Origin of the sequence: Klebsiella sp. 141162, from assembly GCF_050600755.1 — a bacterium.
Classification (GTDB): Bacteria; Pseudomonadota; Gammaproteobacteria; order Enterobacterales; family Enterobacteriaceae; genus Klebsiella; species Klebsiella aerogenes.
The window spans coordinates 1-113,483 of the sequence record NZ_JAQIRI010000012.1 but is presented as its reverse complement, the minus strand read 5'-3'; the positions used below and the strand labels follow the sequence as shown (position 1 = coordinate 113,483).

The following is a 113,483-nucleotide window of genomic DNA, read 5'->3' as shown; positions in this document are numbered from 1 at the left end:
CGGTTGGCGCGAAGGTGGCGATTATCGGCTGCGGCGGCATCGGCTTCGATACCGCGATGTATTTAAGCCAGTCGGGCGCGGCCACCAGCCAGGATATCGGCGAGTTCTGCCGTGAATGGGGTATCGATACCAGCCTGCAATCGGCGGGAGGGCTGAGTCCTGAAGGCCCGCAGTTGAGTAAAAGCCCGCGACAGATTGTGATGCTGCAGCGCAAAGCCAGCAAACCGGGCGAAGGGCTCGGCAAAACCACCGGTTGGATCCACCGCGCGACGCTGCTGGCGCGCGGCGTGAAAATGATCCCGGCGGTCAGCTATGAAAAGATCGATGATGAAGGATTACACGTCACTATCGGCGGCGAGCGCCAGCTGTTGGCGGTCGATCAGGTAGTTATCTGCGCCGGTCAGGAACCGCGCCGCGAGCTGGCGGAACCGCTGCGCGCGGCGGGGAAAACGGTGCATCTCATCGGCGGTTGCGACGTAGCGGCGGAGCTGGATGCGCGCCGGGCGATTGCCCAGGGCACAAAACTGGCGCTGGCGATTTAGCCGTGTCCCGGGGGCGGCGCGATGCGCCTTCCCCGGGCTACCACGATAATCCCGAAAGGTAGCCCGGCTAAGGCGAAAGCCGCAAGCCGGGGGAAGCAGCGACAACAATCAGCGCTGCTTACGCACCTTCGTTGCTTTCAAAATGACAAACTTATTGTTCGTCGCAATCGTCGTGCAATTACCAAAAGCGCGCTTCAGTTTACGGAAATAATCGAGGTGGCGGTTGCCGACGACATACAGCTCGCCGCCGTATTTCAGGCTGCGGCGGGCATCGTTAAACATCTGCCAGGCGATATGGTCGGTAATGGCATGCTGCTGATGGAACGGCGGATTACACAGAATCGCCGTAAAGCGGTCGGGCTCTATGCCGGAAAGCGAATTGTTGACCATGAATTCACAGCGTTCGATATCGTCCGGCAGGTTGCGCTCGACGTTCAAACGGCTGGAAGCCACCGCCATGTGCGACTCATCGGTGAACATCACGCTGGCGTTTGGGTTTTGCGCCAGCGCCTGCAGGCCAATCACCCCATTGCCGCAGCCAAGATCGGCGATCTCGCCTTCTAAATCAGACGGTAAATGCTGCAGGAAGAAACGTGCGCCGATATCCAGTCCGCTGCGGGCAAAAACGTTGGCGTGGTTATGGATGGTCCACGGCGTGCCGTCCAGCTTCCAGCTGTAGGTTTGCGGCGCATCGGCAAGCTTAGGGGCGGTGAAAACGCAGTGGATCAGACGCGCTTTTTTCCACGCCAGCGAGGTGGTGGTGGTACCGAGGATTTTTTCAAACAGCGCCAGCGTCGAGTTGTGTACGTCACGGGCTTTCGCCGCGGCGATAATGCGAGTTTCCGGCGTCACCACTTCGCGCAGCGCGCGCAGCTGCTGTTCCAGCAGCGCCAGCTGTTTTGGCACCTTAATCAGCACCAGCGCCGGCGAGGCCGGCAGCGGGCTCAGGCTATCCTGAAAGCGCACGCTCTCTTCATCGATACCGTTCATCCGCAGGTTGTGGCGGGTCGCCAGCTCGGAAATAAAGGAGTCGTTGATGCTGACCGGGTTGCGCTCCGCCAGCGCGCAGGAGAGCGCGCCGAAGCCGTCGTTGAAGATGAGCGTCAGGCCGTCGACGTCATTCACCTGTTGCAGCAGATATTCATCCGCCGCTTCCCATGCCTGAAGCGCTTCTTCTTCAGCGTTAGGTGGGAACCGCTCTAATGTGAATAACTCACCGTTTAACTCTACCTGGCTCATCGCCCCTCCGAAATGCTAAAATTCGCGCGTGTTATCGCTCAATTCTCCGGAGAAGTAAACTTTTTTCACCATGAACACGCTACCTTACCTTCAGGGCTACCCCGAATCGCTGCTGTCGCAGGTGACGACCTTAATCGAGCAAGGTCGCCTCGGCGAGGTGCTACAAAAGCGCTATCCGCAGGGGCATGATGTCAACAGCGATAAGGCGTTATATCAATACACCCAGGATCTGAAGGCCCGCTATCTGCGCGGGGCGGCGCCGATCAATAAGGTGATGTACGACAGTAAAATCCACGTTCTGAAGAACGCGCTTGGCCTGCATACCGCCATTTCCCGCGTTCAGGGCGGCAAACTGAAAGCTAAAGCGGAAATTCGCGTAGCGACGGTGTTTCGCGACGCGCCGGAAGCGTTTCTGCGGATGATCGTAGTTCATGAACTGGCGCATTTAAAAGAGAAGGATCACAACAAAGCCTTCTATCAGCTGTGCTGTCATATGGAGCCGCAGTATCACCAGCTAGAGTTTGATACCCGCCTGTGGCTGACGCACCTTTCGTTAAACCGTTCTGCGTGATAGCGCACTCGTTTTGTCATCATGGCGTGCTAGAGTGACGAAAGGTCCCCTTTAACGGAGTTCGTCAACGTTTATGATACGTTTCGCAGTTGTTGGCACAAACTGGATTACTAAGCAGTTTGTCGATGCCGCCCATGAAACCGGTAAATTTAAACTCACCGCGATTTATTCCCGCAGCCTTGAACAGGCGCAAGCTTTCGCTAATGACTACCCGGTCGAGCATCTGTTTACTTCGCTCGATGAACTGGCGCAGAGCCCTGACGTTGACGCGGTCTATATTGCCAGTCCGAACTCGCTGCACTTCCCGCAAACCCGTCTGTTCCTGAGCCATAAAAAACACGTGATTTGCGAAAAGCCGCTGGCATCGAACCTGCAGGAAGTCGAAGCGGCGATTGCCGTGGCTAAAGAAAACAACGTGGTGCTGTTTGAAGCCTTCAAAACCGCCAGCCTGCCAAACTTCCTGCTGCTGCGCGAAGCGCTCGATAAAGTGGGCAAACTGCGCAAAGCCTTCATCAACTACTGTCAGTACTCATCGCGCTACCAGCGCTATCTCGACGGCGAAAACCCGAATACTTTCAACCCGGCCTTTTCCAATGGCTCGATTATGGATATCGGTTTTTACTGCCTCGCCTCGGCGGTCGCGCTGTGGGGCGAACCGCAAGCGGTCCATGCCAGCGCCAGCCTGCTGGCGAGCGGCGTTGATGGCCAGGGCACGGTGGTGCTGAGCTACGGCGATTTCGATGTCACCCTGCACCACTCGAAGGTCAGCGACTCCACTATCCCCAGCGAAATCCAGGGCGAAGAAGGCGCGCTGGTGATTGAGAAAATCTCCGAATGCCAGAAGGTAGCCTTTATTCCACGCGGCGGCAAAGCGCAGGATCTCACCCAGCCTCAGCACATCAATACTATGCTGTATGAAGCGGAAGCGTTCGCGCGGCTGGTGGAAACCAACGACGTCGCTCATCCAGGGCTTGAAGTCAGCCGCATTACGGCAAAACTGCTTAGCGAAATCCGTCGCCAAACCGGCGTGATCTTCCCGGCGGATACTCAGCCTGTGGCGTAAAGGAGTGTAAATGGGCCCTCGACCTCCATTGACGCCCTTTATAACTTGTAATACTTTGTTACGTGCAAAGGGGAGTAACTTCCTGGCCGGTCGATCGTCATTACGATGCGTGCAAAACCGCATCCGGTCGCCGGGCAACAAGATCAAGGATCCATGTCCGCTCTTGTTGTAAGTGAGACCTTGCCGGAAGGCGAGGTCTATGCATAAAAGCGCAGCGGCTGCCGTCTTCCGACGACAGCCGTTTTGTTTTTATGTAAGGAATAACGCAATGAATAGTGTCGGCACGCCGTTATTATGGGGCGGATTCGCTGTAGTCGTGGTCATCATGCTGGCGATCGATTTACTGCTTCAGGGAAGGCGCGGTGCGCATACCATGACCATGAAGCAGGCCGCCGGTTGGTCCATTCTGTGGGTCACCCTCTCCCTGCTGTTTAACGCCGCTTTCTGGTGGTATTTGGTGCAAACGCAGGGCCGCGCCGTCGCCGATCCGCAGGCTTTAGCCTTCCTCACCGGTTATCTGATCGAAAAATCACTGGCGGTCGATAACGTCTTCGTCTGGTTAATGCTCTTTAGCTACTTTGCCGTGCCGCCTGCGCTACAGCGCCGGGTACTGGTGTATGGCGTCCTCGGCGCGATTGTCCTGCGTACCATTATGATCTTCACCGGCAGCTGGCTGATTTCGCAGTTCGAATGGCTACTGTACGTGTTCGGCGCCTTCCTGCTGTTTACCGGGGTGAAAATGGCGCTGGCGAAAGAAGATGATTCCGGGATCGGCGATAAGCCGCTGGTGCGTTGGATCCGCAGCCATCTGCGCATGACGGATAAAATCGAGAGCGAGCGCTTCTTCACCCGTAAAAATGGCGTGCTGTTCGCCACGCCGCTGCTGCTGGTGCTGATCCTGGTTGAGCTGAGCGACGTGATTTTCGCCGTTGATAGCATCCCGGCGATTTTCGCGGTGACCACCGACCCGTTCATCGTGCTGACCTCTAACCTGTTTGCGATTCTCGGCCTGCGTGCGATGTACTTCCTGCTGGCAGGCGTGGCGGAACGCTTCTCGATGCTGAAATATGGTCTGTCGGTGATCCTGGTGTTTATCGGTATCAAGATGCTGATCGTCGATTTCTACCACATTCCGATCGCCGTTTCCCTCGGCGTGGTGGGCGGTATTCTGGCGGCGACGCTGCTGATTAACGCCTGGGTGAACAGACAGAACGATAAGAAGAAACAGCTGCAATAAACCCCCTCCCCCCGGCCAGATATCGCGTATCTGGCCGGAATACGCCGCACGGCTTTAGGTTTCCCGCGCATAATCTCTATGCATGTCACAAAAACGTTAATATATAGTTAAAAAACAAGATCGGCGTGCAAGAAACAGTAGAATACGCTTCCTCCCTCGCGTTCTTTCCGTATACTCGACCATGCAAACATTCATTTACATCCGGACATAAACGTAACAAATAATACGTCGCCGGGATGGACTGCTACATCACTGGAAGGAATGATTTATGACAACACAAACCCGCCCGTCGGGGCTGCTGCAGCGCCTGGCGCAGGGCAGTCTGGTGAAACAAATCCTGTTGGGACTGGTACTTGGCGTGGTACTGGCGCTGGTCTCAAAACCGGCGGCCATCGCCGTGGGATTGCTGGGAACGCTGTTCGTCGGCGCGCTGAAAGCCGTTGCGCCGGTGCTGGTATTAATGCTGGTGATGGCGTCGATCGCGAACCATCAGCACGGACAAAAAACCAGTATCCGCCCGATTCTGTTTCTTTATCTGCTGGGCACCTTCAGCGCGGCGCTCACCGCGGTGCTGTTTAGTTTTGTTTTCCCTTCTACGCTGCATCTGACCAGCGCGGCGGACAGCATCACCCCGCCGTCGGGGATTGTAGAGGTGCTGCGCGGACTGCTGATGAGCATGGTGGCGAACCCTATCGACGCGCTGCTGAACGCCAACTATATCGGGATTCTGGTGTGGGCGGTGGGGCTGGGCTTCGCGCTGCGCCACGGTAACGACAGCACCAAAAACCTGATTAACGACGTCTCGCACGCGGTGACCTTTATCGTCAAGCTGGTGATCCGCTTTGCGCCGCTGGGTATTTTTGGCCTGGTCTCCTCGACGCTGGCGACGACCGGTTTCGATACCCTGTGGGGCTACGCCCAGCTGCTGCTGGTGCTGGTCGGCTGCATGCTGCTGGTGGCGCTGGTGATTAACCCGCTGCTGGTATTCTGGAAAATCCGCCGTAACCCGTATCCGCTGGTGCTGACCTGCCTGCGTGAAAGCGGCGTCTACGCCTTCTTTACCCGCAGCTCCGCCGCCAACATTCCGGTGAATATGGCGCTGTGCGAGAAGCTGAATCTGGATCGCGATACCTACTCGGTATCTATCCCGCTGGGGGCGACCATCAATATGGCGGGCGCGGCGATTACTATCACCGTGCTGACGCTGGCGGCGGTGCATACGTTGAATATTCCGGTGGACCTGCCGACAGCGCTGCTGCTGAGCGTTGTGGCTTCACTGTGCGCCTGCGGCGCTTCCGGAGTGGCAGGTGGTTCGCTGCTGCTGATCCCGCTGGCCTGTAATATGTTCGGTATTCCGAACGATGTCGCCATGCAGGTTGTCGCCGTCGGCTTTATTATCGGCGTGCTGCAGGATTCCTGCGAAACGGCGCTCAACTCGTCAACCGATGCGCTGTTCACCGCCGCGGCCTGTATGGCTGAAGACGAACAGCTGGCGAAGAACGCCCTGCGTAGTTAAAGCATTGCCTGATGGCGCTACGCTTATCAGGCCTACGGAACTATTCAGTTGGTAGCCCCGGTAAGCGTAAGCGCGACCGGGGAGAGTTCAGTGACGGCGCCGTTATTTTGTCGGATGGCGCTACGCTTATCCGACCTACGGACCTATTCAGTTGGTAGCCCCGGTAAGCGTAAGCGCAACCGGGGAGAGTTCAATGGCCGCGCCGTTATTTTGTCGGATGGCGCTACGCTTATCCGACCTACGGTCCGGTATTCGTTGGTAGCCCCGGTAAGCGTAAGCGCAACCGGGGAGCGTTCAATAGCGGCGCCGTTATTTTGTCGGATGACGCTACGCTTATCCGACCTACGGTCCGGTATTCAGTTGGTAGCCCCGGTAAGCGTAAGCGCAACCGGGGAGCGTTCAATGGCGGCGCCGTTATTTTGTCGGATGGCGCTACGCTTATCCGACCTACGGTCCGGGATTCAGTTGGTAGCCCCGGTAAGCGTAAGCGCGACCGGGGAGCGTTCAATGACGGCGTCGTTATTTTGTCGGATGGCGCTACGCTTATCCGACCTACGGTCCGGGATTCAGTTGGTAGCCCCGGTCAGCGTAAGCGCGACCGGGGAGCGTTCAATGGCCGCGCCGTTATTTTGTCGGATGACGATGCGCTTATCCGACCTTTCAAACACAGCGGTAGCCACTGTCGTTACAGCGTGACGCCGCTTTTAAAGATTGCCAGTTCGCGGAAATCATTGCGTTCGTTGCAGGTCTGCTTGCCGTTGGCGATATCGACGATCAGATCGACAAACTCCTCCAGCACCTGCGGCATCGCTTTCCCGTGAATCAACTGCCCGGCATCGAAATCAATCCAGTGCTTTTTCTTCGCCGCCAGCTCGCTGTTGGTAGCGATTTTTACCGTCGGTACGAAACCGCCATAAGGGGTGCCGCGACCGGTACTGAACAGCACCATATGGCAGCCGGCGCCCGCCAGCGCGCTGGTCGCCACCGCATCGTTACCCGGCGCGCTCAACAGATTCAACCCGTGGACTTTCAACCGTTCACCGTAGCGCAGAACGTCCACCACCTGGCTGGAACCCGCTTTCTGCGTGCAGCCAAGCGACTTATCTTCCAGCGTCGTGATACCGCCCGCTTTGTTACCCGGCGACGGGTTCTCGTAGATAGGCTGGTCGTGGGCGATAAAATACTGTTTAAAATCATTGACCATAGTGACCAGTTTGCCGAAGGTCTCTTCGTCGCGGCAGTGGCTCATCAGCAGCTGCTCGGCGCCGAACATTTCCGGCACTTCGGTCAACACCGTGGTGCCGCCGTTCGCAATCAGGTAGTCAGAAAAACGCCCCAGCATTGGGTTAGCGGTAATGCCGGACAGGCCGTCCGAGCCGCCGCACTCAAGGCCAAACTTCAGTTCGCTCAGTTTACCCGCTTCGCGTTTATCATGGCGCATCACTTCATAGAGCTGGTGAAGATGATCAATTCCTGCTTCCACTTCATCTTCCTGATGCTGGCAAACCATGAAGTGCACGCGTTCCGGGTCAAAATCCCCCAGCGTTTCACGGAAGGCATCCACCTGGTTGTTCTCGCAGCCGAGGCCAATCACCAGCACCGCCCCGGCATTCGGGTGACGGACCATGTTTTGCAGCATGGTACGGGTGTTGATGTGGTCATCTCCCAACTGCGAGCAGCCGTAGGTGTGGCTGAAAAGGAAGACACCGTCGGTGCCCTCCGCGTCGTTGGTCTCTTTCAGGAAACGGTTCTGGATCTGCCGGGCGATACCGTTAACGCAGCCCACGGTCGGCAGGATCCATAACTCGTTACGCACGCCGACTTCACCACTGGCGCGACGATAAATCTCAACGTCGCGATCCGCAGGCTGCGCCGGTTGTTCAACCAGGTCAGGTTGATAGCGATACGCGTCGAGATCGCTCAGATTGGTACGCGTATTATGCGCATGAACATGCTCGCCCGGCGCGATATCCGCCAGCGCATGACCAATCGGCAACCCGTACTTAATGACGTTTTCACCTTTCGCAATGGCCCGCAGCGCGAACTTATGACCGCGGACAACATCCTGGCTGAGGGTGACGGTATCGTTATCAATCGTCACCACGCTGCCTGACGCCATATCCGCCAGCGCCACCGCGACGTTATCCTGCGAATGGATTTTAATGTATTGCATATCAACCGACCTCAGGCCTTAGTTCAATTCAATGGCGAAGTAATCACGCGCATTGTTAAAGCAGATGTTTTTCACCATCTCGCCCAGCAGAGCGATATCCGCAGGCGCTTCGCCAGCAGCCACCCAGCGGCCGATCATCTGGCAGAGAATGCGGCGGAAGTACTCGTGGCGAGTGTAGGAGAGGAAGCTGCGGCTGTCGGTCAGCATGCCGACAAAGCGGCTCAGCAGGCCAAGCTGCGCCAGCTGGGTCATCTGACGTTCCATGCCGTCTTTCTGATCGTTGAACCACCAACCGGAACCGAACTGCATCTTGCCCGGCATGCCTTCGCCCTGGAAGTTACCGATCATGGTGCCCAGCACTTCGTTATCGCGTGGGTTCAGGCAGTACAGAATGGTTTTCGGCAGCAGGTTTTCTTCGTTCTGTTTGCTCAGCAGCTTTGACAGTTCTTCGGCCATCGGACGGTCGTTGATGGAATCGAACCCCACATCCGGCCCTAACAGTTTGAACTGACGCAGGTTGTTATTACGCAGCGCGCCGATGTGGTACTGCTGTACCCAGCCGCGGCGCGCGTATTCCGCGCCGAGGAATACCAGCACCGCCGTTTTGAACTGCGCGACTTCATGCTCGCTGAGCGTTTCGCCCGCCAGACGGCGCGCGAGAATGCTATCCAGTTCGTTATCGCTAGCTTCAGCGAACAGCACCACGTCCAGCGCGTGGTCGGAAACTTTACAGCCGTGAGCGGCAAAGTGATCCAGACGCTTAGTCAGCGCGCTTTGCAGGTCGGCGAAGCGGCGAATCTCGGTATCGGAGACTTCGCCAAGCTTGTTCATATAATCGTTAAAAGTGGCCTGCTCGATGTTGAACGCTTTATCCGGACGCCAGCTCGGCAACACTTTGATATCAAAGGTACTGTCTTTGGCGACCGCCGCATGATGCTCCAGTGAATCTATCGGATCGTCGGTCGTCCCCACCATCTTCACATTCATCTGCTTCATAATTCCACGGGCTGAGAAGGATTCCTGAGCCAGCAACTCATTACACTGGTCCCAGATTTCATCCGCCGTGGCTGGCGACAACAACTTACCTGTAATACCAAAAGGACGGCGCAGCTCTAAATGCGTCCAGTGATATAGCGGGTTACCGATGGTATGAGGTACGGTCGCCGCCCAGGCGTCAAATTTCTCGCGATCGGAAGCATCGCCTGTACACAAGCGCTCCGCCACGCCGTTGGTGCGCATCGCGCGCCATTTGTAATGGTCGCCTTTCAGCCAGATGTCATACAGATTTTTAAAACGGTAATTTTCGGCAACCTGCTGCGGCGGAAGGTGGCAGTGGTAGTCGAAAATCGGCTGATCTTTGGCGTAATCGTGGTACAGACGGCGGGCAAACTCGGTATCAAGCAGAAAATCTTCGGTCATAAACGGTGTCATTGTCGTGTCCTCTTCGCCCCATCAAGGAGCCCATCAGATGATTGACTCTAATGCTGACAAAGTTATCACACCAATTTCTACAGGCCGAAGTATTTTTCGTGAGTTAGATCAATAAACGTCGACAAAAAAAGCACCACCAAAGGAGTAAACATCGCTGCAAGCCGCGCCAGCCCTGGCTTTAATTGACGCGATTAATGTCCCTACAAACTTTCCCACTTTTGTGACAGTACTCAACTTTTAAAGTTGTATGACAAGTTATCTTTCTGCCGTCGCAACATATAAACCGACGGAATGCATTACCGATGTGAATGACATCGGATTAAACGGTAGGGATGCCGGTTTCACTTTAACCACTGATGGCAAGGTTCAGTTCACGTCCTGAACCCTCCGTTTCCCCATCCTCCTCCCCAGGCGGGATGAAAGATGGCCGCAGACGCTGCGGAGAGACAACAACGATGAGGTTTTACATGCGTAAAATTAAAGGGTTACGTTGGTATATGATCGCACTGGTGACGCTGGGCACCGTGCTGGGTTACCTGACTCGTAACACCGTAGCGGCGGCTGCGCCGACGCTGATGGAAGAGTTGCACATTTCAACCCAACAATATTCTTATATCATCGCCGCCTACTCCGCTGCATATACCGTTATGCAGCCGGTTGCCGGCTATGTGCTTGATGTGCTCGGCACCAAAATTGGCTACGCCTTCTTTGCTATCGCCTGGGCGGTATTCTGCGGTTCAACGGCGCTGGCAGGTAGCTGGGGCGGCCTGGCGCTGGCCCGCGGCGCGGTCGGCGCAGCGGAAGCGGCGATGATCCCTGCCGGTCTGAAAGCCAGCTCCGAATGGTTCCCGGCGAAAGAGCGTTCCATCGCCGTCGGCTACTTTAACGTCGGCTCTTCTATCGGCGCGATGATTGCTCCGCCGCTGGTGGTATGGGCGATTGTCATGCATAGCTGGCAGATGGCATTTATTATTTCCGGGGTTCTGAGCTTCGCCTGGGCGATGGCCTGGCTGATTTTCTACAAACACCCGCGCGATCAGAAAAAACTCACCGATGAAGAACGTGACTACATCATCGGCGGCCAGGAATCTCAGCATCAAACCAATAACGCGAAAAAAATGTCGCCGTGGCAGATCCTGCGTAACCGCCAGTTCTGGGGTATTGCGCTGCCGCGCTTCCTCGCAGAACCGGCCTGGGGTACCTTCAACGCCTGGATCCCGCTGTTCATGTTTAAAGTTTACGGCTTTAACCTGAAAGAGATCGCTATGTTCGCCTGGATGCCGATGCTGTTCGCCGACCTCGGCTGCATCGTCGGCGGCTACCTGCCGCCGCTGTTCCAGCGCTGGTTTGGCGTGAATCTTATCGTCTCACGTAAAATGGTCGTGACGATGGGCGCCCTGCTGATGATTGGTCCTGGCATGATTGGCCTGTTCACCAGCCCGTATGTGGCGATTGCGCTGCTGTGCGTCGGCGGTTTTGCTCACCAGGCCTTGTCCGGCGCGCTGATCACTCTCTCTTCCGACGTCTTTGGTCGTAACGAAGTGGCCACCGCCAACGGCCTGACCGGGATGGCGGCGTGGCTGGCCAGCACCATGTTCGCGCTGGTCGTCGGCGCGCTGGCGGATACCATCGGCTTCAGCCCGCTGTTCGCGGTGCTGGCGGTCTTCGACTTACTCGGCGCGCTGGTTATCTGGACGGTACTGAAAAACAAATCGGCCGACGATGACTCGACGCCGCTCAATACCACGAAACCGGTGACGCAAAGCTAGACTGCCAGATGATTTTGCACCGACTAAGCCGCCTTTTTGAGGCGGCTTTTTTTATGCCTTCCAGTGGTGGAAAGCGCGTAAAAGTGGTATAACAAATCGAATATTGTCGCCATCTTCCGGGAGCGAATATGGAAATCAGTGAACCGCGCCGTCTCTATCAGCAGCTTGCCGCTGAGCTAAAGACGCGTATCGAACAAGGCGTCTACCTTGTAGGGGATAAGCTGCCCGCAGAGCGCTTTATCGCCGATGAAAAAAGCGTCAGCCGCACCGTGGTTCGCGAAGCCATCATCATGCTGGAAGTCGAAGGCTATGTTGAAGTCCGCAAAGGCTCTGGCATCCACGTTATTTCCAACCACCCGAAATACCAACAGGTGGTGGATGAATCGCTGGAGTTCGCCAACTATGGTCCGTTTGAATTACTCCAGGCACGTCAGTTAATTGAGAGCAATATCGCTGAATTCGCCGCGACTCAGGTGACCAAACAGGACATCATGAAGCTAATGGAAATTCAGGAGAAAGCCCGCAACGAGAAGTGCTTCCGCGATTCCGAATGGGACCTGCAGTTCCATGTCCAGGTCGCGCTGGCCACCCAGAACACGGCGCTTGCCGCCATCGTAGAGAAGATGTGGACCCAGCGTGTACATAACCCGTACTGGAAAAAACTACACGATCATATCGACCTGCGCACCGTCGACAACTGGTGCGACGATCATGACCAAATCCTCAAAGCGCTCATTCGTAAAGACCCTCACGCGGCGAAGCTGGCAATGTGGCAGCATCTGGAAAATACCAAGCTGATGCTGTTTAACGAAACCAGCGATGACTTTGAATTCAATGCCGATCGCTATCTGTTTGCCGAAAATCCGGTGGTTCATCTCGATACCGCGGCGAACGGGGCAAAATAACGTATTATCCCTTTCACGGGCAGAACCTCTTTTTCTGCCCGCAAACCCGACAGGGTAAGCAAAGCATATATAGTGTCAGCCTGTGTAAATCCTCTCGCTACTCATCCCCGCAACCCGCAAAATCAATCAGCAACAAACTGCAATTTCTATGACGTGAAGTCAGCTAGTTTGTTACAATTAGATGCATTTTACCGTTCTGCAGGTAAGTGTTTACTTACTGTTTAATCAAGGATTCGATCAGAACGTATTAACAGCGGCCATACTCTCAAAATAATTTAGTCGCTATACCCGATGGCTAATGAATACACCGCGTTCAGACGTACCGTTAACCGATGTACCAGGAATCGTGAATGGAACTACTAACCCAATTACTGAATGCCTTATGGGCCCAGGATTACGAAACCCTCGCTAATCCCTCCATGATTGGCATGCTCTATTTTGTCTTATTTATGATTTTGTTCCTTGAGAACGGTTTACTGCCGGCGGCGTTTTTACCAGGCGACAGCCTGCTGGTGCTGGTCGGCGTTTTGATCGCCAAAGGGGCGATGGGCTTCCCGGAAACCTTACTGCTGCTGACGGCGGCGGCGAGCCTTGGTTGCTGGGTAAGCTATATCCAGGGCCGATGGCTGGGCAATACGCGGATCGTGCAAAACTGGCTCTCGCATTTACCCTCGCATTATCACCAGCGAGCCCATCACCTGTTCCACAAGCATGGGTTGTCAGCGCTGCTGATTGGCCGCTTTATCGCCTTCGTACGTACGCTGCTGCCAACAATTGCCGGTATCTCAGGTCTGAATAACGCGCGTTTCCAGTTCTTTAACTGGATGAGCGGCCTGCTGTGGGTGCTGATTCTTACCTCTCTCGGCTATCTGCTGGGTAAAACACCGGTGTTCCTGAAGTATGAAGATCAGCTGATGTCATGTCTGATGCTGCTACCGGTTGCGCTGCTGGTCTTTGGTCTGATCGGCTCCCTGGTTGTACTGTGGAAGAAAAAACACAGTAGTCGGAGCTAAGCATGGTCATCAAACGTCCTTCCTGGCGCCAGATGCGGTGGATGCTGGGCGGCTCACTGCTGCTCTGCGCCGTCGTCTGGCTGTGGCTGACCGTCAGTCAGCATGAATCCACTCTGGCCATCCGTCCCGTCAGCCAGGGCGTCGCCATGCCGGACGGTTTTTCCGTCTGGCATCATCTTGACGCCAACGGCATCCGTTTTAAGAGCATCACGCCGCAAAAAGACGGCCTGCTGATCAAATTCGACTCCAACGCTCAGGGCGCCGCGGCAAAAGAAGTATTGGGCCGAGCTCTGCCTCACGGTTATATTATTGCTCTGGTGGATGAAGAAAATTCGGCCACCGCCTGGTTATCCCGCCTGCGCGATGCTCCGCGCCGTTTTGGATAACGCGTCAAAAATTCCGAATCTTTTCGCACGGTTTGGTGAAGTCCCGCTTTCGTGTCTATTATTAAAACTGCGGGAACCGCCTGGCTCGTATTGTTGACTGGATTGGGTGTATCGCCGATATACCCTCACACAATGGAAGGTAGAATCCATGAATTACCGCATCGCACTATTACTGGCTCTGACCTCACTTAGCGCCAGCGCCTTCGCAGCCTCTCCTTGTCAGGAAAAAGAACAAAGTATCCAACGGGAGATCAGCTATGCCGAAAAACACCATAATCAGCATCGCATTGACGGCCTGAACAAAGCGCTGCAGGAAGTTCGCGCTAACTGCAGCGACAGCAAGGTCAGGGCTGAACATCAGCAGAAAATCGCCAAACAGAAGGCCGAAGTTGCCGAACGTCAGCGCGATCTGAGCGAGGCGAAGCAGAAAGGCGATGCGGACAAAATTAGCAAACGGGAACGTAAACTGGATGAAGCGCAGCAGGAACTGAAAGCGCTTGAGTCACGCGATTATTAATTGGTAAACGCTACAGGAGAACAAGATGGCTAAAGATAACGTTGCAGAAGATCTACGCGCTGAGCTGAAAAATCTGGCTGACACGCTGGAAGAAGTTCTGAACTCCTCCACCGACAAATCGAAAGAAGAGCTCGGCAAACTGCGTAGCAAAGCGGAAAGCGTACTGAAAGACAGCCGTGTGCGTCTCAGCGACACCAGCGATGCCATCGTCAAGCAGACGCGTGAAACCGCCGCTCGCGCCGATGAGTACGTCCGCGAAAATCCATGGACCGGAGTGGGCATTGGCGCAGCCGTCGGGCTGGTTGTCGGCGTACTGCTGTCGCGCCGTTAATTATGGCAAACTCTCAACACACGCAGGGCCCGGGACAGAGCGTATTCGGCATCGGCCAGCGGATTATCACGCTGCTGGTCGAAATGGTGGAAACGCGCTTGCGCCTGGTCGTCGTAGAGCTGGAAGAGGAGAAAGCGAACCTCTTCCAGCTGTTGCTGATGCTCGGGCTAACGCTGTTATTCGCCGCTTTTGGGCTGATGAGCCTGCTGGTGCTGATCATCTGGGCCGTCGATCCACAGTACCGCCTGCATGTGATGATTGCGACCACCAGCGTCCTGCTGCTCGCCTCGCTGATAGGGGGAATCTGGACCCTCAGGAAAGCTCGCCGTTCAACGTTTTTACGCCATACCCGCGACGAGCTGGCGAACGATCGCGCGCTGCTTGAGGACGATCGTCGATGAGCGGCCAACAGGAACGCGACCAGCGAAAAGCGCTGCTGCTGCGCCAAATCCAGCAACAGCGGCTGGATTTGGCCGCCAGCCATCGTCACTGGCTGGAAGCCACCTCGCCTATCGATCGCGGCTGGCAAACGCTGAAACACCTGCGTTCATGGGCGATGGTCGGCAGCGGGGTAATGGCTATCTGGTCAGTACGCCATCCGCGCTTTTTAATCCGCTGGGGCAAACGCGGCCTCGGCATCTGGAGCACCTGGCGGATGGTCAAAGGGATTCTGCGTCAGTCCGCATCGCGTTAATTGCTCGCTCAGTGCGCCAGCGCGCTGAGCTCTTGTTCGCTTAAACCGGTGGTTTTACTGACCAGCGCGCTATCAACGCCGTTACGAAGCATCGCAAGAGCTATTTTACGCGTCGCCTGACGTTCGCCTTCTTCTCTACCTTCTTCACGCCCCTGTTTTCTTCCCTTTGTGCGCCCACGCTCTTCAAACCATTCTGCTAATGTCATCAGTTGCTCCTTATGTTCAGGCATTCCCTGCGCCAGTTGACGAAAAAATCTGCCAGGGCTGGTCAAATGGCCGGAACGGGCAATGTAGTTCATCAACACGTTAAATTGATGCTCGGTGGTATAACCCGGCAGCAGCAAGGCTACAAGTTGATCTACCAGGTCATTCAGATCGCGCTGGCGAATATTTTTCTGCAGGAACTCCAAAATTGCTATACGCCGATGCTGTTGGATTTCATCGTCCGTGAAGGATGTCACATCGATCAACGGAAAATTATCCCCATATATCTCCCGTGCTAACGCGGGTTGCGCAAAACTATCCAGCCAGCACATCGAAAAGGGATAAGGTGTAATCCGCCCATGATAAAACAACATCGGAATAACCAATGGCAGATGTTCATTACCGGCATCCAGATGACGAGACATTATGGCAAATGCATAGCGCATTAGTCTAAAGGTCATATGTTTGTCTGGCGTGCTTTGGTGTTCAATCAGCGCGTACACATATCCGCTTCCGCTTTGCGTTTTAATTGACCACAACACATCCGAGTACAACGCACGCAAATCGTCCTCAATAAAGCTGCCGGACTCTAACTGCAGGGTACTGAGATCGCATTGCATACGTAACGATTCCGGTAGATGGATCTGGAGAAAATCTCGCGCCGTTTCCGGATGAGTGAGAAATGTTTTAAACAACGCATCGTGAGGCGTAGAGCTGAATTGTTTCATGACATCCTGTCTATGCAAAAATAAGTTGGCGACAGATATCCTCTTTTATCCCCGCCACCACAACCGATAGCCACGCACGCTGCGAGGCGCCTCGGAAAATATTTTCGCCGATCGCACCAATTGCTCAGAAAGTTTGAAAAAGAACTACAGTTTTCCTTGCTAACAATCCCCTCTCAAGCTCGCTAATATCCTCTCCATCGACAGCAAGCCCGCGTAACCACGCAGGATTGCACTAAAAAACGAAATCGCCGCCCTTTGGGTTTTCTGGAGTAAGAAATGAAAAAATTAGAAGATGTTGGTGTTCTGGTAGCGCGTATTCTGATGCCGATTCTGTTCATTACCGCTGGTTGGGGAAAAATCACCGGGTATGCAGGTACGCAGCAGTATATGGAAGCGATGGGTGTTCCGGGAGCGCTGCTGCCGCTGACTATTCTGCTTGAGTTTGGCGGCGGTCTGGCGATTCTGTTCGGTTTCCTGACTCGCACTACCGCGCTGTTCACCGCAGGCTTCACCCTGCTGACCGCGTTCCTGTTCCACAGCAACTTTGCTGAAGGCGTGAACTCGCTGATGTTCATGAAAAACCTGACCATCGCTGGTGGTTATCTGCTGCTGGCCGTGACGGGTCCGGGCGCATTCAGCATCGACCGCGTGCTGAATAAAAAGTGGTAAGCGCACTATACTAAGTAAAAATCTAAAAAAGCGAGGGGCTATCTCCTCGCTTTTGCTATCTGAAGGAGGAAGTAATGGGACAATTAGTCGACGGCGTCTGGCAAGATACCTGGTATGACACCAAATCCACCGGAGGACGGTTCAAGCGTTCCGTTTCAGCCTTCCGCAACTGGCTCACCGCCGATGGCGCGCCGGGTCCCGCGGGCGAAGGCGGCTTCGCCGCAGAGAAAGACCGCTATCACCTGTACGTTTCACTGGCCTGCCCGTGGGCGCATCGCACCCTGATTTTGCGCAAGCTGAAAGGATTAGAGCCCTTTATATCCGTCTCGGTTGTTCATCCGCTGATGCTGGAAAACGGCTGGACCTTCGCCGCCGATTTCCCGGATGCTACCGGCGACCAGCTCTATCATCATCAGTTCCTCTATCAACTTTATCTGCAGGCCGATCCGCATTACACCGGCCGGGTGACCGTTCCGGTGCTGTGGGATAAAAAACAACAGACCATCGTCAGCAATGAGTCGGCTGAAATTATCCGCATGTTCAATACCGCGTTTGATGGCCTGGGCGCGCGCGCAGGCGACTATTATCCGCCGGCGTTGCGGGACAAAATCGACGATCTGAATAGCTGGATCTACGACAACGTTAACAACGGGGTGTATAAAGCCGGTTTCGCCACCAGCCAGCAGGCCTATGATGAAGCCGTCGACGCGCTGTTTACCTCGCTCGAACGCCTTGAGCAGATCCTCGGTCAGCACCGCTATCTGACCGGAAACCAGTTAACGGAAGCGGATATCCGCCTGTGGACAACGCTGGTTCGTTTTGACCCGGTGTATGTCACCCACTTTAAATGCGATAAGCGCCGCATCAGCGACTATCTCAACCTGTACGGTTTCCTGCGCGATATCTACCAGATGCCGGGGATTGCGGAAACGGTGAATTTCCCGCATATCCGCAATCACTATTATCGCAGCCACAAAACCATCAACCCGACGGGGATCATCTCCGTTGGTCCGCAGCAGGATCTCAACGAGCCGCACGGGCGGGATCGCTTTTCCCGCTGATCGATAAGGCGCCTACGGGCGCCTTTTATTCAGATTACGGATATTTACCAGTTTGATATTCATACCTATGATTATTTTGATCGCTTTGAAAGCAAGTGATTAATGATTAACTAAGGCGTGAGAAAATGGACTGGTATCTAAAAGTATTACGAAACTATATTGGCTTTGGCGGTCGCGCCCGGCGCAAAGAGTACTGGATGTTTATTCTGGTCAACATCATTCTCACCGCAGTGCTCAGCATCATCGATAAGATGCTCGGCTGGCAACGTGCAGGGGGTGAAGGCATCCTGACGACCATTTACGGCGTGCTGGTTTTTTTACCCTGGTGGGCGGTGCAGTTTCGTCGCCTGCATGACACCGATCGCTCGGCGTGGTGGCTACTGCTGCTGCTGATCCCGGTCATCGGCTGGCTGGTGATTTTGATTTTCAATTGCCAGAACGGCACGCCCGGCAATAATCGCTTTGGGCCAAATCCAAAACCCTACTCCTACTGATTTACGCGCTCCTCGGGCCGAGGAGCGCATATTCCCGTTATCTGCCGGCAAACAGTTTCGGGATCTCCCGAAGACACCAGGATTTGGCTTCGCCCATGCTGTCGCGGCGCCAGGCCATAATAATATCAATTTCGTTGGTGTATTCAGGACTCACAACCCGCAGGCGCCCTTCAGCAATATCTTTCTCAACCAACGGATACGGCATGGTCGCCACGCCAAGTCCCGCCAGCAGCGCCTGGCGTTTATCTTCAATAGTGCTGACGGTTAGGCGCGGCTGCTTATCCAGCAGTTGCACCGTCAGTACCGGACGCTCTCGCGCGGTATCCGCCACCGCGACGCCGCGATATTTCACTCGAGTCACCTCGGAAAGCGGTTCTGGCTCCTGATGAATCGGGTGATCCGGCGCGGCGACGTAAACGCTTAACACCGAATAGAGCTTACGCGAGTTAATTTCTGACGATGAACGAAAATGCATATCCGGCGCGACGACAATATCAGCACGCCCCTGCTCCAGCCTTTCCCAGGCGCCGGCCAGCACTTCGGTAATAATCGACAGCTGGGTATTAGATTTGGTCGCCAGCTTCTCAATCAGCGGAAACAGATCGGTGGTCGGAACCAAGGCTTCGGTAACAATGGTCAGGTGAGTTTCCCAGCCGCGCGACAGCGCTTCGGCGTCGGTGGTCAGCTTGTCCGCCGCTTCCAGCAGCACGCGCCCGCGTTCCAGCAGCATGCGGCCAACGTTCGTAAATTTTGTGCGATGGCCGGAACGGTCAAACAGCACCACATCCAGTTCTTCTTCCAGTTTTTGCATGGTGTAGCTTAGGGCCGAAGGCACGCGACCCAGCTCGTCAGCCGCAGCGGCAAAGCTCCCGCGTCGGTCTATCGCATCCATTACGCGTAACGCTTCCAGCGTTAATGCTCTCTCTTTCGCCATTTCGCTCTCATTCAGGAATTTTGAACATACCGGGCAGAATATCTGGCTAACAATACAGCGTCCATACCTTTACCATTGATTTAGTGTAAAGAGAGGTCAAGAAAATGATTACAACCCGAACAGCCAAACAATGCGGTCAAGCAGACTTCGGCTGGCTGCAGGCCCGCTACACCTTTTCCTTTGGCCACTACTTCGACCCTAAATTGCTGGGTTACGCCTCGCTGCGCGTACTCAATCAAGAAGTGCTGGCGCCAGGCGCGTCATTTCAGCCACGTACCTACCCAAAGGTCGATATCCTGAATCTGATTCTGGAAGGTGAAGCGGAATACCGCGATAGCGACGGCAACCACGTACAGGCAAAGGCTGGCGAAGCTCTGCTGCTCTCCACTCAACCGGGGGTCAGCTACAGCGAGCATAATCTCAGTAAAGAGCAGTCATTGACGCGCATGCAGCTGTGGCTGGATGCCTGCCCTGAGCGCGAAAACCCGCTGGTACAGAAAATGACGGTTGGCGATTCGCCGATTCAGCTATTAGCCTCTCCGGACGGCAGCGGCGACAGCTTACAGCTGCGCCAGCAGGTGTGGATCCATCATCTGCAGCTGGCAAAGGGCGAAGAGATCAACGTTCAACTGCACGGCCCGCGCGCCTATCTGCAGTCGATTCACGGTACGGTACATGCCGTGGCAAAAAAGGAAGAGAAACAGGCATTAACCTGCGGCGATGGCGCTTTTATTCGTGACGAAGCTAACATTACCCTCGTCGCCGATACGCCGCTGCGCGCTTTGCTGATAGATTTACCGGTGTAACAAGGAAGCCGGGAGTTTGTGAGTGAGCAAGAAGAAGAGCAAAAAAGCGAAACCGTTAGACCTGCCAGTTACTCCGGAAGCCATGAGCCCAATCGGCTTTGGCTATGAAGAGATGCTGAGTGAACTGGAAGCCATCGTGGAAGATGCGCAAACGCGGTTGCAGGACGAAGATAACGCCGCCTGAAGAAATCGGCCCCATAACGGGGCCGACTTTATTACTCGCTCAGCGCCTGAGAGAGATCTTTTTTCACCTGAGTACGCTGTTCCGGCGTCAGTACCTGATTAACACCGAAATAGTACTTCACACGATAATAGCGCACCTGCTGCTCAACCTTGCTGAAAGCCGCAAGCTGATCTTTCACCGCTTTTTCATTCCATTTCCCGGAATCGATCACGTCAAATAACACGCCATCTTTAATATCTTTCTGCGAAACCTGTTGGACGTTCTTTTCCATTTCCTGATGCAGGCTCTTAATTTTAGCGACCTGATCCTGGCTCAATTTTAAATGCTGAACGATAGGATCCTGAGCCGGCGCCGGCGCGGCGGCAACCTCAGCGGCCTGTGCCGCCATGGAGAATCCTGCAGCTGCAGCCGTCATTAATACCATCCGAGAAAGTTTGTTCATTTTGTTATCCTGAATAAGTACGTAGTGATAAGACGCCCTATTATTCCCTGAACAATAATGACGATGTGTAAAAAAGCATGTTCACCAGTGTAAATATCCAGGTAATATATTCACCAAACCAATCGCATAAAACATAAAATTCATTATATCTATTAAATTCGCACTAAATCCGGTGATGTTAAATTAATATCCATGCGCGGCGCGGCCAGCATAATGTTATTTTCATCGAGCGCATTTTTGATATTTTCCAGAAAATCAAAATAGGTATCCCAATACTCCGCATTTTTCACCCATACGCGAATGGTAAAATTAAGCGAGCCGGGAGCCAACTCGATCAGGCGAACCGTGGTACCGCGAGAGTGATCGATGCGCTTTTCATCATCGATGAGCGTCTGGATCACCTGTTTAACGTGCGATATCTGGCTATGACATGCTACCCCAAGCGTGAGATCGATGCGGCGATAGGGATGGCGGGAATAGTTAACGATGCTATCGGCTATAATTTTACCGTTCGGGATAATGACTTCTTTATTATCTACAGTCAGCAACGTCGTAGAAAAAACATGTACCGATTGTACCAGCCCGGCTACCGCCCCCACCTGCACAAAGTTACCCGCGCGGAAGGGACGTAACGTCACCAGCAATACGCCTGCGGCAAAATTTGACAGCGAGCCCTGCAGCGCCAGGCCAATGGCCAGACCTGCCGCGCCAAGGACGGCGATAATGGATGAGGTTTCAATCCCTACCCGGCCTAACGCGGCGATAATCGCAAAAGCCATGGTGATATAGCGCACCAACGCGGCGAAGAAGTGGACGATTGTCGCATCTACGTTGCGTCGCAGCAGAATTTTCTCGAGAGTTTTGCCGAGTAGTTTCGAAATCAGCTTACCAACAAACAAAATGATCAGCGCTGCCGCGATATTCCACGCAAACTGCATAATTGTATCGCCATGGCCGACAAGCCAGGCGAGCGCCGCTTTAATTTGGGGGAATAAAACTACATTTTTCACGACAACCGCTCCTGTCAGGATAACACGTAAAACCTGCTATCCATTAAGCTGAATGAAGACCGCTGCAAATGAGGGATTGAGATTAATGGATAGAAGATACAATTTCGAAGCGTGACAGTATCAATGCGCGCGGCCTGCAATGCAGCCAGAAAGCTGTTTAAAAATGGATATCCGGCAATACAGGTTTGTAATGGGCTGAAATCAAAAAAACGAAATGGGATTGAGTTCCAGATAGTAAAAACCCCGCCGAAGCGGGGTTTTTACGTAAAGAGGTGAAACTGACCGATAAGCCGGGTTCTGTCGTGGACAGTCATTCATCTAGGCCAGCAATCGCTCACTGGCTCAAGCAGCCTACCCGGGTTCAGTACGGGCCGTACCTTATGAACCCCTATTTGGCCTTGCTCCGGGTGGAGTTTACCGTGCCGCGGACTGTTACCAGCCGCGCGGTGCGCTCTTACCGCACCCTTTCACCCTTACCTGATCCCGCTTGCGCGGGCCATCGGCGGTTTGCTCTCTGTTGCACTGGTCGTGGGCTGTGACACCCCCCAGGCGTTACCTGGCACCTTGCCCTATGGAGCCCGGACTTTCCTCCCCTCCGCCCGTCTCCCCCTTAGAGGACGACGACGAAGCGGCGACTGTCTGGTCAGCTTCGGCGCGAAGTATAGAGGGTTCGCGCGCCTTTGTCACCCCGCACAGCGCATTCCGCTCGCAAGCGTCGCGGCAATCATGGCTTTCACCCTCCCCTCGCCGGCAGAAAGGCTTTGTTTATCAGAGCCAGGGACGAAAAAATGTTCATGGTGATGTAGCCTGACGGCGCTGCGAAAAGTAAACATAACAGGGCGCAGGCACACGCCCATCTTGTTAGCGAGTCACTTCCACTTTCGCCAGTTTTTCGTAGTAACACGCCAGAGCGCTATGGTCCGCGGTACCCAGACCATCCGCGCGCAGCGCCTGCATCATCTCCATTACCGCCGCCGTCAGCGGTAGCTGGGCGCCGACGCCGTGAGATGTATCCAGCGCATTGGTCAGATCTTTGATATGCAGATCGATGCGGAAACCCGGCTTGAAGTTGCGATCCATAACCATCGGCGCTTTAGCATCAAGCACGGTGCTGCCCGCCAGGCCGCCGCGAATCGCCTGATACACCAGGTCCGGGTTAACGCCGGCTTTGGTGGCCAGAGTTAACGCTTCCGACATGGCCGCGATGTTCAGCGCCACAATCACCTGGTTGGCCAATTTGGTGACGTTACCTGCGCCAATATCGCCGGTATGAACCACGGATCCCGCCATCGCTTTCATCAGGTCGTAGTATTTATCGAAAATCGCCTTGTCACCGCCAACCATCACCGACAGGGTACCATCGATCGCTTTAGGTTCGCCGCCGCTTACCGGCGCATCCAGCATATCGATGCCTTTGGCCTTCAACGCTTCGCTAATTTCACGGCTCGCCAGCGGCGCGATAGAGCTCATATCGATTACCACGGTGCCCGGTTTCGCACCTTCGATAATGCCGTTTTCCCCCAACGCAACGTCTTTCACGTGCGGAGAGTTTGGCAGCATGGTGATAATTACATCGCACTGCTCAGCAATGGATTTCGCTGTGCTCGCGGTTTCTGCGCCCGCGGCAATCACATCAGCAATGGCTTCAGGGTTACGGTCGGATACCACCAGCGAATAACCCGCCTTCAGCAAATTTTTGCTCATCGGCTTGCCCATGATGCCAAGACCAATAAAACCCACTTTGATAGTCATAATCTTCTCTCTTAATCCTGGTGATTATTATTTAAAAGAATCAGCAAGTTTCTGGGTTGCTGAACGGAAGACGCCTAAATCGCTACCGACGGCGACGAAGGTCGCGCCCCACTCCAGATAGCGACGCGCATCGGCTTCTACCGGTGCAAGAATGCCGCTCGGCTTACCTTGTTTCCTGGCGCTGGAGAAAATATGCTGGATAGCACGCTGAACCTCAGGATGGGCGGCATTGCCCAGATGGCCCAACGCCGCGGCAAGATCGCTCGGACCGACGAACAGGCCATCAACGCCATCGGTCGCAGCGATCGCGTCGACGTTGTCCACTCCGGTTTGACTCTCAATCTGCACCAGAATGGCGATGTTGTTATTAGACTGAGTGAAGTAGTCCGCTACGGTGCCGAACATATTGCCGCGATGAGAAACGGAGACCCCGCGGATCCCTTGCGGCGGATAGCGGGTTGATGCCACCGCCTGAGTCGCCTGTTCAGCGGTTTCGACAAACGGCACCAGGAAGTTGTAGAAACCGATGTCCAGCATACGCTTGATGATAATCGGTTCGTTGGTCGGCACGCGCACGACCGGCGCGCTGTGGCTGCCCTTCAGCGCCATTAATTGCGGGATAAGCGTGGTCACATCATTGGGCGCATGCTCCGCGTCGAGCACCAGCCAATCGAAACCAGCCAGCCCTAATACCTCGGTGCTAATCGGATTCGCCAGGGCGCACCAGCAGCCGATTTGTACCTGGTGGGCCGCCAACGCGGTTTTGAATTTGTTCGGGAAAATTGCGTTATCCATGATTTTTACCTTGGGTTAATCGTTGCTTACTGCTGTCATTCAATCCGTTTAATATCGTCAATCACAAATATAAACAGCAGAATTAAAAAGCGAACCGCTACCTATTTTCTCTTATCCAGGATCATTTAGATATTTTTCTGACACCGAATGTCCTTTATTATTTTTTAAGCGAGCTATTTATTCGCATATCGAACACCGCAAAACATGGCTCAGTATAATCATCCCACCGTTGCCAGACACTATGCACAATCACAATATAAACGCCTCAATAATCATTTTCGTTATGCAAATGCCAGAGAACGTGGGCGCTAATCCACACTTCTCAGGATTACCCATCTATGTGCAACGGTCGTCGAGGCAAGGAGTGACGTAGATCACAACCTAACGCTATAACTCCTGACATTCTTTATTTCATCATTTTGTTAAGCAGTAATTTAATTAACGAATTATTTTATTATTAGCACCGGTTTGGAGATCACTGGACAATGGCTGACATTGAAATTCGACAACAGTCACCGACGGCTTTTTATATAAAAGTACACCCTACAGATAATGTGGCGATTATTGTTAACGATCGCGGTTTAACCGCCGGAACGCGTTTTCCGGATGGCCTGACCCTCGTTGAACATATCCCGCAAGGCCATAAAGTCGCCCTTGTCGATATCCCTGCCCATGGTGAAATCATCCGCTACGGCGAAGTGATTGGCTTCGCCGTTCGCGATATACCAAAGGGAAGCTGGATTGATGAGTCGCTGGTCGAACTGCCAACCGCGCCGCCTCTCAATACCTTACCGCTGGCGACTAAAGTCCCCACGCCGCTGCCGCCGCTGGAAGGATACACCTTTGAAGGCTATCGCAATGCCGATGGCAGCGTGGGCACCAAAAATTTGCTGGGGATCAGCACCAGCGTGCACTGCGTCGCCGGCGTGGTGGATTATGTGGTCAAGATCATTGAACGCGACCTGCTGCCAAAATATCCCAACGTCGACGGCGTAGTGGGATTAAACCACCTCTACGGCTGCGGCGTGGCGATTAACGCCCCGGCGGCCATCGTGCCGATTCGCACCATCCACAATATCGCGCTGAACCCTAACTTTGGCGGCGAGGTAATGGTGATTGGCCTTGGCTGTGAAAAGCTGCAGCCGGAACGTCTGCTGCAGGGAACCGAAGACGTGCAGCCGATCGCCGTCGATAGCGCAAGCGTGGTGCGTTTGCAGGATGAACAGCATGTCGGTTTTAAATCGATGGTCGATGATATCCTGCAGGTTGCCGAGCGCCACCTGGCCAAACTCAATGCTCGTCAGCGTGAGACCTGCCCGGCTTCGGAATTAGTGGTGGGTATGCAGTGCGGCGGCAGTGACGCCTTCTCCGGCGTGACCGCCAACCCGGCGGTGGGTTATGCGTCCGACCTGCTGGTGCGCTGCGGCGCGACGGTGATGTTCTCGGAAGTCACCGAAGTGCGTGATGCTATCCATCTGTTAACCCCGCGCGCTATCAACGAAGAAGTTGGCAAACGACTGCTGGAAGAGATGGCCTGGTACGATAACTATCTGGAGTTGGGAAAAACCGACCGCAGCGCCAATCCGTCGCCGGGTAATAAGAAAGGCGGTCTGGCGAACGTGGTGGAAAAAGCGCTGGGTTCGATTGCCAAATCTGGCAAAAGCGCCATCGTCGAAGTCCTTTCTCCGGGTCAGCGCCCGACGAAACGCGGGCTTATCTATGCCGCGACGCCGGCCAGCGATTTTGTCTGCGGCACTCAACAGGTGGCTTCCGGCATTACCGTTCAGGTGTTCACCACCGGGCGCGGCACCCCTTACGGCCTGATGGCGGTGCCGGTGATTAAAATGGCGACCCGTACCGAGCTTGCCAACCGCTGGTACGACTTAATGGATATCAATGCCGGTACCATCGCGACCGGCGAAGAGACAATTGAGGAAGTCGGGCAGAAGCTGTTTGAGTTCATTCTTGACGTCGCCAGCGGGCGTAAGAAAACCTTCTCCGATCAATGGGGTCTGCATAACCAGCTGGCGGTATTTAACCCGGCGCCGGTGACGTGATCCCGAACAGAGCGCGTATCACCAGCCGGGTTATACAGAATATCCCGGCTGGGAAGAGAGTTATGATTTGACCAGGATAACTTCAATCCCACCCTTACGTAGCCCCTCGAGACTCTCTTGCGGGATCGCATCATCGACAATAATGGTATCAATACGCTGCGTATCGATAATCTTATGCAAACTGGAGCGATTGAATTTACTGGAATCTGTCACAACGATAATGCGCTCTGCGACCTCGCACATTTTACGGTTCAGGCGGGCTTCGTCCTCATTATGGGTGCTGATCCCGCGCTCCAGATCCATCGCATCCACCCCCAGAAAAAGCATATCAAAGTGGTAATTCTGCAGGGATTGCTCAGCCTGATCGCCATAAAAAGACTGCGACTGACGGCGTAGATGCCCTCCCGTCATCAGTAACTCCACCCCTTCTGCTTCTAACAACGCGTTGGCGACATTTATTCCATTGGTCATCGCGATGACATCCTGATGTTGTCTTAGCTGACGAGCGATTTCACAGGTAGTCGTGCCCGAGTCGAGAATAATACGGTGCCCCGGTTTTATCATTTCAACGGCGGCGCTGGCGATTTGGCGTTTGATGGCTGTATTCAGCGCGCTTTTGTCTTCCACTGACGGTTCGATGCCAGGTGTATGGCTATCGCAAATCAGCGCACCGCCATAAGCTCGCACCGCAATACCCTGCTTTTCCAGAAATGCCAGATCGTTGCGTATTGTGACCGTCGATACACCATACGCCTCCGCCAGGTCATTAACCTGAACGCTTCCCTGCTGTCGCAACCGCTGGATGATCTGCTCACGCCTTTCACTTGTCCCGGAAATGCGCTTTTCGGCAGATGACTCGCTGCTGTTCATAACTATATCCTTGGTTGAATCTTTCGTTTCATTTCGTTTTGACTATTAACGCCTTTCTTTTAGCAGAATGCAAGCGCTATCGGGTCAGGAAACAGAGGTTCTCACCGCGCTGAAAGCTTTCATTATGTTTCTTTTGTGAAACAGATCGGAAAACTATTATCTTTCGTTTTATTTTTAAAGCACGCTGAAGCACTATAAAGCGAAACAAAACGAAAGATTAAAATCGTCAACATCTGACCCGGAGAGGAAAGTGAAACATCTTACACAATTGGTGGTGCGACACAAACAGGGTGAGGCTAACGGGATCTACGCGGTGTGCTCCGCGCATCCGCTGGTGCTGCAATCCGCCATTCGGTTTGCTCAGGCAAACCACACGCCGCTGCTCGTTGAAGCGACTTCCAATCAGGTTGATCAGTTTGGCGGTTATACCGGTATGACCCCCGCCGATTTCTGCGGCTTTATCTATCATCTTGCCGATTCACTGGGTTTCCCCCGCGACGATCTCATCCTCGGCGGCGATCACCTGGGGCCAAACCGCTGGCAACATCTACCGGCAGCACAAGCCATGGCCCATGCCGACGACCTGATCAAAAGCTATGTCACCGCCGGATTTAAAAAAATCCACCTCGATTGCAGCATGTCCTGTAAAGACGATCCTATTCCCTTAACCGATGACATCGTTGCTGAACGCGCCGCAAGGTTGGCGAAAATAGCGGAAGAAAGCTGCATTGCCCGGGGAGGCGACTCCGATCTTGTCTACGTGATAGGCACTGAGGTTCCGGTTCCGGGCGGCGCGCATGAAACGTTAAACACATTGCAGGTCACGACCCCCAATGCCGCACGAGCGACTCTCGACGCACACAAAAGAGCCTTTGCCAGACAAGGGCTTGAAGATCTCTGGCCGCGAATTATTGCACTCGTAGTACAGCCTGGCGTTGAATTTGATCACACACAAGTTATTGATTATAAATCAAAAAACTCAAAACCTCTTAGCGCAATGGTAGAGGATTACGCCACGCTGCTCTTCGAGGCGCATTCCACGGATTATCAGACGCCGCATGCGCTACGCCAACTGGTGGTCGATCATTTTGCGATTTTGAAAGTCGGCCCGGCGTTGACTTTCGCGTTACGTGAAGCGCTGTTCGCTTTAGCAGCGATTGAAGAAGAAATCGTGCCGGCAAAAGCCTGTTCAGGGCTACGCCAGGTACTGGAAAACGTCATGCTCGATCGCCCGGAATACTGGCAAAGCCACTACCACGGCGATGGCCACGCGCAGCGGTTAGCACGCGGCTACAGCTATTCCGATCGCGTTCGCTACTACTGGCCGGACAGCCAGATAGACACCGCTTTAGCGCATCTGGTGCGCAATCTGGCCGATGAGGCCATTCCGCTTCCGCTCATTAGCCAGTATCTGCCTTTACAGTATGTAAAAGTTCGCGAGGGGGCGCTCAGCGCTACGCCGCATGAACTCATCATTAGCCACGTCCAGGACATATTGCAGCAATACCATGACGCCTGTCAGGGCATGACATCTCATAACGGATAACAACGAAGAGGAAACGGCGATGCCAAATATTGTTTTAAGTCGTATTGATGAACGCTTAATCCACGGCCAGGTTGGCGTGCAGTGGGTCGGGTTTGCAGGCGCGAATCTGGTTCTGGTTGCCAATGACGAGGTAGCTGAAGACCCTGTGCAACAGAATTTAATGGAAATGGTATTGGCAGAGGGAATTGCCGTGCGCTTCTGGTCGCTGCAGAAAGTCATCGACAACATTCATCGCGCCGCCGATCGGCAAAAAATATTGCTGGTATGTAAATCGCCCGCCGATTTTCTGACGCTGGTTTCCGGCGGGGTGCCGGTATCGCGCATCAACGTCGGCAATATGCACTACGCCGACGGGAAACGACAAATTGCCAAAACCGTCTCTGTCGACGGCAATGATATTGCTGCCTTTAACGGTCTGAAATCCGCCGGCGTTGAGTGCTTCATTCAAGGAGTTCCGACAGAACCGGCAATGGATCTTTATAAACTGCTCTAAGGGGCTCGCCATGGAAATTTCGCTTTTTCAAGCCATTGCATTGGGTATCCTTGCCTTTATCGCCGGCCTGGATATGTTCAACGGATTAACCCATATGCATCGTCCGGTGGTGCTTGGCCCTCTGGTGGGTCTGATCCTCGGCGATCTTCATACCGGTATATTAACCGGCGGCACGCTGGAGCTGGTGTGGATGGGGCTGGCGCCGCTGGCCGGCGCGCAACCTCCAAACGTGATTATTGGGACCATCGTCGGTACCACCTTTGCCATTACCACCGGCGTTAAACCCGATGTCGCCGTCGGCGTTGCGGTTCCCTTCGCCGTCGCGGTTCAGATGGGGATAACATTCCTTTTCTCGGTAATGTCCGGTGTTATGTCGCGCTGCGATCGCATGGCGGCAAATGCCGATACCCGCGGCATTGAGCGCGTGAATTACCTGGCGTTGCTGGCGTTAGGCGCTTTTTATTTTCTCTGTGCCTTTCTGCCCATCTACTTTGGCGCAGAGCACGCCAAAACCGCGATCGATGTACTCCCTGAGCGCTTGATCGATGGTTTGGGCGTCGCGGGCGGCATCATGCCAGCAATCGGTTTTGCCGTACTGCTCAAAATCATGATGAAAAATGTCTACATCCCCTATTTCATCATCGGGTTCGTTGCTGCGGCCTGGCTCAAGCTCCCCGTGCTAGCCATTGCCGCCGCCGCGCTGGCTATGGCGCTTATCGACCTGCTACGTAAATCTCCCGAACCGACTCAATCTGCGGCGCCTAAAGAGGAATTCGAAGATGGCATCTAATCAACATACGCTGCCCAATGTGGCAGAAAGTGAAACAACGTTACTCACAGGCGTCAACGAAAACGTTTATGAAGATCAAAGCATTGGGGCCGACCTGACGCGAAAAGACATTAACCGGGTGGCCTGGCGCTCGATGCTTTTACAGGCATCATTTAACTATGAACGTATGCAAGCTTCCGGCTGGTTATATGGACTGCTGCCGGCATTGAAGAAAATCCACACCAATCCGCGCGATCTGGCGCGGGCGATGAAAGGACATATGGGGTTTTTTAACACTCATCCTTTCCTCGTGACCTTTGTCATCGGCATCATCCTGGCGATGGAGCGCTCGAAGCAGGATGTTAACAGCATCCAGAACACCAAAATCGCCGTTGGCGCGCCGCTCGGCGGTATCGGCGATGCCATGTTCTGGCTAACGTTACTGCCGATTTGCGGCGGCATTGGCGCCAGCCTGGCGCTTCAGGGTTCGATTCTCGGGGCCGTCGTTTTTATCGTCCTGTTTAATGTGGTCCATCTCGGCCTGCGTTTCGGCCTGGCGCATTACGCTTACCGGATGGGGGTTGCGGCGATCCCGCTCATCAAAGCCAATACCAAAAAAGTCGGTCATGCCGCCTCCATCGTCGGGATGACGGTGATTGGCGCGCTGGTAGCGACCTATGTTCGTCTAAGCACCACGCTTGAAATCACTGCCGGCGACGCCGTGGTTAAACTGCAAACCGATGTCATCGATAAGCTGATGCCCGCCTTTTTACCGCTGGTTTATACCCTGGCGATGTACTGGCTGGTACGCCGCGGCTGGAGCCCTCTCCGTCTTATCGGCATCACGGTCGCGCTGGGTATCGTAGGTAAATTCTGTCACTTCCTGTAACGCTAAGAGGTTTTCGATGTTAGGAATCATTTTGACCGGGCATGGCGGGTTTGCCAGCGGCATGGAAAAGGCAATGAAACAGATTCTGGGCGAACAGTCGCAATTCATTGCGATAGATTTCCCTGAATCATCCACCACCGCCCTGCTAACCGCACAGCTGGAACAGGCGGTCAATGAACTGGACGGCGAAGAAGACATTGTTTTTCTGACTGACTTACTCGGCGGCACGCCGTTTCGCATCGCCTCCACGCTGGCGATGCAAAAACGCGGCCGGGAAGTGATTACCGGCACTAACCTGCAGCTATTGTTGGAGATGGTGCTGGAACGCGAAGGATTAACCAGCGAAGCCTTTCGTCTTCAGGCGCTGGAATGCGGTCACCGCGGGTTAACGTGTCTGGTCGACGAACTGGGACGCTGTCGGGAAGATCATGCTGTTGAGGAAGGCATATGAGCCGCATACTGCGCGCCAGGCGCTTACTCACAGAGCAAGGATGGCTTGATGACCATCAGCTACGGATTGAAAATGACGTTATCGTGGCGCTGGAGCCGATTCCCGCGGGTGTCCTCACTCGCGATGCCGAGCTGCTGTGTCCTGCTTATATCGATATTCATGTCCACGGCGGCGCAGGCGTAGATGTCATGGATGACGCGCCGGATACGTTAGATCTGCTGGCGAAACACAAAGCGCGTGAGGGGGTCGCCAGCTGGTTGCCGACCACCGTCACCGCGCCGTTAGCGGCAATCCATGCGGCGCTGGAACGTATTGCGCGGCGCGTTCACGCAGGCGGTCCAGGGGCGCAAATTCTTGGCAGCTATCTTGAAGGCCCTTACTTTACGCCGCCGCACAAAGGCGCCCATCCGGAACAGTGGTTCAGGGAACTGAATCTTGCCGAATTCGATCGGTTGATTGCGGTTTCTCGCGAGACGCTACGCGTCGTCGCCCTTGCCCCGGAAAAAGAGGGGGCGCTACAGGCAATCCGTCATCTTAAACGGCAAGGCGTGCGGGTCATGTTGGGCCATAGCGCGGCAACCTGGCAACAAACCTGTGCCGCCTTTGATGCCGGCGCGGATGGCCTGGTACATTGCTACAACGGTATGAGTGGATTGCATCATCGCGAACCAGGAATGGTCGGCGCAGGATTAACCGATAACCGCGCCTGGCTTGAACTCATTGCCGACGGCCATCATGTACATCCCGCGGCAATGCAGCTATGTTGCCGTTGCGCCGGAGATCGCATCATACTGATAACCGACGCGATGCAGGCGGCGGGTATGCCTGACGGCAATTACACCCTATGTGGCGAAACAGTAGAAATGCGTGATGGTATCGTCCGTACGCTAAATGGAAGTCTGGCGGGAAGTACCCTTTCACTCGATTCCGCCGTGCGTGCCGTCAGTTCATTACCCGGTATGACGGCTGAACAGGCTATTCATATGGCTTCTCTTCACCCGGCGCGGCTATTAGGGCTGGATCGACAATTAGGATCGTTACAACCGGGAAAAATGGCCGACATCATTGCAGTAGATAACGAACTGCGACTGGAAAATATCTGGATCCGCGGTGAAACGTTTTCGCTTTAAGCCCACTTCTCTCCTCAGGTCTGCAGCCTGCCTGCAGACCTTTCTTTTCCTTTCTTTTTGGATTCGCAATCGGTTCAAATAAAAACCATATTATTTCAATTTGTTATGTAAAAAATAATCCCAGAGCGCGGCTATTTTCGTTTTATTGTCAATCATATTATTGAGCTTTCGATTTCTTTCATGTAAATTTTAATACATTAAAAGCAAGTCAAAGTGAAACGAAACGAAAGAACTGCATTAGCCCACACCGAAAGCGGAAATCATCACCATAAGGATTGCGTTATGTCAGAAAGATATACCCCCGCGCCATCAACCACTGGTACCTGGACCGAAGAAGAGATCCGCCAGCAACCAGGCAGTTGGATACAATCTTTAAAGAATATCGATCGTTTGCGATCGGAGATTGATGGTTTTCTCACGCCGTTGCTACGAAAAAACGATCTCCGTATCGTCCTGACCGGCGCCGGCACTTCTGCATTTATCGGCGAGATAATCGCGCCCTGGCTGTCCCGCCATAGTGGTAAAAACTTTAGCGCCGTTCCAACCACCGACCTTGTAACCAACCCGATGGATTATCTGGATCCCGCACATCCACTACTGCTGGTTTCGTTTGCCCGTTCAGGCAATAGCCCGGAGAGCGTGGCCGCAGTGGAACTAGCGAACCAGTTTGTTACAGAGTGTTATCACCTACCCATTACCTGCAACGAAGCAGGCAGCCTGTATCAAACCGCGCTGGATAGCGACAATGCTCTGCCGCTGTTGATGCCGCCAGAAACCCACGATCGCGGCTTTGCGATGACCAGTAGTATTACCACGATGATGGCCAGTTGCCTTGCAGTGTTCGCCCCCAACCTCATTAATAGCCAGACATTCAGCGATGTCGCTGACTGCTGCCAGACGATTCTTAACTCGTTGAGCGATATTAACGCTGGGGTTTTCGGCAACGGAGCGTGGAAACGGATCGTTTACCTCGGTAGCGGCGGGTTGCAGGGCGCCGCGCGCGAATCCGCCCTGAAAGTGCTTGAGCTCACGGCAGGTAAGCTGGCCGCGTTTTATGACTCGCCTACCGGCTTCCGTCACGGGCCTAAGTCACTGGTGAATAACGAAACGCTGGTGGTGATGTTTGTCTCCAACCATCACTATACCCGCCAGTACGATCTGGATCTTCTCGCTGAGTTGCGTCGCGATCGCCAGGCTATGCGGATAGTAGCCATCGCCGCAGGTTCCGATCCTGTTATTGAAGCAGGCCCGCATATCATTCTCCCGCCATCACGACACTTCAACGATGTCGAACTGGCATTCAGCTTCCTGATGTACGCCCAGATTTTCGCGCTTAACCAATCCCTCGCCGTGGGCAACACCCCGGATACGCCTTCCGCCAGCGGTACCGTAAACCGCGTCGTACAAGGTGTCGTTATTCATCCCTGGCAGGCTTAAAAGGAGCGCGCCATGAGCATTATTTCCACCAAATATCTTCTGCAGGATGCCCAGAGTAAAGGTTATGCGGTTCCTGCATTTAACATTCATAACGCCGAGACGATCCAAGCGATCCTGGAAGCATGCAGTGAAATGCGATCGCCGGTGATCCTTGCCGGCACGCCGGGAACCTTTAAGCATATCGCGCTGGAGGAAATTTACGCGCTCTGCCATGCCTACTCCGCCACCTACGCGATGCCAATTGCGCTACATCTCGACCATCATGAGTCGCTGGCGGATATTCGTCGTAAGGTCAATGCCGGGGTCCGCAGCGCAATGATTGATGGCAGCCATTTTCCGTTTGATGAGAATGTGAAGCTGGTGAAATCGGTCGTCGATTTTTGCCACGCGCTGGATTGTAGCGTCGAGGCGGAATTGGGACGGCTTGGCGGAATGGAGGACGATCTTAACGTTGACGCGGAAAGCGCCTTTCTCACCGACCCGCAAGAGGCTAAACGCTTTGTCGAATTGACCGGTATCGACAGTCTCGCCGTGGCGATCGGTACCGCTCATGGGCTATATCAAAAAACGCCTAAGATTGATTTCCAACGGCTGGCGGAAATCAGGGAAGTGGTCGATATCCCTCTGGTGCTGCATGGCGCAAGCGATGTACCGGATGACTACGTCCGTCGTGCTATCACGTTGGGAATTTGCAAGGTCAATGTCGCCACAGAACTCAAAATCGCCTTCGCCGCCGCGGTGAAAAAATGGTTTGCTGACAATCCGCAAGGTAACGACCCACGTTATTACATGCGTGTCGGCATGGATGCGATGAAAGAAGTTGTAAAAAGTAAAATTAGCGTGTGCGGTTCCGCTAACCGACTATTACAGGCCGCAGAAGCTTGAACACCATACAATGACAAAACGTTAGCCCGAGACGGCTAACGTTATTAACCTCTGATATAACGACAGCAAGGATCTTTCTAATGAAAAAAGTGCTCACTGTTTCGTTACTGGCCCTACTGGTTTCGCAAAGCGCGGCGGCCGCTGAATACACATTAAATAACGCATCGATGGCGCTTTCATTTAACGATGCGAACTCAGCAACGATGGTAAAAGATGAAAAATCGGCCCATCAACTTTCACCGCAAGAACTGTTTTTTCTCACGCTACCAGATGAAACCATCATCCACACCGCTGATTTTAAAGTAAAGAATGTCGAGAAAAATAGCGACTCTATTATTATCGATTATACCCGCCCCGATTTTAACGTCACGGTAAAGATGAACCTGATAAAGGGAAACTACGCGAGTATTGATTACACCATCGCGGCGGTAGGTCAATCGCGAGACGTGGCAAAAATAACTTTTTTCCCGACTAAAAAACAATCGCAAGCACCGTATGTCGATGGCGCAATCAATAGTTCACCGATTGTGGCTGATACCTTTTTTATATTGCCCGATAAACCTATCGTAAATACCTGGGCATATGAGGCGACCACGAATCTGAATGTAGAATTAAAAACAGCCATCGACCCCGCCGCACCACTCAGCTATACGACCTACTTCGGCACTTTTCCGGAAACCAATCAACTTCGTCGCAGCGTGAATATCTTTATTGATGCCGTGCGTCCACGCCCCTATAAACCCTATCTACACTATAACAGCTGGATGGATATTGGTTTCTTTACCACCTATAGCGAACAGGATGTGCTAAGCCGGATGGATGAATGGAATAAAGAGTTTATTTCCGGTCGCGGCGTCACATTAGATGCCTTTCTTCTGGATGACGGTTGGGACGATCGTACCGGCAGATGGCTCTTTGGCCCCGCCTTCAGCCAGGGATTCAGCAAAGTACGAGAAAAAGCGGCCAGCATGCATAGTTCTGTAGGGCTGTGGCTTTCCCCTTGGGGAGGTTATAACAAGCCCAGAGATATTCGCGTCTCCCACGCCAAAGAGTATGGCTTTGAAACGGTCGATGGCAAATTCGCGCTATCCGGACCGCACTATTTCAACAACTTCAATCAACAAATTATTAAGCTGATTAAAGACGAGCATATTACCTCTTTTAAGCTTGATGGTATGGGCAACGCAAATTCGCATATTGCGGGTAGTCAGTTTGCTTCCGATTTTGATGCATCTATCGCTTTATTGCATAACATGCGCAGCGCCAATCCTAATCAATTTATTAATTTAACCACCGGGACCAACGCCAGTCCTTCCTGGCTCTTTTATGCTGACGCTATCTGGCGCCAGGGAGACGATATCAATCTTTATGGCCCTGGAACGCCAGTACAGCAATGGATGACCTATCGGGATGCCGAGACTTATCGCTCAATTGTGCGTAAAGGACCGCTCTTCCCGCTTAACTCACTGATGTATCATGGTATTGTCAGTGCTGAAAATGCCTATTACGGGCTGGAAAAACCGCAAACCGATGGCGATTTCGCCGATCAGGTCTGGAGCTATTTCGCGACGGGTACGCAATTACAGGAGCTATACATCACACCATCGATGCTTAACAAAGCGAAGTGGGATACCCTGGCGCAGGCGGCAAAATGGTCGAGGGCAAATGCGGATGTGCTGGTGGATACCCATTGGGTCGGCGGCGATCCTACCGCGCTGGAAGTTTACGGCTGGGCTTCATGGAAGAAAGATAAGGCGATATTAGGCCTACGTAACCCATCAGATAAACCGCAACAGTATTTCCTGGATCTCGCAAAAGCGTTCGAGATACCGCAGGGAGAGACATCGCGGTTTACGTTAAAAAGCGTTTACGGTAGTAACACGACCTTCCCAGCTGATTACCAGCAAGCGGTTATTGTTACGCTACAACCCTTACAAACGCTGGTTTTCGAAGCGACGCCGGTAAAATAGTCAGCCGCGCCCGGTTAACCCCGGGCGCAGTGGTTATCCCTGCTGCTCCAGCGCGTATTTATACAGCGCGTTCTTCTTCACGCCGTGGATTTCCGCGGCCAGCGCGGCGGCTTTCTTCAACGGCAGTTCCGCCTGTAGCAGCGCCAGAGTCCGCAGCGCGGCTGCCGGCAGCGCCTCTTCCTGGGCCTTAAAACCTTCGACGATCAGCACCATCTCGCCTTTGCGGCGATTTTCGTCTTCCTTCACCCACGCCACCAGCTCGCCAATCGGCGCGCCGTGGATAGACTCCCAGGTTTTGGTCAGCTCGCGTGCCAACACTACGTAACGGGATTCGCCCAGAACCGCGCAGATATCCTCCAGGCTCTCCACCAGACGGTGCGTTGACTCATAAAAGATAATAGTGCGCGGCTCTTCTTCCAGCGCCTTCAGGGTATCGCGGCGGCCTTTCGATTTCGCCGGCAGGAAACCTTCATAGCAGAAACGATCGGACGGCAAACCGGCGGCGCTCAGAGCGGCAATCGCTGCACAAGGGCCCGGTAGCGGCACGACGCGAATATTGGCTTCACGGCAGGTACGCACCAGATGGTAGCCGGGATCGTTAATCAGCGGCGTGCCGGCATCGGACACCAGCGCGATGTTTTGCCCCTCTTTTAATTTCGCTAAAAGTGTTTCGGCCTTTTGCTGCTCGTTATGGTCGTGAAGGGCAAATAAACGGGCGTTAATCGCAAAATGCTGCAGCAGCAAACCGGTATGGCGGGTATCCTCCGCAGCAATTAAATCAACAGCTTGCAACACTTCCAGTGCGCGCTGCGTGATATCAGACAGATTCCCTATCGGAGTGGGCACAATGTACAGTTGCCCCTGAGAATTATCCGCTGATTCGTGTTGTTTCATTGTCTCGTCCGTATTGCCGATTTAATATTGAGCATTGAGCCAAAAAAATATCACTGGATACATATGGTACCGTCAACATTTCTTCGTTCTAAGCCCGCGCGCTGTCTGCCCGTATTGCTGGCTACTCTTCTTTTTGCTGGCTGCGGCACCCACACGCAGGATCAAAGCACGGCGTTTATGCAGGGTACGTCGCAGGCCAACTCCAGTTTCTACCTACAGCAGATGCAGCAAAGCACGAATGATAGCAAGACCAACTGGCAATTACTCGCCATTCGTGCACTGCTGCAGGAAGGTAAGAAGCAGCAGGCTATCGACCTGTACAACCAACTGCCGTCGAACCTGAACAGCACGCAGGCCCGCGAACAGTCGCTGCTGGCGGTGGAAGTCAAACTGGCGCAAGGCGATTACCAGGGCGCGAAGGCATTGCTGAGCAAACTCGATCCTCTCAGTTTTGAGAAAAATCAGCAGCCGCGCTACTGGCAGGCGCAAATTGACGCCAGCCAGGGACAGCCGTCTCTGGCATTGCTGCGTGCGCTGATTGCCCAGCAGCCCCTGCTAAACCAGACGAAGCAAAAACAACAAAACATCGACGCCACATGGAAAGCGCTAACGGCGATGACCCCACAGCAGGCCAACGCGCTGGTAATCAATGCCGACGAAAACGTGCTGCAGGGCTGGCTCGATCTGCAGCGGATGTGGTTCGACAACCGCAACGATCCGGCAATGCTGAAAGCGGGCGTCAAAGACTGGCAAATCCGTTATCCGCAGAACCCGGGGGCGCAGATGCTGCCCACTGCGCTGGTGAATATGCAAAACTATAAACCGGCCTCGACCAATAAAATCGCCCTGCTGCTGCCTCTGAACGGCCAGGCGGCGATTTTCGGCCGCACTATCCAGCAGGGTTTTGAAGCGGCGAAGAATGGCGCCCCAGCGGTCCAGGGCAGCGCAGTGCCGGCGCAGGTCGCCCAGGCGGCGAATGTTGCCGGCAATAACGATGTGGTGAGCCCTTCGCAGGCGGAAGTCGGCGATCTCACCGCCACCGGCAGCCAGGCCGCGCCGGTGCAGGCGACAGCGGAGACGCAGGCCGCGCCTGCCGCAAAACCAGCAGCCGCTCCGCTATCCGCCCCAGTTACCGCAACGCCGGCAGCACAACCGGTAGCACAACCGGTGAGCGCGCCAGCCGCGCAGCCGCAGCCCGCGGTGGCGACCACCGCCAATCCTGCCGCTGAACTGAAGATTTACGATACCACCAGCCAGCCGATGAGCCAGCTGCTGGCGCAGGTACAGCAGGACGGCGCCACCCTCGTGGTCGGCCCGCTGCTGAAAGAAAACGTCGAAGAGGTGATGAAAAGCAACACCTCGCTGAACGTGCTCGCCCTTAATCAGCCGGGCAAAGTCGAGAACCGTCCGAATCTGTGCTACTTCGCGCTCTCCCCGGAAGATGAAGCCCGCGACGCGGCGCGTCATATTCACGATCAGGGCAAGCAAACGCCGTTACTACTGGTGCCGCGCGGCGCGCTTGGTGACCGCGTGGTCAGCGCGTTCGCCGACGAGTGGCTGAAACTGGGCGGCGGTACGGTGCTGCAGCAACGTCTGGGATCGACGGCGGAGCTGAAATCCGGCGTCAACGGTGGCGGCATCTCGCTGACCGGCAGCCCGGTATCGACGCTGCCGTCATCTGTGGATAGCTCGCTCGGCAGCCCAGGCGACGTTCCGGTCAGCAGCGGCGGCAGCATCGATGCCGCCTATATCGTCGCTACCCCGGAACAAATTGGCTATATCAAGCCGCTGATCGCCATGCGCAACGGCAGCCAGAGCAACGTCACCCTGTACGCCAGCTCCCGCAGCGCCCAGGGCACCTCCGGCCCGGATTTCCGTCTGGAGATGGAAGGCCTGCAATATAGCGAAATCCCGATGCTGGCTGGCAGTAACCCGGCGCTGATGCAGCAGGCGCTCTCCGCCGTGCGTAACGACTACTCGCTGGCGCGTCTGTATGCGATGGGCGCCGACGCCTGGTCGCTGGCGAATCATTTCGCGCAAATGCGCCAGAGCCCAGGTTACGAGCTGAACGGCAATACGGGCGATCTGACGGCCACGCCGGACTGCGTGATCAACAGGAAGTTATCATGGCTCAAGTACCAACAGGGACAAATCGTCGCAGCCAACTAAGCAAACAGACCGGCGACGCCTGGGAAAGCCAGGCGCGTCGGTGGTTAGAACGGCATGGACTGCGTTTTATCGCCGCCAACGCCCGCGAGCGCGGCGGCGAGATCGATCTTATTATGCGCGACGGCGCGGTTATCGTGTTCGTCGAAGTGCGCTACCGGCGCAGCGCCAGCTACGGCGATGCCGCCGCCAGCGTCACGCCGCAAAAGCAACAACGTCTTCTCAAGGCTGCTCGTCTGTGGCTCTCCCGGCAGAATGGGAGTTTTGATACTGTGGATTGCCGTTTCGATGTGGTAGCCTTCACCGGCAACGACATCCAATGGCTGAAAAACGCCTTTGGCGAATAGCGTATTATCAGATTTAAGGGATCCCGTGCTCGACAGAATTAAAGCCTGCTTTACCGAAAGCATTCAAACCCAAATCGCCGCCGCGGAAGCGCTCCCGGACGCCATCTCGCGCGCGGCTATGACGCTCGTTCAGTCGCTGCTTAACGGCAACAAAATCCTCTGTTGTGGTAATGGCACCTCCGCCGCCAACGCACAGCATTTTGCTGCCAGCATGATCAATCGTTTCGAAACAGAGCGCCCTGGTTTACCCGCCATTGCACTAAATACCGATAATGTGGTCTTAACCGCAATCGCCAACGATCGCCTGCATGATGAAATCTACGCTAAACAGGTGCGCGCGCTGGGTCACGCCGGCGACGTACTGTTGGCGATTTCTACGCGCGGCAATAGCCGGGATATCGTGAAAGCCGTGGAAGCGGCGGTCACCCGCGATATGACTATCGTGGCGTTAACCGGTTACGACGGCGGCGAGCTGGCTGGCCTGTTAGGTCAGCAGGACGTTGAAATCCGCATTCCTTCGCACCGCAGCGCGCGGATCCAGGAAATGCACATGCTTACCGTCAATTGTCTGTGCGATTTGATTGATAACACGCTTTTTCCACACCAGGACGAATAAGGAGAACACATGAAGGCTCTCTCGCCCCTCGCCATCCTGCTTTCTGCGCTACTGCTACAGGGCTGCGTCGCCGCAGCGGTAGTCGGTACGGCAGCCGTCGGCACCAAAGCGGCAACGGACCCGCGTACGGTGGGTACGCAGGTTGATGACAGCACCCTGGAGCTACGCGTTAACAGCGCCTTAGGGAAAGATGAACAGATTAAGAAAGAAGCGCGTATTAACGTCACCGCTTATCAGGGTAAGGTCCTGCTGACCGGCCAGTCGCCGACCGCCGATCTCTCCTCTCGCGCCAAACAAATCGCGATGGGAGTTGAAGGGACTACCGAAGTCTTCAATGAAGTGCGTCAAGGCCAGCCGATTGGCTTAGGCACCGCGTCGTCGGATACCTGGATCACCACCAAAGTTCGTTCCCAACTGCTGGGCAGCGATCAGGTGAAGTCTTCCAACGTGAAAGTGACGACCGAAAACAGCGAAGTGTTCCTGATGGGCCTGGTCACCGACCGTGAAGGCCGCGCGGCGGCAGATATCGCCAGCCGGGTAAGCGGCGTGAGCCGCGTCACCACCGCCTTTACCTATCTTAAATAAACGTGATCTAACCCGGCTGGCGCTTCGCTAAGCCGGGCTACCAAATAGCATTATGCTGTAGCCCCGCGCCACCGGGATTTTGAGGCCCGCAACACCGGCAGTATAAATTAAAGGCAGGCCGCACTGACCGTAGGCCGGGTAAGGCGCAGCCGCCACCCGGCACAAAATCCGGAACGGGTCCGCAGCCCCGCTCCGGATAAATTACACCAGCGCCAGCGCGCCGACGATCGCCCCGCACAACGCCACCAGCCCGCCGGTTAGCCACAGCGCTTTAGCCGGAAACGCCTTACGCAACATAACCAGCGACGGTACGCTCACCGCAGGCAAGGTAATCAGCAGCGCCAGCGCCGGCGCGGTGCCCATTCCAGCCAGCATCATCGTCTGCACAATCGGGATTTCCGCCGCCGTCGGGATAACGAACAGGCAACCGGCTATCGCCATTGCGATCACCCAGAACAGCGTGTTATCGACCGCGCCCTCGGCGTGCGGGAACAACCAGACCCGCGCCGCGCCCAGCACCAGCACCGCGAGGATGTAAACCGGGATCGTACTCCAGAACAGCGACCACAGCGCGCGCAGCCAGCGGTTGATAAAACTGCCCTCATCATTCTTCAGTTGGCTAACGTCTTCTGCCGCTACCGGCTGCGTCGCCGCCTCTTTTACCCATTTTTGTACCAGCGTCGCCACCACCAGCACCGTCGCCAGCCCGGCCACCAGCCGGATCAGAGCAAACTGCCAGCCAAGCACGAAACCCATAAAAACCAGCGTCGCCGGGTTCAGCAGCGGGTTGCCCATCCAGAACGCCAGCGCCCCGCCCATCGACACCTGCTGTTTACGCATTCCGGCGGCAACCGGCGCGGCGCAGCAGGTACACATCATCCCCGGTAGCGAAAAAATCGCTCCCAGCAGCGTGCCCTGAAAACGAGATTGCCCAAGCGTGCGCAGCAGCCAGTCGCGGGGGATCAGCACCTGAATAAGCGAACCGAGCAGCACGCCGAGCGCCGCCGCTTTCCAGACCGCGAGGAAGTAAACCATCGCGTAATCCCATGCCGCCTGCAGCGGGTTTACATCAGCCTGGGCGAGAATAGATTTACCGATACTGTGGGTTTCCGCGGCCGTAAAGGCTTTACCGTAATACGGCTGCCATTTGACGTACCACAGGCCAACGATAACGACGAGAAAGAACAGCGCGGGTTTCCACCATTGAAATGGTGATGCCGCCTGAGATGAAGACTGACCAGCCATAGCATTCCCCAGGGAGAAGAGATAATAAATAAGGAGGTGAATACTACGCCTGCCGTCCAAATTTGAAAATGATTAATCCGCCTGCCTGGCGGCGCGTTCCCGTAGCTGAGACGAGGTCAGGATCTGGACACCTTCATGGCTCGGCGCCAGCGCCTCGGCCAGCAGGGCCGTCGCCACATCGCGGGCCTGAATAGCTTTCCAGTCTCCAGGCAGAAAACGAAATAGCGGTGCAAAGAGCGTTTCATTGGCGCGTTTATGCTCCCGATCGCCCAGTAACATCGAAGGACGGGCAATGGTCAGTCGCGGCCACTCCTGCGCAATCAGCGCCTCTTCCATTTCTCCTTTCACGCGGTTATAGAAGAAGGGCGAATGCGAATTGGCGCCCATCGCGCTGACCACCAGCATATGTTGCGCCCCGAGGCGCTTCCCGACCAGCGCCGTATCCACCACCAGCGTATAGTCAGCATGCACAAACGCTTCTTTACTCCCCGCTTCCCGTCGCGTGGTGCCCAGGCAGCAGAATACGATATCGACAGGATCAACCACCTGCGCCAGTGCATCGGTCAACTGCGGATCGTGTGGATTGAATATCCCCTCCGCCGGAGCAAGCGGACGGCGCGTTGGCGCAGCAATCGCGCTAATACGCGGCTCACTCTGTAGCAGACGAAGTAAGTGCCCACCAACTAAGCCAGTCGCGCCGGTTAATAATACCTGACTCATCAAATCTCCTTTGCAGAATTGTCTGCCTTGCACTTTGCCCCACATGTTCCAGGCTTAATAGCTTACGAGGTAAGTATCCACCATCATCATGGAAATGCCTCATTCACTGCCAAAAGATCGGAGGAAGAATGAGTAAAAAGATTGCCGTACTAATCACCGACGACTTCGAAGATTCTGAATTCACCTCACCTGCCGAGGCTTTTAAACTTGCCGGGCATCAGGTCGTGACAATTGAGAAGCAGGCAGGAAAAACGGTAAAAGGGAAGCAAGGCGAGGCTGAAGTGGCGATCGACAAAGCGATTGATGACGTGACGCCGGCGCAGTTTGACGCCCTGTTGCTGCCTGGCGGCTATTCACCGGACCAGTTGCGGGGTGATGAGCGCTTCGTCACTTTTACTCGCGACTTCGTGAATAGCGGTAAACCGGTCTTTGCCATTTGTCACGGCCCGCAGTTACTCATCAGCGCAGACGTCATTCGCGGGCGTAAGCTCACGGCGGTTAAACCCATCGTGGTCGACGTGAAAAACGCCGGCGGTGAGTTTTACGATCAGGAAGTGGTGCTTGATAACGATCAGTTAGTCACCAGCAGAACCCCGGACGATCTTCCGGCGTTCAATCGCGAGGCGCTACGCCTGCTCGGGGCTTGAGTCGCGCAGCCAATATAGCTTTTTGCCAAAACCCAGCGTGTTGTCGGTAAATTTAAGCTCGTCGGGACGGATCTCCCACACCGGCGCCGACAACATGCGGGCGACCGGAAAGCGTTTAACGTAGCGTTTGCGCATCTCAGCCTCTTCGTCACCGTGAAGGCGGCGGATCTCCCCCTTAAACTGCACGCCGCGGATTAAGGCAACGGTCTTTGGCTGGCCGTTGACCGTCCCGGCGACCTTCGCGCGTTCGCCGGTCATCTGGCCGTGACGGTTTTTTTCGTCGCTCAGCAGATAAAAAACGACGTTATCCGGGTCGTAAACGTAAAACGCATTGGCGCACCACAGCTCGTCATCACGTGCGACGCACCAGGTGATGACGTGTTGTTTACCCAGCCAGCGGCTAATCGCGGCAAGCGTATCCATCTTTATTCTCCATTATGCTATGGTGCACACACCCTAACAGACTGACGTTATTACCGTGTGCTGGTTTCTCTATCTTATTCGAACCGCTGATAACCGCCTGTATACCGGCATTACCACCGATGTTCCGCGCCGCTTTCTTCAGCATCAGGAAGGCAAAGGAGCGAAAGCGCTGCGCGGCAAAGGCGAACTGGCGCTGGCGTTTAGTCAGAAAGTTGGTGACCACTCACTCGCTCTGCGGCTGGAGTATCGCATCAAGCAGCTAACGAAGCGCCAGAAAGAGCGCCTCGTTGCCGGGGATGGTTCGTTCGAGACCCTGCTGGAGGGGCTCAGAAGCGATTGAAATGATCGCTGTACTCGACCAGACCGTGTACGCCCTGCAGCGCGTCATCCGCCAGACGGTGCACCTGGAAGGCTTCCGCGGTGTCCGGCCAGCGGCAGCGTAAATCGAACGCGGCGGCGGGTTCAAAGCCTAAACGGCCATACAGCGCCGGTTCGCCCAGCGTAACCACCGCGGCGTAGCCAAATTCATTTAATGAATCCAGCCCTTCGTAGACCAGCTGTCGGCCAATACCCTGGCCGCGATAGCTTTCATCTACCGCCAATGGCGCCAGACCTACCCACTGCAGCTCTTCGCCTTCGACGGTGACCGGGCTAAAGGCAACGTAGCCCACCACCTGGCCTTCATCGTCAGTGGCGACTAAGCCCAGCGTGATCAAACCATCTTCACGCAGATCGTGCACCAGCTTCGCTTCCGCGTCGCTGCCGAACGTACGGCGCAGCAGCGCGTCGATACCCGGCGCATCAATCCCAATTTCCACTCGAATCAGCATGCCTCACCTACCGATGTCTGTTCAGGTTTCTGCGGGCTCTTCAGGCCTGCTTCGACAAAATCCGCCATCTGCAGCAGCATGACCCGCAGTGCTTTCGGCATCTGCTCCAGCTCGATGGCATCCATCAGGTTCTTCACGTATAGACCCAGCTCAGTATCACCTTCAATCACCAGACGACGCTGGAAGAATAGCGTATCCGGATCCTGTTTACGCGCGGCAATCATCAGCAGATCGCTGGCATCGGCGCTAAAGCTGACGTCGGCGTCAGCCTGCTGGCTGACCACCAGGCGACCATCGACTACCGAGGTATACCACAGCAGGCCAATATCGCGCACATTAATACTTAACCAGCGACCTTCGAGAAACTCCAGTTCTCCATCCGCCAGCGCCTGGCGAAATTGCCAGCTCAATACTTGTTCCAGCACCTGGCGCTTGAGGGCAAAAGGCGCCAGCTTAACCGGCACGCTCATTAAAGACGGGCCAAAACGGACCAGCCGGGAACGCAGTTCATCCAACACAAGCTTCACTCCATGCATGCAATAGTTTCGCTATTGTGCCATATCAAATAAACGACATAGCGGCGTAAATCAACAAAATCGCGATGATGGTCGCCAGCTATTGAGCCCACCAATACGCTTTTAACTGCCTCAAATCAAAAATTGTCACCAGAAGGTTAACTAAAATCCCAGCTCGTTAACCATTTTGCGTCCCTGACCGGCCGCGTTTTTCAGGAAAAATTATGGAGCTGCTCTGCCCCGCCGGTAACCTCCCGGCACTTAAGGCGGCCATCGAAAACGGCGCCGATGCCGTGTATATCGGGCTGAAAGATGACACCAATGCCCGCCACTTTGCCGGCCTTAATTTCACCGAAAAGAAATTGCAGGAAGCCGTCAGCTTTGTGCACCAGCATCGCCGTAAGCTACATATCGCGATTAACACCTTCGCCCATCCCGACGGTTATGCCCGCTGGCAGCGTGCTGTGGATATGGCCGCGCAATTGGGCGCCGACGCGCTTATCCTCGCCGATATCGCCATGCTGGAGTACGCCGCGGAACGCTATCCGCACATTGAACGTCACGTTTCAGTGCAGGCGTCCGCCACTAACGAAGAGGCGGTGCGTTTTTATCACCGCAACTTTGACGTTGCCCGCGTCGTACTGCCGCGGGTGTTATCCATTCACCAGGTGAAACAGTTAGCCCGCGCCACGCCGGTGCCGCTGGAAGTCTTCGCCTTCGGTAGCTTATGCATCATGGCGGAAGGCCGCTGCTATCTCTCGTCGTATCTCACCGGCGAATCGCCAAATACCGTCGGCGCCTGTTCGCCCGCGCGCTTCGTCCGCTGGCAGCAAACGCCGCAGGGGCTGGAGTCACGCCTTAACGAAGTGCTGATCGATCGCTATCAGGATGGCGAGAATGCCGGTTATCCGACGCTGTGCAAAGGCCGCTACCTGGTCGACGGCGAGCGCTACCACGCGCTGGAAGAACCCACCAGCCTCAATACCCTGGAGCTGTTGCCAGAACTGATGGCCGCCAATATCGCCTCGGTAAAAATCGAAGGCCGTCAGCGCAGCCCGGCATACGTCACCCAGGTAGCGAAAGTCTGGCGTCAGGCGATCGACCGCTGTAAAGCCGATCCGCAGAATTTCGTGCCGCAATCCGCATGGATGGAAACCCTTGGTTCGATGTCCGAAGGAACGCAAACCACCCTTGGCGCCTATCACCGTAAATGGCAGTGAGAAACATGAAATATTCATTAGGGCCGGTGCTGTACTACTGGCCAAAAGAGACGCTGGAAGATTTTTACCAGCAGGCGGCAAACAGTAGCGCTGACACCATTTATCTGGGCGAGGCGGTGTGCAGCAAGCGCCGCGCCACTAAAGTCGGCGATTGGATCGAAATGGCGAAAGCGCTGGCCGGTAGCGGCAAGCAGGTGGTGCTCTCCACCCTCGCGCTGGTGCAGGCCTCCTCCGAACTGGGCGAGCTGAAGCGCTATGTCGAGAACGGCGAATTCCTGATTGAAGCCAGTGACCTCGGCGTGGTCAACCTCTGCGCCGAACGCAAGCTGCCCTTCGTCGCCGGTCATGCGCTGAACTGCTACAACGCCGTCACTTTGCGCCTCCTGCTGAAGCAGGGCATGACGCGCTGGTGCATGCCAGTGGAGCTTTCCCGCGACTGGCTGGCTAATTTGCTGACCCAGTGCGAAGAACTGGGCATTCGCAACCAGTTTGAAGTCGAAGTGCTGAGCTACGGCCATCTGCCGCTGGCTTATTCCGCGCGCTGCTTTACCGCCCGCTCGGAAGACCGGCCAAAAGACGAATGCGAAACCTGCTGCATCAAGTACCCAACCGGGCGCAGCATGCTGTCGCAGGAGAACCAGCAGGTGTTTGTGCTTAACGGCATTCAGACGATGAGCGGCTACGTCTATAACCTTGGCAACGAGTTAACCTCGATGCACGGTCTGGTGGATATGGTGCGCCTGTCGCCGATGGGCAGCGAGACCTTCGCTATGCTCGACGCCTTCCGCGCCAACGAAAATGGCGCTGCGCCGCTGGATCTCACCGCCAACAGCGATTGCAACGGCTACTGGAAACAGCTGGCCGGGCTGGAGCTGCAGGCGTAAGGTGAAGTGTAAAAGCTCACTTTGTTAACAACGGTTATTAATTTTTAATGCACTATTAAAAGATTCACCGTCGACAAAGTGAGCTGTTATGACTGATAAAACCATTCCGTTCTCGGTGCTCGATCTGGCGCCGATCCCGCAGGGATCTTCGGCTAAAGAAGCCTTTTCCCACTCTCTCGCTCTCGCCCGGCTGGCGGAATCCCGCGGCTACCACCGTTACTGGCTGGCTGAGCACCATAATATGGTGGGCATTGCCAGCGCGGCGACCTCGGTGTTGATTGGGTATCTTGCCGCCAATACCACCACCCTGCATCTGGGCTCCGGAGGCGTGATGTTGCCAAACCATTCGCCGCTGGTGATCGCCGAACAGTTCGGCACCCTGAATACGCTGTATCCCGGACGTATCGATCTCGGCCTTGGCCGCGCGCCGGGCAGCGATCAGCCGACCATGCGCGCGCTGCGTCGCCATATGAGCGGCGATGTCGATAATTTCCCGCGCGATGTGGCGGAGCTGGTGGACTGGTTTGACGCCCGCGATGCTCATCCGCAGGTGCGCCCGGTTCCCGGCTATGGCGAACGAATTCCGGTGTGGCTACTGGGCTCAAGCCTGTACAGCGCGCAGCTGGCGGCGCAGCTTGGTCTGCCGTTTGCTTTCGCCTCTCACTTCGCGCCGGACATGTTATTCCAGGCGCTGCATCTGTATCGCAGCAATTTCAAACCTTCGGCGCGGCTCGAAAAACCGTACGCGATGGTATGCATCAATATTATCGCCGCCGATAGCAATCGCGACGCGGAGTTCCTCTTTACTTCGATGCAGCAGGCCTTCGTTAAGCTGCGCCGCGGCGAAACCGGGCAGTTGCCGCCGCCGGTGGAAAATATGCATCAGCTGTGGTCAGCGTCCGAGCAGTATGGTGTGCAGCAGGCATTAAGCATGTCGCTGGTTGGCGATAAAACCAAAGTTCGCCACGGGTTAGCGTCGATTCTTCGCGAAACGGAAGCGGACGAAATCATGGTTAACGGCCAGATCTTCGACCACCAGGCGCGCCTGCATTCCTTTGATTTAGCGATGCAGGTGAAAGAGGAGTTGTTAGGTTAGTGACGCGGTAAGCCCGGTGCGCGTCACGCCACCGGGCGATGCGGTTATTGATAAACCGGCAGCAGATTAAAGCTCGACAGGAAATGCACCACCGCGTTGCCGAGCCCGAACAGCAGGATCAGCGTAATCATCGGTTTTCCGCCCCAAACGCGGAACTGTGGGCTACCGAAGCGTTTACGCGAAGCGCGGGCCAGCAGCGCCGGCACAATCGCCGCCCATACCGTCGCCGCCAGACCGGCATAGCCGATGGCGTAAAGGAAGCCATCTGGTTTCACCAGCCCGCCGATCATCGGCGGGATAAAGGTCAACAGCGCGGTTTTAAAGCGTCCCATCGCGCTATCGTCAAAGCCAAACAGATCCGCGAGATAATCGAACAGCCCCAGCGTCACGCCGAGGAAGGAACTGGCGACGGCAAAGTTGGAGAACACCACCAGCAGCAGATCCAGACCGCGGCTATTCAGCACGCCGCTCAGCGCCTGCACCAGCACATCAATGTTGCCGCCCTTCTGGGCGATACCGATAAACTGCGGACGAGGGATATTACCCATCGTCACCAGCAGCCAGACCACATACAGACCCAGCGCCAGCAGCGTACCGTAAATCAGACAGCGGGTAATGGTACGCGGATCCTTACCATAATATTTCATCAGGCTCGGCACGTTACCGTGATAGCCAAACGAGGCCAGACAGAACGGCAGCGTCATCAGCAGATATGGCGCATAGGAGGCATTCTTCTCCACGACGTTAAACAGCGTCGTCGGCTCGACGTGCCCCAGCAGGCTGCCGAAGGTCAGAAAGAAGGTAATCACCTTAGCGCCCAGTACGATAGCCGTCATGCGGCTTACCGCTTTCGTGCTCATCCAAACGATAAAGGCCACCAGCAGCGCGAAGCCGAAGCCCGCAGCGCGCGCGGGTACGTTCAGCGACATTTCACTGAAGGTGTGGTGCAGGATCGAACCGCTCGCCGAAATATAGGCGTAGGTCAGGATATACAGCACAAAGGCGATCGACACGCCGTTTACCAGGTTCCAGCCTTTGCCGAGCAGGTCTTTGGTAATGGTGTCGAAGCTGGAGCCAATCCGGTAGTTAAGGTTGGCTTCCAGAATCATCAAACCGGAGTGCAGCATGCAGAACCAGGTAAAAACCAGCGCCGCCAGCGACCAGAAGAACCACGCGCCGGACATAACCACCGGCAGCGAGAACATGCCCGCGCCAATAATTGTGCCGCCGATAATCACCACGCCGCCAAATAAAGACGGTCGGGTGGCCGTAGTGGTTAGTGTCGCCATTTGCCGAAATCTCCAGTCGAAAATACTTCGCTCACGTTGAGCATGACGCACTGTACCAGTACACGAGTACAAAAGAAATAAAAAAAGCCCCAATCATGACGATCGGGGCTGTATTATTTACTTTACGCTAGCGGATTGCGCTTATTACGCATCGCCACCGAAACGACGACGACCCGCGGAATCATCACGGCGCGGCGCGGAAGCATCGTCACGACGCGGCGCGCGGCCGCCTTCACGACGTTCGCCGCTGAAACGACGACCTTCACCACGACCGCCTTCACGACGTTCGCCACCGAAGCTACGACCGCCTTCACGACGCTCGCCGCCGAAGCCACGACCGCCTTCACGACGCTCGCCGCCGCCACGACGTTCGGTGCGCGGCTGCGCATCGCCCAGCAGCTGCATGTTCATCGGCTTGTTCAGGATGCGGGTACGAGTAAAGTGCTGCAGCACTTCGCCCGGCATACCTTTCGGCAGTTCGATGGTGGAGTGAGAACCGAACAGCTTGATGTTACCGATGTAACGGCTGCTGATGTCGCCTTCGTTAGCGATCGCGCCAACGATATGACGAACTTCAACGCCGTCATCACGGCCCACTTCAATGCGGTACAGTTCCATTTCACCCACGTCACGACGCTCACGCTTCGGACGATCTTCACGATCGCCACGCGGACCGCGGTCATTACGGTCGCCACGGCGTTCGAAACGGTCATCACGATCGCGGAATTCACGACGCGGACGCATCGGCGCATCCGGCGGAACGATCAGAGAACGTTCGCCCTGGGCCATTTTCAGCAGCGCAGCGGCCAGCGTTTCTACGTCCAGCTCTTCGCCTTCCGCGGTCGGCTGGATTTTCGCCAGCAGCGCACGGTACTGGTCCAGATCGCTGCTTTCCAGCTGCTGCTGAACTTTAGCGGCGAATTTCTCCAGGCGACGTTTGCCCAGCAGTTCTGCGTTCGGCAGTTCTACTTCAGGGATCGTCAGCTTCATCGTACGTTCGATGTTACGCAGCAGGCGACGCTCACGGTTCTCAACGAACAGCAGCGCGCGACCCGCACGACCCGCACGACCGGTACGGCCGATACGGTGAACGTAAGATTCGGAATCCATCGGGATGTCATAGTTAACAACCAGGCTGATACGCTCAACGTCCAGGCCGCGGGCCGCAACGTCGGTGGCGATCAGGATGTCCAGACGACCGTCTTTCAGGCGCTCCAGGGTCTGCTCACGCAGCGCCTGGTTCATATCGCCGTTAAGCGCGGCGCTGTTATAACCGCTACGCTCCAGCGCTTCTGCCACTTCCAGGGTCGCGTTTTTGGTACGCACGAAGATAATCGCCGCATCAAAGTCTTCCGCTTCCAGGAAACGCACCAGCGCTTCGTTTTTACGCATGCCGTAAGCAGTCCAGTAGCTCTGGCTGATGTCCGGGCGCGTGGTGACGCTGGACTGAATGCGCACTTCCTGCGGCTCTTTCATGAAGCGGCGGGTAATGCGACGAATCGCTTCCGGCATAGTGGCGGAGAACAGAGCGGTCTGATGACCTTCCGGGATCTGCGCCATAATGGTTTCTACGTCTTCGATAAAGCCCATGCGCAGCATTTCATCTGCTTCGTCCAGTACCAGGCCGCTCAGTTTAGAGAGATCCAGCGTACCGCGCTTCAGGTGGTCCAGCAGACGACCCGGGGTACCGACAACGATCTGCGGCCCCTGACGCAGGGCGCGCAGCTGCACGTCATAACGCTGGCCGCCGTACAGGGCAACCACGTTTACGCCGCGCATATGTTTAGAGAATTCCGTCATTGCTTCAGCAACCTGTACCGCCAGTTCGCGGGTCGGCGCCAGCACCAGAATCTGCGGTGCTCTCAGCTCAGGATCGATGTTGTTCAGCAGCGGTAAAGAGAACGCTGCGGTCTTACCGCTACCGGTCTGAGCCATACCCAGAACGTCGCGGCCGTCCAGCAGATGCGGAATGCACTCAGCCTGGATCGGAGATGGTTTTTCGTAACCCAGATCGTTAAGCGCTTCAAGGATAGGAGCCTTCAGGCCCAGATCTGCAAAAGTGGTTTCGAATTCAGCCATGTAGTACGTGTGCCTCAAAATTAATGGCGGCCAGTCTACATAACTCATCGTGAAAATTTAGAGTAATTCTCATTGAAAAGTGTGAACCGGCTCAAAGTAGGTGTATTAACGAACAACAACGCCCTCACCCGCGAAGGTGATGGCAATCAAAAAATGGGCTGATGTGTGTTCGTCAGCTATTGCTGGTCCGATTCTGCCAGGTCATCTTGCTCCTGGCCCAAGAGCGATAATTCCAACAATGCGTATCGGTGCTCAACGTAGTTATGAACGTTGTTAGCGACCGCCAGTTTGAACAGTGCCGTAGCGCTGTCCTTGTCCCCCAGACTTAGGTAGTACTTACCTAAATAGAAGTTGGTTTCACTGAGATGCTCAGCGAGCGAGGTGTTATCCGTTGCGTCTGCCTTCAGACGGGTCATCAGCTCTTTTTCGCTAATGTCGCCAAGGTAGAACTCGACAATGTTCCATCCCCATTGCTCTTTATCCGACTTGTTGAAGCGCTGTTTCAGTGCTTCAAGCGCCTGCTTCTCATCAAGCTTACGCTCGGCGAGGTATAACCACAGACTGCGGAAAGGATCATTGGGATCGTCTTGATAAAACGCCAGCAGATCATCTTGCGCTAACTTAGCACGGCCACCGTAATACAGAGCGATGCCGCGGTTTAAGTGCGCGTAGTTGTAAGTTGGATCAAGCTCAAGTACAGAATCAAACGCTTCATAGGCAGCATCAAAATTGCCTGCCTGCGTTAAATAAATGCCTAAGTAATTGAATACTTCAGGCATATCGGGTCGGATTGCCAGCGCTTGTGAAAAATCATTTCGCGCTAATGCCCTCAGACCGAGACTATCATACAACACTCCGCGCTCATATAAAAGCTGTGCGCGTTCGTCATCGGTTAAAGCCCGACTGGCAAGAATTTGTTCCATGCGCGCCAGAATCACTTCTTGCTGCAAAGTCGGTTGCAATGGTACCGCGAGGACGGCGTCCTTACGCCAGGCAGAGTTGCTGCATCCTGCCAGCGTGAGAGCTGTCGCCACGAAACACCAGCGCAGAAAAGGCTTCATTTCCCACTCCCGAAGACAACGATTGGATGAACGTCCAGTTCCCCGGCTGCAAAAAGGCATCCTGCCCGGAATAGACCCTCCGCCGAAGCGGAGGGCAATCGGCAACCTTACTCGCCCTGCTCTGCGGCCGGAGCTTCCGGCGCGGTAGCTGGCTGAGTCTGCTCAGTTGCTTCTTTAATGCTCAGACGTACGCGGCCCTGACGGTCAACTTCCAGAACCTTAACCGGTACTTCCTGACCCATCTGCAGGTAATCAGTCACTTTCTCAACGCGCTTGTCAGCGATCTGAGAGATGTGAACCAGACCTTCTTTACCGCCGCCGATGGCAACGAATGCGCCAAAGTCAACGATGCGGGTCACTTTACCATTGTAGATACGGCCAACTTCGATCTCAGCGGTGATCTCTTCGATACGGCGGATAGCATGCTGCGCTTTGTCGCCGTCGGTCGCTGCGATCTTCACGGTACCGTCATCTTCGATTTCGATGGTGGTGCCGGTTTCTTCGGTCAGAGCACGGATAACAGAACCGCCTTTACCGATAACGTCTTTGATCTTGTCCGGGTTGATCTTGATGGTGTGGATACGCGGTGCGAATTCGGAGATGTCGCCGCGCGGCGCGTTAATCGCCTGTTCCATCACGCCCAGGATGTGCAGACGCGCACCTTTAGCCTGGTTCAGAGCAACCTGCATGATTTCTTTGGTGATACCTTCAATTTTGATATCCATCTGCAGCGCAGAGATACCGTCGCGAGAACCCGCAACTTTGAAGTCCATATCGCCAAGGTGGTCTTCGTCACCCAGAATGTCGGACAGTACGACGAAGTTGTCGCCTTCTTTCACCAGACCCATTGCGATACCCGCAACGGCGGCTTTCACCGGCACGCCAGCGTCCATCAGCGCCAGAGATGCGCCACAGACGGAAGCCATGGAAGAAGAACCGTTGGATTCGGTGATCTCAGATACCACGCGAACGGTGTACGGGAATTCGTCGATTGTCGGCATTACGGCCAGAACGCCGCGCTTAGCCAGACGACCGTGACCGATTTCACGACGCTTCGGAGAACCCACCATGCCAGTTTCGCCTACGGAGTACGGAGGGAAGTTGTAGTGGAACAGGAAGGAGTCCGTGCGCTCGCCCATCAGTTCGTCGATGTTCTGCGCGTCGCGTGCGGTACCCAGAGTCGCGGTAACCAGCGCCTGAGTTTCGCCGCGGGTAAACAGTGCGGAACCGTGAGTACGCGGCAGTACGCCGGTACGAACGTCCAGACCACGGATCATGTCTTTTTCGCGGCCATCGATACGCGGCTCGCCTGCCAGTACGCGGCTACGAACAACGTTTTTCTCGATGGCGTGCAGGATTTCACCCAGTTCGTTGGCGTCCAGGGTTTCATCTTCAGCAACCAGCGTAGCGATGGTTTCAGATTTGATCACGTCAACCTGAGCGTAACGCTCTTGTTTGTCGGTGATACGGTAAGCATCGCTCAGGCGGGATTCAGCCAGCGCAGCAACGCGCGCGTTCAGCGCTTCGTTGACCGCTTCCGGCTGCCAGTCCCAACGTGGTTTACCGGCTTCTTTCACCAGGTCGTTGATGTTCTGAATTACAACCTGCTGCTGCTCGTGGCCAAAGACCACCGCGCCCAGCATCTGGTCTTCGCTCAGCAGTTCAGCTTCGGATTCAACCATCAGTACGGCCGCTTCGGTACCGGCAACCACCAGATCCAGTTTGCTGGATTTCAGCTCTTCCTGGGTTGGGTTCAGTACGTACTGGTCGTTGATGTAACCCACGCGAGCGGCGCCGATTGGGCCATTGAACGGAATACCGGACAGAGACAGCGCTGCGGATGCGCCGATCATCGCGACGATATCCGGGTTAACCTGCGGGTTAACGGAAACAACGGTCGCGATAACCTGAACTTCGTTAACGAAGCCTTCCGGGAACAGCGGACGAACCGGGCGGTCAATCAGACGCGCGATCAGGGTTTCGCCTTCGCTTGGACGGCCTTCACGACGGAAGAAGCCACCCGGGATTTTACCGGCAGCGTAAGTACGCTCCTGGTAGTTAACAGTCAGCGGGAAGAAGTCCTGGCCCGGTTTCGCTTTTTTCTGACCCACAACGGTAACGAATACCGCGGTGTCATCCATGCTAACCATCACAGCGGCCGTTGCCTGGCGCGCCATCATGCCGGTTTCCAGGGTTACGGTGTGCTGGCCGTACTGGAATTTACGAACGATCGGATTAAGCAAAATTCTATCCTTTTATCTAAAAATGACGCCATATCCACGATATCGCGCCTGATGACCCGATCCTCTGCATCCTCGCGACTAATGACAACCTTTACCCGCCCCTGCGGATGAAGCCTCTCATTAGCCGCGCGAACCTCTGCATGAAGATCATTAATAGCAACAATACATGAGTTTTTAATGAATTGCTGCCGCCCGGTCGAAAAAAGGGGCCGTGAGGCCCCTTTTTCTGAAACTCGCAGAATTAGCGACGCAGACCCAGACGCTCGATCAGCGCGGAGTAACGTGCAACATCTTTACGTTTCAGGTAGTCGAGCAGTTTACGACGCTGAGAAACCATGCGCAGCAGACCACGACGGCTGTGGTGATCTTTTTTGTGCTCTGCAAAGTGACCCTGCAGGTGGTTGATCTGTGCAGTCAGCAGTGCAACCTGAACTTCAGTAGAACCGCTGTCGTTTGCGCCACGACCGAACTCAGAAACGATTTGTGCTTTAGCTTCAACGCTTAGAGACATTTTCAAACTCCAAAATTATAAGTAAAGAAAGGGTGCCGATCTCTAATTCAGCAACCCCTGATGCAACGCCCGAAAATGTTAAAACACTTTAGCGGACGTTAAGCGGCGATATTCTACTCGTAGCAGGCTTTTATCGCAACAAAAGCGCTCACTGCGGGTATTCCACCACCAGACGACGGGGCGCGACGCGGCCTTCATCGTCGATTTCGCCCATGCCGAGGAACTTGCCGGACTCGCTTTCCATCACCCGCACCAGCCCGTTAAGCGGCGCGCCTGACTGACGAACCGGATTACCGTTCTTAAAGTAGACCGCGGAAGTTTCTGGAATATGAACCAGCGGGTAATCCGAAGCCGGGCTGTCCATCGGCATCAGCAGCGGATCAAGCAGTTGCGCGGCAGGAATATCCTGCGCCGCCGCCTGTTCGACCAGCGCCTGCAGCTGCTCCAGGGTCACCATCCGCTCGACCGGGTATTTGCTCACCGCCAGGCGACGCAGGAAAATCACGTGCGCGCCGCAGCCAAGTTTCTCACCCAAATCATCGATAATCGTACGGATGTAGGTGCCTTTCGAGCAGTGGATCTCAAGCTCCAGTTCATCGCCTTCATGGCGAATAAACAGCAGCTCATAGACCGTAATCGGCCGGGCTTCACGCGGAACCTCAATGCCCTGACGAGCGTATTCGTACAGTTTTTTACCCTGATACTTCAGCGCCGAGTACATCGACGGCACCTGCTGAGTCTCGCCGCGGAAGCTATCCAGCGCCGCCGCCAGTTGTTCTTCGCTAAAGGTTAGCGGGCGTTCTTCCACCACCTGACCATCGGCGTCGGAGGTATCCGTACGCTGGCCAAGTTTGGCGATCACGCGATAACGCTTATCGGAGTCCAGCAGATACTGGGAAAACTTAGTCGCTTCGCCAAGGCAAACCGGCAGCATACCGGTCGCCAGCGGATCCAGCGCGCCGGTATGCCCAGCGCGGTTGGCGTTATAAATACGTTTTACTTTCTGCAGCACATCGTTGCTGGAGGCGCCCTGAGGCTTATCCAGCAGCAATACGCCGTGCACGTCGCGGCCGCGACGACGAGGACGACTCATTAGTCCTCCTTGCTGTCGTCCGGGTTAACACGACGCTCATCGTCGTGTTTCACCACGCTGGTAACCAGGTTGGACATGCGCATCCCTTCGACCAGCGAGTTGTCGTAGAAGAAAGTCAGTTCCGGCACGATGCGCAGGCGCATCGCTTTGCCCAGCAGAGAGCGGATAAAGCCAGAGGCTTCCTGCAGCGCTTTGATGCCCGCTTTCACCGCGGCTTCATCTTTGTCGTTGAGGAAGGTGACATACACTTTGGCATAGGCCAGGTCACGGGACATTTCCACGCCGGAAACGGTGGTCATCATGCCCAGACGCGGGTCTTTGATTTCACGCTGCAGGATGATGGCAATTTCTTTTTGCATCTCCTGGGCCACGCGCTGCGGGCGACCAAATTCTTTCGCCATAATAAATTCTCCAGAATAAAGACAAAAAAGGGGCCAAAAGCCCCTTTTTAAAATTATTGCCGGGTGGCGCTTCGCTTACCCGGCCTTCGCATAGCTATCTGACGATTAATCGATGCTACGCTGGATTTCGATGATTTCGAACACTTCGATCATATCGCCAACGCGAACGTCGTTGTAGTTCTTCACGCCGATACCACATTCCATGCCGTTACGGACTTCGTTAACGTCATCTTTGAAGCGGCGCAGGGATTCCAGCTCGCCTTCATAGATCACCACGTTGTCGCGCAGGACGCGGATTGGGTTGTGACGTTTAATCGTACCTTCGGTAACCATACAGCCCGCGATGGCGCCGAATTTCGGCGATTTGAAGACATCACGCACTTCAGCCAGACCGATGATCTGCTGTTTCAGTTCCGGAGACAGCATGCCGCTCATCGCTGCTTTCACTTCGTCGATCAGGTTATAGATGACGGAGTAGTAACGCAGATCCAGGCTTTCTGACTCGATAACTTTACGTGCGGAAGCATCGGCACGAACGTTGAAGCCAACCAGAATCGCGTTGGAAGCGGCAGCCAGGGTCGCGTCGGTTTCGGTGATACCACCTACGCCGGAACCGATGATCTTCACTTTAACTTCGTCGGTAGACAGTTTCAGTAAGGAATCGGAAATCGCTTCGACAGAGCCCTGCACGTCCGCTTTCAGCACGATGTTCACTTCGTGAACTTCGCCTTCGGTCATGTTAGCGAACATGTTTTCCAGTTTAGATTTCTGCTGGCGAGCCAGTTTAACTTCACGGAATTTACCCTGACGATACAGCGCAACTTCACGCGCTTTTTTCTCGTCACGAACAACGGTAACTTCATCACCCGCCGCCGGAACGCCGGACAGACCGAGGATTTCCACCGGAATGGACGGACCCGCTTCCAGCACTTCGCGACCCAGTTCGTCACGCATCGCACGTACGCGGCCATATTCAAAGCCACACAGTACGATATCGCCCTTATGCAGAGTACCTTCGCGAACCAGAACGGTAGCTACCGGACCGCGACCTTTATCCAGGAAGGATTCGATGACCGCGCCGCTCGCCATACCGTTACGTACCGCTTTCAGTTCGAGAACTTCAGCCTGCAGCAGGATTGCGTTCAGCAGGTCGTCGATACCGGTACCGACTTTCGCTGATACTGGGATGAACTGCGCTTCACCGCCCCACTCTTCCGGCATCACGCCGTACTGGGAGAGTTCGTTCTTCACGCGATCCATATCCGCTTCCGGCTTATCGATCTTGTTCACTGCAACCACTACCGGCACCTGCGCCGCTTTGGCGTGCTGGATAGCTTCCACAGTCTGCGGCATCACGCCGTCGTCTGCCGCCACCACCAGAACCACGATATCCGTCGCCTGCGCGCCACGAGCACGCATAGAGGTAAACGCGGCGTGGCCCGGGGTATCCAGGAAGGTGATCATGCCGTTGTCGGTTTCTACGTGGTACGCGCCGATGTGCTGGGTAATACCACCCGCTTCGCCGGAGGCAACCTTAGTAGAACGAATGTAGTCCAGCAGAGAGGTTTTACCGTGGTCAACGTGACCCATGATGGTCACTACCGGTGCGCGCGGTTCAGCCGCAGCGCCGGTGTCACGGTCGCTCATTACTGCTTCTTCCAGCTCGTTTTCACGACGCAGGATAACTTTGTGGCCCATCTCTTCGGCAACCAGCTGTGCGGTTTCCTGGTCGATGACCTGGTTGATGGTCGCCATCGCGCCCAGTTTCATCATCGCTTTGATGACCTGAGAGCCTTTGACCGCCATCTTGTTGGCCAGCTCGCCAACGGTGATGGTTTCGCCGATCACAACATCACGGTTAACGGCCTGAGCCGGCTTCTGGAAGCCCTGCTGCAGAGAAGAACCTTTACGATGTTTGCCGCCTTTACCGCCGCGAACGGCCGCACGGGCTTCTTCACGGTCAGCTTTGGATTCAGCGTGTTTGTTGCCTTTCTTCGCCGGACGCGCAGCTTTGCTGTTACGGCCACGGCCGCGACCGCCTTCAACTTCACGATCGTTATCATCTTCAGCCTGACGCGCATGCTGAGAGGTGGTTACGTGGTAGTCGGTCGTTTCTTCTGGGGTTTCCGGAGTTTCACTCCAGTTTTTTTCATTTTCTTCAGCCATACGGCGTGCTTCTTCCGCTACACGGCGCGCTTCTTCTTCAAGTTTGCGGCGTGCTTCTTCTTCCGATTTGCGCTTCAGCTCCGCTGCTTCGTTCTCACGGCGGATCTTTTCAGCCTGGGCGGTCTTGGTCATTTCGTCGGTATGTTGATTGCTCACTTTGTCTTTTTCCGCGGCTTCACGTTTCGCTTTATCAGCGACTTCACGTTTAGCTTGTTCTGCGGCCTCACGTTCAGCTTTTAATTGCGCCTCGCGTTTAGCTGCTTCTTCAGCTTCACGACGGGCCTGCTCTTCCGCTTCACGCTGCGCCTGCTCTTCCGCGGCCAGGCGTTCAGCCTCTTGCGGATCGCGTTTCACAAAGGTGCGTTTCTTGCGGACTTCGATTTGTACCGATTTACTCTTTCCACCGGTACCTGGAATATTTAACGTGCTGCGCGTTTTACGCTGCAACGTCAGCTTGTCAGGCGCCGAGCCGTGTTCACGGTTCAGGTGCGTTAACAAGGTTTGCTTCTCTTGCGCGGTCACAGAATCATCAGCCGATTTGCGAATGCCTGCATCAGCAAATTGCTGTATCAGGCGATCCACAGAGGTCTGAATTTCTGAGGCCAGCGCTTTAATAGTCACATCTGTCATGCTGTTCCTTCCTGCTACAGTTTATTACGCTTCGTCGCCGAACCAACAAATGTTGCGAGCAGCCATGATGAGTTCACCAGCTTTCTCGTCGGTCATACCTTCGATATCAGCCAGGTCATCAACGCCCTGTTCGGCGAGATCTTCCAGCGTACAAACACCACGGGCAGCCAGCTTAAACGCCAGAGCACGGTCCAAACCTTCCAGATTCAGTAAATCGTCGGCAGGTTTGTTGTCTCCCAGGCTTTCTTCCTGAGCCAGCGCCAGTGTAGTCAGTGCGTTTTTCGCACGCTCACGAAGTGCTTCAACGGTCGCTTCGTCAAGGCCGTCGATTTCCAGCAGTTCTTTCATCGGCACATAGGCCAGTTCTTCCAGCGAGGAGAAGCCCTCTTCAACCAGTACGGTTGCGAAATCTTCATCAATATCGAGATATTTGGTGAAGGTATCGATAGCGGCATGGGCTTCAGCCTGGTGCTTAGCCTGCAGGTCATCAACGGTCATGACGTTGAGTTCCCAGCCGCTGAGCTGCGATGCCAGGCGGACGTTCTGACCGTTACGGCCAATCGCCTGCGCCAGGTTGCCTGCTTCTACCGCGATGTCCATGGTGTGTTTATCTTCATCCACCACGATGGACGCGACGTCAGCCGGCGCCATAGCGTTAATCACGAACTGCGCCGGGTTATCATCCCACAGGACGATATCGATGCGCTCGCCGCCAAGCTCGGTAGAAACCGCCTGAACGCGCGCGCCGCGCATACCGACACAAGCGCCAACCGGGTCGATACGCTTGTCATTGGTTTTCACGGCGATTTTCGCACGAGAACCCGGATCGCGGGCTGCGGCTTTGATTTCCAGCACTTCTTCGCCAATTTCCGGCACTTCAATGCGGAACAGTTCGACCAGCATCTCTGGTTTGGAGCGAGTCACGAACAGCTGCGCGCCGCGTGCTTCCGGACGAACGGCGTACAGCACGCCGCGAATACGGTCGCCCGGACGGAAGTTTTCACGCGGCAGCATATCTTCACGCAGGATCACGGCTTCAGCATTGCTGCCCAGATCCAGAGTGATGTTGTCGCGGTTCACTTTTTTCACCACGCCGGTGATGATCTCACCTTCGTGCTCGCGGAACTGATCGACAACCATCGCGCGCTCAGCTTCACGTACTTTCTGTACGATAACCTGTTTAGCGGTCTGCGTAGTGATACGGTCGAAGGTGACAGATTCAATCTGATCTTCAACGTAGTCGCCGACGTTCATGCTTTCATCTTCGTAACGCGCAGCTTCCAGCGTGATCTCGCGGGTAGGTTGAGTCACCTCTTCAACCACCAGCCAGCGACGGAAGGTGTCGAAATCGCCGCTTTTACGGTCGATTTCTACGCGAACGTCGATCTCTTGTTCGTATTTTTTCTTGGTCGCCGTTGCCAGAGCGCTTTCCAACGCTTCGAAAATCTTCTCGCGCGGCAGCGCTTTTTCGTTGGAAACGGCTTCAACAACAGCCAAAATTTCTTTGTTCATCGGGGCCTTTCACCTCAATCCAGACTGTTAAAAGTGGGGAACCAGGTTCGCCTTCTGGATGTTACTCAGCGCGAACACTTCATCTTTGCCTTCGACGGTTACCGTGATCATCTCACCGTCTACCGCTTTGATAATGCCCTGCCATTTACGACGGTTCTGTACCGCCATGCGCAGCACCAGCGAAACTTCTTCACCGGTGAAGCGTTGATAGTGTTCAGCAGTAAACATCGGACGGTCGAGACCAGGCGAAGAGACTTCCAGGTTGTAAGCGACGGTGATCGGATCTTCGACATCCATGACAGCACTGACCTGGTGGCTCACATCAGCACAATCATCAACATTGATGCCATCTTCACTATCAATATAGATGCGCAGTGTGGATGTGCGACCGCGAATAAATTCGATGCCGACCAGCTCAAAGCCAAGCGCTTCAACTGGCGCAGTGAGCATCTCTGTTAATTTTTGCTCTAATGTGGACAAACCCACCCCCAAGACATAAAAAAAGGGCGTATAGCCCAGTTATTCTGAAGTCAGATAACAAAAAACCCCGATAAATCGGGGCTTTAGATAACTGAACCCTGAGACCGCAATTGCGATCTGGAACACCTTCCAGAAGAATTCTTTCAAATCCGGCTACGAAGGACCTAGTCCTCACAGTATATTTGAAAAAGTACTTAATGGGAAAGTGGTTGCGGGGGCCGGATTTGAACCGACGACCTTCGGGTTATGAGCCCGACGAGCTACCAGGCTGCTCCACCCCGCGCCTGAAACGTGGCATATTTTACTCTTTCTGAGCAAAAGACGCAAATACTGCTGGGATTTGGTACCGAGGACGGGACATAAAATCGTGGTGAATTGTATCGATAAATCATATATTTTGTCAACATCCATTTTACACCACCCGCTTGCCGTTTATGCTGGCATTTCAGGCTTTTTTAGCAAAATCACCATCAGGCTCTTCCTGTCGCCAGCAAAAGATGATTAAATGAAAACTCACAATTAGTGCATAAAAATGCAAATTTGTTGTTGAGTCGAACTCACCACAGTCTATCTAGCAGGGTTTTATTTTATGACGACGATTCTTAAGCATCTCCCGGTTGGTCAACGTATTGGTATTGCTTTCTCTGGTGGACTGGATACCAGCGCCGCCCTGCTGTGGATGCGTAAAAAAGGCGCGGTTCCTTATGCATATACCGCGAATCTAGGCCAGCCTGACGAAGACGACTACGAAGCCATTCCGCGTCGTGCGAAAGAGTATGGCGCTGAAGGCGCTCGTCTGATTGATTGCCGCAAACAACTGGTGGCGGAAGGTATAGCGGCGATTCAGTGCGGCGCATTCCATAACACCACCGGCGGCTTAACTTATTTCAATACCACGCCGCTGGGCCGCGCCGTGACCGGCACCATGCTGGTTGCCGCGATGAAAGAAGATGGCGTCAACATCTGGGGCGACGGTAGCACCTATAAAGGCAACGATATCGAGCGCTTTTATCGCTACGGTCTGCTGACCAATGCGGAACTGCAGATTTACAAACCGTGGCTGGATAGCGACTTCATTGATGAACTGGGCGGTCGTCATGAAATGTCCGAGTTTATGATAGCCTGCGGCTTCGACTACAAAATGTCTGTCGAAAAAGCCTATTCCACCGACTCCAACATGCTGGGTGCGACGCACGAAGCGAAAGATCTCGAATTCCTCAATTCCAGCGTGAAAATCGTCAACCCGATCATGGGTGTGAAGTTCTGGGATGAAAGCGTAAAAATCGCCGCTGAAGAAGTGACCGTGCGTTTTGAACAGGGCCACCCGGTTGCGCTGAATGGTAAAACGTTCAGCGATGACGTCGAACTGATGCTGGAAGCTAACCGCATCGGTGGTCGCCACGGTCTGGGCATGAGCGATCAGATTGAAAACCGCATCATTGAAGCGAAAAGCCGCGGCATCTATGAAGCCCCGGGGATGGCGCTATTGCATATCGCCTACGAGCGCCTGCTGACCGGTATCCATAACGAAGATACTATCGAGCAATATCATGCTCATGGCCGCCAGTTGGGTCGTCTGCTGTATCAGGGACGCTGGTTCGATTCCCAGGCGCTGATGCTGCGCGATTCGCTGCAGCGTTGGGTAGCCAGCCAGATCACTGGCGAAGTCACCCTTGAACTGCGTCGCGGCAACGACTACTCGATCCTGAATACCGTGTCAGACAACCTGACCTATAAAGCAGAGCGTCTGACCATGGAAAAAGGCGATTCCATGTTTACCGCTGAAGATCGTATCGGCCAGCTGACCATGCGTAACCTGGACATTACCGATACTCGTGAGAAGCTATTCGGCTATGCCCAATCCGGGCTACTCAGCGCGTCTTCCGCCACCGGTCTGCCACAGGTTGAAAACCTGGAAAATCGCGATAAATAAACCGCGAAGCCAAACTCTCCAGCCGGCGCTAACCCGCCGGCTTTTTTATTTCCGCAATAAATCCTAAATCACAACCCTACTTTATCGTTATAGTTTATGGCATCACTATTTTTAATAATCACCATCTATAATTTATCGAATACCTGTACTCTTATACCGAGAGGATCGCAATGAATATTAAACCTCCCGTTCGGCCGCAAGACGCGATCAACCGTCTGATGGCAATGCTGGAACCGCATGCCACGTCAATAAATATGGTCGCAAGGAAAAGGCTTAGCTGGGAATATAAAGGTAAAATCCAGCTCTATCTGTTTAAGAAAGGTGAGTTATCCATTTTTCGCTCATCGGACAGATTACTCATGGTCACCGTCTATGAACCACACCTGTTTGGCGTAGCCGAGATGCTGCAGCCCAGCCGTAGCCACGGCCTTCGCGCGGAAGTCGATACGGAGATCCTGCGGATTGACAGCGACAAAGCCATGCAACTTTTCAGTGAGCATAACATGTGGGAAGAGGTCACCCGGCTGCTGGCTTACCACACCTCTTATTTGGTGTATCGCGACGATTTAGTATTACAACAGCGGACTTATTCGGTCATTCGCAATCACTTAATGGAAATGTTGTTGCTTCCTGAAGAGACCCGTTCGCGGGTATCCATGCTGGAATATATTCAGGACCGCACGCATTTGTCGCGCAGCAGCATTCTGAATGTGCTTTCCGCATTGAAAAAAGGTGGCTATATCGAGTTTGCCCGCGGTGGTTATTTACAGAGTATCACCTCCCTACCTGAGAAGTTTTAACGCACTGCAGTCCCACTTATCGCCTCACGACCATTATTTAAAAATAAACATATAAACGGTAACGGTGGGCGATAAATGCTTTTATTCTGCACATAACTATTAAACCAGAAACCCGTTAATTTTGCCCGAGCGCTCGTATCGGGCATTTTTTTACCCGAAGGAATACGAATAATGAGCATGTTCAGATTGAAATCCATCCTGCTTATCGCCGCCCTGAGCGCCAGCAGCGCCGCCTTCGCTTCCGTTAGTCTTCACGGTGAGGCCGGTTCAGAATTCACCAACTTATCAGCCAGCTTTAATCCACAGGCTCCCGGAATGACCTTTAACGGGAACTGGGCGCATAGCGATAACGATGGCGATACGGTGGGATTGGGCATGGGCTATAACTTTGACCTCGGTCCGTTCCTGCTGACGGCCGGTGGTAAAGCGGTATACCTGAATCCGAACGATGGCGATGAAGGCTATGCGATTGCCCTCGGCGGCGGCGCTCAACTACCGCTTGGCGATTTCTTTACCTTGTTCGGTGAGGCTTATTATTCCCCGGATTCAATGTCCAGCGGCGTTGATGAATACCTTGAAGCCAATGCCGGCTTACGCGTGAATATCATTAAATCCATGAGCATCGAAGCGGGCTATCGCTATATCGATATGGCGGGTAAACATGACCACCACGATAACGTCCTGGCGGATGGCGCCTATGCGGGTTTCAATTTCCGTTTCTAAGTGCGGCAAAAGGGATTGCCTGTCGGCAATCCCTTTTTTTATGCGACAGATGGTATGGTTTTCAGCAGCTTATTAATTTCCAGCAAGCCCGCAATATTGTTCTCTTTACGGTAGACGTCGTTCATCGAAGCCATTTGCTCAAGTTTGGTTAACGCACCGTAGACCTGAAACGCCTCGCTATGCTTATCAAAGACATCCCGTTTATCCACATCCTGTAAATAGTTGCTTTTAAGCGACTGGCTTAACTTGCTGATGAGCAGGTTGTTATCCTGAAAACAGTTAACGACCGTTGATGATTCCGGCGCAGGCACGGAATTATTTATAACCGGCACCTGCAGGGTATTCAACGTGTCTACTGTTTCTGGCGAAGAATTGCTGCTGCATCCGGCCAGGCCCAACATACCGGCAATGATAACTACTTTTAAAGTACGCATGGCGTCACTGAACCTCGTCAAAATTGATGAGGGCGACTTTAGCGATTTCACGGGGATCAAAACCAGCGGAGTGTTGTTTATAAATAAACAACGAATAGAGAGGGACAAAAACAAAAAAAGACGCTTTTCAGCGTCTTTTCTCTGGAATATTGGTACCGAGGATGGGACTCGAACCCACAAGCCCGTTAGGGCACTACCACCTCAAGGTAGCGTGTCTACCAATTCCACCACCTCGGTACAGAATACTTAGTGCGGGATATCGCTGGTCGGCTGAGCCGGTGCGCTTGGCTGAGTCTGCTCAGATTTCGGCGCGCTCAGATTATCCCACTCGCTTCCTTTATTGGTCTTGTTGCTGTTGATATTACCCAGCGCCAGACTGATGATGAAGAACAGCGCGGCCAGAATGCCGGTCATACGGGTCATGAAGTTACCAGAACCGCTAGAACCAAACAACGTGCCAGAAGCGCCTGCTCCGAAGGAGGCTCCCATGTCAGCGCCTTTACCTTGTTGCAGCATAATCAGGCCAACGAGGGCAATCGCTACAATAAGGAAAATTACTAAAAGAGCTTCGTACATAATCAACCTGTTCCTTGCGGATTCGCCGCATACCAAGTGCTTCACCAATAAAGCGGGACGTTTTTAATATTTCCCACTGAAGCGGGTGTGAATACTAACCAAAGCGAATAACCTTCGCAAGGGCAATTTTGGCGTATTGTATCAACTGCGGAAAAAAACAGCAAAAAGCGTTTTTATATGCTTAAAAAGGCAGCAATAGCCGCCTTTTTAATCACTTAGACGCGATAGTTATACGCTTTTGACCGCATCGGCGATACGGTGGGCAAATTCCTTCACCTGCGCTTCATGCTCGCCTTCAACCATCACGCGAATCAGCGGCTCTGTGCCAGATTTACGCAGCAGCACGCGTCCACGGTTCCCCAGCGCAGCCTCTACTTCGGCAGTGACCGCTTTTACGCTGTCATGTTCCAGCGGGTTGCCGCTGCCTTCGGTAAAGCGTACGTTGACCAGAATCTGCGGGAACATTTTCATACCGCTGCACAGATCGTGCAGGCTCATATGATTACGCACCATCGCCGCCACCACCTGCAGGCTGGCGACAATGCCATCGCCGGTGGTGGTTTTGTCCAGCAGAATCACGTGGCCGGAGTTTTCCGCGCCGATACGCCAGCCTTTTTCCTGCAGTTTTTCCAGCACGTAACGGTCACCCACTTTCGCACGGGTAAACGGAATGCCAAGCTGCTTCAGCGCCAGCTCAAGACCCATGTTGCTCATTAGCGTACCGACTGCGCCACCGCGCAGCTGGCCCTGACGCAGACCTTCACGAGCGATAATATAGAGGATCTGATCGCCATCGACTTTATTGCCTTCATGGTCAACCATGATGACGCGATCGCCATCGCCGTCATAGGCAATACCGAGATCGGCTTTTTCCGCCAGCACGCGAGCCTGCAGCGCGCGTACATCGGTTGCGCCAACTTCTTCGTTAATGTTCAGTCCATCAGGCTCACAGCCCATCGCGATAACCTGAGCGCCCAGCTCACGGAATACGTTCGGCGCAATGTGGTAGGTCGCGCCGTGAGCGCAATCAACCACGACCTTCAGGGAACCGAGGCTCAGTTCGTTCGGGAAGGTGCCTTTGCAGAATTCAATGTAGCGACCGGCGGCATCGACGATACGACTGGCTTTCCCCAGTTCGGCGGAATCAACGCAGGTCAGCTCTTTTTCCATCTCTGCTTCAATCGCTTCTTCGACGTCATCCGGAAGCTTAGTGCCTTCGATGGAGAAGAATTTAATACCGTTGTCGTAGAAAGGGTTATGAGAGGCAGAGATGACGATTCCCGCTTCAGCGCGGAAGGCGCGGGTCAGATAAGCGATTGCCGGCGTCGGCATAGGGCCGGTAAACGAGGCGGACAAACCCGCAGCCGCCAGGCCAGCTTCCAGCGCGGATTCCAGCATATAGCCAGAAATTCGCGTGTCTTTGCCGATAATGATTTTACGTGAACCATGGCGCGCGAGCACTTTGCCGGCCGCCCAACCCAGTTTCAGCACGAACTCAGGCGTAATAGGTGCGTCGCCAACGCGGCCACGAATACCATCGGTGCCAAAATATTTGCGGTTACTCATAACGTTTATTTTCCTTAGCGGCCAGGGTGGCTTCCACCACGCGCAGCGCTTCTACCGTTTCTTTGACATCATGGACGCGAATTATCTGCGCGCCCTGCATTGCAGCAATGACTGCGCAGGACAAGCTGCCGCTCAGCCGTTCCGACGGCCCTACGTTCAACAGCTGACCCACCATCGACTTACGCGACATCCCAACCAGCAGCGGGAGGCCAAAATGATGGAACTCCCCTAGTCGGGCAAGCAGTTCATAGTTATGGGAAAGATTTTTACCGAATCCGAATCCCGGGTCGAGCAACAATTTTTCTTTTGCGATCCCCGCCTGTTCGCAGCGCACAATGTGTTCAGCAAAAAAACGGTCAACATCGGCAAAAACATCTTCGTACTTCGGCGCTTCCTGCATCGTTTTCGGCTGCCCCTGCATATGCATCAGGCACACCGGTAGCCCGGTTTGCGCGGCGGCCTGCAGGGCGCCAGGCTCGGTTAATGAACGGATATCGTTAATGATATGCGCGCCAGCGTGTGCGGATTCGCGAATGACCTCGGCTTTCGAGGTATCAACCGAGATCCAGACTTCAAAACGTTGTGCAATTGCCTCAACCACCGGGATCACCCGCGCCAGCTCTTCCTCGACGCTGACATCCGCCGCGCCAGGCCGGGTTGATTCACCGCCGATATCAATAATAGTCGCCCCGGCGTTGATCATCAGGTTGGCATGCTTAACCGCTTCAATCAGTGAATTGTGGCTGCCGCCATCGGAGAAGGAATCCGGCGTAACGTTAAGGATCCCCATCACATGCGGATGGGAGAGATCGAGCGTTGACCCCTGGGCGTGTAATTGCATGTTTTCTTTCCGCTATGGTTTGTACAGTTGTCGTTCGGACAGGGTTCAGCCCGTACCATCTTAGAGATTCTGACGGTGACATCATTCAATTCCTCAAAAGGAATAATGAAGCGCCGGCGTTTAAATATTCAAAAAATGAATATTATCAGACAGACGATGCATCCGCGCGTGTTGCAGCCGCCTCCATCCCGAAAACATTTTACGCGATGGACGATAGCATGCCATCGCTATAGTTATGTTCCGAAAGAGGAACGCTGAAGACCGGCACATAAAACAAAAGGGCCGCAGCGGATTAGGCTGCGGCCCTTATTAGTCAGAGCGCTTTGGCAAAGCGTGGAGACTTATTTGTCGCCCAGCTGTTCCGACATGGTATTACCCGGATTCGGCGTACGCGGTTCATCAACCGGACGCGGCGCCGTCGGGGTGCCATTGTTGCCAGAGTTATTAGAAGAACCCGGTTCTTCCCAACCCGCCGGCGGACGAACATCGCGACGAGCCATCAGGTCGTCAATCTGCGGCGCATCGATGGTCTCATATTTCATGAGCGCATCTTTCATCGCGTGCAGAATATCCATGTTGTCGTTCAGCAGCTGGCGAGCACGACCATAGTTACGCTCAATCAGCGATTTCACTTCCTGGTCGATGATACGCGCGGTTTCATCAGACATATGCTTCGCTTTCGCGACGCTACGGCCGAGGAACACTTCGCCCTCTTCTTCGGCATACAGCAGCGGGCCGAGTTTGTCAGAGAAGCCCCACTGGGTAACCATGTTACGCGCCAGGTTAGTCGCAACTTTAATATCGTTGGACGCGCCGGTAGAAACATGTTCCGCACCGTAGATAATCTCTTCCGCTAGACGACCGCCGTACAGGGTGGAAATCTGACTTTCCAGTTTCTGACGGCTGGCGCTGATAGCATCGCCTTCCGGCAGGAAGAAGGTCACACCCAGCGCACGGCCGCGCGGGATAATCGTCACTTTGTGTACCGGATCGTGTTCTGGTACCAGACGGCCGATAATCGCGTGGCCCGCTTCGTGGTATGCGGTCGATTCTTTCTGCGCTTCCGTCATCACCATGGAGCGACGTTCCGCACCCATCATGATTTTGTCTTTCGCTTTTTCGAACTCAACCATCGAGACGACGCGTTTGTTGCCACGGGCAGCAAACAGGGCTGCTTCGTTCACCAGGTTCGCGAGGTCAGCACCGGAGAAGCCAGGAGTACCACGAGCAATAATTGCCGCGTCGATATCCGGCGCCAGCGGTACGCGACGCATGTGAACTTTAAGGATCTGCTCACGACCACGAACATCCGGCAGACCAACGACAACCTGACGGTCGAAACGGCCAGGACGCAGCAGTGCCGGGTCCAGAACGTCCGGACGGTTAGTCGCGGCGATAACGATGATACCTTCGTTACCTTCGAAGCCGTCCATCTCAACCAGCATCTGGTTCAGGGTCTGCTCACGCTCATCGTGACCACCGCCAAGACCGGCGCCACGCTGGCGACCGACGGCGTCGATTTCATCGATGAAGATGATGCAAGGCGCTGCTTTCTTAGCTTGTTCGAACATGTCGCGTACGCGAGACGCGCCGACACCCACAAACATTTCTACGAAGTCAGAACCGGAAATAGTAAAGAACGGCACTTTGGCTTCGCCGGCGATAGCTTTCGCCAGCAGCGTTTTACCGGTACCCGGAGGGCCGACCATCAGGACGCCTTTCGGGATTTTACCGCCCAGCTTCTGGAAACGGCTCGGTTCGCGCAGATATTCAACCAGCTCGCCTACTTCCTCTTTCGCTTCGTCGCAACCGGCAACGTCAGCAAAGGTGGTTTTGATCTGGTCTTCAGTCAGCATTCGGGCCTTGCTCTTGCCGAAGGACATCGCGCCCTTTCCGCCGCCGCCCTGCATCTGACGCATAAAGAATATCCAGACGCCGATCAGCAGCAGCATCGGGAACCAGGAAATGAAGATGGAAGCCAGCAGGCTTGGTTCTTCCGGCGGTTCGCCAACTACTTTGACGTTTTTAGTCAACAGGTTGTCGAGCAGCTTCGGATCGTTAACCGGAATGTAAGTCGTGTAACGGTTACTATCTTTCTTGGTAACGTTGATCTCACGTCCGTTGATACGCGCTTCGCGAACCTGGTCCTGATTGACCTCTTGCAGGAAGGTAGAATAATCCACCTTGCGGCCATTCGACTCGCTGGGCCCAAAGCTCTGGAATACTGACATCAGCACAACGGCAATGACCAGCCAGAGTATTAGGTTTTTCGCCATGTCACTCAAGGGATTAACCTCTTATTACAACTGTGTTAAAAACAGCGTCAGGATACTCTATATCCAGCGTCTTTCAAACTTTCGTTTGAAATCTACCGGTTATGGTTTACGCCCGGTCGCTACAATATACACTTCACGCGAACGAGCGCGGGAAGAGTCCGGCTTACGAACTTTGACCTTCGTAAACAGGGAGCGAATTTCTCTAAGATACTCATCGAAGCCTTCGCCCTGGAACACCTTCACAACAAAACTACCACCTGGCGCTAATACATCACGAGACATTTCAAGCGCCAGTTCTACCAGATACATAGCCCGGGGAATATCCACCGCCGGTGTTCCGCACATATTCGGCGCCATATCGGACATGACAACTTGTACTTTACTGTCGCCTACTCGCTCAAGTAACGCTTTCAGGACTAATTCATCACGAAAGTCGCCCTGAAGGAAGTCCACACCGACGATTGGATCCATTGGTAAAAGATCGCAAGCGATGATGCGGCCGCTGTTTCCGATCTGCGTAACCGCGTATTGCGACCAGCCACCGGGTGCAGCGCCAAGGTCGACTATCGTCATCCCCGGCTTAAAAATCTTGTCACTTTGCTGTATTTCATCAAGTTTAAACCAGGCACGGGAACGTAACCCCTTTTTCTGTGCCTGTTGAACATATTTATCGCTAAAGTGTTCCTGAAGCCAGCGGCTTGAGCTGGCAGAACGCTTTTTACCTGTCATTTAACATTCCCATTCGGGTTCATCGTACTTTACTGCGTAAAAATCGACGCGGTAGTTTGGCGATATATGGGAGATGGCGGTAGAATGACCCGTTTTCAATCCCAACGTAAGCAAAAAAATACGATGAATCTGAGTACTAAACAAAAACAGCACCTGAAAGGTCTGGCACATCCGCTCAAGCCGGTAGTTATGCTTGGCAATAATGGTTTGACCGAAGGGGTACTGGCCGAGATCGAACAAGCGTTAGGGCACCATGAGCTCATCAAGGTGAAGATCGCCTCAGAAGATCGCGAAACTAAAGCCTTGATCGTGGAAGCCATCGTGCGTGAAACCGGCGCCTGTAACGTACAGGTCATCGGTAAAACGCTGGTTCTGTACCGCCCAACGCCAGAGCGTAAAATCTCGCTGCCACGCTAAGAATATCCTGAATCCCGACACAACATTGTGTAAAACGAGGGATTTCTGTGGCCAGGCGAGCAAAATGCCATGCTCCTGACGTTGATAAAAGGCCGCTATGCGGCCTTTTTCCTTTCTTTACAATCTATAAACATCGTAGCGGGAAATACGCCTTACAGGTACTCAACCTTGGTAATTTCGTATTCCACTTCACCACCCGGGGTACGGATAGTGACGACATCATCCTGCTCTTTGCCAATCAGACCGCGGGCGATCGGTGAATTCACAGAGATGAGATTCTGTTTAAAATCCGCTTCGTCATCGCCCACGATACGGTAAGTCTGCTCTTCGTCGTTATCCAGGTTCAGCACGCTGACCGTGGAGCCGAAAATCACGCGGCCATTATTCGGCATCTTAGTGATATCGATAACCTGCGCATTCGACAGTTTTGCTTCGATATCCTTGATACGACCTTCGCAGAAGCCCTGCTGTTCGCGGGCAGCGTGGTATTCCGCGTTCTCTTTCAGATCGCCGTGCTCACGCGCCTCGGCGATAGCAGCAATAATCTCTGGACGACGTACGGACTTCAGGAAATCCAGTTCTTCGCGCAGCTTCTCTGCGCCACGTAAGGTCATCGGAATAGCTTGCATTTGTTATACCTCTTTATCATTCCTTCATGGAACGGACGGAGTCGTTCCGCCATCGGTCACGTCTTAGCCATGGCCGAAGCAAAAAGAAAACCGACCCGGGAAACACTCCCCAGGTCAGCAGCAATTTTCAATTTGATACGCATTTTACCCTGAAGTTCACTATGGGTCATCGTTTACTTTACAGGGTGATGCACCGTAGTATGACGGCTTGGTTTCAGGTTGTTAGCGCGAGATTATGCGATTTCCCAGATTTATCATCGGATTGACTGCCGGTATAGCGCTTAGCGCTCAGGCCGCGAATATTGACGAGTACATCAGTCAGCTTCCTGCTGGCGCGAACCTTGCCTTCATGGCGCAGAAGGTTGGCTCCCCGACGCCGGAGATAGACTTCCACAGCCAACAGATGGCGCTGCCTGCCAGTACCCAGAAGGTGATCACCGCGCTGGCGGCGTTGCTGCAGCTGGGGCCGGACTTCCGCTTCACCACGACGCTGGAAACCAAAGGCTCGCTTGACGGCGGTGTGCTGAAAGGCGACCTGATTGCCCGCTTCGGCGGCGATCCGACGCTAAAGCGTCAGGATATCCGCAACATGGTGGCGTCGCTGAAAAAAGCCGGCGTACAGCGCATTGAAGGCAATGTGCTTATCGATACCTCGGTTTTCGCTAGCCACGATAAAGCCCCCGGCTGGCCATGGAATGACATGACGCAGTGCTTCAGCGCCCCGCCAGCGGCAGCGATTGTTGATCGTAACTGTTTCTCCGTCTCACTCTATAGCGCGCAGAAACCCGGCGATTTGGCCTTTATCCGCGTGGCCTCTTACTATCCGGTCACCATGTTCAGCCAGGTGCGGACGCTCGCCCGCGGCTCCGCAGAGGCGCAGTATTGCGAGCTGGACGTCGTACCGGGCGATCTCAACCGCTACACCCTCACCGGCTGCCTGCCGCAGCGCAGCGAGCCGCTGCCGCTGGCGTTCGCCATTCAGGACGGCGCAGGCTATGCAGGCGCGATCCTGAAAGCCGAGCTCACCGATGCGGGTATCACCTACAGCGGCACTCTCTTGCGCCAGACCCTGGCTAACGATCCGGGCACCGTGCTGGCGACGACCCAATCGGCGCCGTTGCACGATCTTCTACGCATCATGTTGAAGAAATCCGACAACATGATTGCCGATACGGTGTTTCGTACTATCGGCCACGCGCGAATGGGCGTGCCGGGAACCTGGCGCGCCGGTTCCGACGCGGTGCGGCAAATTCTGCGCCAGCAGGCGGGTATTGACCTCGGTAACACGATTATCGCCGATGGCTCAGGCCTGTCCCGGCACAATCTTATCGCGCCGGCGACCATGATGCAGGTATTGCAGTACATCGCTCAGCACGATAACGAGCTCAACTTTATCTCGATGTTGCCGCTTGCCGGACACGATGGTTCGCTGCAGTATCGCGCCGGTCTTCATCAGGCGGGCGTTGACGGTAAGGTTTCGGCGAAGACCGGTTCGCTGCAGGGGGTATATAACCTGGCAGGTTTCATTACCACCGCCAGCGGGCAAAAGATGGCCTTCGTGCAGTATCTCTCCGGCTATGCGGTGCCGCCGGGCGACCAGCGCAACCGCCGCATACCATTGGTGCGCTTCGAAAGTCGACTGTATAAAGATTTGTACCAGAACAACTAAAACTAAAGGGCCGCATCAGATGATGCGGCCCTTTTTACTCAGAATTAACGCTTGTAGATGAATTCGACGCCTTCTTCGTCGTCTTCGTCCCAGTCGTCATCCCAGTCTTCGTCATCTTCTTCCAGTTCGGCTTCTTCAAGCTGCTGACGGTGATAGTCGTCCCACATGAACTCGACTTTCTCCGGCTTCTGCTCTTCTTCCGCCTGCACGATTGGATTTTCGATGATAAAGGTCATCACGTCCCAGCACAGGTCTTTAACGCCCTGCTGGCTGGCCGCGGAGATCAGATAGAACTTATCTTCCCAACCCAGCGCTTCGGCGATAGCCTTCGCTTTGGCTTCAGCCTCCGCTTTGTCCATCAGGTCAATCTTGTTGAAGACCAGCCAGCGCGGTTTAGAGGCCAGCTTCTCGCTGTATTTCTCCAGTTCGCCGATGATAATGCGCGCGTTTTCTACCGGATCGGAACCGTCGATAGGCTCGATGTCGATAAGGTGCAGCAGCACGCGGCAGCGCTCGAGGTGCTTAAGGAAGCGAATACCAAGGCCAGCGCCTTCCGCTGCGCCCTCAATCAGCCCCGGAATATCGGCGACCACAAAGCTCTTCTCGTTGTCCATACGCACCACGCCCAGGCTCGGTACCAGGGTGGTAAATGGATAGTCGGCCACTTTCGGCTTCGCCGCGGAGACCGCGCGAATGAAGGTGGATTTACCGGCATTCGGCATCCCCAGCATCCCCACGTCGGCCAGCAGCATCAGCTCGAGCTGCAGATCGCGCTTATCGCCCGGCGTACCCATGGTTTTCTGACGCGGGGTACGGTTAACGGATGATTTGAAGCGCGTGTTGCCCAGACCATGCCAGCCGCCTTTCGCAACCATTAAACGCTGACCGTGCTTGGTCATATCGCCCATGGTCTCGCCGGTTCCCTGGTCGATGACGCGGGTCCCTACAGGCACTTTCACCGTGACATCTTTACCGCGTTTACCGGTACAGTCGCGGCTCTGACCGTTCTGTCCGCGTTCTGCGCGGAAAGATTTTTCGAATCGATAGTCGATCAGGGTGTTGAGGTTCTCGTCCGCTTCCAGCCAAACGTCGCCGCCGTCACCGCCATCGCCGCCGTCCGGGCCGCCTCGCGGAATATATTTTTCGCGGCGGAAGCTAACGCAACCATTGCCGCCGTCACCTGCTACGACCAGGATCGTTGCTTCATCTACAAACTTCATTTTACTCTCCGTAAATCATTCGCCTGAGCGGGGCAGCGGTACAACCGCTTCTCGCTTGCGCCAGCGTCCCCAAAGACGATGGCCAATGGCGGAATACATCGCGCCCGCAACCACGACAAACGCACCGAGATAACCAATCAGGTTTAACATCGGTCTGGCGAAAACATCGGGCCAGGCCATTGATAATAAATCAGAAAACAGTAGCGTAAACAGTGGCGTTAAGGTAATTAACGCGCTGACCTGCGCCGCCTGCCAGCGCGCCATGGCTTCCGCCAGCGCCCCGTAGCCGACCAGGGTATTCAGCCCGCAAAAAATCAGGCAAGCCAGTTGCCAGTCGCTCAGTTGGGAGATAACCCCCGGTTTAGCGAGTGGCAGTAAAGCAATCGTACATAAAGTGTACAGCAAAAATAGTATCTGCTGTGATGCCAGGCGCCGCAATAACACCTTTTGCGCGACCCCGTAGCTTACCCACACCGTTGCCGCTGCGACACCAAAAATTACCCCCCACGTGTAGTCCGTGAGACGGGTAAAGATTTCAATCAGGCTGGTGTTGAAGAACATCACCAGCCCGCTGAGCAACATCAGCGCCCCTACAACCTGGGTACCACGCATGCGCTCTTTCAGAATCACAACGCTTGCCACCATCATACCGACCGGTGATAACTGGCCGATGACCTGGGAGGCCGTTGGACTGAGATATTGCAAGGAAGAGCTGAACAGAATGAAGTTACCGAACAGACCGCCGGTAGCAATCGCTAATAAAACCAACCAGCGCGGCTTGCGAAAAATACGCAGCGGCGGCAGCTTGCCTTTGATGGCGAGGATCGCGCCAAGACCAATACTGGCCATCAAAAAGCGATAAAAGACCACCGTTGGCGGCTCCATCACTTCGAGAACCTGCTTCATTGCAATTGGCAGAGCTCCCCAACACATCGCGGTGGTTAGCGCCAAAAGAATGCCTATGCCGGCCTGCTGCTTCATGATGCCCGTTTTCCCTGCAGAAATTTTTCCGGGATTCTAATGTAAAAAGCCCCGCAACGTGTTGCGGGGCTTTCATCCGTCACCAGGACGCGAAAAACTTATTCAGCAACGATGCTGATGAATTTACGGTTTTTCGGGCCTTTAACTTCGAACTTGACTTTACCGTCAGTCAAAGCGAACAGAGTGTGGTCACGGCCGCAACCAACGTTGGTGCCAGCGTGGAATTTGGTACCACGTTGACGAACGATGATGCTACCTGCCAGAACTGCTTCACCGCCGAAACGTTTTACGCCCAGACGTTTAGCTTCTGAATCGCGACCGTTACGAGTCGAGCCGCCAGCCTTTTTATGTGCCATTTAAATCTACTCCCTCAAGTCTTAGGCGCTGATGCCAGTGATTTTCACATCAGTGAACCACTGACGGTGGCCTGCTTGCTTACGATAGTGTTTACGACGACGAAACTTAACGATTTTAACTTTCTCGCCACGACCGTGAGCAACAACTTCAGCTTTGATTACGCCGCCCTCAACGAAAGGAACGCCGATCTTGATTTCTTCACCGTTTGCGATCATCAGAACTTCAGCGAACTCAACAGCTTCGCCAGTTGCGATGTCCAGCTTTTCCAGGCGAACGGTCTGACCTTCGCTTACTCGGTGTTGTTTACCACCACTTTGGAAAACCGCGTACATATAAAACTCCGCTTCCGCGCACCTCTTCGTGTGATTCAGAGTGCGCTATAAATATTCACAATAGGGCGCGAATATTACGCAAAACGCGACCCTTTGACAAGAGCGATCATCGATCAACGCAGAAAAAAAACACAACTTTCACGCTAACGTTTATCTGCGCTGATTTTTCAGTACAATCATATCTTCTTTTAATTCTATCTTAATCCTTCTGTGATCCCACCTGGATTCGCGGTAACAGGACATTTGGCCCGGCTTTTGCGATGAATTTAGAAAAAATCAATGAGTTAACCGCGCAGGATATGGCGGGTGTCAATGCGGCAATCCTCGAGCAGCTCAACTCAGATGTACAGCTTATCAATCAGTTAGGCTACTACATCGTCAGCGGAGGCGGTAAACGTATTCGTCCGATGATCGCCGTGCTTGCAGCGCGTGCGGTCGGCTATCAGGGGAATGCGCACGTCAACATTGCCGCACTGATCGAATTTATTCATACCGCGACCCTGCTGCATGACGACGTCGTCGACGAGTCCGATATGCGCCGCGGCAAGGCGACGGCCAATGCCGCGTTCGGTAACGCCGCCAGCGTACTGGTGGGCGACTTTATCTACACTCGCGCCTTCCAGATGATGACTCGCCTCGGTTCGCTGAAGGTGCTGGAGGTGATGTCGGAAGCCGTAAACGTTATCGCCGAAGGTGAAGTCCTGCAGTTGATGAACGTCAACGACCCGGATATCACAGAAGAGAACTATATGCGGGTCATCTACAGTAAGACCGCCCGTCTGTTTGAAGCCGCTTCGCAGTGTTCCGGCATCCTGGCTGGCTGCAGCGCGGAAGAAGAACAGGCGCTGCAGGATTATGGTCGTTACCTCGGCACCGCGTTCCAGCTGATTGACGATCTGCTGGATTACAGTTCCGATGGCGAACGCCTTGGCAAAAACGTCGGTGATGACCTGAACGAAGGCAAACCAACGCTGCCGCTACTGCACGCGATGCATCACGGTACCCCGGATCAGGCGGCGATGATTCGCGGCGCTATCGAGCAGGGTAACGGACGCCATCTGCTTGACGCCGTACTTGAAACCATGGCGGCCTGCGGTTCGCTGGAGTGGACGCAGAAACGTGCGGAAGAAGAAGCCGATAAAGCTATCGCCGCGCTGCAGGTTCTGCCGGATACGCCGTGGCGCGAGGCGCTCATCGGCCTTGCCCATATCGCCGTTCAGCGCGACCACTAATCCCCCCTTTCTCCCGCGCGCATTGCGCGGGAGAGTTCCAATAAAATCCAATATCCTTCAAATAACGCCAGAAACCTTAATATATTCCGAATATACAGGAACGATAATGGAACTTGTTAAAACCATATAAGAACCAGGGTATAGTATTTCAGCCGTCCGTATTGACGCGCAGACAGTTATCACCGGGAGAATTTATGGATAAGTTCATCGACTGGCATTCAGCGGATATCATTGCCGGCCTTCGCAAAAAGGGGACATCGCTCGCAGCTGAGTCGCGACGTCACGGTTTAAGCTCTTCTACGCTTGCCAACGCACTAACCCGTCCGTGGCCAAAGGGCGAATTGATTATTGCTAACGCGCTGGGAACCGATCCGTGGGTTATTTGGCCATCGCGTTATCACGATCCCATTACCCATCAGTTCATCGACAGAACGCAGATGATGCGTCAGAAGAGAAATAAGACCTAAGGTGAGGGAGAGCTCGATAACAGCCCCCGGACGGACGTCAGAGGGCTGCTACCGAAGCGGGACTACTCGCCCTTGACGCGTTCGATATTCGCGCCCAGAGCCTGCAGTTTATCTTCGATGCGCTCATAGCCGCGATCGATGTGATAGATACGGTCGACGATGGTCGTCCCTTCCGCAATACAACCCGCCAGTACCAGGCTTGCGGATGCACGCAGGTCGGTCGCCATGACCTGTGCGCCGGACAGCTTCGCGACACCATGGCAAATCGCGGTATTGCTCTCGATTTCCGCGTGCGCGCCCATACGGATCAGTTCCGGAATGTGCATGAAGCGGTTTTCGAAGATGGTTTCGGTGATAACGCCAGTCCCTTCAGCCACCAGGTTCAGCAAGGTGAACTGCGCCTGCATGTCGGTTGGGAAACCCGGGTGCGGCGCGGTACGCACGTTGACCGCTTTCGGACGGTTGCCGTGCATATCGAGGCTAATCCAGTCTTCACCGACTTCAATATCCGCGCCAGCTTCGCGCAGCTTCGCCAGCACCGCATCCAGGGTATCCGGCTGCGCATGGCGGCACATAATTTTACCGCCGGAGATCGCCGCCGCGACCAGGAAGGTACCGGTTTCGATACGGTCCGGCAGCACGCGATAAACGCCGCCGCCGAGACGCGCGACGCCTTCGATGGTGATACGGTCGCTGCCCTGGCCTTTGATTTTCGCGCCCAGCGCGTTGAGGAAGTTGGCGGTATCGACGATTTCCGGCTCGCGCGCGGCGTTTTCGATAACCGTGGTGCCTTCAGCCAGCGTCGCCGCGCTCATGATAGTCACGGTCGCCCCTACGCTCACCTTATCCATCACGATATGCGCGCCTTTCAGACGCCCATTGACTGATGCCTTCACATAGCCTTCTTCCAGTTTGATTTCCGCGCCCAGCTGTTCCAGGCCGGTAATATGCAGGTCGACCGGACGCGCGCCGATAGCGCAGCCGCCCGGCAGAGAAACCTGACCCTGACCGAAACGCGCCACCAGCGGCCCCAGCGCCCAGATGGAAGCGCGCATGGTTTTCACTAAATCGTACGGAGCACAGAAAACATTTACCGGACCGGCATCGATCCATACGGAACCATTGCGCTCGACCTTCGCGCCCAGCTGGCTCAGCAGCTTCATGGTGGTATCGATATCTTTCAGCTTCGGTACATTCTGGATTTCAATCGGCTCTTCGGCTAACAGCGCGGCAAAGAGGATTGGCAGGGCAGCGTTTTTAGCGCCGGAAATGGTGACCTCGCCCTGCAGGCGAGTCGGCCCCTGAACACGGAATTTATCCATTGATTCTGTTCTCGGTTAAAAATTCATCAACGCTGTAGGGAACATCCCTACAGCTTAAAAGCCATTAAGTTTGCGATCGCGCGCCCATTCTTGCGGGGTAAACGCTTTGATCGACAGCGCATGAATGCGATTGTCGGCAATATATTCCATCAGCGGCGCGTAGATAGCCTGCTGTTTTTTTACCCGGCTCATGCCGTCAAACATCTCACCCACAGCGATAACCTGAAAGTGGCTGCCATCGCCAGAGACGTGGACTTCCTGAAGGGAGAGTGCGTTCATCAGCACGGTCTGAATTTCATGATTTTCCATGGGATCACATTTTTCTGAGTGTGAAAACAGCCCAACATCTTAGAGGAAAGTGGCGCTGTCTTAAACAAGCAAAAAGCCCCATCGAACAGATTGATGGGGCTTTCAGAATAGCTTCAGCATTAACCTACTGAAAAATTTACGGGATCATGTCTGCCGGAAGGTTGTAAAGACTCACCAGCGTTTGCAGGTTTTCGCTTTTTCCTACCACTTGCGCCGTTTTGCCCTGCCGGCGTACCAGCGCGACAAAATGAACCAGCAACGCCACTCCGGCGCTATCGACCCGCGAAACGTCGCTGAGGTCGATAGTGGATACGCCGTCGGTGGCCTGCGCGCGGGCATTCCACAGCGGCAGTATAAATTCCTGATCCAGTTCGCCGCGCAACGCCAGGCGTTCACCGTCGCGGTTCCAGCTCAGTTGCTCGCTCATTATTTTTTCTGTTCCAGAGTGATAGGCTGGGCAGAAATAGCTTTCAGCTGCGCGGTCAGACCGTCAACGCCTTTCGTACGCAGCAGATCGCTCCACTCGTTTTGTTTGGTAGTGATCATGCTGACGCCTTCGGCGATCATGTCATAAGCCTGCCAGTTGCCGGTCTGGGTATTTTTACGCCATTGGAAGTCCAGGCGTACCGGAGGACGGCCATTCGGGTCGAGGATGGTGACGCGAATCGGTACGATGGTTGCGCTGCCCAGCGGCTGCTCAGGCGCAATTTGATAAGTCTGCCCGTGATACATGGCCAGCGCCTGACCGTAAGCCTGTTTCAGATATTCGCGGAAGGCGGCAAAGTAGGCTTCACGCTGTGCAGGCGTCGCCTCTTTGTAGTAACGGCCCAGCACCAGCGCGCCGGCGTATTTCACCTGCACGTAAGGCAGCAGTTCCTGATCGACGATATCACGCAGATAGTTTGGGTTCGCTTTGATCTTCGGCTGTTCGTTCTTCAGACGATCGAAGGTCTTCTGCGCCGCCTCGTCCATCAGCTTATACGGGTTAGTTTGATCCGCGGCATGCGCGGCGGTCAGTGGAGCAATCACCAGCATGGCGACCATGAGTAAGCGTTTAAACATATCTTGTCTCTCCTGAAATTAATGCGTCATGCCGGCCTGCGGCGTAGCGTCAGTATGACTCTCAGCCGCCGCCTTATCATTGTCAGAATTCTGATTATCGCCGCCCTTGCTGTTATAGAGGAACTGGCCTATCAGATCTTCCAGTACCATCGCGGACTTGGTGTCCTGAATCGTACCGCCGTCTTTAAGAATAGCGGTGCCCAGTTCCGGATCTTCGAAACCGACGTTCAGCGCCAGGTACTGCTCCCCGAGCAGGCCGGAAGTACGAATCGCCAGCGAACTGGTATCCGGAATGTGGTTGTAGCTTTCGTCGATATCGATGGCAACACGCGGCAGATAGGTTTTCGGATCGAGGGTAATATCGGCAACGCGACCGACCACCACACCGCCGATACGCACCGGTGAACGCGCTTTCAGACCGCCGATGTTATCGAAGGTCGCATAAAGACGGTAAGTCGGTTCGGTACGCAACGAGGTCACGTTCGCCGCCTTCAGACAGACAAACAGCGCCGCTAGCAGCGCCGCCAGTAAGAACACACCTACCCAGATCTCATTTTTTTTCGTTTGCATGAACTTAATTCCCAAACATCAGCGCAGTCAGCACAAAATCCAGCCCCAGAACCGCCAGCGACGAATGCACCACGGTGCGCGTCGTTGCCCGGCTAATTCCAGCGGAAGTGGGGATAGCGTCATAACCATTGAATAACGCAATCCAGGTTACCGTAACGGCAAAAACCAGACTTTTAATCAGGCAGTTAACCAGATCCATTCGCCAGTCGACGGCATTTTGCATCGCGGTCCAGAAGAACCCTGCGTCGATGCCTTTCCAGCTTACGCCAACCAGCGAACCGCCCCAGACCCCCACGGCGACGAAAATGATCGTCAACAGCGGTAGCGAGATGACCCCGGCCCAGAAGCGCGGCGAAATCACCCGGCGCAGCGGATCCACCGCCATCATCTCCATGCTGGAGAGCTGCTCGGTCGCCCGCATCAGGCCAATCTCGGCGGTTAACGCCGAACCGGCTCGCCCGGCGAACAGCAGCGCGGCCACCACCGGCCCCAGTTCGCGCAGCAGCGACAGCGCCACCAGCATGCCCAGACTGGTCTCAGCGCTATAGGTCGTTAATACCAGATAACCCTGCAGCCCCAGTACCATTCCGATGAACAGCCCCGAGACGATAATAATCAGCATCGATAGCACGCCGACGTTATACAGCTGGCGTACCAGCAGCGGCGCATGCTTGCGAAATTCCGGCTTGCCCACCACGGCATTAAACAGCATTAATCCGGCGCGCCCGAAGGTCGCGGTGGTTTTGATGCCGCGGTGTCCGAGCGCTGCCAGCGCATTAAATAGCATGAGTCGTTTAGCTCCCTTTGCCTAATAAATCATGGTGGTAATCGCCCGCAGGATAGCGGAACGGCACCGGGCCGTCAGCGATGCCATCAATGAACTGGCGCACGCGCGGATCGCTATTTTCACGCAGCGATTGCGCGCTGCCGTGGGCAACGATTTTCTTATCCGCCACGATGTAGGCGTAATCCGCAATGCTCAGCACTTCCGGTACGTCGTGCGATACCACAATGCAGGTCACTCCCAGGGTGCTATTCAGCTCTGAGATAAGTTTAACCAATACGCCCATGGTGATGGGATCTTGTCCGACGAAGGGTTCGTCAAACATGATCAGATCCGGCTCAAGGGCAATCGCCCGCGCCAGCGCCGCGCGCCGCGCCATCCCGCCGGAGAGTTCAGAAGGCATCAGTTTCGCCGCGCCGCGTAGCCCAACCGCCTCCAGCTTCATCATGACGGTGGTATGCAGCAGCGCATCCGGCAACTGAGTATGTTCGCGCAGCGGGTAAGCTACGTTATCAAACACGTTCATATCGGTGAATAGCGCGCCGGACTGAAACAGCATGCTCATGCGTTTACGCACGGTATACAGCCGCGAGCGCGTCATTTGCGGCACGTTTTCGCCGTCAAACAGGATCTCGCCGCTGTCCGGCGGGATCTGGCCGCCGATCAAACGCAGCAGGGTCGTCTTGCCGATCCCCGATGGCCCCATAATGGCGGTAATCTTGCCGCGAGGCACCGATAGCGAGATATCATCGAAGATGACGCGGTCGCCCCGAGAGAAACGAATACCGCGAACCTCGACTAAATTCGCCAGAGTTTGGCTCATAAAATCATCCTTACTAAACCTTCGGGCTAAGCATGGCGCTTTCTTTCACCACAAACCCAACATTTTTACAGAATCTTACCTGCCCGGGTTAGCGAAAGCTGGCATTTGTTTTACTTTTGCCACACATAAAGTCAAAATTAAGAATTCGTTACGCTGCGTACGGACGGCCAGCGAGGCGACGATTATACCTGAAGAAAGGACTTTAGATGCTCTTAGCAACGGCTCTGTTAATAATTGGTTTACTGCTGGTCGTTTACAGCGCCGATCGTCTGGTATACGCCGCTTCAATACTGTGCCGCATGATGGGGATCCCGCCGCTCATCATCGGCATGACTGTCGTGAGCATCGGTACCAGCCTGCCGGAGATCATCGTTTCCGTCGCCGCCTCCCTGCACGGACAAACCGATTTGGCGATCGGCACGGCGTTGGGATCCAATATTACTAATATTCTATTAATTCTCGGTCTTGCCGCCCTGCTCCATCCATTTACCGTGCATTCTGATATCCTGCGCCGCGAATTGCCGTTAATGTTGCTGGTCAGTTTACTGGCGGGATTTGTACTTTACGATGGTCAACTGTCGCGTCTGGACGGGCTGTTTTTACTGGCGCTAGCCATACTGTGGCTGGTGTTTACCCTAAAGATAGCGCGCCTGGCGGAACGCCAGGGCAGCGATAGCCTGACCCGGGAACAGCTGGCGGAGCTGCCACGCGGCGGTTCTCTGCCCGTCGCCCTGCTGTGGCTCGGGGTGGCGATGATCGTCATGCCGATGGCCACCCGCATGGTGGTTGATAACGCCACGGTGCTGGCGAACTATTTCGCCATTAGCGAGCTGACGGTCGGCTTAACGGTTATTGCTATCGGCACCAGCCTGCCGGAACTGGCCACCGCTATCGCCGGCGCACGAAAAGGGGAAGACGATATCGCCATCGGGAATATCATTGGCGCGAATATCCTTAACCTTGTGTTGGTGCTCGGGCTGCCGGCGTTAATCGCCCCTGGCGCCTTCCCTGCCGAAGCTTTTACGCGCGACTACAGCGTAATGCTGCTGGTCAGCGCTATCTTCGCGCTGCTGTGCTGGCGGCGCAAACGGCAGCCGGGACGCGTAGCGGGCGCCTTGCTGGTCGGCGGCTTTATGGTTTGGTTGGCGCTACTGTTCTGTTCTGCGCCGTTCTTCATTGAATGAATTGGGATAACATCATGTCGCAAATAGATTTGCCAACGGATTTTGACTTTCAACAGGCAGGACGTCAGGTTCTGGAAATTGAACGTGAAGGTCTGGCCCAGCTCGATCAGTATATTAATGAAGATTTCACCCGCGCCTGTGAAACGATTTTCCGCTGCGGCGGTAAAGTCGTGGTGATGGGCATGGGTAAATCCGGTCATATCGGGCGCAAAATGGCGGCGACTTTCGCCAGTACCGGTACTTCGGCTTTTTTTGTCCATCCCGGTGAAGCGGCTCACGGCGATCTGGGGATGGTCACGCCGCAGGATGTGGTCATCGCGCTATCCAATTCCGGTGAATCTAATGAAATTCTGGCGTTGATTCCGGTGCTTAAACGCCAGCAGGTGCCGCTTATCTGCGTCACCAGCCGTCCGGACAGCAGCATGGCGCGCGCCGCCGATATTCATCTATGTGTGAAAGTGCCGAAAGAGGCCTGTCCGCTAGGACTGGCGCCGACCTCCAGCACCACCGCCGCGCTGGTGATGGGTGACGCCCTTGCCGTAGCGCTGCTCGAAGCCCGCGGCTTTACCGCCGAAGATTTCGCCTTGTCGCACCCCGGCGGCGCACTTGGTCGTAAGCTGCTGCTGCGGGTCAATGATATTATGCATACCGGCGATGAGATCCCTCACGTCGGCCTGCAGGCCACCCTGCGCGATGCGCTGCTGGAAATCACCCGTAAGAATTTAGGCATGACGGCCATCTGCGATGACGAGATGAATATCATCGGCATCTTCACCGATGGCGACCTGCGCCGCGTCTTCGATACCGGCGTCGATATGCGCAACGCCAGCATCGCTGAAGTCATGACCCCAGGCGGGATCCGCATTCGTCCGGGCATGCTGGCGGTAGATGCGCTCAACCTGATGCAGTCCCGCCATATCACCTGCGTGCTGGTTGCCGATGGCGACCGACTGCTAGGTGTGGTACATATGCACGATCTGCTGCGCGCTGGCGTAGTGTAAGTAAGGATAAAATAATGAATAATGCTGATGCCCAGGTCGACACCTGCTACGGGCCGGTAAGCCAGGAATTTATCGACCGGGCGGCGAAGATCCGTTTACTGATCCTCGACGTCGACGGCGTGCTTTCCGACGGCCTTATCTATATGGGCAACAACGGCGAAGAACTGAAAGCGTTTAACGTCCGCGATGGCTACGGGATCCGCTGCGCGCTGACTTCCGGTATTGAAGTCGCGATTATTACCGGGCGAAAAGCTAAACTGGTAGAAGACCGCTGCCAGACGCTGGGCATTACGCATCTGTATCAAGGTCAGTCCGATAAGCTATTGGCGTTTCGCGAATTATTAAGCAAACTGGCGGTTCGCCCCGATGAAGTCGCGTACATTGGCGACGATCTGATCGACTGGCCGGTAATGGCGGAGGTCGGTTTAAGCGTCGCCGTCGCCGATGCGCATCCGCTGCTGCTCCCGCGGGCGAACTATGTCACGCGAATTAACGGCGGACGCGGCGCGGTACGCGAAGTCTGCGATTTGTTACTATTGGCGCAGGGCAAGCTTGATGAGGCCAAAGGGCAATCAATATGAGTAAAACCAGACGTTGGGTTATCATCTTACTATCGCTGGTCGCGTTGATCCTGATCGGCCTGAACCTGGCGAGTACGGACGACACCGCGACCGTCGCGGTCAATCCTAACGATCCGACGTATAAAAGCGAGCATACCGATACCGTGGTGTACAGCCCGGAAGGCGCGTTGAGCTATCGTCTGATAGCCGAGCATGTCGAATACTTTTCCGAACAAGAAGTATCGTGGTTCACCAACCCGGTAATGACTACCTTTGATACCAACAAGGTTCCGGCCTGGTCAATCAGAGCGGATAAAGCCAAGTTAACCAACGACCGTATGCTGTATCTTTACGGCCACGTTGAGGTCGACGCGTTGAGCCCCGACTCTCAACTGCGCAAAATTACCACCGATAACGCGCAGGTGAACCTGGTGACCCAGGATGTAACCTCTGACGATATGGTGACGTTATACGGAACAACATTTAATTCCAGCGGCCTGAAAATGCGCGGGAACCTACGCAGCAAAAATGCCGAGCTGATTGAAAAGGTTAGAACCTCTTATGAAATTCAGAACAAACAAACTCAGCCTTAACATTGCGCTCGCAAGCGCGCTTCTGGCCGCCAGCCTGCCGGCTCTGGCAAAAACCGGCGATACCGATCAGCCGATTCACATCGAATCCGATCAGCAGTCGCTGGATATGCAGGGTAACGTCGTGACCTTCACCGGTAACGTGGTCGTTACCCAGGGGACCATTAAGATCAATGCCGACAAAGTCGTGGTTACCCGCCCTGGCGGTGAAAAAGGCAAAGAGGTGATCGACGGTTTCGGCAATCCGGCCACCTTCTATCAGATGCAGGACAATGGCAAACCGGTGAAAGGCCGCGCGTCGAAAATGCATTATGAACTGCAGAACGATTTCGTGGTGCTGACCGGTAACGCGCATCTGGAACAGCTGGATAGCAATATTCAGGGCGATAAAATCACCTATCTGGTGAAAGAGCAGAAAATGCAGGCCTTCAGCAACAAAGGCGGTCGCGTGACTACGGTACTGGTGCCTTCGCAGTTGCAGGACAAAAGCGGCGATCAGCAAAAGAAAGGTAAGTAATCCGTTATGGCAACATTAACTGCAAAAAACCTCGCCAAAGCCTACAAAGGCCGCCGCGTGGTGGAAGACGTCAGCCTGACCGTCAACTCCGGTGAAATCGTCGGTCTGCTGGGCCCGAACGGCGCCGGTAAGACCACCACCTTTTATATGGTGGTGGGCATTGTGCCGCGCGATGCCGGCAACATTATCATTGACGATGAAGATATCAGTCTGCTGCCGCTGCACGCGCGCGCGCGCCGCGGCATTGGTTATCTGCCGCAGGAAGCCTCTATCTTCCGCCGCCTGAGCGTCTACGATAACCTGATGGCGGTGCTGCAGATTCGCGACGATCTCAGCAGCGAGCAGCGTGAAGATCGCGCTAAAGAGCTGATGGAAGAATTCCACATCGAACACCTGCGCGATAGCCTGGGCCAGGCGCTCTCCGGCGGTGAACGCCGCCGCGTCGAAATCGCCCGCGCGCTGGCGGCGAACCCCAAATTCATCCTGCTGGATGAACCGTTCGCCGGGGTCGACCCCATCTCCGTTATCGATATTAAACGCATCATCGAACACCTGCGCGACAGCGGGCTTGGCGTACTCATTACTGACCATAACGTCAGGGAGACGCTGGCGGTCTGTGAACGAGCTTATATCGTAAGCCAGGGCCATCTCATCGCCCACGGCACCCCGCAGCAAATCCTTGAAGACGAGCAGGTTAAACGCGTGTACCTTGGGGAAGACTTCAGACTCTGATAGGGTAGAGGTTATAGACGTTTTAGCCGGAGATATTGACCCTGAACATGAAGCAAGGTTTGCAATTAAGGCTAAGCCAACAGCTTGCCATGACGCCCCAACTGCAGCAGGCCATCCGCTTGTTGCAGCTGTCTACGTTAGAACTCCAGCAAGAACTCCAGCAGGCGCTGGAGAGTAACCCATTGCTTGAGCAAACCGATCTTCACGAAGAGGTTGAAACCACAGAAGCCGAGGACCGCGAGTCCCTGGATACCGTCGACGCGCTCGAACAAAAAGAGATGCCGGATGAGCTGCCGCTGGACGCCAGCTGGGATGAAATCTACACCGCCGGCACGCCGTCGGGTAATGGCGTCGACTACCAGGACGATGAACTGCCGATCTATCAGGGTGAAACCACCCAGAGCCTGCAGGATTATCTGATGTGGCAGGTTGAGCTCACGCCTTTCACCGATACCGACCGCGCGATTGCCACCTCCATCGTCGATGCCGTTGACGATACCGGCTACCTTACTATTCCCATTCAGGACATTGTCGATAGTATCGAAGATGATGAAATTGGCATTGAGGAAGTGGAAGCGGTACTCAAACGCGTGCAGCGTTTCGATCCGGTCGGCGTCGCCGCCAGGGATCTCCGTGACTGCCTGCTGATCCAGCTTTCACAATTTGCCAAAGAGACGCCGTGGCTGGAAGAGGCGCGGTTGATCATCAGCGAGCATCTTGATCTCCTGGCCAACCACGATTTCCGCAGCCTGATGCGCGTCACCCGCTTGAAAGAAGACGTTCTGAAAGAGGCGGTTTGCCTGATCCAGTCGCTGGATCCGCGGCCGGGGCAGTCCATACAAACCAGCGAGCCGGAGTACGTGATCCCGGATGTGCTGGTGCGCAAGGTTAGCGACCGCTGGGTTGTCGAGCTCAATTCCGATAGCATTCCGCGGCTGAAGATTAATCAGCAATACGCGGCGATGGGCAATAATGCGCGCAACGACGCCGACAGCCAATTTATCCGCAGCAACCTGCAGGAAGCCCGCTGGCTGATTAAGAGCCTTGAGAGCCGTAACGATACCCTGCTGCGTGTCAGCCGCTGCATCGTCGAACAGCAGCAGGCCTTCTTTGAGCAGGGCGAAGAATTTATGAAACCGATGGTGCTGGCGGATATCGCCCAGGCCGTCGAGATGCATGAATCAACAATTTCACGCGTTACCACGCAAAAATATCTGCACAGTCCACGCGGTATTTTTGAGTTGAAGTATTTCTTCTCCAGCCATGTGAATACCGAAGGCGGCGGCGAAGCCTCGTCTACCGCCATTCGCGCGCTGGTGAAGAAGTTAATCGCCGCGGAAAACCCCGCGAAGCCGTTGAGCGACAGCAAGCTCACCACCATGCTCTCCGATCAGGGTATTATGGTGGCACGGCGCACTGTTGCTAAGTACCGAGAGTCTTTATCCATTCCGCCGTCAAACCAGCGCAAACAACTGGTCTGACACAACCGATAAGGAAGACACTATGCAGCTCAACATTACAGGACACAACGTCGAGATCACTCCTGCTATGCGCGACTTCGTCACCACGAAGTTCAGCAAACTGGAGCAGTTTTTCGATAGGATCAACCAGGTCTATATTGTGTTAAAAGTAGAGAAGGTGACGCAAATCGCGGACGCCAATTTGCATGTCAACGGTGGCGAAATCCATGCCAGTGCGGAAGGGCAGGATATGTATGCCGCTATCGATGGTCTTATCGATAAGCTGGCAAGACAGTTAACAAAACATAAAGATAAACTGAAACAACACTAATTGTCCGGGCGATCGCCCTTATCCGCAGCCCGCGGATAAGGGCAGCTCAGGTGAAATTATGATGAACAACGATTCCGCTCTACAACTGAGCAATGTCCTTAACCAGGATTGTACCCGTAGCCAGGTTCACTGCCAGAGCAAGAAACGCGCGCTGGAAATCATCAGCGAACTGGCGGCGAAGCAGCTAGGTTTACCGCCGCAGGTGGTCTTTGAAGCGATCCTGACCCGTGAAAAAATGGGCAGTACCGGGATCGGCAACGGCATTGCGATCCCTCACGGCAAGCTTGAAGAGGATACCCTGCGCGCCGTTGGCGTCTTTGTGCAGCTGGAAACGCCGATCGCCTTCGATGCGATCGACAATCAGCCGGTTGATCTGCTGTTTGCGCTACTGGTGCCGGCCGATCAAACCAAAACCCACCTGCATACGCTCTCGCTGGTCGCCAAACGTCTGGCGGACAAAACCATCTGCCGTCGCCTGCGCGCTGCGGTGAGCGATGAAGAGTTGTATGAGATCATCACCGAAGCAGGAAGCAGCGATGACGCTTAACGTGAGTCGCGCCTTAACCTTTATCGTACTGAGGAGAAACGGTACATGGTACTGATGATCGTCAGCGGCCGCTCTGGCTCGGGGAAATCCGTCGCCCTGCGAGCGCTGGAAGATATGGGCTTCTACTGTGTGGATAACCTGCCGGTAGTGCTGTTACCTGAGCTGGCGCGAACGCTGGCCGACCGCGATATCTCCGCGGCCGTCAGCATCGACGTGCGTAATATGCCGGAATCACCGGAAATCTTTGAACAAGCGATGCAGAACCTGCCGGAATCCTTCTCCCCGCAGCTGCTGTTCCTTGATGCCGACCGCAATACCCTGATCCGCCGCTACAGCGATACCCGCCGCTTGCATCCGCTCTCCAGCAAGAATTTGTCGCTCGAAAGCGCGATCGACGAAGAGAGCGATCTGCTCGAGCCGCTGCGCTCGCGCGCGGACCTGATCGTCGATACTTCCGAAATGTCGGTGCATGAACTGGCCGAGATGCTGCGTACCCGCCTGCTAGGTAAACGCGAACGTGAATTGACGATGGTCTTTGAATCATTCGGCTTCAAACACGGTATCCCGATCGATGCCGATTACGTTTTTGACGTCCGTTTCCTGCCGAACCCGCACTGGGATCCGAAGCTACGCCCCATGACCGGCCTCGATAAACCGGTTGCCGCCTTCCTCGATCGCCATACGGAAGTGCATAACTTTATTTATCAGACCCGAAGCTATCTGGAGCTTTGGTTGCCAATGCTGGAAACCAATAACCGCAGCTATCTGACGGTGGCCATTGGTTGTACCGGCGGTAAGCATCGCTCGGTCTATATTGCCGAACAGCTGGCTGACTACTTCCGCTCGCGCGGTAAGAACGTGCAGTCTCGTCACCGGACGCTGGAAAAACGTAAATCATGACCGTCAAGCAAACCGTTGAAATCACCAACAAGCTGGGCATGCATGCGCGCCCGGCGATGAAGCTTTTCGAGCTAATGCAGAATTTCGATGCGGAAGTGTTGCTACGCAACGACGAAGGCACGGAGGCGGAAGCCAATAGCGTTATCGCCCTGCTGATGCTCGATTCCGCCAAAGGTCGTCAAATTGAGGTGGAGGCCAGCGGCCCGCAGGAAGTCGAAGCGCTGGCGGCGGTGATCGCGCTATTCAACGCCGGGTTTGATGAAGACTAAGCATCTCCCGGCGGGATTGCGGTTAATGCAGCTTATTGGCCTGCATAAAGCCTTCGCCGCCTAACTGACGCATCTGGCGCAGGATCCATGCCTGTCGGCTGCGAACATAACCTGATGGCGCATCGGCGCGAAACCGAATCGGATTCGGTAATACCGCCGCCAGCAGCGCGGCCTCTGCAGGGGTTAAACGGCTGGCCGGCTTATGAAAATAGCGCTGAGCCGCCGCTTCAACACCGAAAATACCGTCGCCAAACTCGGCGATATTCAGATACACGGTGAGAATGCGTTTCTTGCTCCAGACCGTTTCAATACCGACGGTCAGGCCCACTTCCAGCCCCTTGCGTAGCCAGCTACGGCCATCCCATAAAAACAGGTTTTTCGCCGTCTGCTGAGAGAGCGTTGACGCGCCGCGAATTCGATTTTCATTCCGTTCGTTGTGCGCCAGCGCTTTTTCGATTGCCGGCACGTCAAAACCCCAGTGGTCGGGGAATTTCTGATCTTCAGCGGCAATCACCGCCAGCCCCATCCAGGGGGAAATCTCGTCCATACCAACCCAATCAGAATGGGCGACATAATGAAAATCACCGGAGAACCAGGCGCTAACCTGGCGCTCGAGCATCACCGCTGAGAACGGCACCGGCAGAACGCTGAATACGGCGATACCGCCGCCCCAGAAAACCACGCAGATAAGCGCCAGGCGTAACAGCAGGCGCTTGATCATCGCCAGCGGCGCAACACGCTTACTCATTCAGCGAGAACCAGTACGCGATCGACCAGTTTCTCAATACCGCTGGCGGCCTCGGCAATATTCTGCGCCAGCATATAAGCAGGCGTGGTCACCACCTTGTTGTCTTCATCGACCACGATGTCGTCAACCGGGCACGGCACATGCTCCGCGCCCATCTCTTCCAGCACCTCGGCAGTATCCGGATCGGTACCGATGGTTATCCGCAGCGGCGTCGGGAAAATCTTCGGCAACAGCGCCGGCGCGATACACATAAAGCCCAGCGGCTTACCCGCCTCGTGCATCGCCAGCGTTAACGCCTGCAGATCGCGGTCAACGACGCAGTCACTCCCCTGGGCGGCGAAATTACTCAGGTTTTTCGCCGCGCCAAAGCCGCCTGGCACAATCAGCGCATCCAGATCGTCCACACGGGCGCTGGCCAAAGGCTGAATAGCGCCGCGCGCAAGACGCGCCGCTTCAATCAGCACGTTGCGGCTTTCCGCCATCGTTTCGCCGGTCAGATGATTGATCACGTCGGTTTGCGCCTTATCCGGCGCAAAGCAGACGGCCTGCGCGCCGCGACGCGCAATGGCCAACAGGGTAATGACCGCTTCATGGATTTCTGCGCCGTCGTAAACGCCACAGCCGCTTAGTACCACGCCAATCTTCTTCATCTTGCTAACCCCTTAGCGCAACTCTATGAAACAAGTAAATAATTTTGATTTACTCGCTATGCTTCACATATTTTACCGATTCACGTAACAAATTATTTATGGTTTGCTATCTTAATGAACGAGCAAGCCAAATCCTCAGGTTGCGCCGTGTAAAAAAATCACTCGAACAATCCTGGCTCAACAACCAGTTCCCTGGTGTTGGCGCAGTATTCGCGCACCCCGGTTTATCCGGGGTCATTTTTTATCCGCCGCCGCAATCCAGGCCTTCAGTATCGCAACATCGTTTTGCCACTCGGATTTCATCTCTTCCACCCACTCGCCGACGTTGTCTTCCCACGCGGGTAAATCAGGCGTTTGGATCTGCTGTCCCAACTGCTGGATATGGCGCAGGCCTATCGAACCCGCCGCGCCCTTAATTTTATGGCCCTCATCGACGATACCTTTCTGGTCGCGCGCGGTGAGATTCGATTCCAGCACGGACATGTAGCCTGGCATCATCTTCTCAAACACCGCCAGCCCGTCGGTAATCAGCTTCGGTCCCACCAGCTCGATATATTGCTCCAGCATATCGGTGTCCAGTACCGATGCCGATTTCGCGACATCCACCGCAGGCGGTTCATGGCCGTCGTCTTCCGGCGCATCCCAGAATTTCTTGATGATCGCGGTTAACGCCGGTACCGACAGCGGCTTACTCAATACATCATCCATGCCGGCATCAAGGTATTCTTTTTTGTCCTTCAGCACGTTAGCGGTCAGCGCCACCAGCGGCGGCAGCTCATCGGCGGCATAGCGCTGTTTTAGCTGCCGCGAGATATCGAGGCCGGTCATGTCCGGTAGCTGAATATCCAGCAACACCAGGTCGTATTCGCCGGGTTCGAACATCTCCAGCGCGGCTTTACCGGTCATCGCCACGTCCACGCTGTTGCCCAGTTTTTCCAGCACCGAACGGGCGACAATCACGTTCAGTTCGATATCTTCCACCAGCAGCACGTTCAGCGCCGGCAGCGGCATATCGTCTTCGGCCAGCGTATCTTCGACTTCATCAGCCACCGCCTGCGCGTGTACGGTCAGGGTAAACGTCGCCCCCTGCCCCGGCTGGCTGGTCACGCTGATATCGCCGCCCATATTGCGCGCCAGACGGCGCGACACCGCCAGACCAATGCCGGTACCGGTTGCCGGTTTACCGCCATGGCTGTCTTTCACTTGATAATACATGGCGAAAATTTTGTCCTGCTCCGCCTGCGGGATACCGATACCGGAGTCCTCGACTTCGAAGTGCAGCATATCGCCTTCATCATAGCGGACGCGCACGGTGACATTGCCCTGCTGGGTAAACTTCACCGCATTGCTGATCAGGTTCCACAGGATCTGCCGCAGGCGCGTACCATCGGTTACCACCTTATGCGGCAGCGGCTGGGTTGGCTCCATCACAAAGCGCAACCCTTTCTGCTGCGCCTGCAGGCCCGAGAGGTTCTCCAGATCGGCAAGGAAGCTGGTGAAGTCCACCTCCTGATTATCGAGCTGCACTTTGCGCCGCTCCATTTTATCCATGTCGATAATATCGTTGAAGATATTCCCCAGCGTCACCGCTGAAACATGGATAGTTTTCAGATATTTTTCCTGCTCGTTGGTCAATTCAGTATCCAGCAGGATGCGGCTGAGCCCAACGATGCCGTTGAGCGGCGTACGCAGCTCGTGGCTGATGGTTGAGATAAAGGTGGTCTTGTCCCGGCTGGCGCGCTCCAGCGCGTCCTGATAGCGCTTACGCTCGGTAATATCGCGGCCAAAGCCCATCAGGCCACGGCGCTTGCCCACGCGGTCATAGTAGGGGACCTTGCGGATCTCAAAGCAGGCTTTACGCCCATCGGGATAATCGAGCCATTGTTCGTAGGTCAGCGAGACATTATGGCGGAAGACTTTCTCATCGGTCTCCAGCACTTTCACCGCGGCTTCTTCGCTATAGACATCCTGCGGCTTGAGGTGAATCAGCTGCTTTTCGCTTTTTCCGGTCAACAGTTCCATCGCCCGGTTACAGCCGGAGAACTCTTTATCTTCGTTACGATAGAAAACCAGATCCGGTGAGGCATCAAGGAAAGAGCGCAGGAAGGAGGACTGTTGTTCCAGCTGAATTTGCGTCTCTTCACGCTCTTTCATCTCTATTTTCAACTGTTCCAGCGTAGTCTCGCGTTCCGCTTCCGCTTTCTCACGCTCGCCAATTTCCTGGTTCAACTGGGCGATATTGTCCTTGAGCTGCACGTTAAGCTTAAGGTCGCGCTCGCGCATCTCTTCCAGCTTTTCCACCAGCCGCGAGAGCCGCTGCCGCGACTCTTCCAGCTGTTCGACTACCACCGACAGAAAATAGACCGCCCAGGGGGTAATCAGCAGCCCGAAGAAGATAGAACGGATGACATCAATACTCTCCACCTGCCCATGCAGCACCATTGTGACGGCCATCTGTACCACAATAGCCAGCACCACCAGCGCCAGAGCTAACAGCATTGAAAAGCGCACCAGACCTAACTTCATCATCAGATCGACATAGTACTGCGCCAGCATACGAATTTGCTTCATGAGGGATTCCTTATCGCCAACTCCGCACAATAATACCCAATTCTGAACATTACGCTGTAAGTTGTGCAAAAAATGCGGCGGTAATCAGCCGTTAAGGAAGTGGAGCATCAGGCGGGCAGGATCCACGGTGTCCCCAATGCCGACCCCTGAACGCCATGGGCATTAAGGTATTTGTCCAGCTCGACCATGCCGGTCCAGCGGTTTTCGCACCACAGCGGCGCCAGCAGCGTTGGGCGACGGGCGCTGGCCGAAATACGGTGATAAATCACCTCCGGCGGCGTATGGCGAATCATCTCACCGGCGGTGACCGTATAGTCATCCAGCGCAATACCGTTCAGGCGACCCGCCTGCCAGGCTTTCGCCATGATGCTGCCGGTCACGATGTGCAGCGGGTGCAGCTTAATGCCATCGACGCCGGTCTCGACCACCCGTTGCAGGGTGTGCAGGCACTGTTGCTGGGTTTCGCCCGGTAGACCGACGATAAGATGCGCACAGACCTTTAATCCGCGCTCGCGCGCCAGTCGGGTGGTGCGCTGGTAGCAGGCAAAGTCATGGCCGCGATTGATACGATGCAGCGTTTTATCATGCGCGGTCTGCAGCCCCAGCTCCAGCCAGATTTCATAGCCCTGCTCCCGATATTCGCTGAGCAGGTCCAGCACCGCATCGGGAACGCAGTCGGGGCGAGTGCCGACGCACAGCCCCACGATATTCGCCTGACTCACCGCCTGCTGATACATCGAACGCAGGAGCTGAACTTCGGCAAAGGTGCTGGTGTAGGCCTGGAAATAAGCAAGATAGCGTTTCGCGCGGTTGACCAACTGCGCCTGGTGCGCCAGCTGATCGGCAATTGAGCGGTACTGCTGGGCCTCGTCGGCGAAGGAGGCGACATTACAAAATGTGCAGCCGCCGCGGCCAATTGTGCCATCCCGGTTCGGGCAGCTAAATCCACCATGCAGCGTCAGTTTATGAACCTTTTCGCCGTAGCGGCGCGTAAGATCCCCACCAAACATGTTGACTAATTTTTGTAACTGCATAATCTGATAGACCGGCCTCAAGAAAGGGGCCAAGCCTGCCATTTTTAGCCTCCGACGGCGATGACCTGGATCAATCGTCAGCGCGGCCGCTTAGCTCATTGCATATTCAATCAAAATAAACGCTGTTTCATTCACAGCTGCAGTAATAACATTTCCTTATACTTCAATGCTGAGTTTCAATTATCTTTGTCACAGCAAAAAATAGTTTTATTTCCTGCCATTAAGAACAGCAGCAGTCAAATACTCTGCTATAAAAATACAATTCAGCACAGAAAGGTAATCTTAGGCTGCGGATATAGTGAGACAGATCACACTAGATTACGCATCCCTGAGAGTTTATATGCCTTTAAAAAAACAATAATACTCTTTAAAATCATAAAATTAACCACCTCTTAGCACACTTTTGTATAAATAAGATTGCCATTTGACGTAAGTGTGGATTCTCGATAAGTTGGGAATCCGCTGGAAGCTTTCTGGATGAGCGCTCTGCTCATCATATTTATGCAGTAATTGAGATTCCCTCTTAATAGCAAGTCCTCAAACTTGTGTACCGATGCGAAAAGGATTTAAAGAGGGCGAATGCGAGGTAGGCAAAGATGCCCTTACCCCGTCGCCATGCTCTTGCTGTGCCTTGCGCGCAATCGATTAAGAGGGCATCCCGTAGAGCCTGGGGAGGTTCACTGATATGTTGTACGACAAATCCCTTGAGCGGGATAACTGTGGTTTCGGCCTGATCGCCCACATAGAAGGCGAACCTAGCCACAAGGTAGTGCGCACCGCTATACACGCACTGGCCCGAATGCAGCACCGCGGCGCGATCCTTGCCGATGGTAAAACCGGCGACGGTTGCGGCCTGCTGTTACAAAAACCCGATCGTTTCTTCCGGATTGTGGCGGAAGAACGCGGCTGGCGCTTAGCCAAAAACTACGCCGTCGGGATGCTGTTCCTGAATAAAGACCCCGAGCTGGCAAGCGCTGCGCGCCGTATCGTTGAAGAAGAGCTGCAACGCGAAACATTGTCTATCGTTGGCTGGCGCGATGTGCCGACTAACGAAGGCGTGCTCGGTGAAATCGCCCTCTCCTCGCTGCCTCGTATTGAACAAATTTTTGTTAACGCTCCGGCAGGCTGGCGCCCGCGCGATATGGAACGCCGTCTGTTCATCGCGCGCCGTCGCATTGAAAAGCGCCTGCAGGACGACAAAGATTTCTACGTTTGTAGCCTGTCGAACCTGGTCAATATCTATAAAGGTCTGTGTATGCCGGCGGATTTGCCGCGCTTCTACCTGGACCTCGCGGACCTGCGCCTGGAATCCGCTATCTGTCTGTTCCACCAGCGCTTCTCCACTAATACCGTGCCGCGCTGGCCGCTGGCGCAGCCGTTCCGCTATCTGGCGCACAACGGTGAAATCAATACCATCACCGGTAACCGCCAGTGGGCCCGCGCCCGTACCTATAAATTCCAGACCCCGCTGATCCCCGATCTGCATGACGCCGCGCCGTTCGTCAATGAAACCGGCTCTGACTCAAGCTCGATGGATAATATGCTGGAACTGCTGCTGGCAGGCGGGATGGATATCGTCCGCGCGATGCGCCTGCTGGTACCGCCGGCCTGGCAGAATAACCCGGATATGGATCCGGAGCTGCGCGCGTTCTTCGACTTTAACTCCATGCATATGGAGCCGTGGGACGGCCCGGCGGGCATCGTCATGTCCGACGGTCGCTACGCCGCCTGTAACCTCGACCGTAACGGTCTGCGTCCGGCGCGCTACGTCATTACCAAAGATAAACTCATCACCTGCGCGTCTGAAGTCGGCATCTGGGACTATCAGCCGGATGAGGTGATGGAAAAAGGCCGCGTTGGGCCTGGCGAGCTGATGGTCATCGATACCCGCAGCGGGCGCATTCTGCACTCGGCGGAAACCGATAACGATCTGAAAAGCCGCCATCCGTACAAAGAGTGGATGGAGAAAAACGTCCGCCGTCTGGTGCCGTTCGAAGACCTGCCGGAAGAAGAAGTCGGCAGCCGTCAGTTGGATGACGACACGCTCGCCAGCTACCAGAAACAGTTTAACTACAGCGCCGAAGAGCTGGACTCCGTTCTGCGCGTCCTTGGGGAAAACGGCCAGGAAGCGGTCGGTTCGATGGGCGATGATACCCCATTCGCCGTGCTCTCCAGCCAGCCGCGTATCATTTACGATTATTTCCGCCAGCAGTTCGCCCAGGTGACAAACCCGCCTATCGATCCGCTGCGTGAAGCGCACGTGATGTCGCTGGCTACCAGTATTGGTCGCGAAATGAACGTCTTCTGCGAAGCGGAAGGCCAGGCGCACCGCCTGAGCTTTAAATCGCCGATCCTGCTGTACTCCGACTTTAAACAGCTGACCACCATGGAGGAGGAGCACTATCGCGCCGACACCCTGGACATTACCTTTGATGCCAACGAAACCACGCTGGCCGAGACGGTAAAAGCGCTGTGCGATAAAGCGGAACAGATGGTGCGTAACGGTACCGTATTGCTGGTACTGTCTGACCGCAACATCGCGAAAGATCGTCTGCCAGTGCCGGCGCCGATGGCCGTTGGCGCTATCCAGACGCGCCTCGTCGAAAAGAGCCTGCGCTGCGACGCTAACATCATCGTCGAAACCGCCAGCGCCCGCGATCCGCACCACTTCGCGGTGCTGCTGGGCTTTGGCGCGACGGCTATCTATCCTTATCTGGCTTACGAAACCCTGGCGAAGCTGGTGGATAGCAAAGCTATCGATAAAGAATACCGTGCGGTGATGCTGAACTACCGTAACGGCATCAACAAAGGCCTGTACAAAATCATGTCGAAGATGGGGATCTCGACCATCGCCTCCTACCGCTGCTCGAAGCTGTTCGAAGCGGTCGGCCTGCATCGCGACGTGGCCGACCTCTGCTTCCAGGGCGTAGTGAGCCGCATCGGCGGCGCCGGTTTCGACGACTTCCAGCAGGACCTGCTGAATCTGTCGAAGCGCGCATGGCTGGCGCGTAAACCGCTGGCTCAGGGCGGCTTGCTGAAATACGTCCACGGCGGCGAATATCACGCCTACAACCCGGACGTCGTTCGCACCCTGCAGCAGGCGGTTCAGAGCGGCGAATACCGTGATTATCAGGAATACGCGAAGCTGGTTAATGAACGCCCGGCGGCCACGCTGCGCGATCTGCTGGCGCTCAACCCAGGCGATGAAGCCGTAAGCATCAATGAGGTGGAATCAGCGAAAGAGCTGTTTAAACGCTTCGATACCGCGGCCATGTCGATCGGCGCACTGAGCCCGGAAGCGCACGAATCACTGGCGGAAGCGATGAACAGCATCGGCGGCTTCTCCAACTCCGGTGAAGGCGGTGAAGACCCGGCGCGCTACGGCACCAACAAAGTCTCGCGCATTAAGCAGGTGGCTTCCGGTCGTTTCGGCGTTACTCCAGCCTACCTGGTGAATGCCGACGTGATCCAGATTAAAGTCGCCCAGGGCGCGAAACCCGGTGAAGGCGGACAGTTGCCGGGTGACAAAGTGACGCCTTATATCGCCAAACTGCGTTATTCGGTACCGGGCGTGACGCTGATCTCCCCGCCGCCGCACCACGATATTTACTCTATCGAGGATCTGGCGCAGCTGATTTTCGACCTCAAGCAGGTCAATCCGAAGGCGATGATTTCCGTCAAACTGGTTTCCGAACCGGGTGTCGGCACCATCGCCACCGGCGTGGCGAAAGCCTACGCAGACCTTATCACTATCGCCGGTTACGATGGCGGTACCGGGGCGAGCCCGCTCTCATCGGTGAAATATGCCGGCTGTCCGTGGGAACTTGGCCTGGTGGAAACCCAGCAGGCGCTGGTCGCCAACGGCCTGCGTCATAAAATTCGCCTGCAGGTAGACGGCGGCCTGAAAACCGGCCTCGATATCATCAAAGCGGCGATCCTTGGCGCGGAAAGCTTCGGCTTCGGCACCGGCCCGATGGTCGCGCTGGGCTGTAAATACCTGCGTATCTGTCATCTGAACAACTGCGCCACCGGCGTAGCGACCCAGGACGACAAACTGCGTAAGAACCACTACCACGGCCTGCCGTTCAAAGTGACCAACTACTTTGAATTCATCGCCCGCGAAACCCGCGAGCTGATGGCGCAGCTGGGCGTGAAGCGCCTGGTGGACCTGATCGGCCGTACCGACCTGCTGAAAGAACTGGAAGGCTTTACGGCGAAACAGCAGAAACTGGAGCTCGGCAAACTGCTGGAAACCGCTGAGCCGCTGCCGGGCAAGGCGCTGTACTGCACCGAGAGCAACCCGCCGTTCGATAACGGCGTGCTCAACGCGCAGCTGCTGCAGCAGGCGAAGCCGTATGTGGATAACAAACAGAGCAAAACGTTCTGGTTCGATATTCGTAACACCGACCGTTCCGTTGGGGCGTCGTTGTCCGGTTATATCGCCCAGACTCATGGCGACCAGGGGCTGGCCGCCGACCCGATTACCGCCCACTTTAGCGGTACCGCGGGCCAGAGCTTCGGCGTCTGGAACGCCGGCGGCGTTGAGCTGCACCTGACCGGCGACGCCAACGACTACGTGGGTAAAGGCATGGCGGGCGGTCTGCTGTCGATTCGTCCTCCGGTCGGCTCCGCCTTCCGCAGCCATGAAGCAAGCATCATTGGCAACACCTGTCTGTATGGCGCGACCGGCGGTCGTCTGTACGCGGCAGGACGCGCGGGCGAACGCTTTGCGGTACGTAACTCCGGCGCCATCACCGTGGTGGAAGGCATCGGCGACAACGGCTGTGAATACATGACCGGCGGTATCGTCTGTATCCTGGGTAAAACCGGCGTGAACTTCGGCGCAGGTATGACCGGCGGCTTTGCTTACGTCCTGGATGAAGATGGCGACTTCCGTAAACGCGTTAACCCTGAACTGGTGGAAGTTCTGGACGTGGACACGCTGGCTATCCATGAGGAACACCTGCGCGGCTTAATTACCGAACACGTCCAGCTTACCGGTTCGCAGCGCGGCGAAGAGATCCTCGCCAACTGGCCGGCCTTCGCGGCGAAGTTTGCGCTGGTTAAACCGAAGTCCAGCGATGTTAAAGCACTGTTGGGTCACCGTAGTCGTTCCGCAGCTGAGCTGCGGGTGCAGGCGCAGTAAGGGGTTAAGATGAGTCAGAACGTATACCAATTTATCGACCTGCAGCGTGTTGATCCGCCAAAGAAACCGCTGAAGATCCGTAAAATTGAGTTTGTAGAAATTTACGAGCCGTTTTCAGAAGGCCAGGCCAAGGCGCAGGCGGACCGCTGCCTCTCCTGCGGCAACCCGTACTGCGAATGGAAATGTCCGGTGCACAACTACATCCCGAACTGGCTGAAGCTGGCCAACGAGGGGCGTATTTTTGAAGCGGCGGAGCTGTCGCATCAGACCAACACCCTGCCGGAAGTCTGCGGACGTGTCTGCCCGCAGGACCGCCTGTGCGAAGGTTCCTGCACCCTGAACGATGAGTTCGGCGCGGTGACCATCGGCAACATTGAACGCTATATCAACGATAAAGCGTTTGAGATGGGCTGGCGCCCGGACTTGTCCGGCGTGAAGCAAACCGGTAAAACCGTCGCCATCATCGGCGCCGGTCCGGCAGGGCTGGCCTGCGCCGATGTGCTGACCCGCAACGGCGTGAAGGCGATCGTCTTCGATCGTCATCCGGAAATCGGCGGCCTGCTGACCTTCGGCATCCCGGCGTTCAAGCTGGAAAAAGAGGTGATGACCCGCCGCCGTGAGATCTTCACCGGCATGGGGATTGAGTTCCGGCTCAATACCGAAGTGGGTCGTGACGTCCAGCTCGACGATCTGCTGAAAGAGTACGATGCGGTATTTCTGGGCGTGGGCACCTACCAGTCCATGCGCGGCGGGCTGGAAAACGAAGATGCCAACGGCGTGTATGACGCTCTGCCGTTCCTTATCGCCAACACCAAACAGATCATGGGCTTTGGCGAAACGGCACACGAACCTTTCGTCAGTATGGAAGGCAAACGCGTGGTGGTTCTCGGCGGCGGCGACACCGCGATGGACTGCGTACGGACCTCGGTTCGTCAGGGGGCGGCGCACGTTATTTGCGCCTATCGCCGTGACGAAGAAAACATGCCGGGCTCCAAACGCGAAGTGAAAAACGCGCGTGAAGAGGGTGTCGAATTCCAGTTCAACGTCCAGCCGCTGGGCGTGGAAGTGAATGCCAACGGCAAAGTGTGCGGCGTGAAAATGGCGCGCACCGAAATGGGCCAGCCGGATGCGAAAGGCCGCCGTCGCGCGGAAATCGTCGCCGGTTCCGAGCACGTGGTGCCGGCAGACGCGGTGGTGATGGCGTTTGGTTTCCGTCCGCACAGCATGGAATGGCTGGCGAAGCATAGCGTCGAGCTGGACTCTCAGGGCCGCATCATCGCCCCGGAAGGCAGCGACAACGCGTTCCAGACCAGCAACCCGAAAATCTTTGCCGGCGGCGATATCGTTCGCGGTTCGGACCTGGTGGTAACGGCGATTGCCGAAGGCCGCAAAGCGGCAGACGGTATCCTCAACTATCTTGAAGTCTGATTAGATTCTGAGTCGCAACGCATAAAAGCCCGATGGTTAACGCCACCGGGCTTTTTTATGCTTCATCGATTAGAAACGGCTTTTTTCAACGCCGTATTATACCAGCCACAGATATGCTCTAAGCGGGTTATCGCTGACCCGACGGTGACGGCCCACGCGCCGTGGCGCATCGCCTCAGCCGCCTGCGCTGGCGTATTATACCGTCCCTCGGCGATTACCCTGCAGCCCGCGGCGCTGAGGCTTTTCACCAGCGCCAGGTCGGGCTCATCCGGCGTCTCTTCTGCGGTATAGCCTGAAAGAGTGGTGCCGACGATTTCTGCGCCCAGCTGCCAGCACTGCAGGGCATCGGCCTGAGACGAACAATCCGCCATCGCCACTTTTCCCTGATGATGAATTTCCGCCAATAGCGCCGATACCGGTACCGGACGCTGACGCTGCGTACCGTCAATGGCAATAATATCCGCCCCGCCCTGCGCCAGCGCGACGATATCCTCCACCCACGGGGTGATACGCACCGGGCTTTCATGCAGATCGCGCTTTATCAGGCCGATAATGGGCACCGTCACTAACGGACGAACGGCCTGCAGGTTGTTCAGACCTTCAATACGCAGCGCCACGGCCCCCGCCTGCTCTGCCGCCAGCGCCATCGCGGCGACAATCTGCGGGTTATCAAGCGGGCTGCCGGGTACCGGCTGGCAGGAGACAATTAATCCGCCATGATGGCGTATGCGCGAATTTAGTTGGGCAAATAAAGACATTCCTGCTCCCCGAACGGATACGTGTAGCGTTAACAGTACCAGTGGCGAGACGCGTGATGTGTGGCGGGGTTAACAAAGCAGGCAGGCAAAAAAAACAGGCCCCGGAGGGCCTGTCAGGAATTACTTCACAACGCGCAGCGCCGGACGACCACCGCGCGGCGGCGGTGGCGTGTCGTCAGGATCGTCATCGTGATTATCCGGTTTATCGCCATCAATCACCGACATCACCGTTTCGTTTTCGCTCTCAGGCGCGACGTCATCATCGTTGAGGCTGCTGACATCTTCGTCATAGGCCGCTTCAGGTTCAAACATCGTTCCTGCGCCGTTCTCACGGGCATAGATAGCGAGTACCGCAGCCAGCGGCACGGAAACGTTGCGCGGTACGCCGCCGAAGCGGGCGTTAAAGCGCACTTCGTCATTCGCCAGTTCCAGATTGCCCACCGCACGCGGCGCAATGTTCAGAACGATTTGGCCGTCGCGAGCGTACTCCATCGGCACGAGAACGCCTGGCAGCGTCACATCGACGACCAGGTGCGGAGTCAGCTGGTTATCCAGCAGCCACTCATAGAACGCCCGCAGCAGGTACGGGCGACGCGGCGTCAGCTGTGATACATCCATTATTTAGCCCCGGCCGAGGCGCATTTCACGCTCGGCTTCAGTTAAAGAAGCGAGGAAAGAATCACGTTCGAAGACGCGAGTCATATAGCCCTTAAGCTCTTTCGCGCCAGCACCCACCAGTTCTACGCCGAGAACCGGCAAACGCCACAGCAGCGGAGCCAGGTAGCAATCGACCAGGCTGAACTCGTCGCTCAGGAAGTAAGGCTTCTGAGTAAAGACCGGCGCAATCGCCTGCAGTTCTTCACGCAGCTGCTTACGAGCGGCATCAGCCTGGGCCGCGGTACCGGTCTGGATGGTGTTCATCAGCGAATACCAGTCTTTCTCGATACGTTGCATGTACAGACGGCTTTCACCACGCGCCACCGGGTAAACCGGCATTAGCGGCGGATGCGGGAAACGCTCATCCAGGTATTCCATAATGATGCGGGATTCCCACAGAGTGAGCTCACGATCCACCAGCGTCGGGACGCTTTGATTCGGGTTGAGGTCAATCAGATCCTGAGGCGGGTTATCCTTCTCCACGTGCTCTATCTCAAAACTGACACCTTTTTCGGCCAGCACGATGCGGACCTGATGGCTATAGATGTCAGTAGGACCAGAAAACAGCGTCATTACCGAACGTTTGTTGGCAGCGACAGCCATGAAAACCTCCAGGTATATTCAGAATTTTTACTGCTGCCGACCACGCATGGCCAGCCAGATGTATAAACCCCATTCGCACGGCGACGATATGTTCATTGATTAACTAAAAAATGAACAACCACCAGCATTTGGGCAGAAAATTGGATGATAGTTTACCAGATTTTGCGGACGTTGTGGTGAGGGTATTCTGGAAATGCTGAAAAAGTGGCAAGAACAGACCATTTCTTTGTGGATAACAGCCGTTTTATCCATAAAAAAACCCGCCGGAGCGGGTTTTTTCGCAAATTGTTCTGCGTGAGCAGAAAACAATTAACGTTTGGAGAACTGCGGACGACGACGTGCTTTACGCAGACCGACTTTCTTACGTTCAACCTGACGAGCGTCACGAGTAACGAAGCCAGCTTTACGCAGATCAGAACGCAGGGACTCGTCGTACTCCATCAGAGCGCGGGTGATACCGTGACGGATCGCACCAGCCTGACCAGAGATACCACCACCTTTAACAGTGATGTACAGATCCAGTTTCTCAACCATGTCGACCAGTTCCAGCGGCTGACGAACTACCATGCGGGCAGTTTCACGACCGAAGTACTGTTCCAGCGAACGCTGGTTGATTACGATTTTGCCGTTGCCCGGTTTGATGAAAACGCGAGCTGCGGAACTTTTGCGGCGACCAGTGCCGTAGTATTGATTTTCAGCCATTGCCTATAATCCCGATTAGATGTCAAGAACTTGCGGTTGCTGTGCCGCGTGGTTGTGCTCGTTACCAGCGTAAACTTTCAGTTTACGGTACATAGCACGACCCAGCGGGCCTTTTGGCAGCATGCCTTTAACCGCGATTTCAATCACACGCTCAGGACGGCGGGCAATCATCTCTTCAAAGGTCGCTTCTTTGATACCACCGATGTGGCCGGTGTGGTGGTAGTACATTTTGTCTTCGCGCTTGTTGCCGGTTACAGCAACTTTTTCTGCGTTCAGAACGATGATGTAATCACCAGTATCAACGTGCGGAGTGTATTCCGCTTTGTGCTTACCGCGCAGGCGACGAGCCAGTTCAGTAGCCAGACGGCCCAGAGTTTTACCGGTCGCGTCAACAACATACCAGTCGCGTTTTACGGTTTCTGGTTTAGCTGTAAAAGTTTTCATTAAAAGCTTACCCAAATAAATAAGTTACACGTTGGTGAACACCCAAACGTTTAGTCAGTTGAGGTTCACACGACAAAGTCCGGCAAACCTACCCCTTCGAATAGCCTATGCCAGCACATAGAAGATTTCGGGAAAAAAAACCTTCTCGTAACGTGGGGTCGCAAGATTATAGAGAAGTAGGGGCCAAAGATCGACCCCTTTATGTGATTTGCAGCAGGTTTTTCTCAACGTGAGAAGAAGGCTGGATTCAGGGCATGTGCGGCTGTTTCAGATACTCTTCGCTTTGCATTTCCTGCAGGCGCGATAAACAGCGCTGGAACTCAAACTTCAGGCGTTCGCCCTGATAGATCTCATACAGCGGTACCGCCGCGCTGACTACCAGCTTCACGTGGCGTTCGTAGAATTCATCCACCAGCGCGATAAAGCGCCGCGCTTCGCTCTCGAGCTGCGTCGTCATCACCGGCACATCGAACAACATCACGGTATGGAACAGGCGTGACAGCGCGATGTAATCGTGCTGGCTGCGCGCATCTACGCACAGCGTGTCGAACGACGCTGCCAGGGTCTGGTTTTCCACGCCCAACGTCGGCAGCGGCCGGTGGTTAATTTCCAGCGTCGGCATCTGCTCGCGTTTGCCCCCCGCCAGCGCCAGCCAGAGTTTATCCATTTGCTGGCTGGTCTCGGCATTGAGCGGCGACAGCCACAGATGCGCCTGGGTTAAAGTGCGCAGGCGGTAATCAATCCCCGCATCGACGTTCATAATGTCGCAATGCTGTTTGATGGCGTCTATCGCCGGCAGGAAACGCGCGCGTTGCAGACCATTGCGGTAGAGTTCGTCCGGCGGGATGTTCGAGGTAGCGACCAGCGTAATCCCCCGCGAGAACAGCGCTTTCATTAAGCCGCCGAGCAGCATGGCATCGGTGATGTCGGAGACAAAAAACTCGTCGAAGCACAACACATCGGTTTGCGCTTTAAAGCGGTCGGCAACGATTTCCAGCGGGTCGCTATGCCCCTGCAGGGTGGTTAACTCTTCGTGCACGCGCAGCATAAAGCGATGGAAATGCAGGCGCTGTTTACGCTCGCCCGGCAGGCTTTGATAGAACATATCCATCAGCCAGGTTTTGCCGCGCCCCACGCCGCCCCACATATACAGGCCGCGTACGGCGGTCGCTTCCGCCGCCGGCTCGCGCTTGCCGAGTAGTTTGCTGAATTTCGCCCGCAGACCGCCGCCCGCGGGCGCTGCGGCTACAGGTTTATCCTGCAGTTCACGATAGATGGTATCGAGGCGGCTGACCGCTTCTTGTTGGACATCGTCTGGTTGATGGCTGCCCTCTTTGAGAGCTAAAAGGTAACGCGATGTTGGGGACAGGCTTTGCATGATCTTATTGTTATTCCTTGAAAACCGTGGCGCCGTGACGCACGATTGACGAAAAAAAGGCGGTTCTACAGTACGCGATGATACGCCAGGATTCCACTTCTGTGGAATTAGCGGTTATAGTGGCACTATCGGGCGCAGGCGGAGAGCCTAACAGCCACCCTACGGAACCACAAAACAACGGGAGATGTTCATGACCTGGGAATACGCGCTAATTGGATTAGTCGTCGGTATCATCATCGGTGCCGTCGCCATGCGTTTTGGTAACCGCAAATTGCGTCAGCAACAAGCGCTGCAGTTCGAACTGGAAAAGAATAAAGCAGAGCTTGAAGAGTATCGCGAAGAGCTGGTCAGCCATTTTGCGCGCAGCGCAGAACTGCTGGACAACATGGCGGATGACTACCGTCAGCTGTATCAGCACATGGCAAAAAGCTCCAGCAGCCTGCTGCCGGACGCCATGGCGGACGCCAATCCGTTCCGCAATCGCCTGGCGGAGTCCGAAGCCAGCAACGATCAGGCGCCGGTACAGATGCCGCGCGACTACTCTGAAGGCGCCTCCGGCCTGCTGCGCGGTGGCGCGAAACGCGACTGATCCCGCTGTCTGCGTAAAAATATTTACCGGGCGCGCCTTCCGCGCCCGTCTTCCCCCTGCATCCCAGCTACAATTTAAGCACGGACCGCATTGTTAGCCGGTCGAAAATTCAATAACATCAAATCATTCGGACGTTTTTTCCATACACCTCAGGTTACGAGAGCCAGCATCTAATGAAGAAACAGACTTTGCTGTTGAGTGCGTTAGCGTTAAGCATTGGATTATCGTTGTCGGTCCTGCCTCCGGCGGCGGCATCACTGCCGACCCAGGTTCCAGGCCAGGGCGCGCTGCCGAGCCTCGCGCCGATGCTGGAAAAAGTATTGCCTGCGGTGGTGAGCGTGCAGGTAGAAGGCACCGCCTCGCCGGTGCAGAATATGCCGGAAGAGCTGAAAAAATACTTCGGCGACAACGCGCCGCAAGAGCAGGCGCAGCCGTTTGAAGGCCTCGGTTCAGGGGTGATTATCGACGCCGCCAAAGGCTACGTGCTGACCAACAACCACGTAATAAGCCAGGCGCAGAAAATCAGCATTCAGTTGAACGATGGCCGCGAGTTCGATGCCAAACTGGTAGGCAGCGACGAACAGAGCGATATCGCTCTGTTGCAGGTTTTAAAACCCAGCAATTTAACGCAAATCGCCATCGCGGATTCCGACAAACTGCGCGTCGGCGATTTCGCCGTTGCCGTCGGCAACCCCTTCGGCCTCGGCCAAACCGCCACTTCCGGCATTATCTCCGCGCTGGGCCGTAGCGGCCTTAATCTCGAAGGGCTGGAAAACTTTATTCAAACCGATGCCTCAATTAACCGCGGCAACTCCGGCGGCGCGCTGCTGAATCTCAACGGCGAGCTTATCGGCATTAATACCGCCATTCTGGCGCCGGGCGGCGGCAGCATCGGCATCGGATTCGCCATCCCGAGCAACATGGCGAAGACCCTCGCCGATCAGCTTATTCAATACGGCGAAATCAAACGCGGCCTGCTGGGTATTAAAGGCATGGAAATGAGCGCGGATATCGCTAAGGCGATGAATATCAACGCTCAGCGCGGCGCCTTCGTAAGCGAAGTCCTGGCCAATTCAGGCTCCGCAAAAGCAGGGATTAAATCCGGTGACGTTATCGTCAGCATGAACGGCAAACCGCTAAGCAGCTTCGCCGAGCTGCGTTCGCGTATCGCCACTACCGCCCCTGGCACTAAAGTAAAACTGGGGCTACTGCGCGACGGCAAACCATTGGAGGTCGAAGTCACGCTGGATAAGAGCACTTCTTCCACCGCCAGCGCCGATCTGATTATCCCGGCCCTGCAGGGAGCGGCGCTAAGCGATGGCCAGCTGAAAGACGGCACTAAGGGCGTGACTATCGATAACGTCGATAAAGGCAGCGCGGCGGCGCAGGTTGGCTTGCATAAAGACGATCTGATTATCGGCCTCAACCGCCAGCGCGTGCGTTCCATCGCCGAGCTACGTAAAGTGCTGGAAACCAAACCGGCCGTCATCGCGCTGAATGTGCTACGCGGTAACGAAAGCATTTATCTGCTGCTACGCTGACGGCTGCTTCCGGACATCGCGCGTCGTGCGATGTCCGGATAAGTCATGCTATGCTGCGCCTGCCCATTAATTAACGATATTCGCATCATGCCAGGAAAGCTTTTACGTTCAGTCCTTATCGGTTTAATCGTCGGCGGCATCCTGCTGGCGGCGATGCCTTCGCTGCGCCAGTGGCAGCTCTCATCGGCGACGCCGAGCGATACCGCTGACGAATCGCCCGCCAGCTATAATGCTGCGGTAAGACGCGCCGCGCCGGCGGTGGTCAACGTCTATAACCGCGCGCTGAACAGCACCAGTCATAACCAGCTGACGCTTGGCTCCGGCGTTATCATGGACCAACGCGGATATATCCTCACCAACAAGCACGTCATCAACGATGCTGACCAGATAATCATTGCTCTGCAGGATGGACGGGTATTCGAAGCCCTGTTAGTCGGTTCCGATACCCTGACCGACCTAGCGGTGCTCAAAATAAACGCCAGCGGCGGCCTGCCGGTCATCCCGATTAACCCGAAACGCGTTCCGCATATCGGCGATGTGGTACTGGCGATAGGCAACCCATATAACCTCGGACAAACCATCACCCAGGGCATCATCAGCGCGACCGGTCGTATCGGCCTGAACCCTACCGGGCGGCAGAACTTCCTGCAAACCGATGCCTCTATCAACCACGGCAACTCCGGCGGCGCGCTGGTCAACTCGCTGGGTGAATTGATGGGTATTAACACCCTGTCGTTTGATAAGAGCAATGACGGCGAAACGCCGGAAGGGATCGGCTTTGCCATCCCGTTCCAGCTGGCGACCAAGATCATGGATAAACTGATCCGCGACGGTCGGGTGATCCGCGGTTACATCGGGATCAGCGGCCGCGAGATCGCGCCAATGCATGCGCAGAGCGGCGGCATGGATCAGATCCAGGGGATCGTCGTGAATGACGTCGCCCCGGATGGCCCGGCGGCGCAGGCTGGGATCCGCGCCAATGACGTGATCATCTCGGTGAACGATAAACCAGCAGTTTCGGCGCTGGAAACCATGGACCAGGTTGCGGAAATTCGCCCGGGTTCAGAAATCCCGGTGGTCATCATGCGCGATGATAAGAAAATCACCCTGCACGTGGCGGTACAGGAATACCCGGCGACAAATTAACGCTTAGCGCTCCTTTACCGGGAGCGCGATTAATCGGCAAACAGCGGTCCGGCCGGGAATCTGGCCAGAAACCCGGTCACCGCCAGTAACGACCACAACGATGGCCAGCGGATCTGCCGCTCCCGCAGTTCATCATCCAGCGTCAGTAACGCGAACTCCCCTCTCTCGCCGAGAACCCCGCCCTGCCACAGCAGCCGTTGCGCCTGCTGCCGCGCCCACGGCGATTCACTCCTCCAGGCCAGCAAATGCAGCAGCGACTGCTGTAAACAAACGCTGTGCGCATGGTTGTCCCGCAGCAATCGTCGATACACCGGCAGCGAGATACTGCGTACGGTGTAGAAACCGCTGCATGATTCACTATCAGCCTGCGCCACGCTGGCGCACATCTGCCCGGCCAGATCGCATAAACGATTATGCGTCAGCGGCTGACGCAGCGCATCCAGATGCCCGGCAGCGGCGCAAAGCAGGCCGCTCCTTTGCCGCTCATGCGTCAGCGAATCAAGCAACGCCGCTACCGTTTCAGCCTCCCCGGTCTGCGCATGCTGTACACCGGCGTCATAACAACAGACAAAGAAATCATGGCTGCCACGGCCGACTAGCGGGTGCGCCAGCAGATTCAGCGCCGGATGCAGTTGTTCAAGCTCCTCCAGCGACGCCAGGGCGTCATCCACGACCCCCTCTTTTGCCGACGACCGGCTGGCAGGATGTAATACTAGCGTTTCATTCATCAAAGCCTCCTCAGGGAAAATTCCCGGCTCGCGCGGCGCCCGGCCGGGCTACGGGGTCACCGGTCGCCCGGCTAAGGCGCCAGCCGCCATCCGGCAACCTCTCCCCGGTGGCGCTGCGCTTACCGGGGCTACAAACCGGAGCGGACCGGTCGCCCGGCTAAGGCGCCAGCCGCCATCCGGGAACCTCTCCCCGGTGGCGCTGCGCTTACCGGGGTTACAAACCGGAGCGGACCGGTCGCCCGGCTAAGGCGCCAGCCGCTATCCGGGAACCTCTCCCCGGTGGCGCTGCGCTTACCGGGGTTACAAACCGGAGCAGACCGGTCGCCCGGATAAGGCACCAGCCGCTATCCGGGAACCTCTCCCCGGTGGCGCTGCGCTTACCGGGGTTACAAACCGGAGCGGAACGGTCGCCCGGCTAAGGCGTAAGCCGCTATCCGGGAAGGATGCCGGCCTACATCGCCAGCACGTACTTGAGCATCACCCCGGCGGCGATCGCCGAGCCGATTACCCCGGCCACGTTCGGGCCCATCGCGTGCATCAGCAGGAAGTTCTGCCCGTCCGCTTCCAGACCCACCTTGTTGGACACCCTCGCCGCCATCGG

The 113,483-nt window shown here is 55.2% G+C and carries 117 protein-coding genes, 2 tRNA genes and 1 other RNA gene (1 of these 120 running past the window's edge); 60 read left to right on the top strand and 60 right to left on the bottom strand.

The annotated features are described in order from the left end of the window. On the top strand, window positions 1-542 hold the end of the coding sequence (locus tag PGR23_RS22755) for an FAD-dependent oxidoreductase (RefSeq protein ID WP_396279369.1). It extends 1,480 nt beyond the left edge of the window; only the last 542 of its 2,022 coding nucleotides appear in the window; the start codon falls outside the window, past its left edge; the stop codon is at window positions 540-542. A 108-nt stretch (window positions 543-650) separates the two neighbouring features. Here PGR23_RS22755 and rlmG read toward each other — a convergent pair whose 3' ends face one another. Beyond that, a complete protein-coding gene (rlmG, locus tag PGR23_RS22750; RefSeq protein ID WP_047044810.1) occupies window positions 651-1,781 on the bottom strand; it encodes a 23S rRNA (guanine(1835)-N(2))-methyltransferase RlmG in 1,131 nt (376 codons plus the stop codon). Window positions 1,782-1,851: 70 nt separating this feature from the next. On the opposite strand from rlmG, the gene PGR23_RS22745 reads away from it, so the two are divergent. The 4 genes from PGR23_RS22745 (at window position 1,852) to sstT (ending at window position 6,168) form a co-directional block, all read left to right on the top strand. Next, entirely contained in the window at window positions 1,852-2,352 is a 501-nt protein-coding gene (locus tag PGR23_RS22745) for a M48 metallopeptidase family protein (RefSeq protein ID WP_045394898.1), read from the top strand. Window positions 2,353-2,425: 73 nt separating this feature from the next. Beyond that, entirely contained in the window at window positions 2,426-3,415 is a 990-nt protein-coding gene (locus tag PGR23_RS22740) for a Gfo/Idh/MocA family protein (RefSeq protein WP_047077803.1), read from the top strand. Window positions 3,416-3,683: 268 nt separating this feature from the next. Further along, complete coding sequence (locus PGR23_RS22735) at window positions 3,684-4,652, top strand: TerC family protein (protein ID WP_045394902.1); 969 nt, start codon at window positions 3,684-3,686, stop codon at window positions 4,650-4,652. A gap of 268 nt (window positions 4,653-4,920) precedes the next feature. Then, window positions 4,921-6,168 (top strand): serine/threonine transporter SstT, encoded by a 1,248-nt coding sequence (gene sstT / locus PGR23_RS22730; protein ID WP_015369581.1) that lies wholly within the window; start codon window positions 4,921-4,923, stop codon window positions 6,166-6,168. A 685-nt stretch (window positions 6,169-6,853) separates the two neighbouring features. Here sstT and PGR23_RS22725 read toward each other — a convergent pair. Together PGR23_RS22725 and uxaC are read right to left on the bottom strand one after the other, a co-directional pair. Continuing rightward, the gene (locus PGR23_RS22725; protein WP_315711573.1) at window positions 6,854-8,341 is read right to left on the bottom strand and encodes a UxaA family hydrolase; all 1,488 of its coding nucleotides are present in this window, start codon (window positions 8,339-8,341) and stop codon (window positions 6,854-6,856) included. An 18-nt stretch (window positions 8,342-8,359) separates the two neighbouring features. Beyond that, a complete protein-coding gene (uxaC, locus tag PGR23_RS22720; RefSeq protein WP_047066074.1) occupies window positions 8,360-9,772 on the bottom strand; it encodes a glucuronate isomerase in 1,413 nt (470 codons plus the stop codon). A gap of 467 nt (window positions 9,773-10,239) precedes the next feature. On the opposite strand from uxaC, the gene PGR23_RS22715 reads away from it, so the two are divergent. From PGR23_RS22715 to PGR23_RS22680, 8 genes are all read left to right on the top strand, one after another. After that, window positions 10,240-11,541: an MFS transporter gene (locus PGR23_RS22715; RefSeq protein ID WP_045394906.1), complete on the top strand. Its 1,302-nt coding sequence runs from the start codon at window positions 10,240-10,242 to the stop codon at window positions 11,539-11,541. A 128-nt stretch (window positions 11,542-11,669) separates the two neighbouring features. Further along, window positions 11,670-12,446: a transcriptional regulator ExuR gene (gene exuR / locus PGR23_RS22710; RefSeq protein ID WP_015369577.1), complete on the top strand. Its 777-nt coding sequence runs from the start codon at window positions 11,670-11,672 to the stop codon at window positions 12,444-12,446. A gap of 350 nt (window positions 12,447-12,796) precedes the next feature. Further along, window positions 12,797-13,459, top strand: a complete 663-nt coding sequence (gene yqjA / locus PGR23_RS22705) for a DedA family general envelope maintenance protein YqjA (RefSeq protein WP_015369576.1) — start codon at window positions 12,797-12,799, stop codon at window positions 13,457-13,459. 8 nt (window positions 13,460-13,467) lie between these two features. After that, entirely contained in the window at window positions 13,468-13,845 is a 378-nt protein-coding gene (gene mzrA / locus PGR23_RS22700) for an EnvZ/OmpR regulon moderator MzrA (protein ID WP_162184075.1), read from the top strand. Between the two features lie 148 nt (window positions 13,846-13,993). Beyond that, a complete protein-coding gene (locus PGR23_RS22695; RefSeq protein WP_047044796.1) occupies window positions 13,994-14,362 on the top strand; it encodes a DUF1090 domain-containing protein in 369 nt (122 codons plus the stop codon). A gap of 25 nt (window positions 14,363-14,387) precedes the next feature. Next, window positions 14,388-14,693, top strand: a complete 306-nt coding sequence (locus tag PGR23_RS22690; RefSeq protein ID WP_015369573.1) for a DUF883 family protein — start codon at window positions 14,388-14,390, stop codon at window positions 14,691-14,693. Window positions 14,694-14,695: 2 nt separating this feature from the next. Further along, the gene (locus PGR23_RS22685; protein WP_015369572.1) at window positions 14,696-15,094 is read left to right on the top strand and encodes a phage holin family protein; all 399 of its coding nucleotides are present in this window, start codon (window positions 14,696-14,698) and stop codon (window positions 15,092-15,094) included. Then, window positions 15,091-15,387 carry a YqjK-like family protein gene (locus PGR23_RS22680; RefSeq protein WP_015703570.1) on the top strand — a complete coding sequence of 99 codons (297 nt, stop codon included), beginning with the start codon at window positions 15,091-15,093 and terminating at the stop codon, window positions 15,385-15,387. The genes PGR23_RS22685 and PGR23_RS22680 overlap by 4 nt, the downstream gene beginning before the upstream one ends. 8 nt (window positions 15,388-15,395) lie before the next feature. On the opposite strand, the gene PGR23_RS22675 is transcribed toward PGR23_RS22680, so the two are convergent. Beyond that, window positions 15,396-16,319 (bottom strand): Rpn family recombination-promoting nuclease/putative transposase, encoded by a 924-nt coding sequence (locus PGR23_RS22675; protein WP_396279368.1) that lies wholly within the window; start codon window positions 16,317-16,319, stop codon window positions 15,396-15,398. A gap of 276 nt (window positions 16,320-16,595) precedes the next feature. Here PGR23_RS22675 and PGR23_RS22670 point away from each other — a divergent pair, with 276 nt between their 5' ends. The 3 genes from PGR23_RS22670 to PGR23_RS22660 all read left to right on the top strand — a co-directional run bounded on the left by PGR23_RS22670 (window position 16,596) and on the right by PGR23_RS22660 (window position 18,543). Further along, window positions 16,596-16,988, top strand: a complete 393-nt coding sequence (locus PGR23_RS22670) for a DoxX family protein (protein WP_015703571.1) — start codon at window positions 16,596-16,598, stop codon at window positions 16,986-16,988. Between the two features lie 74 nt (window positions 16,989-17,062). Further along, on the top strand, window positions 17,063-18,049 hold the full coding sequence (locus PGR23_RS22665) for a glutathione S-transferase family protein (RefSeq protein WP_045394910.1): 987 nt from the start codon (window positions 17,063-17,065) through the stop codon (window positions 18,047-18,049). 125 nt (window positions 18,050-18,174) lie between these two features. Continuing rightward, window positions 18,175-18,543 (top strand): DUF805 domain-containing protein, encoded by a 369-nt coding sequence (locus tag PGR23_RS22660; protein ID WP_015369567.1) that lies wholly within the window; start codon window positions 18,175-18,177, stop codon window positions 18,541-18,543. Between the two features lie 37 nt (window positions 18,544-18,580). Here PGR23_RS22660 and PGR23_RS22655 read toward each other — a convergent pair whose 3' ends face one another. Further along, window positions 18,581-19,477 carry a LysR family transcriptional regulator gene (locus tag PGR23_RS22655; RefSeq protein WP_045377888.1) on the bottom strand — a complete coding sequence of 299 codons (897 nt, stop codon included), beginning with the start codon at window positions 19,475-19,477 and terminating at the stop codon, window positions 18,581-18,583. Window positions 19,478-19,581: 104 nt separating this feature from the next. Between PGR23_RS22655 and PGR23_RS22650 the strand changes: the two genes are divergently transcribed. Continuing rightward, window positions 19,582-20,283: a pirin family protein gene (locus PGR23_RS22650; protein ID WP_032715877.1), complete on the top strand. Its 702-nt coding sequence runs from the start codon at window positions 19,582-19,584 to the stop codon at window positions 20,281-20,283. Window positions 20,284-20,305: 22 nt separating this feature from the next. Continuing rightward, on the top strand, window positions 20,306-20,467 hold the full coding sequence (locus PGR23_RS22645; RefSeq protein WP_072251530.1) for a hypothetical protein: 162 nt from the start codon (window positions 20,306-20,308) through the stop codon (window positions 20,465-20,467). A 31-nt stretch (window positions 20,468-20,498) separates the two neighbouring features. Here the strand turns inward: PGR23_RS22645 and PGR23_RS22640 are convergent, their stop codons facing one another. The 5 genes from PGR23_RS22640 to garL all read right to left on the bottom strand — a co-directional run bounded on the left by PGR23_RS22640 (window position 20,499) and on the right by garL (window position 24,466). After that, on the bottom strand, window positions 20,499-20,909 hold the full coding sequence (locus tag PGR23_RS22640; protein WP_045394911.1) for a Spy/CpxP family protein refolding chaperone: 411 nt from the start codon (window positions 20,907-20,909) through the stop codon (window positions 20,499-20,501). Window positions 20,910-21,061: 152 nt separating this feature from the next. After that, window positions 21,062-21,919 carry a mechanosensitive ion channel domain-containing protein gene (locus PGR23_RS22635; protein WP_047044790.1) on the bottom strand — a complete coding sequence of 286 codons (858 nt, stop codon included), beginning with the start codon at window positions 21,917-21,919 and terminating at the stop codon, window positions 21,062-21,064. 270 nt (window positions 21,920-22,189) lie between these two features. After that, window positions 22,190-22,570, bottom strand: an RNA gene (rnpB, locus tag PGR23_RS22630) — RNase P RNA component class A. A gap of 210 nt (window positions 22,571-22,780) precedes the next feature. Further along, window positions 22,781-23,671, bottom strand: coding sequence for a 2-hydroxy-3-oxopropionate reductase (gene garR / locus PGR23_RS22625; protein WP_396279367.1), 891 nt, complete (start codon window positions 23,669-23,671; stop codon window positions 22,781-22,783). A gap of 27 nt (window positions 23,672-23,698) precedes the next feature. Then, window positions 23,699-24,466 carry a 2-dehydro-3-deoxyglucarate aldolase gene (garL, locus tag PGR23_RS22620; protein WP_396279366.1) on the bottom strand — a complete coding sequence of 256 codons (768 nt, stop codon included), beginning with the start codon at window positions 24,464-24,466 and terminating at the stop codon, window positions 23,699-23,701. 485 nt (window positions 24,467-24,951) lie between these two features. On the opposite strand from garL, the gene garD reads away from it, so the two are divergent. Further along, window positions 24,952-26,523, top strand: coding sequence for a galactarate dehydratase (gene garD, locus PGR23_RS22615; protein WP_047044783.1), 1,572 nt, complete (start codon window positions 24,952-24,954; stop codon window positions 26,521-26,523). Window positions 26,524-26,583: 60 nt separating this feature from the next. On the opposite strand, the gene PGR23_RS22610 is transcribed toward garD, so the two are convergent. Continuing rightward, window positions 26,584-27,393, bottom strand: a complete 810-nt coding sequence (locus tag PGR23_RS22610) for a DeoR family transcriptional regulator (RefSeq protein ID WP_045394916.1) — start codon at window positions 27,391-27,393, stop codon at window positions 26,584-26,586. 250 nt (window positions 27,394-27,643) lie between these two features. Between PGR23_RS22610 and kbaZ the strand changes: the two genes are divergently transcribed. From kbaZ to PGR23_RS22565, 9 genes are all read left to right on the top strand, one after another. Then, window positions 27,644-28,939 carry a tagatose-bisphosphate aldolase subunit KbaZ gene (gene kbaZ, locus PGR23_RS22605; RefSeq protein WP_045394917.1) on the top strand — a complete coding sequence of 432 codons (1,296 nt, stop codon included), beginning with the start codon at window positions 27,644-27,646 and terminating at the stop codon, window positions 28,937-28,939. A gap of 19 nt (window positions 28,940-28,958) precedes the next feature. Next, entirely contained in the window at window positions 28,959-29,432 is a 474-nt protein-coding gene (gene agaV, locus PGR23_RS22600) for a PTS N-acetylgalactosamine transporter subunit IIB (protein WP_015369555.1), read from the top strand. 10 nt (window positions 29,433-29,442) lie between these two features. Then, window positions 29,443-30,222 (top strand): PTS N-acetylgalactosamine transporter subunit IIC, encoded by a 780-nt coding sequence (gene agaW / locus PGR23_RS22595; RefSeq protein WP_045394918.1) that lies wholly within the window; start codon window positions 29,443-29,445, stop codon window positions 30,220-30,222. Beyond that, the gene (gene agaE, locus PGR23_RS22590) at window positions 30,212-31,090 is read left to right on the top strand and encodes a PTS N-acetylgalactosamine transporter subunit IID (RefSeq protein ID WP_045394919.1); all 879 of its coding nucleotides are present in this window, start codon (window positions 30,212-30,214) and stop codon (window positions 31,088-31,090) included. Before agaW ends, agaE begins: the two co-directional genes overlap by 11 nt. Before the next feature lie 16 nt (window positions 31,091-31,106). Next, window positions 31,107-31,541 carry a PTS galactosamine/N-acetylgalactosamine transporter subunit IIA gene (gene agaF / locus PGR23_RS22585; protein ID WP_045394920.1) on the top strand — a complete coding sequence of 145 codons (435 nt, stop codon included), beginning with the start codon at window positions 31,107-31,109 and terminating at the stop codon, window positions 31,539-31,541. Beyond that, window positions 31,538-32,671, top strand: coding sequence for an N-acetylglucosamine-6-phosphate deacetylase (gene nagA, locus PGR23_RS22580; protein WP_396279365.1), 1,134 nt, complete (start codon window positions 31,538-31,540; stop codon window positions 32,669-32,671). The genes agaF and nagA overlap by 4 nt, the downstream gene beginning before the upstream one ends. 282 nt (window positions 32,672-32,953) lie before the next feature. Next, window positions 32,954-34,108, top strand: coding sequence for an SIS domain-containing protein (locus tag PGR23_RS22575; RefSeq protein WP_045394922.1), 1,155 nt, complete (start codon window positions 32,954-32,956; stop codon window positions 34,106-34,108). A gap of 12 nt (window positions 34,109-34,120) precedes the next feature. Then, window positions 34,121-34,993, top strand: coding sequence for a tagatose-bisphosphate aldolase subunit KbaY (kbaY, locus tag PGR23_RS22570; RefSeq protein WP_045394923.1), 873 nt, complete (start codon window positions 34,121-34,123; stop codon window positions 34,991-34,993). Between the two features lie 80 nt (window positions 34,994-35,073). Then, entirely contained in the window at window positions 35,074-36,963 is a 1,890-nt protein-coding gene (locus PGR23_RS22565; protein ID WP_047077794.1) for an enterotoxin, read from the top strand. Window positions 36,964-36,996: 33 nt separating this feature from the next. On the opposite strand, the gene rsmI is transcribed toward PGR23_RS22565, so the two are convergent. Further along, the gene (gene rsmI / locus PGR23_RS22560) at window positions 36,997-37,857 is read right to left on the bottom strand and encodes a 16S rRNA (cytidine(1402)-2'-O)-methyltransferase (RefSeq protein WP_045394926.1); all 861 of its coding nucleotides are present in this window, start codon (window positions 37,855-37,857) and stop codon (window positions 36,997-36,999) included. Between the two features lie 63 nt (window positions 37,858-37,920). On the opposite strand from rsmI, the gene PGR23_RS22555 reads away from it, so the two are divergent. Genes PGR23_RS22555 through dolP form a run of 4 tightly spaced genes read left to right on the top strand, consistent with a single transcriptional unit; the run spans window position 37,921 to window position 41,571 of the window. Further along, complete coding sequence (locus PGR23_RS22555) at window positions 37,921-40,026, top strand: penicillin-binding protein activator (protein ID WP_047077793.1); 2,106 nt, start codon at window positions 37,921-37,923, stop codon at window positions 40,024-40,026. Continuing rightward, window positions 39,984-40,370 (top strand): YraN family protein, encoded by a 387-nt coding sequence (locus tag PGR23_RS22550; protein ID WP_045394928.1) that lies wholly within the window; start codon window positions 39,984-39,986, stop codon window positions 40,368-40,370. The genes PGR23_RS22555 and PGR23_RS22550 overlap by 43 nt, the downstream gene beginning before the upstream one ends. Before the next feature lie 25 nt (window positions 40,371-40,395). Continuing rightward, the gene (gene diaA, locus PGR23_RS22545) at window positions 40,396-40,986 is read left to right on the top strand and encodes a DnaA initiator-associating protein DiaA (RefSeq protein ID WP_015369544.1); all 591 of its coding nucleotides are present in this window, start codon (window positions 40,396-40,398) and stop codon (window positions 40,984-40,986) included. A 9-nt stretch (window positions 40,987-40,995) separates the two neighbouring features. Beyond that, entirely contained in the window at window positions 40,996-41,571 is a 576-nt protein-coding gene (gene dolP, locus PGR23_RS22540; protein WP_045394929.1) for a division/outer membrane stress-associated lipid-binding lipoprotein, read from the top strand. A 201-nt stretch (window positions 41,572-41,772) separates the two neighbouring features. Here dolP and PGR23_RS22535 read toward each other — a convergent pair whose 3' ends face one another. Then, window positions 41,773-42,816, bottom strand: a complete 1,044-nt coding sequence (locus PGR23_RS22535) for a permease (protein WP_045394930.1) — start codon at window positions 42,814-42,816, stop codon at window positions 41,773-41,775. Window positions 42,817-42,888: 72 nt separating this feature from the next. Beyond that, entirely contained in the window at window positions 42,889-43,536 is a 648-nt protein-coding gene (locus PGR23_RS22530; RefSeq protein ID WP_045394931.1) for an NAD(P)H-binding protein, read from the bottom strand. A 128-nt stretch (window positions 43,537-43,664) separates the two neighbouring features. Here PGR23_RS22530 and PGR23_RS22525 point away from each other — a divergent pair, with 128 nt between their 5' ends. Continuing rightward, on the top strand, window positions 43,665-44,183 hold the full coding sequence (locus PGR23_RS22525; protein WP_015703592.1) for a type 1 glutamine amidotransferase domain-containing protein: 519 nt from the start codon (window positions 43,665-43,667) through the stop codon (window positions 44,181-44,183). Here PGR23_RS22525 and PGR23_RS22520 read toward each other — a convergent pair. Continuing rightward, window positions 44,163-44,606, bottom strand: coding sequence for a YhbP family protein (locus PGR23_RS22520; RefSeq protein ID WP_396279364.1), 444 nt, complete (start codon window positions 44,604-44,606; stop codon window positions 44,163-44,165). The two genes, PGR23_RS22525 and PGR23_RS22520, sit on opposite strands and share 21 nt — an antisense overlap. 49 nt (window positions 44,607-44,655) lie before the next feature. Here PGR23_RS22520 and PGR23_RS22515 point away from each other — a divergent pair, with 49 nt between their 5' ends. Next, window positions 44,656-44,946 carry a GIY-YIG nuclease family protein gene (locus tag PGR23_RS22515; protein WP_026612209.1) on the top strand — a complete coding sequence of 97 codons (291 nt, stop codon included), beginning with the start codon at window positions 44,656-44,658 and terminating at the stop codon, window positions 44,944-44,946. On the opposite strand, the gene PGR23_RS22510 is transcribed toward PGR23_RS22515, so the two are convergent. Beyond that, window positions 44,933-45,436 (bottom strand): GNAT family N-acetyltransferase, encoded by a 504-nt coding sequence (locus PGR23_RS22510; RefSeq protein ID WP_015703593.1) that lies wholly within the window; start codon window positions 45,434-45,436, stop codon window positions 44,933-44,935. The genes PGR23_RS22515 and PGR23_RS22510 overlap by 14 nt on opposite strands. After that, window positions 45,430-45,954: a ubiquinone anaerobic biosynthesis accessory factor UbiT gene (ubiT, locus tag PGR23_RS22505; RefSeq protein ID WP_015369536.1), complete on the bottom strand. Its 525-nt coding sequence runs from the start codon at window positions 45,952-45,954 to the stop codon at window positions 45,430-45,432. The genes PGR23_RS22510 and ubiT overlap by 7 nt, the downstream gene beginning before the upstream one ends. A 221-nt stretch (window positions 45,955-46,175) precedes the next feature. On the opposite strand from ubiT, the gene ubiU reads away from it, so the two are divergent. The 3 genes from ubiU (at window position 46,176) to PGR23_RS22490 (ending at window position 49,151) form a co-directional block, all read left to right on the top strand. Continuing rightward, entirely contained in the window at window positions 46,176-47,171 is a 996-nt protein-coding gene (gene ubiU / locus PGR23_RS22500; protein WP_045377933.1) for a ubiquinone anaerobic biosynthesis protein UbiU, read from the top strand. Between the two features lie 5 nt (window positions 47,172-47,176). Beyond that, window positions 47,177-48,055, top strand: coding sequence for a U32 family peptidase (locus PGR23_RS22495; protein ID WP_320482934.1), 879 nt, complete (start codon window positions 47,177-47,179; stop codon window positions 48,053-48,055). Between the two features lie 88 nt (window positions 48,056-48,143). Continuing rightward, entirely contained in the window at window positions 48,144-49,151 is a 1,008-nt protein-coding gene (locus tag PGR23_RS22490) for a luciferase-like monooxygenase (RefSeq protein ID WP_045394935.1), read from the top strand. A 44-nt stretch (window positions 49,152-49,195) separates the two neighbouring features. On the opposite strand, the gene mtr is transcribed toward PGR23_RS22490, so the two are convergent. The 12 genes from mtr to PGR23_RS22430 all read right to left on the bottom strand — a co-directional run bounded on the left by mtr (window position 49,196) and on the right by PGR23_RS22430 (window position 62,899). After that, complete coding sequence (gene mtr / locus PGR23_RS22485) at window positions 49,196-50,440, bottom strand: tryptophan permease (protein ID WP_045394937.1); 1,245 nt, start codon at window positions 50,438-50,440, stop codon at window positions 49,196-49,198. A gap of 144 nt (window positions 50,441-50,584) precedes the next feature. Then, on the bottom strand, window positions 50,585-52,519 hold the full coding sequence (locus PGR23_RS22480) for a DEAD/DEAH family ATP-dependent RNA helicase (protein WP_015369531.1): 1,935 nt from the start codon (window positions 52,517-52,519) through the stop codon (window positions 50,585-50,587). Next, the gene (yrbN, locus tag PGR23_RS22475; RefSeq protein ID WP_396280083.1) at window positions 52,512-52,592 is read right to left on the bottom strand and encodes a protein YrbN; all 81 of its coding nucleotides are present in this window, start codon (window positions 52,590-52,592) and stop codon (window positions 52,512-52,514) included. Before yrbN ends, PGR23_RS22480 begins: the two co-directional genes overlap by 8 nt. Window positions 52,593-52,695: 103 nt before the next feature. Next, a complete protein-coding gene (gene nlpI, locus PGR23_RS22470; protein ID WP_020077841.1) occupies window positions 52,696-53,580 on the bottom strand; it encodes a lipoprotein NlpI in 885 nt (294 codons plus the stop codon). A 107-nt stretch (window positions 53,581-53,687) separates the two neighbouring features. Next, on the bottom strand, window positions 53,688-55,823 hold the full coding sequence (gene pnp / locus PGR23_RS22465; RefSeq protein WP_045394938.1) for a polyribonucleotide nucleotidyltransferase: 2,136 nt from the start codon (window positions 55,821-55,823) through the stop codon (window positions 53,688-53,690). Window positions 55,824-56,064: 241 nt separating this feature from the next. Next, window positions 56,065-56,334 (bottom strand): 30S ribosomal protein S15, encoded by a 270-nt coding sequence (gene rpsO / locus PGR23_RS22460; protein ID WP_045394940.1) that lies wholly within the window; start codon window positions 56,332-56,334, stop codon window positions 56,065-56,067. Between the two features lie 148 nt (window positions 56,335-56,482). Then, window positions 56,483-57,427 (bottom strand): tRNA pseudouridine(55) synthase TruB, encoded by a 945-nt coding sequence (gene truB / locus PGR23_RS22455; RefSeq protein ID WP_045394942.1) that lies wholly within the window; start codon window positions 57,425-57,427, stop codon window positions 56,483-56,485. Beyond that, the gene (rbfA, locus tag PGR23_RS22450; RefSeq protein ID WP_002918248.1) at window positions 57,427-57,828 is read right to left on the bottom strand and encodes a 30S ribosome-binding factor RbfA; all 402 of its coding nucleotides are present in this window, start codon (window positions 57,826-57,828) and stop codon (window positions 57,427-57,429) included. Before rbfA ends, truB begins: the two co-directional genes overlap by 1 nt. A 105-nt stretch (window positions 57,829-57,933) precedes the next feature. After that, window positions 57,934-60,624, bottom strand: a complete 2,691-nt coding sequence (infB, locus tag PGR23_RS22445) for a translation initiation factor IF-2 (RefSeq protein WP_015703597.1) — start codon at window positions 60,622-60,624, stop codon at window positions 57,934-57,936. A gap of 24 nt (window positions 60,625-60,648) precedes the next feature. Beyond that, a complete protein-coding gene (gene nusA, locus PGR23_RS22440) occupies window positions 60,649-62,136 on the bottom strand; it encodes a transcription termination factor NusA (RefSeq protein WP_015369524.1) in 1,488 nt (495 codons plus the stop codon). Window positions 62,137-62,163: 27 nt separating this feature from the next. Further along, entirely contained in the window at window positions 62,164-62,616 is a 453-nt protein-coding gene (gene rimP / locus PGR23_RS22435; RefSeq protein ID WP_015703598.1) for a ribosome maturation factor RimP, read from the bottom strand. Window positions 62,617-62,822: 206 nt separating this feature from the next. Further along, a tRNA-Met gene (locus PGR23_RS22430) sits at window positions 62,823-62,899 on the bottom strand. Window positions 62,900-63,205: 306 nt separating this feature from the next. On the opposite strand from PGR23_RS22430, the gene argG reads away from it, so the two are divergent. The 3 genes from argG (at window position 63,206) to PGR23_RS22415 (ending at window position 66,072) form a co-directional block, all read left to right on the top strand. Beyond that, entirely contained in the window at window positions 63,206-64,549 is a 1,344-nt protein-coding gene (argG, locus tag PGR23_RS22425; protein WP_015369521.1) for an argininosuccinate synthase, read from the top strand. Window positions 64,550-64,719: 170 nt separating this feature from the next. Further along, window positions 64,720-65,349, top strand: a complete 630-nt coding sequence (locus tag PGR23_RS22420) for a winged helix-turn-helix transcriptional regulator (protein WP_396279363.1) — start codon at window positions 64,720-64,722, stop codon at window positions 65,347-65,349. Between the two features lie 171 nt (window positions 65,350-65,520). After that, entirely contained in the window at window positions 65,521-66,072 is a 552-nt protein-coding gene (locus PGR23_RS22415) for a YfaZ family outer membrane protein (RefSeq protein ID WP_396279362.1), read from the top strand. 38 nt (window positions 66,073-66,110) lie between these two features. Here PGR23_RS22415 and PGR23_RS22410 read toward each other — a convergent pair whose 3' ends face one another. The 7 genes from PGR23_RS22410 to rlmE form a co-directional block, all read right to left on the bottom strand. Next, window positions 66,111-66,473 (bottom strand): hypothetical protein, encoded by a 363-nt coding sequence (locus PGR23_RS22410; RefSeq protein WP_396280082.1) that lies wholly within the window; start codon window positions 66,471-66,473, stop codon window positions 66,111-66,113. 183 nt (window positions 66,474-66,656) lie between these two features. Next, a tRNA-Leu gene (locus PGR23_RS22405) sits at window positions 66,657-66,743 on the bottom strand. 9 nt (window positions 66,744-66,752) lie between these two features. Further along, the gene (secG, locus tag PGR23_RS22400; RefSeq protein WP_396279361.1) at window positions 66,753-67,082 is read right to left on the bottom strand and encodes a preprotein translocase subunit SecG; all 330 of its coding nucleotides are present in this window, start codon (window positions 67,080-67,082) and stop codon (window positions 66,753-66,755) included. A 228-nt stretch (window positions 67,083-67,310) separates the two neighbouring features. Next, on the bottom strand, window positions 67,311-68,648 hold the full coding sequence (glmM, locus tag PGR23_RS22395; RefSeq protein WP_015369516.1) for a phosphoglucosamine mutase: 1,338 nt from the start codon (window positions 68,646-68,648) through the stop codon (window positions 67,311-67,313). Further along, window positions 68,641-69,489, bottom strand: coding sequence for a dihydropteroate synthase (gene folP / locus PGR23_RS22390; protein ID WP_047044714.1), 849 nt, complete (start codon window positions 69,487-69,489; stop codon window positions 68,641-68,643). The genes glmM and folP overlap by 8 nt, the downstream gene beginning before the upstream one ends. Before the next feature lie 341 nt (window positions 69,490-69,830). Then, the gene (gene ftsH / locus PGR23_RS22385; RefSeq protein ID WP_015369514.1) at window positions 69,831-71,765 is read right to left on the bottom strand and encodes an ATP-dependent zinc metalloprotease FtsH; all 1,935 of its coding nucleotides are present in this window, start codon (window positions 71,763-71,765) and stop codon (window positions 69,831-69,833) included. A gap of 99 nt (window positions 71,766-71,864) precedes the next feature. After that, the gene (gene rlmE / locus PGR23_RS22380) at window positions 71,865-72,494 is read right to left on the bottom strand and encodes a 23S rRNA (uridine(2552)-2'-O)-methyltransferase RlmE (protein ID WP_008806638.1); all 630 of its coding nucleotides are present in this window, start codon (window positions 72,492-72,494) and stop codon (window positions 71,865-71,867) included. Window positions 72,495-72,617: 123 nt separating this feature from the next. Between rlmE and yhbY the strand changes: the two genes are divergently transcribed. Next, window positions 72,618-72,911, top strand: a complete 294-nt coding sequence (gene yhbY / locus PGR23_RS22375; protein ID WP_002918374.1) for a ribosome assembly RNA-binding protein YhbY — start codon at window positions 72,618-72,620, stop codon at window positions 72,909-72,911. Between the two features lie 152 nt (window positions 72,912-73,063). On the opposite strand, the gene greA is transcribed toward yhbY, so the two are convergent. Continuing rightward, a complete protein-coding gene (greA, locus tag PGR23_RS22370) occupies window positions 73,064-73,540 on the bottom strand; it encodes a transcription elongation factor GreA (protein ID WP_045394952.1) in 477 nt (158 codons plus the stop codon). A 235-nt stretch (window positions 73,541-73,775) separates the two neighbouring features. On the opposite strand from greA, the gene dacB reads away from it, so the two are divergent. After that, complete coding sequence (gene dacB / locus PGR23_RS22365) at window positions 73,776-75,209, top strand: serine-type D-Ala-D-Ala carboxypeptidase (protein WP_047044712.1); 1,434 nt, start codon at window positions 73,776-73,778, stop codon at window positions 75,207-75,209. Between the two features lie 44 nt (window positions 75,210-75,253). On the opposite strand, the gene cgtA is transcribed toward dacB, so the two are convergent. The 4 genes from cgtA to rplU all read right to left on the bottom strand — a co-directional run bounded on the left by cgtA (window position 75,254) and on the right by rplU (window position 78,099). Further along, the gene (cgtA, locus tag PGR23_RS22360) at window positions 75,254-76,429 is read right to left on the bottom strand and encodes an Obg family GTPase CgtA (RefSeq protein ID WP_045377966.1); all 1,176 of its coding nucleotides are present in this window, start codon (window positions 76,427-76,429) and stop codon (window positions 75,254-75,256) included. Window positions 76,430-76,444: 15 nt separating this feature from the next. Beyond that, window positions 76,445-77,410: a DMT family transporter gene (locus tag PGR23_RS22355; protein WP_015369509.1), complete on the bottom strand. Its 966-nt coding sequence runs from the start codon at window positions 77,408-77,410 to the stop codon at window positions 76,445-76,447. Between the two features lie 98 nt (window positions 77,411-77,508). After that, window positions 77,509-77,766 carry a 50S ribosomal protein L27 gene (rpmA, locus tag PGR23_RS22350; RefSeq protein ID WP_002434222.1) on the bottom strand — a complete coding sequence of 86 codons (258 nt, stop codon included), beginning with the start codon at window positions 77,764-77,766 and terminating at the stop codon, window positions 77,509-77,511. A gap of 21 nt (window positions 77,767-77,787) precedes the next feature. Continuing rightward, complete coding sequence (rplU, locus tag PGR23_RS22345) at window positions 77,788-78,099, bottom strand: 50S ribosomal protein L21 (protein WP_015703604.1); 312 nt, start codon at window positions 78,097-78,099, stop codon at window positions 77,788-77,790. A 260-nt stretch (window positions 78,100-78,359) separates the two neighbouring features. Between rplU and ispB the strand changes: the two genes are divergently transcribed. Both ispB and sfsB read left to right on the top strand, forming a co-directional pair. After that, complete coding sequence (gene ispB, locus PGR23_RS22340) at window positions 78,360-79,331, top strand: octaprenyl diphosphate synthase (protein WP_045394958.1); 972 nt, start codon at window positions 78,360-78,362, stop codon at window positions 79,329-79,331. A 194-nt stretch (window positions 79,332-79,525) separates the two neighbouring features. Then, on the top strand, window positions 79,526-79,798 hold the full coding sequence (gene sfsB, locus PGR23_RS22335; RefSeq protein WP_015369506.1) for a DNA-binding transcriptional regulator SfsB: 273 nt from the start codon (window positions 79,526-79,528) through the stop codon (window positions 79,796-79,798). Between the two features lie 62 nt (window positions 79,799-79,860). Here the strand turns inward: sfsB and murA are convergent, their stop codons facing one another. From murA to mlaF, 7 genes are all read right to left on the bottom strand, one after another. Next, window positions 79,861-81,120 (bottom strand): UDP-N-acetylglucosamine 1-carboxyvinyltransferase, encoded by a 1,260-nt coding sequence (gene murA, locus PGR23_RS22330; protein WP_045394960.1) that lies wholly within the window; start codon window positions 81,118-81,120, stop codon window positions 79,861-79,863. A 54-nt stretch (window positions 81,121-81,174) separates the two neighbouring features. After that, a complete protein-coding gene (ibaG, locus tag PGR23_RS22325; protein ID WP_015369504.1) occupies window positions 81,175-81,429 on the bottom strand; it encodes a BolA family iron metabolism protein IbaG in 255 nt (84 codons plus the stop codon). Window positions 81,430-81,565: 136 nt separating this feature from the next. Continuing rightward, window positions 81,566-81,856: a lipid asymmetry maintenance protein MlaB gene (mlaB, locus tag PGR23_RS22320; protein WP_015369503.1), complete on the bottom strand. Its 291-nt coding sequence runs from the start codon at window positions 81,854-81,856 to the stop codon at window positions 81,566-81,568. Next, complete coding sequence (gene mlaC, locus PGR23_RS22315; protein WP_045394964.1) at window positions 81,856-82,491, bottom strand: phospholipid-binding protein MlaC; 636 nt, start codon at window positions 82,489-82,491, stop codon at window positions 81,856-81,858. The genes mlaB and mlaC overlap by 1 nt, the downstream gene beginning before the upstream one ends. 18 nt (window positions 82,492-82,509) lie before the next feature. Then, on the bottom strand, window positions 82,510-83,061 hold the full coding sequence (gene mlaD / locus PGR23_RS22310; protein ID WP_045394997.1) for an outer membrane lipid asymmetry maintenance protein MlaD: 552 nt from the start codon (window positions 83,059-83,061) through the stop codon (window positions 82,510-82,512). Window positions 83,062-83,065: 4 nt separating this feature from the next. After that, window positions 83,066-83,848, bottom strand: coding sequence for a lipid asymmetry maintenance ABC transporter permease subunit MlaE (mlaE, locus tag PGR23_RS22305; protein ID WP_015369500.1), 783 nt, complete (start codon window positions 83,846-83,848; stop codon window positions 83,066-83,068). 7 nt (window positions 83,849-83,855) lie between these two features. Beyond that, entirely contained in the window at window positions 83,856-84,668 is an 813-nt protein-coding gene (mlaF, locus tag PGR23_RS22300) for a phospholipid ABC transporter ATP-binding protein MlaF (RefSeq protein WP_015369499.1), read from the bottom strand. A 206-nt stretch (window positions 84,669-84,874) separates the two neighbouring features. On the opposite strand from mlaF, the gene PGR23_RS22295 reads away from it, so the two are divergent. Genes PGR23_RS22295 through npr form a run of 11 tightly spaced genes read left to right on the top strand, consistent with a single transcriptional unit; the run spans window position 84,875 to window position 92,759 of the window. Then, the gene (locus tag PGR23_RS22295) at window positions 84,875-85,852 is read left to right on the top strand and encodes a calcium/sodium antiporter (RefSeq protein ID WP_047044703.1); all 978 of its coding nucleotides are present in this window, start codon (window positions 84,875-84,877) and stop codon (window positions 85,850-85,852) included. Between the two features lie 14 nt (window positions 85,853-85,866). Then, window positions 85,867-86,853: an arabinose-5-phosphate isomerase KdsD gene (gene kdsD, locus PGR23_RS22290; RefSeq protein WP_015369497.1), complete on the top strand. Its 987-nt coding sequence runs from the start codon at window positions 85,867-85,869 to the stop codon at window positions 86,851-86,853. 14 nt (window positions 86,854-86,867) lie between these two features. Beyond that, window positions 86,868-87,434, top strand: coding sequence for a 3-deoxy-manno-octulosonate-8-phosphatase KdsC (gene kdsC, locus PGR23_RS22285; protein ID WP_015369496.1), 567 nt, complete (start codon window positions 86,868-86,870; stop codon window positions 87,432-87,434). After that, window positions 87,431-88,006 carry an LPS export ABC transporter periplasmic protein LptC gene (gene lptC / locus PGR23_RS22280; RefSeq protein ID WP_047044700.1) on the top strand — a complete coding sequence of 192 codons (576 nt, stop codon included), beginning with the start codon at window positions 87,431-87,433 and terminating at the stop codon, window positions 88,004-88,006. Before kdsC ends, lptC begins: the two co-directional genes overlap by 4 nt. Further along, window positions 87,975-88,520, top strand: coding sequence for a lipopolysaccharide ABC transporter substrate-binding protein LptA (gene lptA, locus PGR23_RS22275; RefSeq protein WP_015369494.1), 546 nt, complete (start codon window positions 87,975-87,977; stop codon window positions 88,518-88,520). The genes lptC and lptA overlap by 32 nt, the downstream gene beginning before the upstream one ends. Before the next feature lie 6 nt (window positions 88,521-88,526). After that, window positions 88,527-89,252, top strand: coding sequence for an LPS export ABC transporter ATP-binding protein (gene lptB / locus PGR23_RS22270; protein WP_004206203.1), 726 nt, complete (start codon window positions 88,527-88,529; stop codon window positions 89,250-89,252). 47 nt (window positions 89,253-89,299) lie between these two features. Continuing rightward, the gene (gene rpoN / locus PGR23_RS22265) at window positions 89,300-90,733 is read left to right on the top strand and encodes an RNA polymerase factor sigma-54 (protein ID WP_396279360.1); all 1,434 of its coding nucleotides are present in this window, start codon (window positions 89,300-89,302) and stop codon (window positions 90,731-90,733) included. A gap of 22 nt (window positions 90,734-90,755) precedes the next feature. Continuing rightward, window positions 90,756-91,043, top strand: a complete 288-nt coding sequence (gene hpf / locus PGR23_RS22260; RefSeq protein ID WP_004125711.1) for a ribosome hibernation promoting factor — start codon at window positions 90,756-90,758, stop codon at window positions 91,041-91,043. Window positions 91,044-91,101: 58 nt separating this feature from the next. Beyond that, window positions 91,102-91,590 (top strand): PTS IIA-like nitrogen regulatory protein PtsN, encoded by a 489-nt coding sequence (ptsN, locus tag PGR23_RS22255; protein WP_015369492.1) that lies wholly within the window; start codon window positions 91,102-91,104, stop codon window positions 91,588-91,590. Between the two features lie 45 nt (window positions 91,591-91,635). Next, window positions 91,636-92,490: an RNase adapter RapZ gene (gene rapZ / locus PGR23_RS22250; RefSeq protein WP_015369491.1), complete on the top strand. Its 855-nt coding sequence runs from the start codon at window positions 91,636-91,638 to the stop codon at window positions 92,488-92,490. Continuing rightward, window positions 92,487-92,759 (top strand): PTS phosphocarrier protein NPr, encoded by a 273-nt coding sequence (gene npr / locus PGR23_RS22245; RefSeq protein ID WP_002918431.1) that lies wholly within the window; start codon window positions 92,487-92,489, stop codon window positions 92,757-92,759. Before rapZ ends, npr begins: the two co-directional genes overlap by 4 nt. A 22-nt stretch (window positions 92,760-92,781) precedes the next feature. Here the strand turns inward: npr and mtgA are convergent, their stop codons facing one another. From mtgA to PGR23_RS22225, 4 genes are all read right to left on the bottom strand, one after another. Then, entirely contained in the window at window positions 92,782-93,507 is a 726-nt protein-coding gene (mtgA, locus tag PGR23_RS22240) for a monofunctional biosynthetic peptidoglycan transglycosylase (protein WP_045394973.1), read from the bottom strand. Then, on the bottom strand, window positions 93,504-94,157 hold the full coding sequence (elbB, locus tag PGR23_RS22235; RefSeq protein WP_045394975.1) for an isoprenoid biosynthesis glyoxalase ElbB: 654 nt from the start codon (window positions 94,155-94,157) through the stop codon (window positions 93,504-93,506). The genes mtgA and elbB overlap by 4 nt, the downstream gene beginning before the upstream one ends. Window positions 94,158-94,391: 234 nt before the next feature. After that, complete coding sequence (gene arcB, locus PGR23_RS22230; RefSeq protein ID WP_045394977.1) at window positions 94,392-96,728, bottom strand: aerobic respiration two-component sensor histidine kinase ArcB; 2,337 nt, start codon at window positions 96,726-96,728, stop codon at window positions 94,392-94,394. 107 nt (window positions 96,729-96,835) lie between these two features. Then, window positions 96,836-97,762 (bottom strand): TIGR01212 family radical SAM protein, encoded by a 927-nt coding sequence (locus PGR23_RS22225; RefSeq protein ID WP_396279359.1) that lies wholly within the window; start codon window positions 97,760-97,762, stop codon window positions 96,836-96,838. 685 nt (window positions 97,763-98,447) lie between these two features. Here PGR23_RS22225 and gltB point away from each other — a divergent pair. Both gltB and gltD read left to right on the top strand, forming a co-directional pair. Next, window positions 98,448-102,908 carry a glutamate synthase large subunit gene (gene gltB, locus PGR23_RS22220; RefSeq protein ID WP_072056438.1) on the top strand — a complete coding sequence of 1,487 codons (4,461 nt, stop codon included), beginning with the start codon at window positions 98,448-98,450 and terminating at the stop codon, window positions 102,906-102,908. A 9-nt stretch (window positions 102,909-102,917) separates the two neighbouring features. Further along, the gene (gene gltD, locus PGR23_RS22215) at window positions 102,918-104,336 is read left to right on the top strand and encodes a glutamate synthase subunit GltD (protein ID WP_015369485.1); all 1,419 of its coding nucleotides are present in this window, start codon (window positions 102,918-102,920) and stop codon (window positions 104,334-104,336) included. Window positions 104,337-104,398: 62 nt separating this feature from the next. On the opposite strand, the gene PGR23_RS22210 is transcribed toward gltD, so the two are convergent. The 6 genes from PGR23_RS22210 to zapE all read right to left on the bottom strand — a co-directional run bounded on the left by PGR23_RS22210 (window position 104,399) and on the right by zapE (window position 108,878). Further along, window positions 104,399-105,094 carry an N-acetylmannosamine-6-phosphate 2-epimerase gene (locus tag PGR23_RS22210; RefSeq protein ID WP_316422721.1) on the bottom strand — a complete coding sequence of 232 codons (696 nt, stop codon included), beginning with the start codon at window positions 105,092-105,094 and terminating at the stop codon, window positions 104,399-104,401. 120 nt (window positions 105,095-105,214) lie between these two features. Continuing rightward, window positions 105,215-105,712 (bottom strand): ClpXP protease specificity-enhancing factor, encoded by a 498-nt coding sequence (gene sspB, locus PGR23_RS22205; protein ID WP_045394985.1) that lies wholly within the window; start codon window positions 105,710-105,712, stop codon window positions 105,215-105,217. A 3-nt stretch (window positions 105,713-105,715) separates the two neighbouring features. Continuing rightward, entirely contained in the window at window positions 105,716-106,354 is a 639-nt protein-coding gene (gene sspA, locus PGR23_RS22200; RefSeq protein ID WP_015369483.1) for a stringent starvation protein SspA, read from the bottom strand. A 309-nt stretch (window positions 106,355-106,663) separates the two neighbouring features. Further along, window positions 106,664-107,056, bottom strand: coding sequence for a 30S ribosomal protein S9 (gene rpsI / locus PGR23_RS22195; protein WP_047067237.1), 393 nt, complete (start codon window positions 107,054-107,056; stop codon window positions 106,664-106,666). 15 nt (window positions 107,057-107,071) lie between these two features. After that, a complete protein-coding gene (gene rplM, locus PGR23_RS22190; protein WP_002918559.1) occupies window positions 107,072-107,500 on the bottom strand; it encodes a 50S ribosomal protein L13 in 429 nt (142 codons plus the stop codon). A gap of 247 nt (window positions 107,501-107,747) precedes the next feature. Next, window positions 107,748-108,878, bottom strand: a complete 1,131-nt coding sequence (zapE, locus tag PGR23_RS22185) for a cell division protein ZapE (RefSeq protein ID WP_396279358.1) — start codon at window positions 108,876-108,878, stop codon at window positions 107,748-107,750. 190 nt (window positions 108,879-109,068) lie between these two features. Here zapE and zapG point away from each other — a divergent pair, with 190 nt between their 5' ends. The 3 genes from zapG (at window position 109,069) to degS (ending at window position 112,154) form a co-directional block, all read left to right on the top strand. Then, complete coding sequence (gene zapG, locus PGR23_RS22180; protein WP_015369480.1) at window positions 109,069-109,467, top strand: Z-ring associated protein ZapG; 399 nt, start codon at window positions 109,069-109,071, stop codon at window positions 109,465-109,467. A 173-nt stretch (window positions 109,468-109,640) separates the two neighbouring features. Next, window positions 109,641-111,008 carry a serine endoprotease DegQ gene (gene degQ, locus PGR23_RS22175; protein WP_047039053.1) on the top strand — a complete coding sequence of 456 codons (1,368 nt, stop codon included), beginning with the start codon at window positions 109,641-109,643 and terminating at the stop codon, window positions 111,006-111,008. Between the two features lie 87 nt (window positions 111,009-111,095). Then, the gene (degS, locus tag PGR23_RS22170) at window positions 111,096-112,154 is read left to right on the top strand and encodes an outer membrane-stress sensor serine endopeptidase DegS (protein WP_015703614.1); all 1,059 of its coding nucleotides are present in this window, start codon (window positions 111,096-111,098) and stop codon (window positions 112,152-112,154) included. Between the two features lie 29 nt (window positions 112,155-112,183). On the opposite strand, the gene PGR23_RS22165 is transcribed toward degS, so the two are convergent. Together PGR23_RS22165 and PGR23_RS22160 are read right to left on the bottom strand one after the other, a co-directional pair. Further along, window positions 112,184-112,882 (bottom strand): hypothetical protein, encoded by a 699-nt coding sequence (locus PGR23_RS22165; RefSeq protein WP_396279357.1) that lies wholly within the window; start codon window positions 112,880-112,882, stop codon window positions 112,184-112,186. A gap of 451 nt (window positions 112,883-113,333) precedes the next feature. Then, window positions 113,334-113,483: sodium ion-translocating decarboxylase subunit beta (locus tag PGR23_RS22160; RefSeq protein WP_142285316.1), on the bottom strand; the 150-nt coding region annotated here is incomplete at its 5' end.

Coding starts and splice junctions, on each gene's coding strand:
- rlmG (WP_047044810.1), bottom strand. CDS start 1,781: ATGAGCCAGGTAGAGTTAAACGGTGAGTTATTCACATTAGAGCGGTTC.
- PGR23_RS22745 (WP_045394898.1), top strand. CDS start 1,852: ATGAACACGCTACCTTACCTTCAGGGCTACCCCGAATCGCTGCTGTCG.
- PGR23_RS22740 (WP_047077803.1), top strand. CDS start 2,426: ATGATACGTTTCGCAGTTGTTGGCACAAACTGGATTACTAAGCAGTTT.
- PGR23_RS22735 (WP_045394902.1), top strand. CDS start 3,684: ATGAATAGTGTCGGCACGCCGTTATTATGGGGCGGATTCGCTGTAGTC.
- sstT (WP_015369581.1), top strand. CDS start 4,921: ATGACAACACAAACCCGCCCGTCGGGGCTGCTGCAGCGCCTGGCGCAG.
- PGR23_RS22725 (WP_315711573.1), bottom strand. CDS start 8,341: ATGCAATACATTAAAATCCATTCGCAGGATAACGTCGCGGTGGCGCTG.
- uxaC (WP_047066074.1), bottom strand. CDS start 9,772: ATGACACCGTTTATGACCGAAGATTTTCTGCTTGATACCGAGTTTGCC.
- PGR23_RS22715 (WP_045394906.1), top strand. CDS start 10,240: ATGCGTAAAATTAAAGGGTTACGTTGGTATATGATCGCACTGGTGACG.
- exuR (WP_015369577.1), top strand. CDS start 11,670: ATGGAAATCAGTGAACCGCGCCGTCTCTATCAGCAGCTTGCCGCTGAG.
- yqjA (WP_015369576.1), top strand. CDS start 12,797: ATGGAACTACTAACCCAATTACTGAATGCCTTATGGGCCCAGGATTAC.
- PGR23_RS22695 (WP_047044796.1), top strand. CDS start 13,994: ATGAATTACCGCATCGCACTATTACTGGCTCTGACCTCACTTAGCGCC.
- PGR23_RS22690 (WP_015369573.1), top strand. CDS start 14,388: ATGGCTAAAGATAACGTTGCAGAAGATCTACGCGCTGAGCTGAAAAAT.
- PGR23_RS22685 (WP_015369572.1), top strand. CDS start 14,696: ATGGCAAACTCTCAACACACGCAGGGCCCGGGACAGAGCGTATTCGGC.
- PGR23_RS22680 (WP_015703570.1), top strand. CDS start 15,091: ATGAGCGGCCAACAGGAACGCGACCAGCGAAAAGCGCTGCTGCTGCGC.
- PGR23_RS22675 (WP_396279368.1), bottom strand. CDS start 16,319: ATGAAACAATTCAGCTCTACGCCTCACGATGCGTTGTTTAAAACATTT.
- PGR23_RS22670 (WP_015703571.1), top strand. CDS start 16,596: ATGAAAAAATTAGAAGATGTTGGTGTTCTGGTAGCGCGTATTCTGATG.
- PGR23_RS22665 (WP_045394910.1), top strand. CDS start 17,063: ATGGGACAATTAGTCGACGGCGTCTGGCAAGATACCTGGTATGACACC.
- PGR23_RS22660 (WP_015369567.1), top strand. CDS start 18,175: ATGGACTGGTATCTAAAAGTATTACGAAACTATATTGGCTTTGGCGGT.
- PGR23_RS22655 (WP_045377888.1), bottom strand. CDS start 19,477: ATGGCGAAAGAGAGAGCATTAACGCTGGAAGCGTTACGCGTAATGGAT.
- PGR23_RS22650 (WP_032715877.1), top strand. CDS start 19,582: ATGATTACAACCCGAACAGCCAAACAATGCGGTCAAGCAGACTTCGGC.
- PGR23_RS22640 (WP_045394911.1), bottom strand. CDS start 20,909: ATGAACAAACTTTCTCGGATGGTATTAATGACGGCTGCAGCTGCAGGA.
- garR (WP_396279367.1), bottom strand. CDS start 23,671: ATGACTATCAAAGTGGGTTTTATTGGTCTTGGCATCATGGGCAAGCCG.
- garL (WP_396279366.1), bottom strand. CDS start 24,466: ATGGATAACGCAATTTTCCCGAACAAATTCAAAACCGCGTTGGCGGCC.
- garD (WP_047044783.1), top strand. CDS start 24,952: ATGGCTGACATTGAAATTCGACAACAGTCACCGACGGCTTTTTATATA.
- PGR23_RS22610 (WP_045394916.1), bottom strand. CDS start 27,393: ATGAACAGCAGCGAGTCATCTGCCGAAAAGCGCATTTCCGGGACAAGT.
- agaV (WP_015369555.1), top strand. CDS start 28,959: ATGCCAAATATTGTTTTAAGTCGTATTGATGAACGCTTAATCCACGGC.
- agaW (WP_045394918.1), top strand. CDS start 29,443: ATGGAAATTTCGCTTTTTCAAGCCATTGCATTGGGTATCCTTGCCTTT.
- agaE (WP_045394919.1), top strand. CDS start 30,212: ATGGCATCTAATCAACATACGCTGCCCAATGTGGCAGAAAGTGAAACA.
- agaF (WP_045394920.1), top strand. CDS start 31,107: ATGTTAGGAATCATTTTGACCGGGCATGGCGGGTTTGCCAGCGGCATG.
- nagA (WP_396279365.1), top strand. CDS start 31,538: ATGAGCCGCATACTGCGCGCCAGGCGCTTACTCACAGAGCAAGGATGG.
- PGR23_RS22575 (WP_045394922.1), top strand. CDS start 32,954: ATGTCAGAAAGATATACCCCCGCGCCATCAACCACTGGTACCTGGACC.
- kbaY (WP_045394923.1), top strand. CDS start 34,121: ATGAGCATTATTTCCACCAAATATCTTCTGCAGGATGCCCAGAGTAAA.
- PGR23_RS22565 (WP_047077794.1), top strand. CDS start 35,074: ATGAAAAAAGTGCTCACTGTTTCGTTACTGGCCCTACTGGTTTCGCAA.
- rsmI (WP_045394926.1), bottom strand. CDS start 37,857: ATGAAACAACACGAATCAGCGGATAATTCTCAGGGGCAACTGTACATT.
- PGR23_RS22555 (WP_047077793.1), top strand. CDS start 37,921: ATGGTACCGTCAACATTTCTTCGTTCTAAGCCCGCGCGCTGTCTGCCC.
- PGR23_RS22550 (WP_045394928.1), top strand. CDS start 39,984: ATGGCTCAAGTACCAACAGGGACAAATCGTCGCAGCCAACTAAGCAAA.
- dolP (WP_045394929.1), top strand. CDS start 40,996: ATGAAGGCTCTCTCGCCCCTCGCCATCCTGCTTTCTGCGCTACTGCTA.
- PGR23_RS22535 (WP_045394930.1), bottom strand. CDS start 42,816: ATGGCTGGTCAGTCTTCATCTCAGGCGGCATCACCATTTCAATGGTGG.
- PGR23_RS22530 (WP_045394931.1), bottom strand. CDS start 43,536: ATGAGTCAGGTATTATTAACCGGCGCGACTGGCTTAGTTGGTGGGCAC.
- PGR23_RS22525 (WP_015703592.1), top strand. CDS start 43,665: ATGAGTAAAAAGATTGCCGTACTAATCACCGACGACTTCGAAGATTCT.
- PGR23_RS22520 (WP_396279364.1), bottom strand. CDS start 44,606: ATGGATACGCTTGCCGCGATTAGCCGCTGGCTGGGTAAACAACACGTC.
- PGR23_RS22510 (WP_015703593.1), bottom strand. CDS start 45,436: ATGCTGATTCGAGTGGAAATTGGGATTGATGCGCCGGGTATCGACGCG.
- ubiU (WP_045377933.1), top strand. CDS start 46,176: ATGGAGCTGCTCTGCCCCGCCGGTAACCTCCCGGCACTTAAGGCGGCC.
- PGR23_RS22495 (WP_320482934.1), top strand. CDS start 47,177: ATGAAATATTCATTAGGGCCGGTGCTGTACTACTGGCCAAAAGAGACG.
- PGR23_RS22490 (WP_045394935.1), top strand. CDS start 48,144: ATGACTGATAAAACCATTCCGTTCTCGGTGCTCGATCTGGCGCCGATC.
- mtr (WP_045394937.1), bottom strand. CDS start 50,440: ATGGCGACACTAACCACTACGGCCACCCGACCGTCTTTATTTGGCGGC.
- PGR23_RS22480 (WP_015369531.1), bottom strand. CDS start 52,519: ATGGCTGAATTCGAAACCACTTTTGCAGATCTGGGCCTGAAGGCTCCT.
- yrbN (WP_396280083.1), bottom strand. CDS start 52,592: ATGAGAATTACTCTAAATTTTCACGATGAGTTATGTAGACTGGCCGCC.
- nlpI (WP_020077841.1), bottom strand. CDS start 53,580: ATGAAGCCTTTTCTGCGCTGGTGTTTCGTGGCGACAGCTCTCACGCTG.
- rpsO (WP_045394940.1), bottom strand. CDS start 56,334: ATGTCTCTAAGCGTTGAAGCTAAAGCACAAATCGTTTCTGAGTTCGGT.
- truB (WP_045394942.1), bottom strand. CDS start 57,427: ATGAGTCGTCCTCGTCGTCGCGGCCGCGACGTGCACGGCGTATTGCTG.
- rbfA (WP_002918248.1), bottom strand. CDS start 57,828: ATGGCGAAAGAATTTGGTCGCCCGCAGCGCGTGGCCCAGGAGATGCAA.
- infB (WP_015703597.1), bottom strand. CDS start 60,624: ATGACAGATGTGACTATTAAAGCGCTGGCCTCAGAAATTCAGACCTCT.
- nusA (WP_015369524.1), bottom strand. CDS start 62,136: ATGAACAAAGAAATTTTGGCTGTTGTTGAAGCCGTTTCCAACGAAAAA.
- argG (WP_015369521.1), top strand. CDS start 63,206: ATGACGACGATTCTTAAGCATCTCCCGGTTGGTCAACGTATTGGTATT.
- PGR23_RS22420 (WP_396279363.1), top strand. CDS start 64,720: ATGAATATTAAACCTCCCGTTCGGCCGCAAGACGCGATCAACCGTCTG.
- PGR23_RS22415 (WP_396279362.1), top strand. CDS start 65,521: ATGAGCATGTTCAGATTGAAATCCATCCTGCTTATCGCCGCCCTGAGC.
- PGR23_RS22410 (WP_396280082.1), bottom strand. CDS start 66,473: ATGTTGGGCCTGGCCGGATGCAGCAGCAATTCTTCGCCAGAAACAGTA.
- secG (WP_396279361.1), bottom strand. CDS start 67,082: ATGTACGAAGCTCTTTTAGTAATTTTCCTTATTGTAGCGATTGCCCTC.
- glmM (WP_015369516.1), bottom strand. CDS start 68,648: ATGAGTAACCGCAAATATTTTGGCACCGATGGTATTCGTGGCCGCGTT.
- folP (WP_047044714.1), bottom strand. CDS start 69,489: ATGCAATTACACGCCCAGGGGTCAACGCTCGATCTCTCCCATCCGCAT.
- ftsH (WP_015369514.1), bottom strand. CDS start 71,765: ATGGCGAAAAACCTAATACTCTGGCTGGTCATTGCCGTTGTGCTGATG.
- rlmE (WP_008806638.1), bottom strand. CDS start 72,494: ATGACAGGTAAAAAGCGTTCTGCCAGCTCAAGCCGCTGGCTTCAGGAA.
- yhbY (WP_002918374.1), top strand. CDS start 72,618: ATGAATCTGAGTACTAAACAAAAACAGCACCTGAAAGGTCTGGCACAT.
- greA (WP_045394952.1), bottom strand. CDS start 73,540: ATGCAAGCTATTCCGATGACCTTACGTGGCGCAGAGAAGCTGCGCGAA.
- dacB (WP_047044712.1), top strand. CDS start 73,776: ATGCGATTTCCCAGATTTATCATCGGATTGACTGCCGGTATAGCGCTT.
- cgtA (WP_045377966.1), bottom strand. CDS start 76,429: ATGAAGTTTGTAGATGAAGCAACGATCCTGGTCGTAGCAGGTGACGGC.
- PGR23_RS22355 (WP_015369509.1), bottom strand. CDS start 77,410: ATGAAGCAGCAGGCCGGCATAGGCATTCTTTTGGCGCTAACCACCGCG.
- rpmA (WP_002434222.1), bottom strand. CDS start 77,766: ATGGCACATAAAAAGGCTGGCGGCTCGACTCGTAACGGTCGCGATTCA.
- rplU (WP_015703604.1), bottom strand. CDS start 78,099: ATGTACGCGGTTTTCCAAAGTGGTGGTAAACAACACCGAGTAAGCGAA.
- ispB (WP_045394958.1), top strand. CDS start 78,360: ATGAATTTAGAAAAAATCAATGAGTTAACCGCGCAGGATATGGCGGGT.
- sfsB (WP_015369506.1), top strand. CDS start 79,526: ATGGATAAGTTCATCGACTGGCATTCAGCGGATATCATTGCCGGCCTT.
- murA (WP_045394960.1), bottom strand. CDS start 81,120: ATGGATAAATTCCGTGTTCAGGGGCCGACTCGCCTGCAGGGCGAGGTC.
- ibaG (WP_015369504.1), bottom strand. CDS start 81,429: ATGGAAAATCATGAAATTCAGACCGTGCTGATGAACGCACTCTCCCTT.
- mlaB (WP_015369503.1), bottom strand. CDS start 81,856: ATGAGCGAGCAACTGAGCTGGAACCGCGACGGTGAACGCCTGGCGTTG.
- mlaC (WP_045394964.1), bottom strand. CDS start 82,491: ATGTTTAAACGCTTACTCATGGTCGCCATGCTGGTGATTGCTCCACTG.
- mlaD (WP_045394997.1), bottom strand. CDS start 83,061: ATGCAAACGAAAAAAAATGAGATCTGGGTAGGTGTGTTCTTACTGGCG.
- mlaE (WP_015369500.1), bottom strand. CDS start 83,848: ATGCTATTTAATGCGCTGGCAGCGCTCGGACACCGCGGCATCAAAACC.
- mlaF (WP_015369499.1), bottom strand. CDS start 84,668: ATGAGCCAAACTCTGGCGAATTTAGTCGAGGTTCGCGGTATTCGTTTC.
- PGR23_RS22295 (WP_047044703.1), top strand. CDS start 84,875: ATGCTCTTAGCAACGGCTCTGTTAATAATTGGTTTACTGCTGGTCGTT.
- kdsD (WP_015369497.1), top strand. CDS start 85,867: ATGTCGCAAATAGATTTGCCAACGGATTTTGACTTTCAACAGGCAGGA.
- kdsC (WP_015369496.1), top strand. CDS start 86,868: ATGAATAATGCTGATGCCCAGGTCGACACCTGCTACGGGCCGGTAAGC.
- lptC (WP_047044700.1), top strand. CDS start 87,431: ATGAGTAAAACCAGACGTTGGGTTATCATCTTACTATCGCTGGTCGCG.
- lptA (WP_015369494.1), top strand. CDS start 87,975: ATGAAATTCAGAACAAACAAACTCAGCCTTAACATTGCGCTCGCAAGC.
- lptB (WP_004206203.1), top strand. CDS start 88,527: ATGGCAACATTAACTGCAAAAAACCTCGCCAAAGCCTACAAAGGCCGC.
- rpoN (WP_396279360.1), top strand. CDS start 89,300: ATGAAGCAAGGTTTGCAATTAAGGCTAAGCCAACAGCTTGCCATGACG.
- hpf (WP_004125711.1), top strand. CDS start 90,756: ATGCAGCTCAACATTACAGGACACAACGTCGAGATCACTCCTGCTATG.
- ptsN (WP_015369492.1), top strand. CDS start 91,102: ATGATGAACAACGATTCCGCTCTACAACTGAGCAATGTCCTTAACCAG.
- rapZ (WP_015369491.1), top strand. CDS start 91,636: ATGGTACTGATGATCGTCAGCGGCCGCTCTGGCTCGGGGAAATCCGTC.
- npr (WP_002918431.1), top strand. CDS start 92,487: ATGACCGTCAAGCAAACCGTTGAAATCACCAACAAGCTGGGCATGCAT.
- mtgA (WP_045394973.1), bottom strand. CDS start 93,507: ATGAGTAAGCGTGTTGCGCCGCTGGCGATGATCAAGCGCCTGCTGTTA.
- elbB (WP_045394975.1), bottom strand. CDS start 94,157: ATGAAGAAGATTGGCGTGGTACTAAGCGGCTGTGGCGTTTACGACGGC.
- arcB (WP_045394977.1), bottom strand. CDS start 96,728: ATGAAGCAAATTCGTATGCTGGCGCAGTACTATGTCGATCTGATGATG.
- PGR23_RS22225 (WP_396279359.1), bottom strand. CDS start 97,762: ATGCAGTTACAAAAATTAGTCAACATGTTTGGTGGGGATCTTACGCGC.
- gltB (WP_072056438.1), top strand. CDS start 98,448: ATGTTGTACGACAAATCCCTTGAGCGGGATAACTGTGGTTTCGGCCTG.
- gltD (WP_015369485.1), top strand. CDS start 102,918: ATGAGTCAGAACGTATACCAATTTATCGACCTGCAGCGTGTTGATCCG.
- PGR23_RS22210 (WP_316422721.1), bottom strand. CDS start 105,094: ATGTCTTTATTTGCCCAACTAAATTCGCGCATACGCCATCATGGCGGA.
- sspB (WP_045394985.1), bottom strand. CDS start 105,712: ATGGATGTATCACAGCTGACGCCGCGTCGCCCGTACCTGCTGCGGGCG.
- sspA (WP_015369483.1), bottom strand. CDS start 106,354: ATGGCTGTCGCTGCCAACAAACGTTCGGTAATGACGCTGTTTTCTGGT.
- rpsI (WP_047067237.1), bottom strand. CDS start 107,056: ATGGCTGAAAATCAATACTACGGCACTGGTCGCCGCAAAAGTTCCGCA.
- rplM (WP_002918559.1), bottom strand. CDS start 107,500: ATGAAAACTTTTACAGCTAAACCAGAAACCGTAAAACGCGACTGGTAT.
- zapE (WP_396279358.1), bottom strand. CDS start 108,878: ATGCAAAGCCTGTCCCCAACATCGCGTTACCTTTTAGCTCTCAAAGAG.
- zapG (WP_015369480.1), top strand. CDS start 109,069: ATGACCTGGGAATACGCGCTAATTGGATTAGTCGTCGGTATCATCATC.
- degQ (WP_047039053.1), top strand. CDS start 109,641: ATGAAGAAACAGACTTTGCTGTTGAGTGCGTTAGCGTTAAGCATTGGA.
- degS (WP_015703614.1), top strand. CDS start 111,096: ATGCCAGGAAAGCTTTTACGTTCAGTCCTTATCGGTTTAATCGTCGGC.
- PGR23_RS22165 (WP_396279357.1), bottom strand. CDS start 112,882: ATGAATGAAACGCTAGTATTACATCCTGCCAGCCGGTCGTCGGCAAAA.